This is a genomic window from Pseudochrobactrum algeriensis, from assembly GCF_018436245.1.
GTDB classification, from domain to species: Bacteria; Pseudomonadota; Alphaproteobacteria; order Rhizobiales; family Rhizobiaceae; genus Pseudochrobactrum; species Pseudochrobactrum saccharolyticum.
Genome location: NZ_CP075361.1, coordinates 57,672 through 173,014 on the forward strand (window position 1 = coordinate 57,672; position 115,343 = coordinate 173,014).

The window sequence follows — 115,343 nt, forward strand, 5'->3', positions numbered from 1 at the left end:
AGAGCTTTCCTCTGTAATAATGATGCCGGATCTCCCTCTGCCTCACGATGTCACAGAGGTTTGCGCGGAAAGGGCTGAAGATAACTTTCTCTCAGACACAAAATCATTTAACGATGAAGCATGAAATGCCGGTCGCAGGATAAAATACTGTGCCGGCAATGGTGAACAGATTATTCGACGGGGTATGAGGCATGTCACAGGTCACCAAAGATGTGGTGCTGGCTCAGCTGAAACAGGTCACTGGACCGGATTTCGAAGGTGATATTGTCAGCCTCGGACTGGTGTCCGATATTTTTATCGCTGATAATAAAGTGTTTTTCTCCATTACTGTGCCGTCTGACCGTGCGCAGGCGATGGAGCCGCTGCGTCTGCGGGCGGAAAAACTGGTGAAAGAAATTCCGGGTGTTGCCGGTGCGCTGGTCACACTGACCGCCGAGCGCAAAGGCGGCCGCACCAGCGATGATGCTCCTCCGCCAAGCCGCCCTCAGCCCGCTGCTCAGGCGCGTCCGGCTGCACATACTCATGCCGCGTCGCAGCCACAGGCAAAACCGGGTATTCCGGGTGTTGGCAAGATTATCGCCGTGGCTTCCGGCAAAGGCGGTGTCGGTAAATCCACGACTTCGGTGAATATTGCGCTCGGGCTTCAGGCACTGGGGCTGAAAGTCGGTATTCTTGATGCCGATATTTACGGGCCGTCGATGCCGCGCCTTCTCGGTATTTCCGGTCGTCCGGAAACGGTCAATGGCCGGATCATGAAACCGATGAGCAATTACGGCCTCAAAGTCATGTCGATGGGCTTTCTGGTGGAAGAAGAAACCCCGATGATCTGGCGCGGCCCGATGGTAATGTCGGCGCTTAATCAGATGATGCGTGAAGTGGAGTGGGGCAATCTCGATGTGATGGTTGTCGACATGCCTCCGGGCACCGGCGATGCTCAGCTGACCATGGCGCAGCAGGTGCCGCTGGCCGGTGCGGTGATCGTTTCCACCCCGCAGGATCTAGCGCTGATTGATGCCCGTAAAGGGTTGAATATGTTCGCCAAGGTCAATGTGCCGCTGCTCGGTATTGTTGAGAATATGAGCTATTTCATCGCTCCGGATACCGGCAAGCGTTATGATATTTTCGGACATGGCGGAGCGCAGCGCGAAGCTGAACGGCTCAATGTGCCTTTCCTCGGCGCAGTGCCGCTGGATATGCAGATACGCGAATTGTCCGATGCCGGTATGCCGATCACGGTGAAAGAGCCGGACAGCCCGCATGCGCAAATTTATCGTGAGATTGCCGAAAAAGCCTGGGCGCAGGTGAGCGGCGGTTCATCCCGCGCAGCACCGAAGATCGTTTTTGAATAACAGATGATGAAATTGAAAAAGGCCTGCAATGCAGGCCTTTTTTGTTGGGTCAGGTAATGACGCTTGGTTTTTCGCGGCCGGTATAATGCGTGATCTCTGTGAGTTCTGCAGCGGCTGCGATCAGCGGGGTCAGGGCAGACTGGGTTTCCAGATCATGCTTGCTGCTGTCAGCCTCATAGCGTTCCAGATAGATGCGGATGGTTGCACCGGCTGTACCGGTGCCGGACAGGCGCACCACAAGACGGGAACCGCCGGCAAAGAGAATGCGGATGCCCTGATGCTTGCTTACTGAATGATCGACCGGATCATGATAAGCAAAATCATCGGCAGTTTCCACAACCATACCCTGCACGGTCTTGCCTTTAAGATCAGGCAGTTTGGCGCGCAATGCATCCATCAGCGCATTGGCACCATCCGAGGCGACTTCTTCGTAATCATGGCGTGAATAATAATTGCGGCCATAGGTCTGCCAGTGCTCATGCATAATCTCGGCGACCGATTGTTTGCGCACTGCCAGAATGTTCAGCCATAGCAGCACAGCCCACAATCCGTCTTTTTCACGCACATGGTCAGAGCCGGTTCCCGCACTTTCCTCACCGCAAATGGTGACAAGACCGGTATCCAGCAGATTGCCGAAGAACTTCCAGCCGGTTGGTGTTTCATGCATGCCGATCTTCAGTTTTTCCGCCACGCGGTCTGCGGCACAACTGGTCGGCATGGAGCGGGCAATACCGGCAATGCCTTTGCTATAGGCCGGAGCCAGATGCGCATTGGCCGCAAGCACGGCCAGAGAATCCGACGGGGCAATATACATGCCCTTGCCGATAATCAGATTGCGGTCGCCGTCCCCATCTGATGCTGCACCGAAATCCGGCGCATTGGCCGACATCAGCTCTTCATAAAGCTCATGGGCATAGACGATATTCGGATCAGGATGATGGCCGCCAAAATCTTCCAAAGGCACGGCATTGAAAACGCTGCCCGCTTTTGCGCCGAGCCGGTTTTCAAAAATCTCTGTGGCATAAGGGCCGGTCACGGCATGCATGGCGTCAAAACGCATGGTGAAACCGGATTGCAGCAGGGTACGGATCGCCTGAAAATCGAACAGGCTCTCCATCAAGGCGGCGTAATCTTTCACCGGATCAATGATTTCCACCACCGTGTCGCCGATCTGATGCGAGCCAAGTGTATCAATGTCGATATCGGCGCAATCGGCAATCTTATAGGATGTGATGGTTTTGGAGTTGGCGAACATCGCTTCGGTCAGTTTTTCCGGAGCAGGGCCGCCATTACTGATATTGAATTTGATGCCGAAATCACCCTGAGGTCCGCCGGCATTATGGCTGGCCGAGAGAATAATACCGCCAAAGGCTTTATTCTTCCGGATGAGATTGGAAGCTGCAGGCGTCGAGGTAATGCCGCCAAGACCGACCAGAATACGGCCAAAACCATTTGCAGCAGCAATTTTGATCGTGCTCTGGATGACCTTGCGATTGAGATAGCGTCCGTCACCGCCGAGCACGAGTGTCTTGCCCTGAAAATCTTCCAGACTGTCAAAGATCGACTGGATGAAGTTCTCCGCATAATGTTCCTGAGCAAAGACAGTCACTTTTTTGCGCAAGCCCGAAGTGCCCGGCTTCTGATCTGTAAAAGCTGTGGTGCTGATAGTTTTAAAAGTCATGATCTGGCTTTGTCCTGACAATAACGGCTCTCGCAAAAGATAAATGCATGTGGAATGAACAAGTTGCATTCATGACGGATATTATAGGCAGTCCTGTGAAGCCGAAGTAAATGATTTCACATAAATAGCGGTTTATTGTTCAACTTTGGTAAGACGGGTTTATTGTATGTGTTTAAAAAGAACATTTTGATCAAAGAGATAGCGGCTGAAGATTGGCAGCCGCGCTGCCCCCAGTGCTTTGGCATGAACACCAACTGTGCCCTCTTCAATCACCGGCGGGATGATTCCCTGTAAATTAAGCCTGCCGATTTCACTCCGTGTAGTTTCAACAATCTTGGCGCGTAAATTTTCCGGCATCCAGCCGTCAATAATGGCAGCAGGAAAATCAATCACGCTGGCGGCTGATGAAATGGCATGGGCAAGGCTGCGCGCGGTCAGCAATACCCATTCATCAAGTACAGGGTTGAAAATTTCCCAATTATCCGGCGCCGCCCAGAGTGGAGCCGTGTTTATATTTTGCTGTTTGAGACTGCGCTCCAATATGAACAGAGATGCGGTATCAATCAGCTGGGCAGGACGGCTGATCTGGCCTGCCGTGGTGACGAAACCGTTGCCCATCGGCATGGAGCCCAGTGCGCCGGCATTACCGCTGCGTCCGGCATAAAGCGTATTGTTGAGCACAACGCCGCCGCCGATAAATGAGCCGATGAAAAAATAGACATAATCCGCATAGTCCGGCCCTGAACCGAAGGTCAGTTCCGCGCCGCAGGCGGCGGTGGCATCATTCTGGATCAGAACGGGAAAAGGCAGTTTCAGGCTCAGTGCTTCGCAAATATCCGTGCTTTGCCAGGCTTGCAAATCCGCAGGCGGCGCGCCTACTTCCTCCACCCAGTTCCAGAGTTCAAACGGCATGGCAATGCCGAGACCGGCGATGCGAGTTTGCTGGAAAGGCGTGAGCTGCGCCGTGAATTGCTCAATAGCCGAAAGCGTGAAATGCAGAATATTATCCGGCACCGGCCACAGATAGGTCTGGTGCATACGTGCGCGGATCGTGCCGGTAAAATCAACCAGAACCAGTTCTGCACTGCGACGCCCGATCTTCAGGCCAAAGGAAAACACGCCGTCAGGATTGAGCATCATCGGCTGGCTTGGCTGGCCTACGCGTCCGCGCTGTTTCTCGCCGCTTAGCAATAATCCGTCCTGCTCAAGATTGCGGATGATGACGGACACGGTTTGCGCTGACAGGCCGGTTAGTCTGGCAATATCTGCCCGCGGCATGGCGCCGTGACGGCGCACAACGGAAAGGATCAGCCTTTCATTATAGGCGCGCATGCCGGTCTGGTCAGAGCCGCGGCTGGTTGTGGCAGGGTCAATAGGGGCGCCTTGCGGATAGTGCATCGGGTGTCCTGTAAGGAGCATTCGGGATAAAGAGCTGGAATAAGAGAATTATTTTTGAAGTAAAGCCTGCGCAGACAGTTTTTGTCATCACGCTGATCTTAGACTGACATAGCGAATTAATAAATCAAGTGGATTTATTAATTGACAGGACTGAAAACCCGTGTTTCCATGATCACGCTTGCACATATTTCTGGGGGCAATAAATTTGCTCTTTCATGAAATCGCAGCGCAGAGGCGGCGGAAGAGGGCGCCTGAGACAATTGATTTGGCTGGTTCAGCTACGCAGTTCAGAGTTCGGACTGATCGTAGAAAAATGACTCTGGGAGGAGTTCATGAGAAAAACTATTCTTACCTCTGCTTTTGCCCTTCTGGCATTGGGCGTTGCGGGTGCGGGAGCGCAGGCGGCTGAAGTGACGGCTTGCGTGATTACCAAAACAGATACCAATCCGTTCTTTGTAAAAATCAAAGAAGGCGCGACTGCCAAATCCAAGGAACTTGGCATCAATCTGAAATCCTATGCGGGTAAAATTGACGGCGATACGGAAAGTCAGATTGCAGCAGTGGAAACCTGTATTGCCGATGGTGCAAAAGGTATTCTCATCACCGCTTCCGACACTAAAGGCATTGTTCCTGTACTGAAACAGGCGCGTGATGCTGGTATGCTGGTGATCGCACTGGATACACCGCTGGAACCGGCTGATGCAGCGGATGCAACTTTCGCAACAGACAATTTTCTGGCCGGTGAACTGGTCGGCAAATGGGCTGCAGGGCGTCTGGGTGATAAAGCCAAAGATGCCAAAGTTGCTTTCCTGAACCTTACCGCCATGCAGCCGAGTGTTGACGTGCTGCGCGATCAGGGCTTTGCCACAGGTTTCGGTATTGATCCGAAAAACAAGGATGTGCTCGGCGATGAGGATGATCCGCGTATTGCCGGTCGCGATCTGACCGACGGTAATGAAGAGGGCGGCCGCCGCGCCATGGAAAATCTTCTGCAAAAAGACCCGAATATCAATGTGGTACACACCATTAACGAACCTGCGGCTGCCGGTGCCTATGAGGCGCTGAAAGCTGTTGGCCGCGAAAAAGATGTGATGATTGTTTCCATCGATGGCGGCTGCCCGGGTGTGAAAAATGTGGCTGATGGCGTGATCGGCGCAACAGCGCAGCAATATCCGATGCAGATGGCAATACTTGGCATTGAGGCAATTAAAAAATTTGCTGATACCGGTGAAAAGCCGAAGCCGACAGATGGCAAGACCTTTGTTGATACCGGCGTGATGCTGGTAACCGATCAGCCTGTTGAAGGTGTTGAATCCATCGACACCAAAGAAGGTCTGGCGAAGTGCTGGGGCTGATCCCTGTGTCCTTCCATTAAAAAATCAACCGGCGTGATCTTCATGCCGGTTCCTTTTCAGGCTGCAGTAACCGGAAGCACCTATGACAGAAACCACGCAAAATCATGAAACGGAAGTCAAGCGCACCCCGCAGGATTTTGAAAAGGTTCTGGTGAACAGCGCTTCCGGTGTCGCCAGTTTTGAGAATGAGGATCGCAGTCTGCTCTACAGAATGCGTGTGATCCTGCATCACAATCCGGCAGCCGTACCGCTGATCGTTTTGGTGCTGTCACTGGCGATTTTTGCTGTTCTGGTCGGATCAAAATTTTTCTCCGCTTTTGCGCTGACACTCATTTTGCAGCAAGTTGCCATTACCGGCATCATTGCTTCCGCGCAGACACTTGTCATTCTGACGGCCGGTATTGATCTGTCTGTCGGCGCTATCATGGTGCTGTCTTCGGTGGTGATGGGGCAGTTCACTTTCCGCTATGGTCTGCCGCCCGAACTTTCCATCCTGTGCGGTTTTGCAGTCGGCGCTTTTTGCGGTTTTCTTAATGGCTGGTTCGTGGCCTATTGGAAATTGCCGCCTTTCATCGTCACGCTTGGTATGTGGCAAATCGTGCTGGCGACCAATTTTCTCTATTCCGCCAATGAAACCATCCGTGCGCAGGAAATCACCGAAAAAGTGCCGATATTGCAGTTTTTTGGAAATAATATCCGCTTCGGCGGTGCGGTCTTTACCTATGGTGTGATTGCCATGGTGCTGCTGGTTCTGGTTCTCTGGTATGTGCTCAATCATACGGCATGGGGGCGGCATGTTTATGCGATCGGCGATGATCCCGAAGCGGCACAGCTTTCCGGTGTACGTGTCAAACCGGTTCTGATGTCTGTCTATATTCTGGCTGGTCTGATCTGTGCACTGGCCGGTTGGGCGATGATCGGGCGTCTCGGTTCCGTTTCACCAACAGCGGGACAATTTGCGAATATTGAATCCATTACGGCTGTGGTGATTGGCGGGATTTCCCTGTTCGGTGGTCGCGGTTCCATTCTCGGCACATTGTTTGGTGCATTGATTGTCGGTGTGTTTTCGCTGGGGCTGCGCCTGTGGGGAACCGATCCGCAATGGACCTATCTGCTGATTGGTGTCCTGATTATCGTTGCGGTCGCAATCGACCAGTGGATCAGAAAGGCTGCGGCATGAAACAGTCAGTTCAGCCGGTTTTATCGGCAAAAGGCCTCGTCAAACGCTATGGCCGTGTTACGGCACTGGATCATGCAGATTTTGATCTCTATCCGGGTGAAGTTTTGGCGGTTATCGGCGATAACGGTGCAGGAAAGTCTTCACTGATTAAAGCGCTGTCCGGTGCGATCCAGCCGGATGAAGGTGAGATTTTCCTTGACGGCCAACCGGTGAGCTTCCGTTCACCGATCGCTGCACGGGCAGCAGGCATTGAAACTGTTTATCAAAATCTGGCTTTGTCGCCTGCTTTGTCGATTGCCAATAATATGTTTCTGGGGCGCGAATTGCGCAAACCCGGACTGATGGGCAGTGTGTTTCGTCAGCTCGACCACAAGAAAATGGAGCAGATCGCCCGCGATAAGCTTTCAGAACTCGGACTGATGACCATCCAGAATATTTCGCAAGCGGTGGAAACACTTTCCGGCGGTCAGCGTCAGGGCGTGGCGGTGGCGCGTGCGGCGGCTTTTGGTTCCAAAGTGGTGATTATGGATGAGCCGACAGCGGCGTTAGGGGTTAAAGAATCCCGCCGTGTGCTTGATCTTATTCAGGAGGTGAAATCGCGCGGTCTGCCGATTGTTCTGATCTCCCATAATATGCCCCATGTATTTGAAGTGGCGGATCGTGTGCATGTGCACAGGCTGGGCAAAAGACTGGCGGTGATTAATCCCCGTCAATGTTCTATGTCTGATGCCGTGGCGCTGATGACCGGCGCATTGACCCCGACTGATGAGATGCTGGCTGCATGATGCCTGAAACACCTGTGATAAAGCGTGAAGCGCTGGCTGCGGAAATTCTGGCGCGGGCAGAGGGGCGGGAGCGTCTGATTGTTGCGATTGCCGGAGCGCCTGCCGCGGGAAAATCCACGCTGGCGGAGGCATTGTGTCAGGAGATCAATGCTTTATCCGCCGCTCAGCCATCTGTTGTCGTGCCGATGGACGGGTTTCATTATGATAATGCCATTCTGGATGCGCGTGGTTACAGGGCGCGTAAAGGCGCACCGCATAGTTTTGATGCGGATGGCTTTCGGGCGCTGTTGTCCCGTTTGAAATCGGAAACCGGTGATATTGCGATTCCGGTTTTTGACCGCTCAATGGATCTGGCACGTGCGGGGGCTGCCATGGTCACAGCGCAGCATCAGATTTTACTGGTCGAGGGTAATTATCTGCTGCTGGATCAGCCGGTCTGGTGCGATTTGCGCCAATATTTTGATCTGAGTATTTTCTTGCAAGTGCCGCTTCCGGTTTTGGAACAGCGGCTTATTCAGCGCTGGCTGGATCATGGTGCGGATTATGAAGCAGCCAGAACGCGTGCGCTTGCCAATGATATTCCCAATGCGCAAACCGTGACAGAACAGTCCCGTGAGGCAGACTTTATCTTGCAGGATTGAAACTTTCCTGTAGGCTCGGGCACATTCGGAATTTAACAGCCAGAATTTACCAGTAAGAGAATGCCCATGTCTGAAACGCTGATCTTTCCTGCCCGCCCGCCGGTAACCTTGCCGATTGAGGGGAGCGATCAGCGCTTTCCTGTTCGCCGTATTTATTGTGTGGGCCGCAATTATGCAGACCATGCGCGGGAAATGGGGCATGACCCGGATCGTGAACCACCATTTTTCTTCCAGAAAAATCCGGATAATCTGGTGACAGATGGCGGCAGTTTTCCTTATCCGCCGCTGTCCAATGACGTGCATCATGAAATTGAGCTGGTTGTTGCCCTTCATAAAGGCGGAAAAAACATTCCGGCAGCACAGGCCAATGAGCATATTTACGGTTATGCTGTCGGGCTGGATATGACACGGCGCGACATGCAGGGTCAGGCTAAAAAACAGGGGCGTCCTTGGGAGACTGCCAAAGCGTTTGAACATTCCGCTCCTTGTTCTGCATTGGTGCCTGCAAGCCGTATCGGTCATCCGCAGGATGGGGCTATCTGGCTGAAAATTAATGGTAAAACTGTCCAAAAAGGCGACATCAATCAGTTGATCTGGTCCGTGCCGGAAACCATTGCAATTCTTTCCACACTCTATGAATTACAGGCCGGAGATCTGATCTTTACCGGTACACCTGCGGGTGTCGGCGCTGTTGCACGGGGCGATATTCTGGAGGGCGGCGTTGACGCTATCGGACATCTGACAACAAAAGTTGTCTGACCCTTTTGGCGCGGATTGCATTTTACGGCTGGTCTCACGGGCGGAATCTCTGTAAATATTTCATCAACCATGAGATGGAATCCTCAATCTTCGGGATTCTATGACGATTTCTACTGCATGAGCGATACAGTTTCCGGTTGCGTTTAATCAATGCATTCTGCTGTGTCGCTTCTTACGTTTGTCGGGCGGCGGTTCGTTCTGCCTGCAAGCGAAGACAACGAAAAGGATCGCCCGATGGCATTCGAAGAGATCAAGGCGGAAATCGCTTTACTGTTTGAGCAGATGGTCAACCAGCCGGAAGACATGCATGAACTGGCTGAGTCCATTCGTGAGAAGCTCAATGCGATGAGAGCCAGTGGTCTGCCATTGCCGGAAGATCTGGTTGAACTCGAAAAACGTCTTAACAACGAAACGGGTGCCTGATGCGATTTTCAGCTCTGGCTCTCCGTTCTGCTGTTCTGCTCTCCGGTGTTGTGGCTTTGTCGGCCTGTACCACCACCAATAATTCAAAAACTGCCCCCAATTCGGCAACAACTCAGGCTGTTGATGTTGCCGTGGCTGATATGGCGACAGCCGTCGGAGCGCCTGCAGAGGCTGCTTCTATCGACGCTAATCCTGATGGCAGCGCAAAAGGTGCTACAATCGCAGCTTCTGCCTATGCGGCAGAAAAGGGCAATGCTGCACTGGTCGCCGCACTGGCCGTGACAGATGCAGGCGATCCGGTTTTGCCGGCATCCGTGCCGACACCGGCATTCCGTCAGACCGCAACAGAGGCTTTGATTGCAACGGCAACACCATCTCTGGCAACCGGTGCGCATAATACACCGGGTGAAGTGAAATATACCGGCGTTACCAAATCCGGCACGGCGAACCATCTGGTCGAGCAGCGCGCTGAGATCGCGGCAGACAGCAAGCCGGAACTGCATAATCTAATCGGCCAATATGCGGCAGCCTATCAGGTGCCGGAGCGTCTGGTGCACCGCGTGGTGCAGCGTGAAAGCCGTTATAATCCTGTTGCCCGTAATGGTCCGTATTTCGGCCTGATGCAGATCAGCCATGCCACGGCACGCGGTATGGGCTATGATGGCAGCCCGCAGGGACTGCTCAATGCCAATACCAATCTGCGCTATGCGGTAAAATATCTGGCCGGTGCCTATAAAGTTGCCGGTGGCAATGAAACGCAGGCCGTCAAATTCTATGCCCGCGGTTATTATTATGATGCCAAGCGCAAAGGTCTGCTGGAAGAAACCGGTCTGCGCAAAGGCCCGAACTCCATCCGCACCGCTTTTATTGAGCCGGGCAAAGCTACAGAAGCCGCAAAGGCTGTGACAGCCGCAGCAACCGGCAATGTTGTTGATGTGGCGCAAACCGATCCTATGGTCACGCAGTCTGTTGCTAAATCTGCAAAAACATCGCGTGTGCAGCCGAACAGACGGGATTTCAGCACCCGCTGATCTGAAAATTTGCAAGTTTTAAAACCGCCTGTTTCTCTTATGAAGCAGGCGGTTTTTTATTGTCTGCAGCTCTGATCGGGTAATTTTACAGGCAGGTCATTTTGTCGTCATGAATCTATAATCATTCTGACGCATACTCATTTTGACCTCGCTTTTTATCATCACCCCGAAATTGTGCAGGCGGCACCATGAACCAGATTTTACAAAAGGCCGAAGCCTCCGTTGCACGTCTCTATGACAAGGCGGAATTATGGGCGGATGGCATCGTCCATGTTGTGGGCGTGGCTCTGGCTGTTGGCGGCGCAGCCGTGATGCTGTGGTATTTTGCAGGGCAGATTTCACCGGTGATTTATATTTCCGCGCTGATCTATGTGCTGAGTCTCGTGTCTGCCCTGACGATTTCTGCAATTTATAATATCTGGCCGGTCTCACCGGTGAAGCAGTTTCTGCGCCGCTTCGATCACTCCATGATTTATGTGCTGATTGCCGGAACCTATACGCCTTTCATCATGAAAATGGGTGAGGGAGCAGGTTGGCATTTGGGGCTGGTCTGGTTAATTGCGTTTTGTGGTATTGCACTGAAGCTGACAATGCCCGGCCGTTTTGACCGCTTGGCAATCCTGCTCTATCTGGCGCTCGGATGGAGCGGTGTGTTGATCTATGATCAGCTGTTGCAGTTCCTGCCCCTGCAAGTGGTAGTACTGATCGCCGCCGGTGGGATTATTTATTCACTCGGCGTTATTTTCCACGTCTGGGAACGCCTGCGTTTCCAGAACGCAATCTGGCACGGCTTTGTCGTGGCGGGAGCGGCGCTCCATTACAGTGCTGTCTTTCTCGCCGTCCACTAGATTTCTTAGAATTTCGGCTCTGGCGGTCTGCAAATGGCAATTTCCTCCGATCCGGTGCTCATGTACCTTAAGGTACATTCCGCTCCGGTTCTCGAAAATCACCATTTTCGCCACGCCATAACCAAAATCCGCGCCGCGTTTGTGATGCCAAAAGATAAATAAAAAAACAGCCGGATCGCTCCGGCTGTTTTGCTGTTTCAGTCTTTAGTTGGCTTGATTAGCCGCGGTTGCGGGCAGCCAGTGTGCGCAGACGCAGTGCATTAAGCTTGATAAAGCCCGCTGCATCTTTCTGGTCATAAGCGCCGTGATCATCTTCAAATGTCACCAGCTTGTCAGAATAAAGCGACTTGTCGCTCTCACGGCCGGTCACAATCACATTGCCCTTATAGAGCTTCAGTGTCACTTCACCTTCTACATGACGCTGGCTGTGGTCGATCGCCGCCTGCAGCATTTCGCGTTCCGGCGAGAACCAGAAGCCGTAATAGATCAGTTCCGCATAGCGTGGCATCAGTTCATCTTTAAGATGTGCTGCGCCGCGATCCAGCGTAATGCTTTCAATCGCGCGGTGTGCTGCCAGCAGGATAGTGCCGCCCGGTGTTTCATAAACGCCGCGGGACTTCATGCCAACGAAACGGTTTTCAACGAGGTCAAGACGACCAATACCATTGTCACGGCCGTAATCATTGAGTGCAGCCAGCAGGGTTGCAGGCGACATGCGCACGCCGTTGATCGAAACCGCATCACCGCGCTCAAAGCCGACTTTAATGATGGTTGGCTTGTCCGGTGCAGCTTCCGGTGAAATTGTGCGCATATGCACATATTCAGGCGCTTCAACAGCCGGATCTTCCAGTACTTTACCTTCCGAGGAAGAGTGCAGCAGGTTGGCGTCGACGGAGAACGGTGCTTCGCCCATCTTGTCTTTTGCCACAGGAATCTGGTGCTTTTCAGCAAAATCGAGCAGGTCTGTACGGCTCTTGAACGACCAGTCGCGCCACGGAGCGATAATCTTGATATCCGGATTCAGTGCATAAGCCGACAGTTCGAAACGAACCTGATCGTTACCCTTGCCGGTTGCACCGTGAGCAATTGCATCAGCACCGGTTTTCTTGGCAATTTCGATGAGGTGCTTGGAGATCAGCGGACGGGCAATCGAAGTGCCGAGCAGGTAAACGCCTTCATAAACTGCATTGGCGCGGAACATCGGGAAAACGAAATCGCGGACGAATTCTTCACGGACATCTTCAACGAAGATTTCTTTGATACCGAGCATTTCAGCTTTTTTGCGTGCCGGTTCCAGTTCTTCACCCTGACCGAGATCAGCAGTGAAAGTCACAACCTCAGCACCGAGCTCGGTCTGCAGCCATTTCAGAATGATAGAAGTATCGAGACCGCCGGAATAAGCGAGCACGACTTTTTTAACGTCTTTCCAGTTGTTCATTTTATGCATCCAGTACGAGCCGGTACGGCATCTGAGTGTTTTTCGCTTTGCAGCGATGAAATTCTGATATTTCTTTTATCATCTCAATAGTGTGAAGCAAGCCGTCTTAATGGCACAGTCGTGAGATTGTTAAATTTTAGATATGCCCGTGTAAATCCGGTTCCGCAGAAACAAATTCTGCGTTAGTTTGGCCAAACTTAACCGCTTCGGGGCGCATGCATGTCATTCTTAAATTCTCTGACTTTTATTCCGGACTGGCCGGTTCTGGTTCAGTTCGCTATTGCGACATTTATCCTGTCGATCACACCGGGCCCGGATATGACACTGTTTGTTGGTCGTGCCTTATCTGAAGGGAAGGCAGCAGGTTTTGCCTGCCTTGCGGGAGCTTCCAGCGGCATCGTCATCCATACCACAATGGTGGCGATTGGTTTGTCTGCGCTGATTATTGCGTCGCCAAGTGCCTTCTGGGTGCTGAAAGTTGTTGGTGCCGGATATCTGGTGTTTTTGGCTATTCAGGCGCTGCGTAAAGGTTCTGCCTTTTCGCCAGAAAAAAGCAGCGGCAAAAAACATACGTTGTTTCAAAACTGGGCAACGGGTTTAGGGATTAATCTGCTCAACCCGAAGATCATTCTGTTCAACATGACCTTCCTGCCGCAATTCGTGTCAGCGCATGATCCGCATGCACCGGGGAAACTGTTCTTCCTCGGGCTGTCTTTCATCCCGCTCAGCCTGCCGGTAGTGGTGCCAATGATTTTGGCGGCAGATAAATTTGCTGGACTCCTGAAGAAAAATCCGACGGTCACACGCTGGGTGGATTATGTTTTTGCGGGTGTGTTCTCAGTTTTTGCGCTGAAAATTCTGCTGGCTGAAGGCAAATAATTTATAGCATGTCTCCCAAAAGCGGATGCCGGTTTTGGAGTAAAGACATACGTGAAAAGAAAAACTATTTGGTTTCCGGTGTTTCTTTGCCGGAAACCAGATTGCTCCAGCGCCCGGCTACCAGCCAGTAGGTAAAGCCGCCGATAATTCCTGCGGCTGCGCAGCTCATCATCATCATGGCTTCGTCAGCATTTTTCACATCGGGCTGAAAACCTGCCACGAAGAGAATAATACCGGCTGCCAAACCACAGAGACTGTAAAACAGGCTGTCGCGTTTGTTGAAATATTCACCGATAGCAATAGCTGCAAGTGCAGGCCAGAAGGCGAGATAACCGATAATCATCGCCATGAATGGTGTGGCAACGAACAGTCCCGCGCCGAAGCCATATTCAAAACCATCATTGATGATATCCGGCAGCATGCCGATTGTGGAGATCAGCATAATATTCAGAAAAAGACCCGCAGCCAGAACAGCACAGCCATAGCCAAAAATGATGACTGTGAACCGGCCGATCAGTTGCAGGCTTTTATCCATGTTGAATGTATCTTTGATTGAATTGAAGGTTGTTTCTTTAAATTATAGTGTATTATTATACTCTCGTTGTGATGGAATATTTGTCCATCGACCTGCAATCATCCAGTATGTTAGGCCACCAATAAAACCACTGAATAAAATTTTTGCTAAAATGGCGATTATACTGTCGCCTTGATTTCCAGCATCTGAGTAAGCTGCATAAAGAAACAGGTTCATGGTAATTGCAGCTAAAATGTAAAATAATTTATCTCTTCTTGAGAATACTTCTCCAAGCGCGACAATAAGCAATGCTGGAAGAATTGTATATGGCCAAGTAACGTAGCTGTAAAATACTGAAATTAATGCAATTCCTAAAAGTCCTAAAATATTATTCCCTCCCATAGAAGGGTTTATAAAGATAACATTTATAAATCCTAATGAGCCAACTGCAGCAGATACGGCAAGAAAATATCCTGTAAGTATTACGAAAATACGTGCAGTTAAATTCGTTATGGTGATCATTTTGCATCCGTTTTACATGGAAATAAGCGGAATTTTTTAGTGCAAGGTTACTTTAATTAACTAATATTAGATTTACATTGCATCGCAGCGTAAAATTATGCATGTAACTATATACTTCCAGAGTGATTAATAGTTTGTTCTATCAAGTTCACTCTGGAATTGTTTTTCGGGATGTATTGAATAGGTAGGGTGCCGTTTAATCTTCACCGTGATTGGCGATCATCATAGCTTCCAGCGCCAGACGATCAGTTTTACGCATCCGTTCGGATTCCGATTTCAGCTGACCGCAGGCGGCGAGAATATCGCGGCCGCGCGGTGTGCGGATCGGAGAGGCATAGCCTGCCGCATTCACATAATCGGCAAAGCGTTCAATCTGTTCCCAGTCGGAGCACTGGTAGTTGGTGCCCGGCCACGGATTGAACGGAATAAGATTGATTTTAGCCGGAATACCTTTGAGCAGCTGCACCAGTTTCTTGGCATCTTCCAGACTGTCATTGACGTCCTTCAGCATCACATATTCAAAGGTGATGCGCTTGGCATTGGACAGACCCGGATAAGCGCGGCAGGCTTTGATCAGTTCTTCCAGCGGGTATTTCTTATTGATCGGCACCAGCATATCACGCAGATCATCGCGCACGGCATGAAGCGAGATCGCCAGCATCACGCCGATTTCTTCGCCGGTGCGATAGATTTCAGGCACAACACCGGAAGTGGAGAGCGTAATACGGCGCTTGGACAGGGACAGGCCATCGCCATCGGAGGCGATGAGCAGTGCCTTTTTCACTTCTTCAAAATTATAGAGTGGTTCGCCCATCCCCATCATCACGATATTCGTGATCTTGCGGCCTTCCGCAGGCACAATCGCACCATCCGGTGTGTTGGTTTCAGGGAAATCGCCGAGACGGTCACGGGCGGTGAGCAGCTGCGAGAGGATTTCTTCTGAAGTCAGATTGCGTACCAGCTTCTGTGTGCCGGTATGGCAGAAAGAGCAGGTGAGGGTGCAGCCGACCTGAGAGGAAATACACAGCGTGCCGCGGCCTTCTTCAGGAATGTAAACACATTCGATTTCAACCGGACGTCCCGCGCCGCGTGGCGGAAAGCGGAACAGCCATTTGCGTGTACCGTCGGTGGAAATCTGTTCTTCCACAACCTCCGGACGGGCAATGGTGAAATGCTCGGTCAAAGCGCTGCGCAGGTCTTTGGAGATATTCGCCATATCGGCAAAGTCTGAAACACCGCGCACATAGAGCCAGTGCCAGAGCTGCGCGACGCGCATTTTGATCTGTTTGGCCGGAATGCCGATTTCCAGCAAGGCCTCACCCAGCTCCTCACGGGAAAGACCGATCAGTGTCGGCTTTGGTGCCAGCATTGCACGGGCATTGGCGGCCAGTGCATCACGGGTCTGAGGCGTGGTAAGGTCATAAGAAATAGACATCGGTTTTACTTAAGGCTCACAATTGCATAGCCGCATCAGAAGGACAAAAGCCCTGATTGGAAACTGATAAAGCGGCATTGTTGCATGATTTAATGGGGGCGTTTTTCGCGATGAGATCCGCAAGAATACCCTGAAGTGCGGCCTCATAGCACGGAAATGGCGCTGCGTCACGCTTTTATCAAGGGTTATGATTTGCGACTTTTTGTATGCATCGCCGGAATGCAAAAAAGCCGGACATAAATCCGGCTTTTAAACTTTTCAGATTTTACCCGCTTTAGCGGCATTTCTGACCAGCCCGCTTTAGCGGCACTTTTGAATCGCAGCGAGCGCTGCGGAAATGCCTTTCAGGGAATAGGTATATGTGGTTTTTGTACCACGCTTTGATGCAGCATTTACAACCATATCCGCACCGCCGCGCATGGCAGCAATCAGCTTTGGTTCTTCTGCGGCATTTTCCATCCAACCGGATTTACCATTGGTGAACATATTAAAGCGCGCATTGCCGATGGTGACGGTCACTTTAGAATTGGCCTGCAATTCATAACCGGCCATAAATTGCGGCTCAAATGATACGTTCTGGCCTGGCTTCTGGCTGACGAGGAAGAAATTATCTCCGTGGTCTACAGATGCAGGCTGCTTCTGGGTCGGGACGGACAGGACATAACATACTTTACCGTTGCCCGACTGATAGCTGTATGCGCCCCAGGCGTTGAACTGGCTGATCTGGCTCGGCGACTGGGCAAGCGCACTGCCTGCCATAGCCATTGTGAACACAGAAGCCGCGACGATCGATTTTCCAAGCATAGGTCCTACCGGTTCTCTTTCGTTTTGCTTCAAACTCAAAATCCGGGAAACATGCTGTTTAAGGCACGTCCCGTTTGTTTGTCTTAATTTGACTTAATCTGGGTTACCAAACCGTGAAGTTTTGAGGCAAAAGAGAGGTTTTTCTGAAGAATATGCAGAAATTCTCACTCACTTGCCCTTATGCGTGACTTCAGCATCAGGAAAACGGCGATAGTTTGTTCTCGGGTTTTTTGATTCTGTATTCTTTGAAATCAGCGATTTGTGCAGACGGACAGAGGTCAGTGCTCCTGCGGTTCCGCGTCAGGGTTCTGATTTAAGGACTGTCGCGCGGCAGCATAATGCGCCGGTGTAATATGCCGGCGTACTGAGGCCAGCGCCGCCATTAAGACAGCCATATCGTCGGTGAAGCCGATGCCGACCAGAAGATCCGGTACAAAATCAAAAGGCAGCACGAAATAAGCAAGTGCGGCAAGCAAAGTGGCACGCACACGGGCAGGTGTTTTCGTGTCCAGCGCACAATAATAGGATGCGACCAGATCTTCTGTAAAAGGCACTTTGCCTGCGGTCTTTTTCAGGGTCTTCCAGAAATTTTTGCGCACACGTTGTGCACGGCTTTCCTGTTCGCGCTCTGAGCCCGGCTGCAAAATTTCACCTATTTTGACATCATCCATAGCAAATCCTCATTGGGAAAGAGATGGTGTGACCTGAGCGCCTTTACAAGATATCAGGAGTGTTGCCGGTACCGAAAACGGATCACCCAGCATAATCATTGATGAGTTGCGCCATGCGCATATCCAGCGCTGTCAGACCTTTGGCCGAATGGGTGGTGAGGGTAATTTCGACCTTATTATAGGTATTTGACCACTCCGGATGGTGGTCGAGTTTTTCTGCGGCCATGGCAATACGGGTCATAAAGGCAAAGGCTGCATTGAAATCGCGGAATTTGAAGTTTTTACGGATTGAGCCGTGATCTGCCGATAATTCCCAGCCGGACAAGCCGGACATGGCTGCTGAAATTTCTTCACGGGTGAGGGGTGTCCGGGACATGGCAAGCTCCTGAGACGGCCAAAAACGGGGATATGAGAACGGGGATATTAGCATAAAACCGGATTAAATTATCGTAACTTGTTTTTTGTACAGTTTCGGTTCATTTCACATTTTATATTGATGCTGTATCAGAGCAAATTCTGATCGGGTGCCAATCTTGATCCAATGATTGCACAGGCTGAAACACGCCCGCATCCGTTGCTTATAAGTCTTATAGTGTGAATGTCGGGGGGAATGTATGTCGCAGCCATTTTCGATACTTTTCATCTGTCTTGGTAATATTTGCCGTTCTCCTCTGGCTGAGGGTGTTATGCGCAACGTTTTGCAGGAACGCTTCCCGCAGCGGGAGTTTCTGATCGATTCCGCAGGGACCAACGGGTATCACACCGGAGAGGCGCCGGATGAGCGCTCTGTTGCTGTTGCGGCAAGAAACGGAATCGATATTTCCGCGCAACGCTGCCGTCAGCTTGGGGCTGCGGATTTCAATCGCTTTGACCTGATTTTGGGCATGGATCAGAATAATCTGATGACAATCAACCGTCTTGCACCAGCAGGCAGTTCTGCGGTGACAGGCTTGTTCACCGCAGTGGCACGGGATGGTTTTGAGGGCAATAGTGCTGATCGCGGAGAAGAAATCCCTGATCCGTATTATGGCGGAAACGCCGATTTCGAACGGGTTTACCGGATGGTTCGGGAAGCAGCCGAGGCACTGGCCGACCGACTTTCGTGAGGCATTGGCTGATAGACTGGCCTGATATAGAAGCGGCAGAGTAATCTGCCGCTTTTTTTGTTTCGCAGGATGCTGCATCCTACTCTGCAGCACTTTGTCTATTATGGTGCCGCATCTTACTCTGCCGCACCGGCACGAAACTGATAATGCAGAGGCGATGCTCCGTCTTCAAAGCCCGCATTAAATGAAGGCTTGCGCAGCGGCCACACTTCTTCCGTGACATAAGGCCCGCCGCCGGTGGATTCCTTCGACGACATCAGCACAAAACGGGTGACGTTGAACGGCAGCGTGGTGAAATTGCCCCGCTCCGAGAGATAGCGGGCAATCTGCATATCCGGCAGGCCTTTGAGCCGTGCCAATGTGACATGCGGGGTAAATTTGCGCGGGTCAGGCGGCAGCCGCAATCTCTGGCATATCCGTTCCATCTCTGCCTGCAAGGCCAACAGTTCAGGGGATGGCGTAACACCGGCATAAATACTATGCGGTTTTTTGGTGCCGAACACATCGACGCCGGTCAGTTGCAGCGTAAAGCCGGGCCGGTCAATCCGGTCAAGCGCGTGAACGATCTCATCGGCCACATGACCTTCGACATCGCCGATGAACCGTAATGTGATGTGATAATTTTCCGGATCAATCCAGCGGACAGAACCTTTGGGTCCGATAAGCCCGCCACGCAAAAGTGAGAGTGACAGGGCAGCATCCCGGGAGATTTCGAGGGCAGTGAAAAGGCGCGGCATAGCATCCTCCTCAATGGGATATGGTCTCAAATATGGTTCTTTCCAAACCAGCACCATTGATTTGCGGTCTGATCTGGAGCGGCTCTTCAACCTGCAAGTGAAGCAGCTTGTAAAGCCTTAACTGACAGCGAACCACCGATCTGCTCATTGCACAAGTGCTTTGTGAGATAAGCCCCAAAACTTTGTCTGATCATGTTAAGTTTTGCGGCTTTTTACCAGATCATGTGTTTCTGATTGAATAACTATCATACAGATTGTGTCAGGAAAATGAATCGCACTTGTTGATAATCCTCCCGGCAGGATCAGTTGAGATCAATTGATTCCTGATCCAGCATGGCCTTCACATCCGGCAGAATATTGGCAACCATGACCTTCACACCTTGCGGGTTCGGATGCATTCCGTCTTCCAGCAGCAGTTTTTTGTCGGCTGCCACACCGTCAAGAAAGAACGGGTAAAGTCTGACCTGATATTTGTCTGCGAGCTTCTGATAAAGCGGATTAAATTTGGCAGCATAATCGGCACCCATATTCGGCGGTGCAATCATACCGGCGAGTAACACCGGAATGCCGCGTTCCTTTAAACGCGCCAGCATGTGGTCGAGATTTTTCTCGGTCAGTTCAGGAGAAATGCCGCGCAGGGCATCATTCGCACCAAGCTCCAGAATAACCAGTTGCGCTTCATCCGGCACAGACCAGTCGAGGCGAGCCAGACCGCCGCTGGTGGTGTCGCCGGAAACACCGGCATTGGCAACTGCGGTTTTATAACCGGCTTCACTGAGTGCTGTCTGCAATTGGGCGGTAAAACCGTCGGTCTGCGCCAGCTGATATCCGGCCATCAAGCTGTCACCAAAGCCCACAATCTGCACCGTATCTGCAGCGCTTTCCTGTGCCTTTGCGGGTAATGAGACAGCCAAAGACAAACCTAGCAGCAAAGCCATGCCTGTAAGATGTATGAACCGCAATGCCATTGGTTTTTGATCCTGTCCGAGTTTCTTATTTGCATATGGCGAATATTCTGTAGCTTGCAAGAGCCAAATTTATGGTCAGGGCAACAGTATTTCACCCTTTGCCCTGTACATTAGCTTTCTGCGACCCCAGATAGAAAACAATCTGTCTTCAGAGCCTCCGCCATTTATCAGGGAAATGACGCGACCATGCAGCCTCACCAATCCGGTATTACGCTTGAGAATATTGATCTCACACTGGGCAGCAATGCCGCTCGCGTCCATGTTCTCAATGATATTTCCCTGCAAATACAAAGCGGTGAATCCGTTGGTATTGTCGGCCCGTCCGGCTCCGGTAAGTCTACTTTGCTGATGGTGCTGGCAGGGCTTGAAAAAGTCGACAGCGGTCAGGTGCTCATCAGCGGCGAACGGATCGACCGGATGAGTGAAGATCAGGCCGCCGCCTTTCGCGGGCGCAATATAGGCATTGTTTTTCAGTCCTTTCACTTGATCCCCAATATGACAGCACTGGAAAATGTGGCGGTACCGCTGGAGCTGGCGGGGCGCGATGATGCATTTGCCGTTGCCGAACAGGCTTTGAAATCAGTCGGGCTTGGCCATCGTCTGTCGCATTATCCGGCGGCACTTTCCGGTGGTGAGCAGCAGCGTGTGGCGATTGCCCGTGCCTTGGCACCGCGACCGGCTATTCTGATTGCCGACGAGCCGACCGGAAATCTTGACAGTGAAACCGGTAACCAGATTGCTGATCTGCTTTTCTCCAAACAACAAGAATACGGGCTGACAATGGTGCTGGTGACGCATGATCCGTTGCTGGCTGCCCGTTGCGGACGGGAGATTCAGGTGCGCTCCGGTCGTATTCATTCTGATCCCGTGTCTGGCAAGAGCCACACACATGAAGAGGTCGTTCAGGCGGAAGCCGCGCAATGACGGCGGGCACGACAGGGATGACAAGTAAAACTGCAACGAAACCGTCTTTCGCACTGGCGCTGCGCTTTGCATTGCGTGAAATGCGTGGCGGTTTGACCGGCTTTTATATTTTTCTCGGTTGTATCGCGCTTGGTGTTGCTGCCATTGGCGGAGTGAATTCCGTTGCCCGTTCTATTGCCGATGGTCTGGCAGTTGAAGGACAGGCCATCCTCGGCGGTGATGTCAGTTTTATGCTCAATCAGCGTGAGGTGACGGAGCAGGAACGGCAGTTTTTGAACGCGCAAGGCACGGTGTCTGAGAATATCACTATGCGTTCAATGGTGCGCATGACAGATGGTTCTGATCAGGCACTGGTTGAAGTGAAGGCCGTGGATAGCGCCTATCCGCTCTATGGCACATTAAAACTGGCACCGGATCTGGCGGCTTCAGAGCGTTTTGCATTGCAGAACGGAGCCTATGGCGCGGCTGTGCCGCAGCTTTTGCTGGATCGTCTGGGTTTGAAACTCGGCGACCAGATCATGCTCGGTTCGGCAAAATTTACGTTGCGGGCGATGATTGAGAGCGAGCCGGATATGCTGGGTTCCGGCATGGCTTTGGCACCGCGTTTTCTGACTTCTGATGAAGCTCTGCGGGCGTCCGGTCTTATTCAGCCTGGCAGTCTGGTCAATTATATTTATAAAATCGCTTTGCCGGATACAGCGCAGGCGGGGGCACAGGATACACGTCTGGCAGCGCTGGAAGCTGCAGCCGAAAAGAATTTCCCTGAAGCCGGTTGGAATATCCGCAACCGCAATAATGCGGCACCGGCTTTATCCGCTAATATTGAGCGGTTCTCGCAATTTCTCACCCTTGTCGGTCTCACATCGCTGATTATCGGCGGTGTTGGTGTTGCCAATGCCGTACGTAGTTTTCTCGACGGCAAACGGCCTGTTATTGCGACCTTTAAATCGCTCGGCGCATCGGCTGATTTTGTGGTGCTGATTTATCTGTTTCAGATCGTGGCTATTGCACTGATCGGAATTGTCATTGGTTTGGTACTGTCGCTGGGGCTCAGCGCTGCGGCGATCTATGGCCTGTCGTCCTATCTGCCGGTCAGCGGCGGGCTCAAACTCTATCCGCAAGCGCTGTTGCTGGCGACAGCTTTCGGGCTGATTACCACGCTGATCTTTGCTCTTCTGCCTTTGGGGCGGGCGCGGACAATTCCGGCAACGGCTTTGTTCCGCCAAAAAGGTTTTGACCAAAGCGGATGGCCGCCATTGCTCTACATGCTGACTGCCGGACTTCTGTTGCTGATATTGATCGGGCTGGTGCTGTTTTTTGTTGAAGATCAGCGCATTGCCGGTGTGTTTATCGTGGGAGCGGTTGCTGCGTTTATCATTCTGCGCGGGGTCTCATACGCGTTGCGGATGCTGGCGCGTAAAGCGCCGCGGTTCCGCTCTCCGGCTTTGCGGCTGGCAGTCGGTAATATTCACCGTCCGGGTGCGCTGACACCTTCGGTTGTGCTCTCGCTCGGTCTTGGCCTGACTTTGGTTGTGGCACTGGCTCTGGTTGACGGTAATTTGCGTCGTCAGATCACCCAGAGCCTGCCTGCCCATGCGCCGAACTTCTTCTTTGTCGATATTCAGAATACGGAGATCGATGGCTTCCGCGATCTGTTAGCGAAAACAGCGCCGGAAGGTAAAGTCGTCAGTGCAGCGATGTTGCGCGGACGCATCGTGGCTTTGAACGGCACCGATGTTGATAAGGTGACTGTGCCGCCGCAGGGTGCATGGGTGCTGCGCGGAGATCGTGGTATTACTTATGCGAAAAATCTGCCGGAAAATTCCACAATGACACAAGGTGAGTGGTGGTCTGCAGATTATAGTGGTGAGCCGCTGGTGTCTTTTGCGGCCAAAGAAGCGGAAGAACTCGGGCTTAAAATCGGTGATACGGTGACAGTGAATGTGCTTGGCCGGAATATTACTGCGAAGATCGCCAATTTCCGTCAGGTACAGTGGGAAACTCTGGCGATCAATTTCGTCATGGTATTCTCGCCGAATACTTTTGCCGGCGCGCCGCATTCATGGCTGGCGACACTGACTGATGCCAATGCGGCACCGGAGCAGGAGGCCAATGTGTTGCGCACCGTGACACAGACTTTCCCTGCGGTCACATCTGTGCGGGTTAAAGATGCGATTGAAGTGGCCAATGATCTGATCAGCCAGCTGGCGGTGGCAATTCGCTGGGCTGCATCGGTTGGCTTGCTGGCGGCAATTTTGGTGTTGGCCGGAGCACTGGCGGCAGGTAATCGTGCCAGACAGCATGATGCGGTGGTGCTGAAAACATTGGGTGCCACACGTCTCACGCTGATCCGCGCTTTTGTCTATGAATATGCGCTGCTTGGCTTGGCAACGGCCGTTTTTGCCCTTGGGGCGGGCGGTCTGGCTGCATGGTTTGTGGTGGTAAAGCTGATGAATTTGCAGATGCGGATGCTGCCGGACGTGGCCTTTTTCACAGTGCTGACGGCGCTGGTTCTGACTGTCGGTTTTGGTCTTGCCGGTACATGGCGGGTGCTTGGGCAGAAGGCAGGGAGTGTTTTACGGGAATTATAAAGGCTTAGATACTCTGTTTTATCGTGCTGAGAGAAACAGGATGAAGCGTAAAAGATTCTAAAAACAAAGCTTTTTTACTGGTAAAGGGTTGTTTGGTCTTGTTTTGAACATGCAAAATAACCATTATATCAGGCAGGCATGCTGGGGTTCCGCCAGCGGCGCCTGGGGAGCGCCCCCGACACCGGACGGAACAAGGCAAGAGGAATATTATGGTAGATTTTCGTAATGTACAGGCGCAGAGCCCGGTCGGGGCGCGCGCAGACGCAGCCGTCGATCAGGGACTGCGCTCATACATGCTTGGCGTTTATAATATGATGGCGATTGGTCTGGCCGTAACCGGTCTGGCTGCACTCGGCACATCCTATCTCGCCATGAACAATCCGGCCTTCGCACAACTTATGTATGGCAGCCCGCTGAAATGGGTCGTAATGCTTGCTCCATTGGCTGCCGTATTTTTCCTGAGCTTCCGCATTGAGCGCATGAGCGTTGCAACCGCGCAGCTGACATTCTGGGTTTATGCCGGTCTCGTTGGTCTGTCGCTGTCCTCGATCTTCCTCGTCTTTACCGGCGAGAGCATCGTGCGTACGTTCTTCATTACCGCAGCCTCTTTTGGTGCCCTGTCGCTTTACGGCTACACCACCAAGCGTGACCTGTCGGCAATGGGCTCGTTCCTGATGATGGGTCTGTTCGGCCTTATCATTGCCTCCGTGGTTAACATCTTCCTCGGCTCTTCTGCTCTGCAGTTTGCAGTATCGGTTCTTGGTGTTCTGATCTTTGCCGGTCTTACCGCCTATGACACCCAGCAGATCAAGGAAATGTATTACGAAGGTGATGCATCCGATGCGATGGGTCGTAAGATTGTAATGGGCGCACTGCGTCTTTACCTCGACTTCATCAACATGTTCATGTTCCTGCTCAACTTCCTGGGCAACCGTGAATAGTGCTGAAGGTTTTCAGGTTTTGAAATCAGAGAGGGCAGCCGCTGGGCTGCCCTTTTTCTTTGTGGTTCTACCAGCGTATCTTAAATCCGAGATTGCCGGAGAGACTGTAATTGTCACTGATATTCTTCGTGGCGCCGCTGGTTTCAACTGTGCCGAAGACAGCATATTTGCCGTCATTCCAGCTATAGGTCGATCCCAGCGTTAATTGCAGCTGTGTGCGTGCTTGTCCGCCGGTATAGAAAGGTGTGCCGGAAACAAGGATAAGATTGGAATTTCCTGTGAAGTTTTGCTGCACACCAACCATGCCGTAAATATCCAATTTTCGGGTGAAACCGGCAGCATCCTGCCATGCATTCTCATAGTTCGTTGCCAGACCAAGACGACCCAGCACATCATTCTCATTGGAATGATGTACTCTCGCATCGTAGAAATCCGTATAATCTTTCAGGTTCAGGCCGGAATAGGTCAGTTGTGCCTGCGGCGTGAACGACCAGAAATCATTATACTGGATGCGTTTTCCGACTTCGATGCCAAAACCATAACCGGTATTATTATGATCGGAGACATGGTTCTTTCGTGTCAGATCAGAATACAGGTCGGTCTTATACCAGCTGACCTGTGTCTGAGCATCGACATAAAAACCATTGTCGCCATACCATGTCAAAGCGCCGCCGAAACCATAGGCCTGCGTGTTGATATCGCCATCGCCATAGCGTGAATAGCTTCTGCTTTTGGCATCAATATAATGCACCCAGCCGCTCCCGATCAGACGACCGCTCTCGGTTTCACGCAGCTGGCTGTCGAGACCCGCTTGTACCAGCCAGTAATTCTGGCGGTATTTGCTGGCAATGGTTGATGATTGCGAGCTGTAATTTTCCTGACCGGCCTCTGTGCGTATCCAGAACAGCCCTGTATCCGTGACAACTGTACCGGCTTCAGGTGGCCGATAGCCAAGCCCTGGGCCATCGCCTTGGGCAATATGATAGGCTCCTGCACCACTCCAGTAGCGGTTTCCTGCGCGGGTATAGAGCGATGACATCAAAGTCTGATTGATGCTTCTCATGCTTTCAACATTGTTGTTGTAAAGCGGCACGCCCGGCTGATAGCGCGGATCCGGATTTGGCCCCGTAGGTGCTGGTGGTACAGGTGGAGTAGGCGGTGACGGAGGTGTTGGAGGGCCCGGAGGCACTGGCGGGCCCGGAGGTGTTGGCGGAGTAGGTGGAGTTGGAGGGGATGGTGGTGATGGCGGGGAAGTATTTGTACTACGTAAATACCAGTTGCCATCATCTGTTGAGGGGAGGCCTTTTTCGAGCGTATAGGCATAAGCGCCGGCTATAATGGCATCTTTTTCATCGGGTGTGGTGTAATCGGGATTACCCAGAAACATTGTGGCATCCGATTGTCCGTCTACTTCGATGATCTGAATGCCGTTGACAGTGGGGGCGCCGTTTCCATATTTATTTTGTACTATTATAGCTGATGAGCCTAATGTAATTCCGGTAATATTTATTTTGTCAGTGAAGGAGTAGTCATCACCTAAATTTACATCAATAACAATTTTACTGTTTTCATTACCAATATAACTTCCATTGATTTTCATTTCAAAAAAATTTGAGCTGTCACCTGGTGATAAAGTTGCATCACTAGAGATATCTGAAATATTTACAAATCCTGATAGTGTCGATGTGTCTCGTAGAAATATTTTATTCTCAATGGTTAATATATTTTGTTGTGATCCGGTATGTATGTAGGAGTTGTTAAATGCGTATATTTCCCCTCTTCCTGTAATGTTGCTATTTAAATTGTACACTCCATTTGTGTTGAAGAAATTTATTAACGCTATCCCCTCTCCTGTTTCTATTGAATTGGCAATAAATTGACCGCCTGACTGGGTGTTGCTACCAATGTTAATTGTTCCTTTTGAGCCAGGTTTTTGGGCGATAATAATCTTATTGGCCGTTTGCAATGTTGCATTGTTTAGAAGGGTGATTGTGGCGTCACCACCTTCAGCTAAGATAATATTATCACGTGATAATAATTTGCTGTCTGCATCCGATATTGTTGCTTCAAAATCGGAGTTTTGAATTTTGGCTAAAGTCAAATTTTCAGTAAAAATTTGAGCGCCCTCAGTGATATGTAGACTCGTAAAGCCTTTATTTGCGAAGGTTGTTTGGCCAAGGGTTGCCTGAGTTCCTGAATCTTTCGCAAAAATTTGCAATGAGGATGCGTAATCTTCACCTGTTGAAAATATGGAATTTGTGTTGGTTTGGATTAAACTTGCGCCAGATTGCAGTACAATCTTAGTTGGACCTGGATTGTATCCATGATTTAAGTTTCCGCCGATTGAAAGTTTTCCGTTACTGGAAATGCTTATTGTATTTCCAGTTTCTGCTTTTTCAAGCAGAACAAATTCTATTACATTGAGTGTTCCTCCATCAATATTTAACTTTGGAGAGTCTGTGCTGGTTGTTGCACCAAAACTTAATTGATTTATTGTGGTGTTATTGCCAGATGTAATTGATGGGTCGAAAATAGCAGATTTACTAAATATTACCCTGTCGGCCTCTCCTGGTATGCCATTGACCTCGGCCCCGTTGCCTTTCGCCCAGTTACTTGTCTCAAACCAGTTTGTGTTAACTGTTCCGCTCCAAGTGTATTCTGCTGCATGTAAAATACTTGGTTGGGAATATAATATCGTTGTAGATAAAATTAATGCGTAATATTTATTTGATTTAAGAACCATGATTATCTCCTTGGTTCTTAATTGATATGTTTAATGTTTACTTATATCAGCTGTTATATTTAACAAGATTTTAATTTATATGATAATTTAACGTTTATAAATCTACGCTGTGACTTTTATAGCAAAACGCCGCTGAAGAAATTCAGCGGCGTTTTTATTCATAATAAGCGCTTAGAGCGGTTTGCGTTCATGTTAGATCGCAGTGTTCGCTCTAGATTCCTTAGTCTGTCGCATTATCTCGACGTCAAGTTGATCCAACTTGACTGTGAAATGCTCTAGCTATCAGGCTTTGGCCAGATCACGCAGAACGGTCTGCAGAATGCCGCCGTTCTTCATGTAGTCCAGCTCATCCAGCGTATCGATACGGCAGATCAGCGGAACCTGCTTCACTGAACCGTCAGCGAAAGTGATAGTTGCATTGGTCTTCTGACGTGGACGGATGTCTGCCAGACCTTCAATGGTAACCACTTCGTCGCCCTTCAGGCCGAGGGACTGCCAGCTTGTGCCTTCTTCAAACACAAATGGTACAATGCCCATGCCGACGAGGTTGGAACGGTGAATACGCTCGAAAGACTGAGAGATCACAGCTTTGACGCCGAGCAGGTTGGTACCCTTAGCAGCCCAGTCACGGGACGAGCCGTTACCATATTCAACGCCGGCAAACACAACCAGCGGAACGCCCTCAGCCTTATACTGCATTGCTGCATCATAGATCGAGGTTTCTTCCTTGCTTGGGTAGTGAATGGTGTAACCGCCTTCGCGGCCATTTTCACCGAGCATGTGGTTGCGGATACGGATATTCGCAAAAGTACCGCGCATCATCACTTCGTGGTTGCCGCGACGTGTACCGTACTGGTTGAAGTCTGCTACGGCGACGCCGTTATCGAGCAGATATTTACCGGCAGGGGACTGTGCCTTGATCGAACCGGCAGGCGAAATGTGGTCAGTGGTGATCTTATCGCCGAACAGGCCGAGCACGCGAGCGCCCTTGATGTCGGAGATTTCACCGGCTGATTTGCCCATGCCTACGAAATATGGCGGGTTCTGCACATAGGTCGAGTTATCGTCCCATGCATAGGTCTGGCCGGCTGGCACCTGAACGGCCTGCCAGTTTTCGTCTCCCTTGAACACATCGGCATATTTTTCCGAGAAGATCTTGCGCGTTACGTTCTTGGCAATGAATTCCTGAATTTCAGCCGATGAAGGCCAGATATCACGCAGGAATACAGGGTTGCCGTCTTTGTCTTCACCAATTGGTTCTTTGGTCAGATCCTTGGTGACTGTACCGGCCAGAGCGTGAGCAACAACCAGTGGCGGGGATGCCAGATAGTTGGCCTGAACGTCAGGTGATACGCGGCCTTCAAAGTTACGGTTACCGGAAAGAACAGCAGCGCCGATCAGGCCTTTTTCATTGATGGTCTTGGAAATAGGCGCAGGCAGCGGACCGGAGTTACCGATACAGGTGGTGCAGCCGAAGCCAACCAGGTTGAAGCCCAGTGCGTCGAGATCTTTCTGCAGGCCTGCATTTTCCAGATAGGCAGCAACAACCTGAGAGCCAGGTGCCAGCGATGTTTTAACCCAAGGCTTGGTTTTCAGGCCTTTGGCAACAGCATTACGGGCAAGCAGACCGGCAGCAATCAGCACGCTCGGGTTCGAGGTGTTGGTGCAGGAAGTGATCGCAGCGATCACAACATCGCCGTGGCCGAGATCGAAATCTTCGCCTTCAACAGCGTAACGGGCGGTCTGACCGGTTGTTTTCTTGTATTCTGTTTCCAGAGAAGTTGCGAAACCGGAAGCAATACCTTCCAGAGCAATACGGCCTTCAGGACGCTTCGGACCAGCCATGGATGGCACAACGTCAGCCATATCCAGCTCAAGAATGTCTGTGAAGACAGGGTCTGTGCTGTCAGCTTCACGCCACATGCCCTGTGCACGGGAATAGGCTTCAACCAGAGCCATGCGATGTTCGTCACGGCCGGTTGTGTTCATGTAGTTGAGGGTTTCTTTGTCGATAGGGAAGAAACCACAGGTCGCACCATATTCAGGGCCCATATTGGCAATGGTTGCGCGGTCTGCAAGGGTCATATTGTCGAGACCCGGACCGAAGAACTCAACGAACTTACCGACAACGCCTTTTTTACGCAGCATCTGGGTAACGGTGAGCACGAGGTCAGTCGCGGTGACGCCTTCTTTGACCTTACCGGTCAGTTTGAAGCCGACAACTTCCGGCAGCAGCATGGAAACCGGCTGGCCGAGCATCGAAGCTTCCGCTTCAATACCACCAACACCCCAGCCAAGAACGCCAAGGCCGTTGACCATGGTTGTGTGGCTGTCTGTACCAACGCAGGTGTCAGGATAAGCAACGGTTTCGCCGTTTTCTTCTTTAGTCCATACGGCCTGCGCCAGATATTCAAGGTTAACCTGATGGCAGATACCTGTGCCCGGAGGAACAACGCGGAAGTTCTGGAATGCCTGCTGGCCCCATTTCAGGAAGCGGTAACGCTCGGCATTGCGTTGATATTCGAGATCAACGTTGTTTTTGAACGCCTGCGGATTACCGAATTCGTCAACGATCACGGAGTGGTCGATTACGAGGTCAACCGGTACCAGCGGGTTGATTTTTTCAGCATCGCCGCCGAGTGCCACCATGGCATCGCGCATCGCAGCAAGGTCAACAACGGCAGGAACGCCGGTAAAGTCCTGCATCAGCACGCGGGCAGGGCGATAGGCGATTTCCGCGCCTGCGGAACCACGGTCAACCAGCCATTTAGCGATATTCTCGATATCCGCTTTCTTGACGCTGCGGTCATCTTCGAAGCGCAGAAGGTTTTCAAGCAGAACCTTCATGGAGAATGGGAGTTTGGATACGCCTTCAAGACCGTTTTTTTCAGCTTCGGTCAGGCTGTAATAAACATAGTCTTTGCCGTCGACGGTAAGCGTCTTACGGCATTTGAAACTATCGATGTGAGACACGATGTTCGTCCTTCATGCTTACTGGCCGGAAAACCAGGACGAACGCCTCTGCTGCGTTTCAAGGACGCGCTTAGGTGCGGGTGCAGTCATTTCCGCTGTCCGTCCCGAGGCCTGTGCTTAACAAGGAACTTGTTTAACAAACATCAGGCTTTAGAGATCGGCCAAAAATGGTTTCCACGCCGACCGCTGGCATGGTAGCTGCTATATAGTCAGTTTTTTAAAACTGTTCCAGACTCTTAAAGCGTAAAATTATGCTGTTGCGGCGAAATGTTGCGGCTTGTTTTGTCGAGGTTCCTGATAGGGAAAACCGGACAATTTGATGAATATTCGTGGTATCGGAGGCCTTATGCGGCTTGTTGCGGAAAATCTGAGCGGAGAACGGGGCGATAACCTCCTGTTCAACTCTCTGTGCGCAAGCCTGCGCGATGGTCAGGCTTTGATTATCACAGGGCCGAATGGCGCAGGAAAATCAACGCTGCTGCGAATCATTGCCGGTCTGTTGCCCGCTTCTGACGGTACGGTCTGGCTGGAAACAGATGACGGCTTAGAGCCGGTGATGGCGCACAGCCATTATCTCAGTACCCTCAATGCAATGAAACCGGCGCTGAGTGTTTATGAAAATCTGAAGTTCTGGCAGGATTTTCATGGAAGCCCCCTGCACGACATTGATGAGGCGCTGGAAATTGTCGGCCTCTATAATATTGATCATCTGCCTTACGGCTATCTCTCCACGGGGCAGAAACGCCGTGTAACCATTGCCACGCTGCTCTGCTCGCACCGGCCATTATGGCTACTGGATGAGCCGACCTCGGGGTTGGATACCCATGCGCAAGCGATGTTTGCCGGTGTGATGCGCGAGCATTTGAAAAAGGGCGGCATGATTGTTGCGGTCACGCATATTGCGCTCGGGCTGGAGCAGGCGGGTTTTGATGCGGTGCAGCATTTGCGGCTTGAAGATTACCAACTTGGCGATCACAGTGCTGAAACGCAGGGCTGGCTGTCATGAAGGCTTTGTTCTGGCGTGATCTGCGTATTGCCGTCCGTGCGGGCGGTGGTGCTTTAACCGGCATCCTGTTCTATCTGGCTGTTGCCGCCGTCGTGCCTTTTGCTGTCGGGCCTGACCTTAAATTGCTGGCGCGCATTGGCCCTGCAATGTTGTGGCTCGGTGCGCTGCTGGCGGTGCTGCTCGGCCTTGACCGGTTGTTTCAGGCGGATCGTGAAGACGGCTCGCTGGATGTGATGATCATGGCGCGGGAACGTCATTTTCTGACCCTGACAGTGATCGTGAAATGTCTGGCGCATTGGGTGGCAACGGTTTTGCCGCTGGTGATTGCCGCGCCGTTTCTCGGGCTGATTATGAATATGGAGCCGCTGGCAATCGGTGCAACAGCGCTCACCTTGCTGATCGGCACACCGGCAGTGATCTTTATCGGCGCATTGGGCGCGGCGCTGGCCGTTTCCATGCCGCGCGGCGGGTTGCTGGTCTCGGTGATGATCCTGCCTTTGACTATTCCGGTGCTGATTTTCGGTGTCTCGGCATCCTATGGTGCGGTGACCGAAAATGCAGCTTTTCTCTCACCTTTGCTGATGCTGTCGGCGAATACACTGATTGCTGCTATTATCGGGCCATTGGCCGCAGCTTTCGCATTGAAAATTTCGACAGATTAAACCCATATTCTGAATAAGAGTGCTGCCTCTTGCGAGGTTTCTCTAAGGATAGCTTAAGCTTACAAATATATCCGGGTATCTATGACTGAACGATCAACTGATAAAGCCTTATCCAAAGATGCACCGCGCCGCTTTCAGGCGCTGCTCGATCTGGCTAATCCGACACGTTTTCTGAGCCTGAGCAGTACAATCCTGCCATGGATGACAGCGCTGACGGTGCTGTTGTTGCTAACCGGCCTTTATATGGTGTGGTTCGCACCGGAAGACTATCAGCAGGGGCTGACCGTGAAGATCATGTTCATCCATGTGCCTTTCGCATGGCTGTCGATGATGTGCTACACGGTGATGACCATTGCAGCACTCGGTACATTGGTCTGGCGGCATCCGCTGGCTGATGTCTCGGCCAAAGCTGCTGCGCCGCTCGGAGCGATGTTTACCGCATTGGCGCTGGTTACCGGCTCACTGTGGGGCAAGCCGATGTGGGGCACGTGGTGGGTGTGGGATGCGCGTCTGACTTCGGTTTTCATTCTGTTTCTGATGTATCTCGGTATTATTGCTCTGACCCGTGCCATGGACGATCAGGCAAAAGCAGCGCGAGCTGCCGCTGTTCTGACACTGGTTGGCTTTATCAATATTCCGATCATCAAATTCTCGGTCGACTGGTGGAATACATTGCATCAGCCTGCATCCGTGTTGCGTATGGAAGGGCCTGCCATGCCGCCAAGCATGCTTTATCCGTTGCTGGTGATGGCACTGGCGATGACCATGCTGTTTTTCACGCTGCATCTGATGGCGATGCGTAACGAGATTTTCAGCCGTCGTATTGCGGCAATGCGCAAGATCGCAGCGCGTAATGCCGAGCGCGAAAACCGCAAACCGGCAGGAGAAGCGGCATGACGCATCTGAGCTATGTTCTTATTTCCTATGGTGTTTCTGCCACGGTGATTGTGGCGATTGTTGCATGGATATTGCTGACCCAGACGCGTTTGCGGGCAGAGCTTGCACGACTTGAGAAACAGGGCATTCGCCGCCGCTCGCAAAAGGCAGATTGATAATGACTGATCCGGTGAAGACATCTGGCGGAACGGATGCTCCGCAGAATAAAAAACGTGTTGTGGTGGCGCTTCTGCCGCTGCTTATTTTTGCAGCACTTGCCGGTATTTTTACATGGCAGTTGCTGAGCGGAAAAAATATGCAGGAAATTCCCTCAGCTTTGATCGGACGCGATGCACCGCTGACCGATCTGCCGCCGCTGGAAGGATTGCGGTTGGCTGACGGAGCGCTGGTGCCGGGCTTGAAAGGCGCTGATCTGAAGGGACAGGTGACGCTGGTCAATATCTGGGCATCGTGGTGTGTGCCGTGCCGCGATGAGCATCCGCAGATTATGAAGCTGGGGCAGGATAAGCGCATTAAAGTGGTAGGTCTGAACTATAAAGACGCGCCGGAAAATGCACTGGCCTTTCTGAACAGTCTCGGCAATCCTTACAATGTCGTCGGCACAGACCGCTCCGGCCGCGCCGGTATTGAATGGGGCGTTTACGGCGTGCCGGAAACCTTCATCGTCAACCGTGAGGGCAAAATTGTTTATAAATTCGTCGGGCCTTTGAGCTCTGAAAGTCTGGTCAAACAATTCATGCCTGAGGTTGAGAAGGCGCTGGGTAGTTTTTAGCTTATGGTATTGGTCGAATAGATATTATTTTTACAGATAATCGTTTCGCCAATATCTTTAGTTTTTCAGATGGATTATTTTCTATAATCAGTACAGAATTAGCGTTAGGAGGAGTGGCTTTTGCAAGCTGCATAGCCCTCAATACAGCTCGATATTTAATGCATTGAAAAAGCCCACGCTCCATTTCAGCTTTACTTGCATTTCGAGCTTTCACTTCGACGGCTAATAACGAGGTTTCATTTTTAAAAATAATATCAACACGGTCTCCTGAGGAAAGGATGTATTCTAATTCTCCTTTTTCAAAAAATCCAAAGCTTGATATTACTTCAGGATGAGTGCTTACCCACTTTTTGAGTTTTTTATGCTCGTCACTTTCTGGGTTATGTGGGCATGGTTTTTGGTCTACTAAATCTAGAGGTTGGCCACGATCTCTAGATGCCTCATCTTTGTTGCTAATTTCAATTTGAAGATATTTAGCAATGTAGCGCCATTCTTCGAAAGAAAAAACAGAGTTTATTTCTTCTAAAGCATACGAATCTCTATCTTTTTGATGGAGATTTTCTATCTGTTTTTTATTTTTGCCTTGAGATCGTTTTAGATAGCCATCAACGCCATGGCTGGGTAATCCGCTGTCTTTATTAACAATTATTGCGTTTAAAAGAGGAATATCAATTTTCAGCTCTGCACTTAGTATTTCACAAATGTCTCCAATTTTTCCTGCAACATTTCTGAAGGCGATAGGCAAAACTGTTGGTTTATTTTTTTCGCGTAAAAACTTGTTAAATTCACCATACTGGATTGTATCGCCATCAAGCGCACTTTTTATCACAACGGGTAATAAGAGCCTTGTTGTGGTATCAGTCCACTTATCTCCACTGCTAAGCAATTTTTGAGCGCTACCCAATGCTATTATTATTTTATTTGACATGCTCCCCCCTTTCGATGTTTTTCTTAAAAAAAACGCCCCTGATATTGGGGCGTTTCATTAAGTGATTATTTAGTGCCTCACTCCGGCACGTGTCTCACTGCACCTTTAGCAGCGCTGGTGGCCATGGCTGCATAAGCACGTAGTGCTGTGGTGACTTTGCGCTTGCGCACTTCTGTCGGCTTCCATGCGGCAATACCTTTGGCTTCCATCTCTGCGCTGCGGGTTGCCAGAACAGCATCATCAACAGCCAGATGGATTTTGCGGTTCGGAATGTCGATCTCGATCAGATCGCCTTCTTCAACCAGACCGATCAGGCCGCCTTCTGCGGCTTCCGGTGAAACGTGACCGATGGAGAGGCCGGAAGAACCACCGGAGAAACGGCCGTCAGTAATCAGCGCACAGGCTTTGCCCAGACCTTTCGACTTCAGATAGCTGGTCGGATAGAGCATTTCCTGCATGCCCGGACCGCCGCGCGGGCCTTCATAACGGATCAGGACAATATCGCCTTCTTTGATCTTGCCGTTGAGAATGCCGAGAACCGCACTGTCCTGACTTTCAAAAATACGCGCAGGGCCGGAGAAGGTCAGGATGCTGTCATCCACACCGGCTGTTTTAACGATACAACCGTCCTCCGCCAGATTGCCGTAGAGCACAGCCAGACCGCCGTCCTGTGAGAAGGCATGTTCTTTGGTGCGGATAACGCCGGTTTCACGGTTGCTGTCGGTGTTATCGAAATAACGGTTCTGGCTGAATGCAACCTGTGTCGGAACACCACCCGGAGCGGCACGGAAGAACTCATGCACGCTTTCATCGGAAGAACGCTTGATATCCCATTTTTCCAGAGCATTTTTCAACGTGCCGGAATGTACCGAGCCGACATCGGTGTTGAGCAGGCCTGCGCGGTCAAGCTCACCGAGAATACCCATAATACCACCGGCGCGATGCACGTCTTCCATATGCACATCCGGCACAGCAGGTGCGACTTTACAAAGAACCGGCACTTTGCGGGACAGGCGATCAATATCGGACATGGTGAAATCCATTTCCGCTTCATGCGCTGCCGCCAGCAAATGCAGAACGGTATTGGTGGAACCGCCCATGGCGATATCCAGTGTCATGGCATTTTCAAAAGCTGCAAAGCTGGCAACTGCACGTGGCAGCACGCTTTCGTCATTGCCTTCATAATAGCGCTTGCAGAGGTCAACAACCAGACGACCGGCCTCAAGGAACAGTTCTTTACGTGCCGCATGGGTCGCCAGTGTCGAGCCGTTGCCCGGCAGCGACAGGCCAAGCGCTTCGGTCAGGCAGTTCATGGAGTTGGCAGTGAACATACCGGAGCAGGAGCCGCAGGTCGGGCAGGCGGAGCGCTCAATCGCGTCCACTTCTTCGTCAGTATATTTGTCGTCAGCGGCTGCAACCATGGCATCAACCAGATCGAGCTTTTTGACCTTGTCATTCCAGACAACTTTACCGGCTTCCATCGGGCCGCCGGAAACAAATACAACCGGAATATTGAGGCGCAATGCGGCCATCAGCATACCCGGTGTGATCTTGTCACAGTTGGAAATGCACACCATCGCATCGGCGCAATGGGCATTGACCATATATTCAACCGAGTCGGCGATGATTTCGCGTGATGGCAGCGAATAGAGCATACCGTCATGACCCATGGCGATACCGTCATCAACCGCGATGGTGTTGAATTCCTTGGCAACACCGCCTGCTTTTTCGATTTCGCGGGCGACCATCTGGCCGAGATCTTTCAGATGCACGTGACCCGGCACAAACTGGGTAAAGGAATTGACCACAGCGATAATCGGCTTGCCGAAATCACCGTCTTTCATGCCTGTGGCGCGCCAGAGGCCGCGCGCACCCGCCATATTGCGGCCGTGGGTGGAAGTTCTTGAGCGATAGGCTGGCATGATCTTATTCCCTTATGCATTAACAGCGCTGCGAAACTCCTGTTTGCAGAAGTTGCAGAAATGCAGTGTTATCTTTTCAGATATGTCTTACAGTACCCGAGCGTACGGTGCAAAGTACAAATTGCCTCACATGCAAAATTCTTCGCGTGCAGCAGCGCAAAAATAAAAAAGCATCGCCCGTTTTGATACAGGCAATGCTCTGTCTTTTATATTACCGGCGTTTCTGTGACTGAACTCAGAAAGCTTTGAAAGTCAGCGTTGTCAGCGAGCGGATGATATGCGGGATATCATGAACATTATCATTGATAAATTTGCCGATATCATCACCTTCCTGAATATAAATCTTTGCGAGAAGATCATATTCGCCGCTGGTGGAATAAAGTTCCGAGGCGATTTCACGCTCATAGAGTGTCTTGGCAACATCATAGGTTGTGCCGGGTTTGCACTGGATTTGCAAAAATACTGGTTTCATCTCACATCTTTCCTGTAAGAGAACGGATCATATAAAATTCAAAGCAGGTCAGAAAGACTGCTGTCTGACGGCACAAATAGCAGTCTGTGTGCTTTAAGGGTAGCGAAAAATCCTGCCTCAATTTTACTGTGCAGCTTTATCCTTGTTTACACAATTGCTGAACAATGTCTGCTCTTTGGCGCTGTCATCGGCTTCAAGAAAAGACAGAATGCCTTCATCGCCTTTTGTGTGCCAGCGATAGCTGTCCTGTTCATCAAGAGCGATATAACGTGCACCTGAAGCCGCTGGCCAGATACGCATCGGCACCAGCTTGCCTTCCGTGTAAAGGACAGCTGCTGATTCATCATTTTTCAGACCGTTGATATAGACAACATCCAGCTCAACATTGCGTTCGCATATATAGGTCACTTTGGTAAGCGCCTGCATCTCGTCAGCTTCCTGCGCGGCAACACTGCCTGCAAAACCGCAAAGTAAAAGACCGGCAGAGAGTGATGGGATGATTGCTTTCAGCATCAGTTTATCCTTTTCGTTTACAGCACTTACAGAGAAGGCAGGGAACCTGCGGGCAGAAAAACAGGTCTGTTTGCGGAATTTAAAATAAGATTCTTATTTTGATCGTCCAATAAAAACCGTATCTGGCATTAATATGATTATTTGTCAGATATTTAAAAGCAGAGACAGCATAGTTCAGCAGAAAAGGCATTATAGCGCGTGATACAGGCTGGTTTGACATTTCGCAAAATATTCACCCCTGCGGGTATGCGCATCAGTGCGTTTGCTGCCCTCGCAGTGCTCACCGGTTGTGCCGGTGTGAATTATGTACAAGCCAAATATCAGGGGCTGCCTTCGGTTGAGTTTGTCGGAAAAAGCGGTGTTAATTATCGTATTGTCGATAACCAGACCGAAAGCCGTCTGCTGATCGGGCCGGGGCTGGCAGGAACAGCCACGCAGAATTTTGTCAAAGGTTTCTCAACCGGAACAGGGCTTGGTGTCACGCCGCCGGTTGTTTTCCGCGATGTGGCGGAAGAATATCTGAAATCCACCGGTAAACGCTGCGAAACCCGCGATGTGACACTGGTTGTCGATCCTTATTATGAGGTGCGCTATAAGTGCAGTCTGCGCAGCCCCCGTATGGGTTCGGGTATGGTTTTTTGATGCGGGATACTGAACTGTCTTTGGCAAAGGCGAATTTTTATTTTACAATGCGCTCATCTGAGGAAGATTATTTCCGTGGGAGCGGAGTATTGAGGTTCCTGTAGCATCCTTCTCCGTTCCGGCTCTGTTAGTTTGTTTTTGAACATGAAACGGAGGCCTTGATGATACTGATGCGAAATACTTTTTCCGCCTTTGCTGCGCTGATCGCTGTATCTGCGGTGTCCATTCCTGTGCAGGCACCCGCTGCCCAGACCCTGCTGAATGTTTCTTACGATCCGACGCGGGAATTATATAAAGAATTTAACGATGCCTTTGCCAAATACTGGCAGGCCGAAACCGGTGAGACGATAACCCTGCGCACATCGCACGGCGGCTCCGGTGCCCAGGCGCGCTCTGTTATTGACGGTATTCCCGCAGATGTTGTGACGCTTGCTTTGCAAAGCGATATTGATGCCATTGTCGAGAAAAGCGGCAAGATCAATGCGGACTGGCGGCAGAAATTTCCGAATAATTCTGCGCCTTACACTTCAACCATCGTCTTCCTGACCCGCAAGGGCAATCCAAAAGGCATTAAAGACTGGGGTGATCTGATTAAGGACGGGGTGGAGGTGATTACACCTAACCCGAAAACCTCCGGCGGTGCCCGCTGGAATTATCTGGCCGCATGGGCCTGGGCGCATAGTGAATATGGCGGCGATGAAGCCAAGGTCAAAGCCTATATGACAGAATTGTTCCGTCATGTGCCGGTTCTGGATACCGGTGCGCGCGGCTCGACCACCAGTTTTGTGCAACGCCAGTTAGGTGATGTGCTGCTGGCATGGGAAAACGAAGCCTATCTGTCAGTTGCGGAATTCGGAGCGGATTCTTTTGACATTGTCGTGCCGCCGCAATCCATTCTCGCCGAGCCGCCGGTTGCCGTGGTGGACAAGAATGTCGATGCCAAAGGTACCCGCAAACAGGCGGAAGCCTTCCTGACCTATCTCTATTCCGAAGAGGGGCAGAAGATTGCAGCCAAACATTTCTACCGGCCGTCAAAACCTGAACTGGTGCCGGAAGCCGACCGTAAATGGCTGACGGATGTCAAGCTGATCACGATTGATGACCCGTTATTCGGTGGCTGGGTTAAGGCGCAGCCAGCCCATTTCGGGGATGGCGGCACATTCGATCAGATTTATAAACCGGTCAAATAAGTTCCGTCTTTCATGGTGTTACCTATGGCAGAACTCACAACAAAAACGGGCGGCGGGAAACCGGATCAGCCACATAAAAGCGGGAAAAAACCGCCCTTCTGGCAGGCATGGCGCAAGCCGTCCATCCTGCCGGGCTTTGGTCTGACACTGGGTTTCAGCGTGGCCTATCTGTCCCTGCTGATCCTGATCCCGCTGATGGTGCTGATGCTCCATGCCGTCGGGGTGGGGCCGGCACGCTTCTGGCAGCTGGCGACTGATCCCCGACTGGTTCATGCCTTGCAGGTCAGTTTTTTCAGTGCGATTTTGGCCGCGCTGATTAATGTGGTTTTTGGCGGCATTGTTGCATGGGTGCTTGTGCGTTACCGCTTTCCGGGCAGAAGGCTGGTCGATGCGATGGTCGATCTGCCTTTCGCTCTGCCCACTGCCGTTGCCGGTATTGCGCTGACAGCGCTTTATGCGCCGAAAGGCTGGATCGGTGCATGGCTGATGCCGCTGGATATCCGTATTGCTTTTACACAGGCCGGTATTGTGGTGGCGCTGGTTTTTATCGGCCTGCCATTTGTGGTGCGCACGATCCAGCCGGTGATTGAAGAGATCAGCCGTGAACAGGAAGAAGCGGCGGCAACACTGGGTGCAAGCCGCTTTCAGACTGTGTTTCGTGTGCTGTTGCCCGGTTTGCAACCGGCTATTCTGACCGGCTTTTCGCTGGCCTTTGCCCGTGCAGTCGGGGAATATGGCTCGGTGATTTTTATCGCCGGTAACCGGCCTTATTCGACTGAAATTGCGCCTTTGCTGATCTTCATCAAGCTTGAGGAATTCGATTATTCCGCAGCTACAGTGCTGGCTACGGTGATGATGCTGATTTCTTTTGTGATGCTGCTCATTGTCAATCTGATCCAGACACGGACACGCAGGAGATATGGCTATGGCAGCTAGTGCCGGAAAACTGTTTTCGCGTCGTCTGAAACATAATCACACGACTCATAACCGTTCAGCGGTTACAGAAACACCGGCTATGCGCTGGTTTCTGACACTGACAGGTCTGCTGTTTATGGCCTTGTTCATTGTGCTGCCGCTGATCGTGATTTTTGCTCAAGGATTCAGCAAAGGCACCGGTGCTTATCTGGAGGCACTGACCGATCCGGATGCAGTCTCGGCTATCCGCCTGACTTTGCTGATTGCGGCTATTGCAGTGCCTTTGAATATGGTTTTCGGGATTGCTGCTTCATGGGCGATTGCCAAATTCGAGTTTCGCGGCAAGACCTTTCTCATCACGCTGATTGATCTGCCGTTTTCGGTGTCACCGGTGATTTCAGGGCTGGTTTTCGTGCTGCTGTTCGGCGGAAACAGTATGCTCGGATCATGGTTTCAATCGCATAATATCCAGATATTGTTTGCTGTTCCCGGTATTGTTCTGGCAACAATCTTTGTCACTTTTCCATTTGTTGCCCGTGAGCTGATCCCGTTGATGCAGGAACAGGGAACAGGCGATGAAGAGGCAGCCTTGTCTCTCGGGGCAAGCGGCTGGAAAACCTTTCTTTATGTGACTTTGCCGAATATCCGCTGGGGGCTGCTTTACGGCGTGTTGCTGTGTAATGCGCGTGCAATGGGAGAGTTTGGTGCGGTGGCGGTGGTGTCGGGACGTATTCGCGGATTGACGACGACCATGCCGTTGCATGTGGAGATGATGTATAGCGAGAATATCGTGGCGGCATTTGCAGTGGCATCACTGCTGGCGGGACTGGCGCTGATAACACTCGTTTTGAAGACGATACTGGAAATGCGTTTTTCGCATGACGGGGTTTAGTTTGTAATGCGTTTTGCGCATGAATAGCGCATCCCGAAAAGTGTGAGCGGTTTTCAGGGTACGCTTACAACAAAGAGACAGAGCATTTTGAATGCTCCAATATGAATTGCATTGCACTGGCATGAGGGTGCCTGAAAGGATTGAGAATGGAAGTACGCGTTGTTGAGGTGCGCAAGGAGTTTGAGCAGTTTCCGGCGCTGCACAACGTTTCGCTTGATATTCGTTCAGGCGAGCTGATTGCTTTGCTCGGCCCTTCCGGCTCGGGTAAGACCACATTATTGCGTCTGATTGCAGGGCTGGAAAGCCCGACAGAAGGCACGGTCTATTTTGGCGAGGATGATGCCTCGAATAAAACCGTGCAGGAACGCAATGTTGGTTTTGTATTCCAGCATTATGCTTTGTTTCGTCATATGACATTGGCGCAGAATGTCGGATTTGGTTTGAAAGTACGCCCGCGCTCTACGCGTCCGTCCAAAGCGGAAATCCATAAACGCGCGGTTGATCTGCTCAATCTGGTGCAATTGCAGGGCTTGGAAAACCGTTATCCGGCGCAGCTCTCCGGTGGTCAGCGTCAGCGTGTGGCTCTGGCACGTGCCATGGCGATTGAACCGAATGTATTGTTGCTGGATGAGCCTTTCGGTGCACTGGATGCGCAGGTGCGAAAAGAACTGCGCAAGTGGTTGCGTGAGATTCATGACAGCACCGGCCATACCACCGTTTTTGTAACCCACGATCAGGATGAGGCTCTGGAACTCGCCGACCGCGTTGTGGTGATGAGTCAGGGGCGCATCGAGCAGGTGGGGACACCGGACGAGATTTATGACAGTCCGAATTCTGCTTTCGTCTATGGTTTTATCGGTGAATCCAGCCGTCTGAATGTGCGTGTGGAGCAGGGGGCGCTCTGGTTGGCGGATCGCTCGCTGGGGCTGAAAGCAGATCAGGCAGACGTAGAAGCGGTACTGTATTTCCGCCCCCATGATGTGGAGCTGGTGGAGGGATGTGGCGGCTGCATTGCCGGTGTGGTCACCGCGACACGGCGTGTGGGCGCCAAGCGCCGTGTTGAGCTGGAAGTCGGCGGTAACCGCGAAATTGTCGAGATTGAAATTCCGGCAGAGAATGAAGCGGTGACCGGCAGCCGTCTGGCATTCCGTCCGAAATACTGGCGGGTCTTTGCCTCTTAAAACTGAAGAGATACAGCTCGAAAAATGATTCTCTGAAACGCCGGATACAGGGCTGAATTTAGGCTCGGATATCCGGCGTTTTTCTTATCAGAAAGGGGGACTTTCAAAATAATTTAATCCGTTTAAAGTGCGGTCAGGCAACTTTTCTCACCCTCTGGCATTATATCAAAGCGTGCTGCCCCAGCTTTGTCAGGGCTTGCGCATTGTCGGAACGCAAATTGCAGAGGGTAGCCTGTTGATTTTTATAACGTAAAGTTAAAATCAGCTATGATTTGTGCTTTGCGATTTTACCAAATTCGACCATGGCATTCTTTGCGGACGTAATTTGGTCATAACTGTTTAACACCACCGGTCATGCGTGAATCTTCATGAAATTCACGGGATCTGAAGCATGTGTTTGCGGATATGGCAAATCTGACCATCCGTAGCGGAACTTAAATCTTATAAAAGGCTGTAAAAGGCATATGCCGGCTTTGTCTTTCTCTCTTTCATCGTTGTTTTCCCGCCCTGTTGCTGACCGCCTTTTGCCGGTTTTGCCTTTGCCAATCAGGGGGCATTATAAAACACCAGAAGAATTACAACTGCTCGCTGCGGCGCTGGCCCGCAATGAAGCCGTGCGCCTGCCCGATTATGAGAAATTCGACTTTAACAAACGGCTTGCAGAAAATGCCGGTCTGATCCTGCATGCCTATCGCTCATCCGATGCGGCATCGCGTAACGGCGAGACGATTACGCCGGCTGCCCAGTGGCTGCTCGACAATTATTACGTTGTCGATAAAAGCATGCAGCAGGCACGCCGCGATTTGCCGGACAAGTTTTTGCGCCAGTTGCCGCTGGCAGCCAATATTCATCCGGATGGTGCTGTATCAAAAAACACCGATGCCTCTGCCAATCTGAGCACCGAAGGCCTGCCGCGGGTTTTCGCACTGGCATGGCTCTATGTTGCCCATAGCGACAGTGGTTTCTCGCTCAAAAGCCTGAAAGCACTGATCGACGGTTTCCAGAGTGTGGAGCCGCTGCGCATCGGTGAATTATGGGCACTGCCATCTGTTATTCGTTTCATGCTGGTGGAAAATGCCCGCCGTTTGGCGCTGCGTGTTGAGCGCGCCCGTGCGATGCGCAATTTCGCCAATCGCGTGGCGGACAAGATTGTGGTCGCCTCTTCACCGGAAGAGCTGCAATCCATCCTGACAGAATATAGCGAACCGGCTCGCGACGGCACTTTCGCCACGCATCTGCTTTATCGTTTGCGCAGTGCATCCACGGCTACCGGACCGGCGATTGAATGGCTGGAAGCCCAGCTTGAAGCCTCCGGACGCGATGTTGAGGAGATTATTGTCGAGGAACACTCCCGCCAGTCCACCGGCGGTATGACCATGGGCAATATTATCCGCTCGCTCAAAACCATTGATGACGTGGACTGGACCTCATGGGTTGAGACTGTCAGCATTATGGATGCGATCCTGCGCGAGAACAGCGATTTCGAAAATCTCGATTTCGCTTCACGCAACAGCTATCGCGTGACCATTGAAAAGATCGCGCGTAATTCCCGTATGACGGAAATTGAGGTGACCAATACGGCTCTGCGGCTGGCGCGTGAAAAATCGCTGCGTGAGCATAAAATCACCGAGCGTGAACAAAGCGGTGCGATTGCCTATTATCTGAGCGGCAATGCCCGCACCGAGCTGGAACAGATTTGCGGTTATACCCCGCCTTTGTCATCGCGCCTGCTGCGTCTCTATCGCGGGCTTGGCCTGTGGGGGATTGCTGCACCGGTCTGGGCAATGACCATCGGCCTGCTGGTGCTGGTTTATACCGGCATGGGTCGCATCGGTTTTGGCGAGAGCGAACAGCTGCTTTTCACTATCCTCGCGCTGTTCCCTGCCTATGAAGCCTCACTTGGCCTGTTTAATTCGCTGGTGCCGTGGTTTGTGCAGCCGAACCGTCTTGTCGGTTATGAATATCGCGACGGTCTGCCTGCCGATGCCCGCACGCTGGTAGCCGTGCCGACGCTGATCAATTCGCGCGACAGTGTGGATGAACATATCCGCAATCTCGAAGTGCATTATCTGACCAATCCGCGCGGTGAGGTCTATTTTGCGATTGTCAGTGATTGGACAGACAGCAATGTCGAAGTCACGCCTGCCGATATGGAAGTGCTGGATTATGCCCGCGAGGAAGTCGCAAGGCTTAATGCGCATTATGCCGGAGAGGATTATGCCACCAATGGTCAGGCGCGGTTCTTCTTCCTGCATCGCCGCCGTCTTTACAATCCGTCACAGGGTTGCTGGATGGGCTGGGAGCGCAAGCGCGGTAAGCTGCATGAGCTGAATCTGCTGCTGCGTGGCGACCATGATACCAGTTTCTTCCCGTCGGATGTGCCGTTGCCGCGTGATATCCGCTATGTGATGACACTGGATTCTGATACCCGTCTGACACCGCAATCGGTAACCAATCTGGTCGGTAAGCTGTCGCATCCGCTCAATCATCCGGTCTTTGATGAGAAAACCGGCCGCATTACCAGCGGTTACGGTATTTTGCAGCCGCGTGTTACCCCGTCACTGACCACCGGCGACGATGCGTCTTTCCTGCAGCGCGTCTTCTCCGCTAATCGTGGTATCGACCCTTATGTCTTTGCTGTTTCCGATGTCTATCAGGATCTGCTTGGCGAAGGCACTTTCACCGGTAAAGGCCTCTATGATGTTGATGCCTTTGAAAAGGTGATGCAGGGCAAGATTGAGGAAAATACAGTTCTCAGCCACGATCTGCTCGAAGGCGGTTATGCCCGTTGTGCGCTTGCCAGCGATGTCGAGGTCGTGGAAGATTACCCGACCGGCTATAATGTTGATATTTCCCGTCATCACCGCTGGGCGCGTGGTGACTGGCAGTTGTTGCCGTTTCTGTTCTCAACCGGCAAAGGTGTCAGCAATGTCACCCGCTGGAAAATGGCCGATAACCTGCGTCGTTCGCTCAACCCGATCATGTGGGTGATTGCGTCTTTTGCCGGCTGGTGTTTGCTGCCGCTCGGCGTTGCTACCATCTGGCAGCTGTTCCTGATTTTGGCGATGTTCGTGCCGATGATTTTCGGCATCGTCACCAATCTTATTCCGGTGAATATGGATTATTCGCTGAAAGGCCATGCTCAGTCGGTGCTGACTGATGTGACGCTGGCTTTTGCGGATATGGCGCTGCGTCTCAGCTTTATTGCCCATAGCGCAACGCTGATGGGCGATGCGATTGTCCGTACTTTCTATCGTCTGTTTGTCTCCCGCCGTTATCTTTTGGCGTGGCGTGCGGCCGCGCAGATGAAGTCTTCCAATACGCTGGATTTCTATGTGCGCCTGATGTGGCCGTCGCTGCTGATCGGTGCATTGGCATTCCTGCTTCCAGTGCTGTTTGGCAGCAAAGCCGTACTGATTGCCGTGCCTTTTGCTGTGATCTGGATTGCCTCGCCGTGGATCGCATGGGCAGTGAGCCGCTCGGCCAAGCCGCAGGATACGCTGGAAGTCCGCTCCAGCGATAAAGGCGATCTGCGCCGCTATGCCCGCCGTACATGGCGCTATTTCGAAGCCTTCACCAATGAGGAAGGCAACCATCTGCCGCCGGATAATTATCAGGAAGATCCGGTGGGTATTGTGGCAATGCGCACATCCCCGACCAATATCGGCGTCTATTTCCTCTCTGTGATTTCGGCGCGTGATTTCGGCTGGATCGGCTTCAACGATACGCTGACCCGTATCGGCCAGACGCTGGATACGTTGGAGAAGATGGAGAAATTCCGCGGCCATCTCTATAACTGGTATGAGACTGATACGCTGAAACCATTGCAGCCGCTTTACGTGTCGGCAGTGGATAGCGGCAATCTGGCCGGTCATCTGGTTACACTGTCTTCGGCGCTGGAAGAATGGGCGCAGGCACCTTCCGTCTATCTGCAGGGCGATTTTGAAGGTATTCTCGACGTTAACGACATTCTGGAAGAGGCAATTGCTGCCATTCCGGATGATCGCCGTATTCTGCGACCACTGCGTCGCCGTTTGGAAGAGCGGATTGCCAATTTCCGCCGTGCTGTGCGTTCCTTCCGCGAGGAGCCGGAAACCGCCTCTTTCCGCACCATCAATATTTCACTCTTCGCCAAGGATATTGAAAAACTGGCGCTGGAACTGGATGACGAGCTGGAAACCACCCAATCGCAGGAAGCGCTGGAATGGGCACGTACACTGGTTGCTACCTGTAAAGCCCATACGGATGATGCGATCGGCGAGCATAATGCTGAAGAACTGCGCATGCAGTTGCAGAGCCTTGCCAGCCGTTCCCGCCAACTGGCCTTTGACATGGAATTCGGCTTCCTTGAGCGCAAGGAACGCCGTCTGCTGTCGATTGGTTTCCGCGTGCAGGAAAACGAGCTGGATGAGAGTTGCTACGATCTTCTGGCTTCGGAAGCCCGTCTTGCCAGCCTGTTTGCGATTGCCAAGGGTGATGTGCCGGTAGAACATTGGTTCAAACTTGGCCGCCTGCTGGTGCCGGTTGGTTGGAAAGGCGCTCTGCTGTCCTGGTCAGGCTCAATGTTCGAATATCTGATGCCGCCGCTGGTGATGAATGAGCCGCTTGGCTCGCTTCTTGACCAGACCAACAAGCTGGTCGTGCAGCGTCAGATCGAATATGCCACCTCGCGCGGTCTGCCTTGGGGGATCTCGGAAGCAGCCTATAATGCCCGCGATCCGCAGATGAATTACCAATATTCCAATTTCGGTGTGCCGAAACTGGGTCTGCAACGCGGTCTGTCACGTAATGCGGTGATTGCACCTTATGCGAGCCTTTTGGCTTCGCAATATCGCCCTGCTGATGCGGTTTCCAACCTGAAGACCTTGCAGAAGCTCGGCGCTTTGGGGCGTTACGGTTTCCACGATGCCGTGGATTTCACTCCGTCGCGTGTGCGCGAAGGTGAAAAATGCGCTGTGGTGAAAAACTATTATGCGCATCACCACGGCATGTCGATTATCGCGGTCAATAATGTGATTTTTGATGGTCGTATGCGCAGCCGTTTCCATTCCGATCCGGTGATTGAAGCGGCTGAACTGCTGTTGCAGGAAAAAGCACCGCGTGAAATTCCGATGGTTTATGCCAAGACGGAAAATCCGATGCGTGTGGACAGCGGTGCCTTTGATGAAGCGCCGATGCGCATTATCGAAGAGCCGTTGAAAGCACCACGCAGTGTGCATCTGATGTCCAATGGTCAGTATTCGCTGATGCTGACGGCTGCCGGTAATGGCTACAGCCGCTGGCATGATCTGGCGATCACCCGCTTCCAGCCCGATGCGTCTGAAGGCATGCAGGGCAGCTTCCTGTTCCTGCGTGATATTGAAAGCGGACGCTGGTGGTCGGCGACCAGTGAGCCGTCGCGCCATCTGGAAACAGAAACCAAAACGGTGTTCACGGAAGATAAAGCTGAATTCTACAAGACCTCCGGCGATATCAAGACTGTGGTGGAAACCATTGTCACTACCGATGTCGATGGTGAAGGACGCCGGATTGATATTATCAATACCAGTTCGCGCGACCGTGTGATCGAGGTCACATCCTATGCGGAGCTGGTGCTGAATAATCCGGACACGGATGATGCACATCCGGCTTTTGCCAAGATGTTTGTGGAAACGGAAATCGCACCGGACGGCACAACAATCTATGCTAAACGGCGCAAACGCGCACCGTCAGACACGGAAGTGCATGTGGCGCATTTCGTGACCGATCTGTCGGGCGCTGTGCGTGAAACGGAAGCCGAAACCGACCGCCGTGTCTTTATCGGCCGTGGCCGTACCCTGCGTAATCCGGCGGCTTTCGACCCGGAGATGAAGTTTACCGGCAGTCAGGGCACGGTGCTTGATCCGGTTGCCTCATTGCGCACCCGTGTCCGTGTTCCGGCGCATAAAAAAGTGTCGCTGGTGTTCTGGACACTGGCAGGCGGTTCGCGCTCTTATCTGGAAGAAAAAGCGGCGGTTCTGCGTTATCCGGAAGCTTTTGCCCGTGAATATACGCTGTCATGGACACGTTCGCAGGTGCGTCTGCATCATGTCGGTATCAAACCGGCTGAGGCGACAGATTACCAGAAAACCGCTGCCTATCTGATCTATCCGGATCGCGCTTTGCGCCAGCCGTCAGAAGTGATTGCTGCGGGGCTTGGTGCTCAGTCTGATCTCTGGCCATTGTCGATTTCCGGCGATGATCCGATTTTCGTGCTGCGGATTGATAATGAGGCTGATCTTGAAGTGCTGCGCGGTGTGCTGAAAGCACAGGAATACTGGCGCGAAAAAGGTCTCACCGTTGATGTGGTGGTGATCAATGAACGGGCATTTTCCTATGCGCAGGATACCCAGCGTGCAGTTGAATGGCTGACGGAAAGTTTCCGTGTCCGTTCGCAGCATCAGGGACAGAAACAGCACATCTTCACGGTGCGCCGCGATCAGATGAGCGAGGCGTCCTATAATACGCTGCTGGCTGCTGCACGGATTGTTATGCATGCGCAAAACGGCTCTCTGGCAGAGCAACTCAAGCGTATTCAGGAACTTTCGGTTGATCTGGCACATCGCAAAGAAACCAAACCGGAAAGTGCTGATCCGCGTCTGAACCGCCGCGACAGCCGTCTGGCTGCAGAAGCTGATGCCGCACAGCAAAGCGGTGATGGTGTAAAAGCTATCGCTAAATTGCCGGGTGTGGCTCCGCGTCAGTCTATAACAAATAAGCCGGTTTCCGGTGACGGGCTGGAATTCTGGAACAGCTATGGCGGTTTTGATACAGACGGCAATTATGTTGTGCGTCTCAATGGCGACCGTACAACGCCGCATCCGTGGATCAATGTGATTGCCAATGCGGAATTCGGTTTCCATGTTTCAGCGGAAGGTTCCGCTTTCACATGGAGCGGTAACAGCCGTGATTATCAGCTGACCCCTTGGTCAAATGATCCGGTTTCGAATCTGCCGGGCGAGGCGCTTTATATCGCGGATCGTGACAGCGGTAAGGTTTTTGCACCTGCGGCTAATGTCATTCGTGATGCAGACGTGACCTATGAAGCGCGTCACGGTCAGGGCTTCAGCACGTTCACGTCCAAACATGGCGATGTGCTCTGCGAGCTGACAATGGCGGTTGATCCGGACAAGCCGGTGCGTCTCACGCGCCTGCGGCTTGTCAATCGCGGCCAGTCGATGAAACGTCTGCGGCTCTATAATTATGCGGAATGGGTGCTGGGCAATGTCCGTGCTAAAAATGCCGCTTATATTGTGCCGCGTTTTGACGAGGAGCTGGGCGCGCTCTTTGCCCGTAACCCTTATCACACCGACAAGGCAGGTCAGGTCGCTTTCCTGACAGCCAATATTCTGCCGGCATCAGTCACTTCTGACCGGCAGGAATTTATCGGTGTCACCGGTTCCGTTACCGAACCGGACAGTGTGATGCAGGGCAAGTCCCTGTCTGGCACAGTCGAGGCCGGACGTGATCCTTGCGCGGCTCTGAGCTATGATCTGGAACTGAGTGCAGGACAGACCAAAGACATTCTGTTCATTCTTGGCAATGCCAAAGATGAAGAGACAGCACAGGGACTGATTACCTATAGCCGTGGTCTGGATATGGATGATCTGCTGGCACGCACTTCCGAGCAATGGCAGAATTTTACAGCGCCATTGCAGGTGAAAACGCCGGATCGCTCTTTCGATCTGATGGTCAATCGCTGGCTGCCTTATCAGAGCATGGCTTCGCGCATTCTGGCGCGTGCGGCGTTCTATCAGGCCAGCGGTGCCTATGGTTTCCGCGATCAGTTGCAGGACACGCTGTCACTGCTGATGCTTGATCCGCACTTGGCACGTAAGCAATTGCTCAATGTTGCCGGTCGTCAGTTTGCGGAAGGCGATGTGCAGCATTGGTGGCTGCCGGTTACCGGAGCAGGCGTGCGCACACTGATCTCCGATGATGTGGTGTGGCTGTCCTATGCGGCAACGCTCTATACGCAGGTGACCGGCGATCTGGCGGTGCTTGATGAGGACGTTGCTTATCTGCAGGGCCGTGCTTTGGGCGAGGGCGAACATGACGCTTTCTATCAGCCGGAGGTCTCGGACAAAACCGACACGGTCTATGAGCATTGCGTGAAAGGGCTGGAACTGGCCATGCAACGCTCCGGACAGCACGGTCTGCCGCTGATCCTTGGCGGCGACTGGAATGACGGTATGAATCTTGTCGGTGTTGAAGGTAAAGGCGAGAGCGTCTGGCTCGGCTGGTTCCTGAGCTATACATTGCAGCAGTTTATTCCTTTAGCGACAGCACGCGGCGATAAAAAGCGTGCGGAAGCTATGCAGCAGCATCTGGATGCTTTGAACAAGGCGCTGGAAGATCATGGCTGGGATGGCGAATGGTATCGTCGCGGTTATTTCGATGACGGCGCACCGCTCGGATCGCACCTGAGTGGCGAATGCCAGATTGATGCGATTGCCCAGAGCTGGGCTGTGTTGTCCGGTATTGCTGATCCGACGCGTGCGACCCAAGCAATGGCTTCGCTTGAAAAGCACTTGCTGGATGAAGAGGGCGGCTTGCTGCGTCTGTTCACTCCGCCATTTGACAAGACCGAACATGAGCCGGGTTATATTAAAGGCTATCCGCGTGGTGTGCGTGAGAATGGCGGGCAATATACCCATGGTGCCACATGGGCGATCATGGCGCTGACCAAACTTGGCCGTGGTGATGAGGCTTACAAGCTGTTCTCGCTGATTAATCCGGTGCATCACGGCGAAAATCCTGAGACCTATCGTGTCGAGCCTTATGTGATTGCAGCGGATATTTATTCTGTTGAACCACGTCGCGGTCAGGGTGGCTGGACATGGTATACCGGTTCTGCCGGCTGGTTCTACCGCGTGGCGACAGAAGGTATTCTCGGCTTGAGCAAGCGCGGCAATGCGCTGTTCCTCAATCCGGTACTGCCGTCTGACTGGGATGGTTTTGAACTGGATTACCGTCATGGTGAAGCACTGTATAAAATCACAGTGCGCAATAAAGCCGGTCGGGACAGTCTGAAAGTGGACGGCAAAGCAGTCAAAAAACGCGATGCCGGTATTGCACTGACAACGCAGGGACAGCACGAGATTGTGCTTGAACTGAAATAAGTCAGACTAAACAGAAACTTTAAATAAAGGGCGGTGAGCAATCATCGCCCTTTATTTTTGCTGAATTCTGCTTATGGTCTGTCCAACAAGAATGATGCTCAGGATGAGAATAAATCTCATCGGATCAGATAAGGACATCTGGCATGACCAGAACAGATATTGCGCAGCGCGTTTATAACCATACGTGGAAGCTGGATCCGATTGTTCGCAGTCTGCTGGATACGGATTTTTATAAGCTTTTGATGCTGCAAATGATCTGGGGGCTGTATCCGCAGGTGGATGCTACTTTCTCGCTGATTAACCGCTCGAAAACTGTGCGGCTTGCCGATGAGATTGATGAAGGTGAGTTGCGTGCGCAGCTTGACCATGCCCGTTCATTGCGTATGACCAAAAAGGAAATGATCTGGTTGGCCGGTAATACATTCTATGGCCGCAAGCAGATTTTTGCGCCGGAATTCCTGCAATGGCTCAGCACATTCCAGCTGCCGGAATATGAGCTGACACGCCGTGACGGGCAATATGAACTGCATTTCCACGGGCCGTGGACGCATACGACAATGTGGGAAATTCCCGCACTGGCGATTATCAATGAATTGCGCTCCCGCGCAGCGATGAAGTCTCTCGGGCCTTTCGCGCTGGATGTGCTTTATGCCCGTGCCAAAGCCAAAATGTGGGGCAAGGTTGATCGTCTGCGCCAATTGCCGGATCTGAAAATCTCTGATTTCGGCACCCGCCGCCGTCATTCGTTCCTCTGGCAGCGCTGGTGTGTGGAAGCGCTGAAAGAAGGCATCGGCGATGCCTTTACCGGCACCAGCAATGTGCTTCTGGCGATGGACACTGATCTGGAAGCGCTCGGTACCAATGCCCATGAATTGCCGATGGTGCTGGCAGCTATGGCCGATACGGATGAAGAATTACGCTCGGCACCTTACCGCGTGTTGCAGGACTGGAACCGTTATTATGGCGGCAATCTTTTGATCGTACTGCCTGATGCATTCGGCACAACAGCATTCCTGCGCGATGCACCGGACTGGGTTGCCGACTGGACAGGTTTCCGCCCTGACAGCTCACCGCCTATTGAGGGCGGAGAGCGGATTATTGAATGGTGGAAATCAAAGGGCAAAGACCCGCGTGAGAAATTGCTGATCTTCTCCGACGCACTGGACGTGGATACGATTGAAGAAACCTACCGCCACTTTGAAGGCCGTGTGCGGATGAGCTTTGGTTGGGGCACCAATCTCACCAATGATTTCATCGGTTGCGCACCGAAACACGTTTCAGGACTAGGAGCCATTTCACTGGTCTGTAAGGTGATTGACGCAAATGGCCGTCCGGCGGTGAAACTCTCGGATAATCCGTCAAAAGCCACCGGCGATCCGGAGGCGGTGAAACGCTATATCGAGTTTTTCGGCGGTGAAGATCGCGTTACACAGGAAGTGCGGGTTTAAAATACAAAAGGCGGCTTTTTAAGAAAGCCGCCTTTTCCATATCAAGTGATTTCATAATCCCATGGCGGATTGGCACCGGCACGCGATACGGTAATCGCAGCGGCTTTGATGCCAAAGGCGATGGCTTCGGTCAGCTGTTCTTGCGAGATGGCCGCAAGGGATTGCTTATTCAGCAGGCCTTGTTTTTCAAGGCTCACCAGCACACCGGCATTGACCGTATCACCGGCACCGACTGTATCGGCCACGGTGACTTTTTCGCCACCGACACTGATTTTACCGCAAGCCGCATAGGCCACTGCACCATCCGCGCCTTTGGTGACGATGATGATTTTAGGTCCGTTCTGTCCTTCTGTAGCCAGCCAGTTGCGGATAATCGCATCATGATCCGTGCCTTCATCAAACCAGAGCAGGTCTTCATCTGACACTTTGACAATATCAGCCAGTGCAATCATCCGCTTGATCCGCGCCAGATGGGCGGCTTTGTCCGGAATAAAATTCGGGCGGATATTCGGGTCGAGCATTGTCACACGGTTTGGCGCTTCCCGCTGCATCAGCGCTTCATAAGTACTGCCGCAAGGTTCGGGAATGAGGCTGATACCGCCAAACATCAGGGCGCTGACATTATCATCCAGTACCGGCAGTTGCGCCTCACTGAGCAAACGTCCGGCAGTATTCTCATCGTAGAAATTATAACTCGCCTGGCCATTATTCAGCCGCACAAAGGCAAGCGTTGTCGGTTGATCCGAGACTGCACAAAACCGCGTATCAACGCGGGATTTTTCCAGTGTATCGCGCAGGATTTGCCCGAGAAAATCAGACGACAGGCCGGAAAAAAATCCGGCCTTTGCACCCAACCGGCCAATGGCAATGGCTGTATTGAACACGGAGCCGCCTGCATGCGGCACAAAGCCGGTCTCGCCGCTCTGTGTTTCGCGTGGCAGCATATCAATCAGCGCTTCTCCGCAGGAGAGGATCATGCTCTCACCCTTAAACGTGTTGACCGCCATTGATGTGGATTTCCGAGCCGGTCACGTAGGATGAGGCTTCAGTGCAGAGGAAATAGATGGTTTCAGCCACTTCCGATGTCTGGCCGAGGCGGCGCAGAGGCATCTGCTCCACCAGTTTTTCTGTGCCCGGTGACAGGATGGAAGTTTCAATTTCGCCCGGTGCAATCGCATTGACGCGGATACCATGCGGGCCGAAATCCGAGGCCATTTCACGGGTCAGACCGGCAAGCGCTGCTTTCGAGGTTGCATAGGCGGTACCGGCAAAAGGATGCACGCGGCTTCCGGCAATCGAGGTGACATTGACCACCGAGCCCTGCGCTGCTTCCAGTTCTTTGAACAAACCACGCGCCAGCATGATCGGTGCAAAGAAGTTTACCTGAAACACATCGCGCCAAGTGGCCATTTGAGTTTCAATGGAATTGAGGCGGCTTCCGCCAGCGCCTTTTGGCGAAATACCGGCATTGTTGACCAAGGCATTAAGCTGACCGCCATTGTCTTCCAGACGACGACGGATTTCTGAAATTGCACGACCGATATCTTCCGGATCAGCCAGATCAACCTTGATATGATCTTCAGGGCCAGCAGGCCACGGGCAGTTGTCGGAAAAATCCTGACGTGAGCAGGTAATGACACGCCAGCCCGCCCGTGAAAAACGCTTCACGGTTGCATGGCCGATACCGCGGCTGGCACCGGTCAGTACGATGGTTTTTTTAGGCGTATCAGTCATTTTAATCGGCCTTTATTGCTAATTTTAAGTGGACACTATCACTATAGATTTTAAAATTTGCAAGGCGTGTTTAAATTTGGCACTGAATGATTCAAGCATATAATTTTTTAAAAGATGCTTTTGAGAAACGGAGATATTTATGTCGAAACTGATTTTGGCAATCGATCAGGGTACAACATCCAGCAGAGCCATTTGTTTCGATCAAAATCATAAGATCACCGGTCTCGGGCAAAAGGAATTTACGCAGCATTATCCCAAATCCGGCTGGGTCGAACACGATCCGGAAGAAATCTGGCAAAGTGTTGTCACGACCTGCAAACAGGCCGTTGAAAATGCCAGCGCCAGTATGGAAGATGTGGCTGCAATCGGCATTACCAATCAGCGTGAAACGGTGGTGGTCTGGGATAAGACAACCGGCAAGCCTGTCTATAATGCGATTGTCTGGCAGGATCGTCGCACGCAGAAAGACTGCCTGAAACTGAAAAAACAGGGCATTGAGCCGCGTATCCGCCGTAAGACAGGCCTGTTGCTTGATCCGTATTTTTCCGCAACTAAGCTGGCATGGATTCTCAACAAAGTGTCCGGTGCGCGTAAAAAAGCAGAGAAGGGCGAGCTGCTGTTTGGCACAATCGACAGTTTTCTGATCTGGCGGCTGACCGGCGGTCAGGTTCATGCCACCGATGCCACTAATGCTTCCCGCACGCTGCTGTTCAATATTGCCAAGAATGAGTGGGATGAAGAACTGCTGAAACTGTTCAACATTCCGCGTAACATGCTGCCGGAAGTAAAAGACTGTGCCGATGATTTCGGAGTGACAAAAGCTGATGTGCTGGGCGTGGAAATTCCGATCCTCGGTGTGGCAGGTGACCAGCACGCGGCAATGATCGGTCAGGCTTGTTTTGCCAAAGGTATGCTGAAGGCGACTTTCGGCACCGGTTGTTTCGCGCTGCTCAATACCGGCAAGGATAAAGTTCTGTCGCGCAACCGTTTGCTGACGACGATTGCCTATCGTCTGAACGGTGAGGTGACTTATGCGCTGGAAGGTTCGATCTTTGTCGCCGGTGCAGCGGTGCAATGGCTGCGCGACGGCTTGAAAATTATCAAAAATGCAGCGGAGTCCGGTGAGCTGGCGCTCAAAGCCGATGAGACACAGGATGTCTATCTGGTGCCTGCTTTTGTGGGCTTGGGCGCTCCCCATTGGGATGCAGAAGCGCGTGGCGCGATTTACGGGCTGACCCGTAATTCGGGGCCCGCCGAGATTTCCAAAGCTGCGCTGGAATCCGTTGCTTATCAGGCACATGACCTGCTTGAAGCCATGCATAAAGACTGGAAAACGGACACCAGCGATATTGTTCTGCGGGTTGATGGCGGTATGGTTGCCTCCGACTGGACGATGCAAAACCTGTCAGACATTCTCAACGCGCCGGTTGACCGTCCGGTTATTCTGGAAACCACGGCGCTGGGCGCGGCATGGCTTGCAGGTATGAAAGCCGGTCTCTGGGGCGATATGCAGGCTTTTGCCAAAGACTGGCAGCAACAGCAGCGTTTTGAGCCGCTGATGGAGCCGACGTTGCGCAAACGCAAAATCAACGGCTGGCATAAGTCTGTGCGCAGCACGCTCAGAGCGAAGCAATAAAATGCTGATCAGGGTGGCGTCAGCAGAAGATGCGGCAAAGGTTTGCACAGTGCTGCGCCGTTCAATCACGGAGCTTTGTGCCGCAGATCATCAGAATGATCCGCAGATTTTAAGCCAATGGCTTGCCAATAAGACAGAAGAAAATCTGCGGGCATGGATTGCGCGCGAGGGGCAGGTCTATCTTGTCGCCGAGATTGACGGGCGGATTGCCGGTGTTGCGGCTGTCTCGGCAACGGACGGTGTTTTGCTCAATTATGTTTCACCGGATTATCAGTATCGCGGTGTCAGTAAAGCTTTGATGGCAGTATCTGAAGGCTGGCTGAAAGGGCAGGGGCAGGTTGTGAGCCGTCTGACCAGCACGGCCACAGCAAAACAGTTTTATGAAAAGCTCGGTTATTTGCCCGAGGGCGATGCCAAAACGGGAAGGTCTGGCATGCCGTCCTTCCCGATGAAGAAACTGCTATAAGCATTTCCAGCAAAAGTGCGAAGCGGTTTTGCGTAGGACAATGCGTAAAAACAAATAGACAGAGCGGTTCCTACGATTCATTCTTAACTGGAACCGCTCTGATTATTCCCCGTTGCCCATAATCACGTCCAGCAATGTCGTGTTTTTGCGCACGGGTTGTCCGCCGACATCACCTTGCGGGCGCGGGCCGTCATAGGCCGGATCTCCGGCCACCGGCGGCGGTGCATTATTGCCCTGTGGTGTCTGTACCGGATAGCCGGAATTGTCAGGCAGAGGTGTCGGATAGCCTGAATTATCCTGAACCGGCGGCGCTGTATTTCTAACCGGTGCAGGGTTTTCCTGTACGGAGATCGGCGGTTGCGCAGGCTGATTTTGCTGAGACGGCAATTGCGCACCGTCAGGCTGGCGTGGTGCACCCGGCGCCGGTGGCCAGTAAGTGTCATCATTCTCCGGTAAGGCCGGATAACCGCTATTATCCAGTGCCGGTGGCTGCTGGCCGATACTGGCCGTTGCATCCGGCAGCTCGTCGCTACCACCCGGCAACACATTCTGAATTTCATAAGTGCTCGGCAGATCAGCAACCGGTACACCTTTGTGGGCGGCAGTCATGAAGGTTTTCCACGCCATCGCAGGCAGGCCGCCGCCGGTGACTTTCTTGGTCGGTTTGCCGTCATCATTGCCGAACCACACGCCGGTGGTCAGATTGGCCGTATAGCCGATAAACCATGCATCACGCGAGCTTTGGCTGGTGCCGGTTTTGCCTGCTGCCGGCCAGTTGCCGAATTTGGCACGTTTTGCTGTGCCGTCTTCAACTGTGCGGCGCAGCATTGCATTCATCATACCCAGCACCTGCTCGGTAATGATGCGTTGCTGTTGTTCAGCCGGATAGTCATAGAGGGTTTTGTCATCACCATCGGTGATTTTGGTAATCATATGCACCGGCGCACGGTAGCCGCCATTGGCAAAAGGCACAAAAGCATCGGTCAGTTCCATCAGGGTGACTTCCGAGGTGCCGAGCGCCAGTGAAGCATTGGTGGTGAGGGCAGACTGAATACCGAAACGATGGGCGGTATCGACCACGGCCTGCGGGCCGACTTCCATTACCAGCTGCGCGGCAACCGAATTGAGCGAGTGAGACAGAGCTGTAGCCAGCGTTACTTCACCGAAATATTTGCCGTTATAATTGCTTGGCGTCCATTTGCCGATGCGCACCGGCGCGTCATTGCGGATGGAATCCGGTGTGCGTCCCTGTTCCAGTGCAGTCAGATAGACAAACGGTTTGAAAGTGGAGCCGGGTTGACGGCGGGCTTCCGACGCGCGGTCAAACTGGCTGTTGGCATAGTCATAGCCGCCGATCATCGCACGCACGGCTCCGGTGCCGTCAATGGAGACGAGGGCGCCCTGACTGACATCCATTTTCTTGCCGTTCTGCGAAATCAGATCACGAATGGCCTCTTCACCAACCTTCTGCAAATCCAGATCAACAGTGGTATGAATGGTTACATCGCTTTTGGTTTCACCGATCAGCTTCGGCAGTTCCGACAATACGGCATCTGCAACATAATTTTCCGACCCTGACCAATAGGCAGCGGCACGTGTCGGTGGTTCACTTTCGGCAATGGCTTGTTCTTTGAGGCCGATCATGCCCTGATCGCGCATGGCAGCCAGTACCAGTTTGGCACGATCATTTGCAGCTTTCGGGTCGCGGGCAGGCGAGAGGCGTGACGGTGCTTTCAGCAGACCTGCCAGTGTGGCGGCTTCGGTGAGGTTCACATCCTTGGCAGATTTATCAAAATAGCGCCGTGAGGCGGCATCCACGCCATAGGCCCCGGAGCCGAGATAAACACGGTTGAGATACATCTCCAGAATCTGGTCTTTGGTGTAAGTATGCTCAAGCCACAAAGCGAGCATCACTTCCTGCACCTTACGTTCCAGTGTTCTGTCCGGTGAAAGAAACAGGTTCTTGGCCAGCTGCTGGGTGATGGTAGAGCCACCCTGTACTGCACGACCTTTGGTAATATTGGTAAAGACGGCGCGACCGAGACCAATCGGATCAACACCATAATGGGAATAGAAACGCCGGTCCTCAATGGCGATGACCGCTTGCGGAATGAAAGGCGACATTTCCCGCAAGCCGATAGCCTCGCCACCGGTCGTGCCGCGATTGGCAATCAGCTTGCCGTTCACATCGAGGATTTTGACATTCGGCGGACGGTCAGGAATGGCCCAGTCGCTGGTCGGCGGCATTTTGGCAGCGATATAGATCACCACACCGGCAAGGGCGATACCGCCCCACAACATCAGGACAAATGACCAGTAGAACAGACGACGCAGCCAGCGGAACGAACCGGAAGCTTGCTCTTGCTTTTTTGATTTTCGGGGAGCGCGTTCAGGGCGCGGTGCACGTTTTTTGGACGCGCTGCCATTCACACGGTCACTCTCATCAATGCGCATTTCATCTTTATTGGCAGGCGTCTCTGGCTTTCCGAAGGACGGTTCTATGCGTCGGTCTTTTGAATCTCTGGAAGCCATATGCGTTGGTAAACCTGCTTAAAAAATTGAATAGCTGTGCTTTGCACCGTAATTGAGGCAGTTTAAAGAGCAGTAAAGTTTTGCTAACAGTATAATGCTGTCATCAGGGCTTTGAAATTATGCTTTGTATTCAAGAGTGTACTTAAGAGCGCATCCCGAAAAACGTGCAGTGGTTTTCGGTGAAAGATGCGCGTAATAGCAAATGGACAGAGCATTCTGATATTCTGATTAAAACTGGAAATGCTCCAGCTCATTTAATGCAGGCTGCACACGAAAATACTATTCAGCTTTTGTGATATTTCATTATAGAAAACAGGTTAAACTGGTTCAGATAGGTATAGCGTGACACAACGGATTGACTGGGTCGATATCGCCAAAGGGATATGCATCATTTTTGTTGTGATGATGCATTCAACGCTGGGTGTGGAAGAGGCCGCCGGTCAGACCGGCTGGATGCATAATGTTGTCGCCTTTGCCAAACCGTTCCGTATGCCGGATTTCTTTCTGATCTCCGGCCTGTTTCTGAGTGCGGTGATCGACCGATCGTGGTTGCGCTATCTTGACCGTAAAGTCGTGCATTTCCTGTATTTCTACGTGCTGTGGCTGACCATTCAGTTTGTTTTTAAAGCACCGGGCATCATGGCCGAGGGCGGCGTTTCCGCTGTCGTCAGTGCTTATCTGATGGCCTTTATCGAGCCTTTTGGCACGCTGTGGTTTATTTATATTCTGCCGTTTTTCTTTCTGGCGACACGTTTCATGCGTGAGGTGCCGCATTGGCTGGTATTGACTATGCTGGCCATTCTGGAAATCCTGCCGATCCATACCGGCTGGATCATGATTGACGAATTCTGCTCACGCTTTGTCTATTTCTATGCCGGTTATGCACTGGCACCGCAGATTTTCCGTATGGCTGAATGGGTGGCGCGCAACAAAATGATTGCCGTAACCGGTCTGCTGCTCTGGGCTTTTGTCGAATATCAGATGGTGTTCACACCTGTACCGGAATTCGGCCAGTCGCTGCTGAGCGGACAGGCATGGCAGGCAGGCGGTCTGGGCGGCTATAGCGAATTGCCGCTGGTCTCGCTGTTCCTCGGCTTCCTCGGCGCGCTGGCGATTATCAGCGTATCATCGCTGCTCGCCTGTTTAAGTTCAGCGAATATTGTGCATCGGGTGCTTAGCTATCTGGGCGCGCATTCCATTGTTGTTTATCTGGCATTCTTCCTGCCAATGGCTGTCACCCGCACAGTGCTGCTGAAAACAGGTATCATTACCGATGTCGGCACGATTTCGCTGCTGACTATGGCGATGGGCGTGATCCTGCCGGTCATTCTCTATGTGCTGATTGATAAAACCGGCTACGGCCGCTTCCTGTTCGCACGGCCGCAATGGGCGATTATAGACCGCAGCGGGACTGTTCCGGTGCGTGTATAAAACAGATCATAAAAAGCCCGCTTAAAGCGGGCTTTAAATTTTACAGCGGTTCCAGTTAAGGCTGAATTGTTGGAACCGCTGTAATTATTTGTTTTGACGCATTATCCGACGCATCGCAGCAGGAAAAGAAATCAGTCCTGCGAACTGATTTCCCTGCGGAGGCGCTTCGCACTTTTGCTGGAAATGCTCTAAGCGTGGGCGAAAATGTCCTGTTCGTCCCAGCCCATCAGATCAAGTTCTGCGCGGGTTGGCAGGAATTTAAAGCAGGCTTCAGCCTGTTTTTCGCGACCATCGCGTTGCAGACGATATTCCAGAACTTTTTTCAGACGATGCAGATAGAGAACATCGGACGCTGCATATTCAAGCTGCGCCTGAGACAGGGTTTCCGCTGCCCAGTCAGAAGACTGTTGCTGCTTGGAAATGGATACTTCCAGAAGCTCCGAGCAGATTTCTTTCAGGCCGTGGCGATCCGTATAGGTGCGGGTCAGTTTAGAGGCGATCTTGGTGCAGAAAACCGGCTGCGGCATCACGCCGAATGTATGTGCCAGCACTGCCAGATCAAAACGGCCGAAATGGAAGATTTTAGTGATCGAACGGTCTTTGAGCAGCTTGACCAGATTAGGGGCTTTTTTCAGCCCTTTTTCGATCTGAATAATATCCGCGGTGCCGTCACCCGGTGAAATCTGCACAACGCACAGACGGTCACGCAGAGGATTGAGCCCCAGCGTTTCCGTATCAATAGCGACGGAATCCACCTGATAATTATCAAGATCAGGCAGATCGTTTTTATGAACGCGGATAGTTGTCATTGAAAGTTCCGTTATCTTATTTCTTTGAAAGTGCAGCGAGAATGCGCGCCCCTTGGCGACACTTGCCGCCAAAATTCTGGCCTCACTTGGCGGCAAGTGCCGCCAAAATTCTAGCCCATGAACGCTGGCCTTTATGGAAGGAGGATAGCTCGTATTTTTCATTCGGGGAATGGATGCGGTCATCTTCAAGGCCGAAACCGACCAGCAGGGAATCCATGCCGAGGAATTTGTCGAAGTCACCGACAATCGGAATAGAACCGCCCATGGCAATCAGCACCGCAGGGTTCGGCCATTCGTCGGACAAAGCCTGTTTGGCCTGTGTCACCAGCGGTGAATCATAGGAAAGCTGGATAGCCGGTGAACCGCCATGCGGGTGGAATTCCACGCGGCAATCGGCAGGCAAACGGGCTTCGACAAATTTGCGGAAATTGGCGCGGACTTTATCCGGATCCTGCTTATGTACGAGGCGGAAGGAAACTTTGGCCGATGCTTCTGCGGCGATCACGGTTTTGAAACCTTCACCGGTATAGCCACCGATCATGCCGTTGACTTCAGCAGTCGGGCGCGCCCATGTCTGTTCCAGAACGCTGCGTCCCTGTTCGCCCGATGGTACGGAAAGACCGATAGGACCGAGGAAATTCTCAGGGGTGCGGCCGAGGCCTTCCCATGATTTGAGAATCTGGCTCGGTGTTTCTTCCACGCCGTCATAGAAATCTTCTACGGTCACGCGACCGGTTTCATCATGCAGGTCAGCGAGAATTTTTGACAGTACATGCAGCGGGTTGGCTGCTGCGCCACCGAAGAAACCGGAATGCAGGTCGCGGTCAGCGGCTTTAATGGTGATCTGTTCACCTACCAGACCACGCAGACCAACACAGATTGCCGGTGTATCACGGTTCCACATTGAGGTGTCGCAAACCAGAGCCACGTCGGCTTTGAGTTCTTCTTTGTGGCTGTCGAGGAATGGCTTGAGCGATGGTGAACCGGATTCTTCTTCACCCTCAAACAAGATGGTCACTTTGACAGGTAACTGGCCGTGGACTGCTTTATACGCGCGGCAGGCTTCGACAAAAGTCATCAGCTGACCTTTGTCATCGGATGTACCGCGACCGGTCAGGATTTTACGGCCGGCTTCAACTTCTTTAACCGCAGGATCAAACGGATCATTTTCCCAGAGATTCAGCGGATCAACCGGCTGCACATCGTAATGGCCGTAAAACAGTACATGCGGGGCATCTGCCGTTGCACCTTCATGATGGGCAACAACCATCGGGTGACCCGATGTGTCGCGCACACTTGCATCAAAGCCAATGCTCTTCAGATCTTCTACCAGCCATTCCGCAGCTTTGCGGCAGTCGGCTTTAAAAGCCGGATCTGTCGAAATGGATTTAATGCGCAGAAGATCAAACAGATGATCGACACTGTTGTCGAGATTCTGATCGAGGTGCTGAAGAACAGGTTCAAGTGCTGACATGTTACCCTCATGAAAAAGCATGCTTCGACTCGCAAAGCATGAATGTGTTTTTAAAGTCCGGACGGTTTTAGCGTAAATGGCCGGAGACTGTACAGGGATGATGTCGGGCATTTGCTGTAAAAGTGGGAACGGCTTTTGCGTAAACACAATGCGCAACAATAAATGGCAATTGTTGTCTTTAACCGGAAAAGCAAAAGCCGTTACGGTGAGGGGAACCGTAACGGCTTGTAATAAATGGTGGCAGCCAGAGGGGGGGGAGGCTACCACCCCGGTTTTCCGGCGGGGGACATGCCGAAAAACGGAAACCGACAATGTTGTCGATAGGGCTAATGTGGCCAGAAAAAGTGGCAATACAAGGGCTGAAACGCGGCGTATCAGTCACAAAAAAGTTATTGCTTATAGGGCGCCGGACAGGGCGGAAGATAAGCGAGGATTATTTCGTAACGAGCGATATGGCGTGATTTCTTTTTTCGCTCTTATGCTTTACATCTTTTACCATGAAAAAAGGTGATCATCTCTTCCTCGTCGACGGCTCCGGCTATATTTTCCGCGCATATCACGCCTTGCCGCCACTCACCCGCAAATCAGACGGTTTGCCGGTTGGTGCGGTGTCCGGTTTCTGCAACATGCTGTGGAAGCTCCTGAAAGATGCGCGCAATACGGATGTCGGCGTGGTGCCGACCCATTTTGCGGTTATCTTCGATTATTCGTCACAGACTTTCCGTAAGGAAATCTATCCGGAATATAAAGCCAACCGTACTGCCCCGCCGGAAGATCTGATCCCGCAATTCGGCCTGATCCGTCAGGCCACTCATGCTTTCAACCTGCCTTGCATCGAAAAAGAAGGCTATGAAGCGGATGATATTATCGCCACCTATGCCCGACTTGCCGAAGAGGCCGGTGCGACTGTCACCATCGTCTCATCAGACAAAGACCTGATGCAGCTCGTGACCGAACAGGTCTCGATGTATGACGGCATGAAGGACAAGCAGATTTCAATCCCTGAAGTGATTGAAAAATGGGGTGTGCCGCCGGAGAAGATGATCGACCTGCAATCGCTGACCGGCGATTCAACCGATAATGTGCCTGGCATTCCGGGTATCGGGCCAAAAACTGCCGCACAATTGCTGGAAGAATTCGGTGATCTGGATACGCTGCTTGCCCGTGCCTCCGAGATTAAACAGAATAAACGCCGCGAGAATATTATCGCTTTTGCGGATCAGACCCGCATTTCGCGTCAGTTGGTGACATTGAAGAATGATGTGCCGCTGGAGGTCGATCTTGATGGTCTGATGCTGGAACCTCAGGACGGACCGAAGCTGATCGGCTTCCTGAAGGCGATGGAACTGACCACGCTGACCCGCCGTGTGGCTGAGGCCACAGATACGGTTGCGGCGGAAATTGAGCCGATTACTGTGGAGACAGAATGGGGTGCGGAAGCACGCGGTCCCGATCTTGATCGCGGCACGGATATTGCTGAAGCTTCGGCACCGGAAAAAGCGGTTGCGACTGTAAGTGCAGAAAGCAACGGCCAGCTGATGCGGCCGCAGACGCTGGTGGAAGCGCGCAAAGCGCAAGGCGCATCAGCCAAAATTGATCATTCTGCTTATGTTGGCGTTACCGATATTGCGGTGCTGAAAGACTGGATCGATCAGGCGATTGATCAGGGTTTTGTGGCTTTTGACACCGAGACAACCTCGCTTGATCCGATGCAGGCGGAACTGGTCGGTTTCTCGCTGGCTTTGGCGGCAGGCAAAGCCTGTTATGTACCGCTGACGCATAAATCCGGTCAGGGTGATCTGCTCGGTGGCGGACTGATTGAAGGGCAGATTCCGCTGGATACAGCGCTTGCAGAGCTGAAGCGTCTGCTGGAAAATCCGTCTGTGCTGATTATTGCCCAGAATATGAAATATGACTGGCTGGTCATGCATCGTCTTGGCATTGATATTGCGCGTTTTGATGACACGATGTTGCTGTCCTATGCGCTGGATGCAGGCACCGGCACCCATGGCATGGATGCACTTGCTGAACGCTGGCTTGGTCACACAACAATTCCTTATAAGGAAGTAGCGGGTACCGGAAAATCGGCCGTGACATTTGACATGGTGCCGATTGATCGCGCCATCGCCTATGGTGCGGAAGATGCCGATGTCACATTGCGCCTGTGGCAGGTGCTGAAACCGCGTTTGGCTGCGGATGGCATGGCATCGGTCTATGAGCGGCTGGAGCGCCCGCTGGTCGAAGTGCTGGCGCGGATGGAGGAGCGTGGGGTCAGCGTTGATCGCCAAATTCTCTCCCGCCTTTCCGGCGATCTGGCGCAGTCGGCTGCGGCCATTGAGGATGAGATTTACACGCTTGCCGGTGAGAAGATGAATATCGCTTCGCCAAAGCAACTCGGCGATATTCTGTTCGGAAAACTCGGGCTTCCGGGTGGTTCCAAAACTAAAACCGGACAATGGTCAACCTCGGCGCAGGTGCTGGAAGATCTGGCGGCGGAAGGCCATGAGCTGCCGCGCAAGATTGTGGACTGGCGCCAGCTCACCAAGCTCAAATCCACCTATACGGATGCACTGCCCGGTTATATTCATCCGCAGACCAAGCGGGTGCATACCTCCTATTCCATGGCGGTAACGACCACAGGACGTTTGTCTTCGTCAGAACCGAACCTGCAAAATATTCCGGTGCGCACTGCTGAAGGCCGCAAAATCCGCACAGCCTTTGTGGCGCCGCAGGGTAAAAAGCTGATCTCTGCTGATTATAGTCAGATTGAACTGCGTGTGCTTGCACATGTGGCCGATATTGCGCAGCTGAAAAAAGCCTTTGATGACGGTATCGATATTCACGCGATGACGGCATCTGAAATGTTCGGCGTACCCGTAGAGGGCATGCCTTCTGAAGTGCGCCGCCGCGCCAAGGCGATTAATTTCGGCATTATTTACGGTATTTCGGCCTTTGGTCTTGCCAATCAGCTGTCGATCCCGCGTGAAGAGGCAAGTTCCTATATCCGTACCTATTTTGAGCGTTTCCCCGGTATCAAGGATTATATGGAAACAACCAAGGCTGCTGCGCGTGAACAAGGCTATGTCGAGACTATTTTCGGCCGCCGCATTCATTATCCGGAGATCAAAGCCAGCAATCCGCAGGTGCGGGCGTTTAATGAGCGAGCTGCGATTAACGCGCCTATTCAGGGTTCGGCGGCAGATATTATCCGCCGTGCGATGATCCGCATGGAACCGGCACTGGCAGATGCAAAGCTCGATGCGCAAATGCTGTTGCAGGTGCATGACGAACTGATCTTCGAGGTTGATGACGCACAGGTTGACGCGACCATTGAAGTGGTGCGTGAGGTGATGGTCAATGCGGCAATGCCGGCTGTTTCGATGACTGTGCCGTTACAGGTTGATGCCAGAGCCGCGCAAAACTGGGATGAAGCGCATTGATCTTATGCAGTTAATGCAGTAAGAGGCACCAGAACATGTTGCAGAACTCCGGTTTTGCAACATAAGCGCCTTAAAAAGCGAAAGACTGGTCTGCTGTGCGGAATAGATTGTAACAATCGCCCGTTGCAGGTTGACCTCTATGTCATTCGCCTTTACGTAGCGCAGCATCATCACTTATTGTTGTTTGCTTATTTACGTTACCGGTCACGGATGTGTGAAAGCATGGTATACGGCTTTTTGCCGTTTCATCATGAATGAAGCCAGGGATGGGACATTTGCTTCTGAAACTTCAGGGCAAATAATGTCGGGGCCAGTTGATGCGTGGGTGAGCCATTGCTGAAAGTCATTCATGACCTTGCCTTCTACTATTGCACCAGCCCTTGCCGGTGCGCTCAAAGCTCGTGGCTATGAGGAACTGACCTCCGTTCAGGAAGCTATGCTGACGCCTGACAATGACGGTCGCGATCTGCTGGTTTCCGCTCAGACCGGCTCCGGTAAAACTGTTGCTTTTGGTATTGCCATGGCAGCTGATCTGCTCGAACAGGGCGATCGTCTGGAAGCCCCGCGTGCACCATTGGCTCTGATTATTGCGCCGACACGCGAACTGGCTTTGCAGGTTGCCCGCGAGCTGGAATGGCTCTACGCACCAACCGGTGCCCGTATCACCACTTGTGTTGGTGGTATGGATATCCGCACAGAACGCCGCAATCTGGAACGTGGTGCACATATTATCGTGGGTACACCGGGTCGTCTGCGCGATCATATCACACGCCGTGCGCTGAACATGTCTGATCTGCGTGCTGTTGTGCTTGATGAAGCCGATGAGATGCTTGATCTCGGCTTCCGCGAAGATCTGGAATTCATTCTCGGTGAAGCTCCGGAAGATCGCCGCACACTGATGTTCTCGGCAACGGTTTCCAAATCAATCGCTTTGCTTGCCAAGCGTTTCCAGAAAGATGCTTTGCGCATTACTGCAACCGCCAGCCATGAAAAACACGCTGATATTACCTATCAGGCAATGATTGTGCCGCCGCATGAGCGCGAAAACGCGATCATCAACACGCTGCTCTATTATGATAATGTTAACACTATTATCTTTGCTTCCACCCGTGAAGGCGTGAAGCATCTGGCAAGCCGACTGAGCAATCGTGGGTTTTCGGTTGTGGCGCTGTCCGGTGAATTGTCACAGGCTGAACGTACCAATGCGCTGCAATCCATGCGCGATGGCCGTGCCCGCGTTTGCGTAGCAACAGACGTTGCTGCACGCGGTATTGATCTGCCAAATCTTGATCTGGTTATTCATGCCGATCTGCCGAATAATGGTGAAACATTGCTGCACCGCTCCGGTCGTACCGGTCGTGCCGGCCGTAAGGGCACCTGTATTCTGGTGGTTCCTTTCTCCCGCCGCCGTTCGGCTGAGCGTCTGCTGCAAATGACACGTCTGGATGCCAAGAGCATTGCAGCGCCGACCATTAATGCGGTTCAGGAAAAAGTTCGTGAGGTTATCCTCAGCAACGAACGTCTCAGCGATGAAATTCCTGAAGACATGCAGGAACTGATGCGCGAATTGCAGGCGCGTTATACGCCTGAACAGATCGCAGCCGCTTATTTGCGTCGTGAAATCGAAAGCCGTCCGGCACCGGAAGACGTGTCTGAAGGCCCGGTACGCGCTTTGGGCGCACCGGCACGCGAACGTGGTGAACGTGGCGAGCGCTCCGAGCGTGCTCCGCGTGAAGACCGTTCCTCCTTCAATGGCGGTGCATGGTTTACACTGTCGGCTGGTCGCAAACATCGTGCCGATCCGAAATGGATTCTGCCGCTGATCTGTAAAGCCGGTCAGGTTTCCAAGGGCGATGTTGGTGCAATCCGTATTCTTGAAAACGAAACCCGTTTCGAGATTAACAGCGAAAAAGCCAAAGAATATTTTGCGACTGTTGAAGAGCAGGGTACAGGCGAAAAAGGTCTGGTTATCCGCACTTCAACCGCACCTGAGCAGGAAAGCCGTGGCCCGCGTTCTGATCGCGGTGGCGAACGCCGCTTTGATAAACGTGGCGGCGACGATAAGCCGGGCTGGGGTGCACCGAAAGGCAAGTCCCGCTTTAAAGGCGGCGAAGGCAAGCCTTTTGGCGACAAACCAAAAGGCCCGCGCAAGCCACGTGAAGGCGGCGACCGTAAGTTCTCCCGCTGATAATTAAGCTTTGAAGAACCCGCTCTCTGAGCGGGTTTTTTATTTTCATAAGGTAATAACTTGCTGTTTGGTAATGGTTGGGCTAGGTCTCTGATATATTAGATTGCCTTTGGGCAAAATTACATGCAGGGAGGATACCGCAGCCATGACCGCAACCATCACAATTACGCTCGATGAAGCTTACAATCTAGCGGAAAAGACCTTTATCAAGCTTGGTCTCTCCGAGGAACATGCGCAGGCCAATGCGCGTTTGCTGCAAAGTTGCCAGCGTGATGAATGCGACTCTCACGGGCTTTATCGGGTTCTGAGTTGTGCTCAAACCATTAAAACCGGTGCTGTGGTATTGGATGCGGAGCCCGTAGTGGAAGACCGTGCCGGCGGTATTGTCGCGGTAGATGCCAAAGGCGGTTATTCTTTGCTGGCGCTGGAAAAAGGCCTGCCGATGCTGGTGGAGAAAACCCGTAAACTCGGCATTGCCGCGATGGCGATCAATCATTGTGTGCATTTCTCGGCTCTGTGGCCGGAAGTGGAAATGCTGGCAGAACATGGTCTTGTCTCGCTGACAATGGTGCCGAGCCATTCATGGGTTGCACCTGCGGGTGGCAAAACCGGTGTGTTCGGTACCAATCCGATCGCTTTTGGCTGGCCGCGTGCAGGCAAATATCCGTTTGTTTTCGACTTTGCCACCAGTGCTGCGGCACGGGGTGAGATTGAACTGCATCGCCGTGCAGGTAAACCGATCCCGCTGGGCTGGGCAGTTGATAAAGATGGTGAGCCGACAACCGATGCCGAGACTGCACTGCAAGGCGCGATGCTGACATTCGGCGGTTATAAAGGTTCGGCTCTGTCTGCCATGGTCGAACTACTGGCGGGGCCGCTGATCGGTGATATGCTGAGCCTTGAATCTCAGGAGTGGGATAATGGCCGCGGCGCAACACCGAAACACGGGGGAAATCGTGATTGCCTTGAATCCGGAGAGTTTCCTCGGCGCAGCAATGGCGGAACATATGGCGCGGGCGGAGAAAATGTTCTCGGCGATTACAGATCAGGGGGCACGTCTGCCATCGCAGCGCCGCTATGAAGCCCGTGAACGCAGTCTGGCCAATGGCACGGTGACAATTCCGCAGAAGCTTTACGATGATATCCGTGCGCTGTAACGGCTAAATCGTCTAGAGCGCCGTGTGCCAGACTTGGCACACAAAGGTCGCTCTAACACTTTAAAATTAGAGCATGATTTTACCTTAAACTGATCCAAGTTTAAGGAATTATGCTCTATCATTTTGAAACTGCGGCACAAGTATCACGCCCCTTTGAAAAACGCAGTTCATAATTGCTTAAGAATTGACCGTGAAGCGGTGCATTGTTATCGCTTTACATGGAAAAGGTTTTGTCTGGGCAGCATTGTTTCAGACAAATGAAAAGGGAACACGGTGCTTAATCCGTGACTGCCCCCGCAACTGTAACGGTGAGCGGCCTCCGGTAAGCCACTGTCTGAGAGGACGGGAAGGCGGAGCGTTCGTGATGACCCGCAAGTCAGGAGACCTGCCTTTTCCGGTCACCAGCCGGTGCACGAGGGGTGCGCAGGCGCGGACGTCCGTGACGGTGACATTGTTAAAATGTTGCCGTATGCGGATAAGTGACTGTTTATTCAGCCTGTCTCAAATGCGGTTTGTATCATTCAGGGCAATGTAATGCGGATAAAGCGTGCATTGTCTGATCTATGGCGGGACAGCATGACACGCAATTTGTTGCAGCATAAAAAATCCATTTTGGTACTCGGAACGGCTTTGACAGTTTTCAGCCTTGGCAATGCGGCGCTGGCGCAAGAGAAAAAGCAGGAACCGGTACAGCTTAAAGAAATTCTTGTGACAGCCGGACGCACGCCGATTGAAGAAGGCAAGACCGGCCGTGCTGTAACTGTGATTACCGGCAAGCAGCTTGAGCAAAATCAGGTGCGTTATGTGGCCGATGCGCTGCGTATGGTGCCGGGTTTTGCCGTGTCGCGCTCAGGCTCCAAGGGCGGCATGACCAATATTCGTGTGCGCGGTGCTGAAGCTAACCATCTTCTGGTGATGGTTGACGGCGTTGAAGTCAGTAGTGCTGAGGGCGGTGCATTCGATTTCGGTGCTATTCAAGCTGATGACATTGATCGGATCGAGATTTTGCGCGGCCCTCAGAGCGCGTTTTGGGGGGCAGGTGCTGCGGCCGGTGTGGTGAATATCATCACCAAAGGTGGCAAGCGCGACGGCTTCAAAATCAGCGGTGCAACGGAAGCCGGCAGTCAGAATTCATGGCTCGGTGGTGTGCTTTTGCAGGGTGGTGCAGAAAATTATGATATGGCGCTGGCCGCCTCCTACCGCCACACCAAGGGTTTCAATATTTCCGATATTGGTGATGAAAAAGACGGCGACACCAATCTGACATTGAACGGTAAGGTCAATATTGATCTGTCTGACACTGCTAAGTTGGATGCGACTTTACGTTACATGAAAAATCGCACGGATCTTGATGCTGACCCAGTTTGGAATCCCGATCCGGCTGATTCATTAAACAATTATGGCCAGACATCTAATCTATTAGGATCGGTTGGGTTGACATGGACTGGTCTTGAGGATGCTTTAACTCAAAAACTGCGTTTTACAGGCAATTCGATACATTATAAGAACGTCACGCCTATGTTTCCTGTATATGAAACGAAAGGTCGGCGTTATACCGGTTCTTATCAGGCAAGCTATGTTTTTGATACGCCAAGTTTTGCAGATGCTCATCATACGATTACCGGTGGTATCGACTGGAAGCGCGAGACATTTTCGACAACAAAAGATTATGAACGCGATAGTTATGGTTTTGTTGGTCAGTATAATGGCGAATTCTGGGATCAGTTTTATTTAAATTTAGCTTTGCGTCATGATCTGAATGATGAGTTTAAAGACGCAACGACTTATTCAGTGAGTACCGCTTGGGCTATTCCAGATACAGACATGCGTTTGCACAGTTCTGTCGGTACTGGTGTCAGAAACCCCGATTTTATCGAACAGTTTGGCGTCTTTTACTTCGGCCCTGAAGGCTTTGTAGGCAATCCAGAGCTGAAGCCAGAGCATAATTTGGGGTGGGACATTGGTGTTGAGAAGAGTTTATTTGATGGCAGGCTGCTTCTGGATGCAACGTATTTTAACAACCGTTTTCGTGACAAAATCAGTCGCAATGGCAATAAACTCATTAATATACCAGGGATAACGCGTACACACGGTGTTGAACTGTCAGCTACGTTAAATCTGACTGATGGTTTGACTGCAGGAGCAACTTATACTTATACTTCTGCTAAAATGGCAGATAACAAAGATTTAGTGCGAGTGCCGCGTCACTCCGGTTCTGTGAATGTGGCTTATACATTCTATGAGGATCGTGCCCGTTTGTTTGGCGAAGCTGTATTCAATGGCAACATGAAAGATAATAACGTTGGCACATTTCCGGTATCTGTTGTGACATTGGACAAATATACCGTTGTTAATATCGGCGGCAGCTATAAGTTCACAGATAAGCTTGAAGGTTATGCCCGTATCGAAAACCTGTTCGATAAAAAATATCAGGAAGTCTACGGCTATAATACACCGGGTCGCGGCGCATTTGCCGGTTTGAAAGCCTCTTTCTGAGAATGGTGCGTTTAACCGCCCTCATCAGTTTTACCAAAAGGCAGGCCGTTCTCGCGGCCTGCCTTTTGTGCTTCTGCATCTTACCGGTGCAGGCGCAGGTAATGCCGAAGCGGGTGGTTTCGCTCAATCTTTGTACGGATATTCTGGCGCTGTCACTGGCCGATCCGTCTCAGATTGTCTCTGTCAGCCATATTGCGGCAGATCCGGTTTCTTCGCCAGTCGCGGCGCAGGCTGGCAGCTATCAGCTCAACCGTTCCGGCCTTGAGGAAATACTGGCGCTGAAGCCCGATCTGGTTTTGGCTTCAGTCTATACAGCACCGGATAAGCTCGCGGTTCTGGAGCGAGAAGGCATAAGGATTGAGCGTTTCGGTTATGCGCAGAGCTTTGCTGATATCCGCCAGCAGATCACGCAAATGGGGCAGGTACTCGGACAGCAAGACAATGCACAGGCACAAATTGCTGAAATTGATCAGATGCTTGGGTCTTTGCAGAAGAATACACAACCGGTAACTGCGCTGCTTTATGAGCCTAATGGTTATACCTCCGGCGTGGGAACATTGTCAGATGAGATTATGAAACTGCTGGATATTACCAATCTTGGTGCCAGTGACAGCAGACTGGCAGCAGGGCGTGTATCGCTGGAGGATCTCATTCGCCTGAAGCCGGATATGATTGTCGAGCCTGAATTTTATGAGAAGCCGGCACTGGCCTATCAGAATTACCGGCATCCGGTTATGCAAGCACTGGTCAGTGATCAGGGGCGTAAAACGCAGCATGTGGCTGTGCCTGCGCGCAGTTGGTCGTGCGGTTCAGTCTATACGCTGGAAGCAGTGAGAATTTTGCAGCGTGCCAGACAGGCAAACGGAGAGCGATGATGGATCAGAACCGGCGTTATTATGGTCTGTTGCTTGCGCTTGGCGTGGTGCTGATTGCCTTGTTTGTCATCTCGCTGCTGACCGGTTCGTCCTCCATCAGTCTTATGCAAGGGCTGTCCGGCCTGTTCGGGGTGGGGGATAGCGATACCGTATTGATCATGCAGCAATTGCGGCTTCCCCGTGCCTTACTAGGCTTGATGATCGGGTTGACATTGGGTCTGTCCGGTGCAGCTTTGCAAGGTTATTTACGCAATCCATTGGCGGAGCCCGGATTACTTGGCGTTAGTTCTTCCGCCTCACTTGGCGCAGTGTTGGCGCTTTATAGCGGACTGTCTTTGCTGTTTCCTTTAAGCCTGCCGCTGATGGCACTGGGTTTTGCATTTATAGCAGTGATATTGGTGCAGTTTCTGGCAGGTGGCAGCGGCTCTACGATTACGGTTATTCTGGCCGGTGTTGCAGCCTCGGCCTTTGCCGGTGCGCTGACATCACTGGCACTGAGCCTTGCGCCCAATCCTTTTGCCCTGATGGAAATTGTCTTCTGGATGCTCGGCTCCTTAAATGACCGTTCCATGAGCCATGTCTGGCTAGTGCTGCCGTTTATGAGTCTTGGCTGGCTCATGCTGATCCTGTCCGGCCGTTCACTGGATGCGCTGACTTTGGGGCAGGAAACTGCAGCCAGCATGGGTGTTGATTTGCGTAAAGTGCAGTTTCTTGTGGTGGCAGGTACGGCAATGAGTGTCGGTGCGGCAACGGCTGTGGCAGGAGCAATTGGCTTTATCGGGCTGGTGGTGCCGCATGTCTTGCGCCCCTTTGTTGGTTCGCGCCCGTCGCGTCTGCTACCGGCTTCGGCACTGGGCGGAGCGGTTATGTTGCTGGCAGCTGATATTTTCGTACGCCTTATTCTGCCGGAGAAGGATCTGAAACTCGGTGTTCAGACGGCTTTGATCGGTGCGCCATTCTTCCTGCATCTGGTGTGGAGATTGCGCAAAGGAGCAGAAATTTGAGTCTGTTACGCGTTGAAAATCTCTCGGTTTCCCGCCAGAAGAGCATCATAATCGACGGAGTTTCTTTCACCATAGGTGAAGGCGAGTTTGTCGGTCTGATCGGCCCGAATGGTGCAGGAAAGTCCACGCTGCTGCGTGCTTTGCTGGCGCAACTGCCTTATCAGGGTTTAGTCACCTTAAACGGGCAGGAAAGCGCGCAGCTTAAAAGCGTAAAGCGTGCGCAGTTTCTGTCCTATATTGCGCAGGATCGTGAGATTAGCTGGAATATGCGCGTTGAGGCTGTGGTGCAGCTCGGCCGTCTTGCCCGTCTGCCGCAATTCTCCGGCCTGAGCAAAGAGGATCAGCACCAGATTACTTCTGCCATAGAAGTGCTGGAGATTACTCATCTGCGCTATAAACCGGCGCGGGAATTATCCGGTGGTGAACAGGCACGGGTTCTGATAGCCCGCGCCATTGCACAGGACACACCTTTGATGCTGGCCGATGAGCCGGTGGCAGGGCTTGATCCGGCACATCAGCTTGGCCTGATGCAGATTTTCCGTGAGCTTTCCACACGTGGCCGCAGCATTATCTGCACATTGCATGATCTGGGGCTGGCCGCACGCTGGTGTACCCGCCTGCTTTTGTTGAAAGACGGTTGTCTGGTGGCTGATGGCACACCGGCGGATATTCTGCGTGAAGAGGTGATCCGCGATCTCTATGGGGTAGAGGTGTATCGTACGCAAACACCGGACGGTCTGATTATCCAGCCGACACATATTGTAAGATAAATAAAAAACGCCGGAATTTCCGGCGTTTTTTATGATTATGCAAAATGGATTAAACGTCCAGATTGGCAACGCTGAGCGCATTGTCCTGAATGAACTCGCGGCGTGGTTCCACTTCGTCACCCATCAGGCGCGAGAACAGAGCATCGGCGCTGGTCGCATCGGTCACTTTTACCTGCAGCAGCGAACGTGCATTCGGATCCAGCGTGGTTTCCCAAAGCTGCTCGGCATTCATTTCGCCAAGACCTTTATAGCGCTGCAGTGACAAGCCTTTGCGACCGGTTGCAAAAACTGCTTCCAGAAGCTGAAGCGCACCGGAAATGGTTTCGCTCTTATCTTTGCGGCGCAGAACCGGCGGCGTGGAATAAACCTCATGCAGACGTTCGCTGAAACGATCCAGCTGACGGGCATCGGCAGAACCAAGCAGCGCCATGTCGATAATTGCGGTATCTTTTACGCCGCGCAACATACGTTCAAAGCGGAAGCCTTCTTCCGGTGAATAGGTGCCGCTCCAGCCGCGTTCCATATCTTCGGCGATCATGTCGAGGCGTTTGGCAACAGCGTCGGCCAGAGCCTGTGCTTTCGCAGGATCGTTGGACGCTTCCACATTCATCGCACCGGCAATCACGGCCTGCTCGATCACTGCACGGTCATAGCGTGTATGTAGGCCGTTCAGCACTGTGCGCAGATTGCGGGCATCATTGATGATCGACAGCAGATCGGCACTGGCACGGACTTCACCATTGCCAAGTTCCAGAGTTGCTTCTTCGAGGCCGGTTTCAATGAGGAAGTCCTCAAAGGCAGCTTCGTTCTTGATATATTGCGAAGACTTGCCACGTGTCACTTTATAGAGCGGCGGCTGCGCAATATAGATATGGCCGCGCTCAATCAGCTCCGGCATCTGACGGAAGAAGAATGTGAGCAGCAATGTGCGGATGTGAGCGCCGTCAACGTCAGCATCCGTCATGATAATGATTTTGTGGTAGCGTAGCTTTTCCGGATTGAAGCCGCTGGTCTCGTCCTTACCGATCGAGGTGCCGAGCGCGGTGATCAGCGTGCCGATCTGGTCGGAGGAGAGCATACGGTCAAAACGGGCGCGTTCCACATTGAGGATCTTACCGCGCAGCGGCAGAATGGCCTGATTTTGACGCGAGCGTCCGCCCTTTGCAGAGCCGCCAGCCGAGTCACCCTCAACGATGAAGATTTCGGACTTGGCCGGATCGCGTTCCTGACAGTCTGCCAGCTTGCCCGGCAGCGAGGTGATGTCAAGTGCACCTTTACGGCGTGTCAGATCGCGGGCTTTACGCGCCGCTTCACGCGCGGCAGCCGCTTCCACAACCTTGGACATCAGCACTTTGGCTTCACTCGGATGTTCTTCCAGCCATGTGGCCAGCGCTTCGTTAACGAGGCTTTCCACGACGGGACGAACTTCCGAAGACACCAGCTTGTCTTTGGTCTGGGATGAGAATTTCGGATCCGGCACTTTTACCGAGAGCACTGCTGTCAGACCTTCACGGCAGTCATCACCGGTCAGATTAACTTTCTCTTTCTTGGCAATGCCGGAGCTTTCCGCATAGCCGGTCATCTGACGGGTCAGCGCACCGCGGAAACCGGCCAGATGCGTACCGCCGTCGCGCTGCGGAATATTATTGGTGAAGCACAGCACGCGCTCATGATAGGTGTCGTTCCACCACATGGCGACTTCAACGGTCATGCCGTCTTTTTCGCTGATAATATAGATCGGATTTTCAAGCAGTGCTTTTTTGGACTGGTCGAGATATTTGACAAATTCCTGCAGACCACCGTCATAATGCAGAACCTGCTCAATCACATCCGCATGGCGCTTATCAGCCAGTTTGATGCGCACGCCGGAATTCAGGAATGCCAGTTCGCGCAGACGGCGTTCCAGCGTCTCATAGCTGAATTCAACCATGGTGAAAGTGTCCGGCGACGGCAGGAAGCTGACTTCTGTGCCGGTTTCATCGCCTGCATTGCCGGTTTCCACCAGCGGTGCATCAGCTACACCATGGGTAAAACTCATTTCATGAATTTTACCGGCGCGGCGGATTTTAAGCTTCAACCAGATGGAAAGCGCGTTCACCACGGAAACGCCCACGCCATGCAGACCACCGGAAACCTTATAGGAGTTCTGGTCGAATTTACCGCCTGCGTGCAGCTGGGTCATGATAACCTCAGCGGCAGACACGCCTTCTTCCTTATGGATATCGGTCGGAATACCGCGGCCGTTATCGGTTACAGTGCAGGAACCGTCGGCATTCAATGTCACGGTAACCAGTGTCGCATGACCGGCAAGCGCCTCGTCAATCGCGTTATCCACCACCTCGTAAACCATGTGATGCAGGCCGGAGCCGTCATCCGTATCACCGATATACATGCCCGGGCGCTTGCGCACCGCATCAAGCCCTTTCAGAACGCGGATGGAATCCGCGCCATATTCAGGATTAGTCGCATTGATATCTGCGGAAAGGTTCTCGCCTTGAGGATTTTCAGTGGTCTCGCTCATGAAAGACTTTCGTTAGCGTTGCCGTAAGGCTTATGCCGTCCGGTAAAAAATTTGGCTGATTATAGATTCCGGCTTACCGGAACGGGCCGGAAAGTGCTGAAACGAATCAGGCTGAAATGGTCTCTTTAATATAGTCGCTGAGAGCCGATTTACCAAATTTTAGCGCTGAAAAACGGCATAATTACCAGTTTTTATGTAATAAACCGCGCCCGAGGCGAAAGGCCTTGTAAGAGCCTGTCCGCATCGGGCGCGGATATGTTCAATTCTGCTTCAAAAGCGCGGATCAGACAGTTACAAACTGTCCCATCATGCCGACATCTTCATGCTCCAGCACATGGCAATGGAACATGAACGGATGTGAGCGTTTGCCCTCTGCTTTGAAGTGAACCAGCAATTCGGCTTCCCCGTCGACCAGCACGGTGTCTTTCCATCCGGCCTGATAATCCGGTGCTGCCTGACCATTTTTGGAAAGGACACGGAAATTGGCACCGTGAATATGGAACGGGTGTCCCATTTCAACAGATTTCAGCTTCCAGATTTCCATGGAGCCGAGCTTGGCTTCCACATCCACGCGGCTCATGTCGAAAGGCTTATCCGCAATCGACATGGTGATGCCGGAGGTGGCAGCCGTCAGCGACGGTCCCATCTGGTCAGCTGAACGGGCAGAGTGTTCACCGTGATCCATTGCACCGGACATCATTTCCTGCATTTTTGACGGTTGCGGCATTTGCATCTGCCCCATCTGGCTGTGATCCATTTTGCTATGGTCCATCTGTCCCATTTGACCCATCGGGGAACTTTCGCCGCCCATCATTTTTTTGCGCATCATCGCCATGTTACCGACCATGTTTTCATCAAAGACGAAAGAACGGGTTTTGACGGACTTGGCCGGATCGGCAGCAGCCGGCTCTTCCAATGCGGAAACAAGTTTCATCACATCGGCTTTCAGACCATCGCTCACCTCAAAACGCATCAGATGCTCAAGGCTTTGTGCATCACCCAGTTTCGGTGTTCTGCCGGAGCCGTCATCAGGTAGGCTGATCAAGTCGGCAGCCATACCATTGGAGAAATCGACCAGCACTTCATAGCGCTCACCCGGTGCAATGGTCAGAATATCCACCGCTGCCGGTTTGGCGAGGAAGCCGCCATCGGACGCAATCGCGTGCATCATCCGGCCATCGCTGAAATGGAAGTGATAATTGCGCGAATTGGAGGCATTGAGCAGGCGAAGGCGCACAATGCTTTGCGGCACTGTGGCAACAGGGGCAATAGCACCGTTGACGGTGAGATATTGGCCACGGAAACCATGCATCAGATCCATGAAATCCGGTGCGTAAACATTGTCACCGTCAATCACGCGGCGATCCTGAAATACCAGAAACAGGTCGTCGGTGCCGAATGTATCCGGCAGGCCGCGTTCACGATCACCACCATCGCTGACATGCAACATACCGGCCGCACCCATATGTGCCTGACGGGCGGTTTCCATATGTGTATGCGGGTGAAACCAGTTGAACGATGCCGGTTGATTGATGTCAAATTCCGGCTGCCATATAGCGCCCGCATTAATCACATTATGCGGCCCGCCATCCATATCAGACGGGATCATCAGCCCGTGCCAATGCAGAGTGGTGACTTCATCCATAGCATTTTCAATAGCGAAGCGCACATGGGATTTGTTTTGCAGGCGCAGAACAGGACCGAAATAATTGCCGTTAATACCGGCGGAAGCGGCACTGCTGCCAGCCTGAAAACTGTGGCGGCCTTTAGCGATCTTCAGCTTGACCAAACCGCTATTATCCGGCTGCAAAAGAGCGGGATGGGGCAGTTTCACACCTGCTGGAGCAGCGGATGCGGCAGGCGCCATTTTGTGCATATCATGGGCGCCCTGTGCGTTTGCGCGATTGAGATGCAGTGCTGGCAGGGCAATAGCAGACAGGCCACCAAGGCCGAACAGCATGGTCTGACGACGATTAAGTGTTTTCATCGGAATACTCCGTTTATGTCAGAAAATATTATCACCTGCGCCGAAGGTCAGCGCGGTGCATTGTAATTTTCAGGCACAAACAGAGATCGGAGGGCGATCGGAAAGGGCAGGCGGCAGTCCGTGCAAGACCTGCATATAGGGCGCGCTTAGTGCGCGCGGAAAGGCATCAATTTGTGCCATAACCGGTGCTACAGGAACAGGCATAACACAGCCGCTGACTGCACAGGCCATGCCCTTGGTGCTGTGATGCTGGCCGGTTTCCGGCGCTTTATTGTGCTGCCCGTGATCCGTTGTTTCATGCGCCGGCGCAACATGTGTAATTTCGGCTGCAAGCGGCATAACAGGTGTGTAAGCCTGTGCAGACATCTGAAAGGCACAAAACTGCAGCATCATGAACGCAAGCAGAAACAGCATAAGCCGGTATGGCAGGCTGATAATGCTGTTGATTGCGGATGACACGGAAGCGGGCTTTCATATTTCTCTGGAGTTAACAGCACATATAGGCAGGCGGGACAGCCTTGACCAGTGCGCGTTCCAAGTTTCATGTCAGATAATTACGGCAAAATTTGCAGGATCGCTGTTTTGCCTTATTGTCTTTCCTATATCTGTTTGAGGTAGCCGCTGTTTCCGGTGCTGCCAGAGCCTTTACAGCGCATTCAACTTGCTGTGTACGCTCTGGATTCTTGAGTGACGCATGCTTGCGGACGTTGAATGAAGACATTTAACTGCGGCATGCGTTTGGGGGCACAAGGCTGATACCAGAACAGCATGATGAAACATTTTCAGGATGGCATCATGACTGAATTGCTAGGATCTTCACTTTCAAATGCCGGTGCAATTCCGGCAAAGCAGCCTTTTGTGCCACCGGCACCGGTTCCGCGAAAAGATCCGGTCGGGCGGCTGGAGCTGATGCGGATTGTCTATCGTAACCCGTTAGAGCTTTGGGGCGAGCCTTCCTATAATGAGCCGTGGGTTGAGGTGAACTGGCTCGGTATGCATACGATTATCGCCAATGATCCGGCGCTGATCCGTCATGTTCTGGTGGAAAATCCGCAAAATTATCCGATGGGTACCATCCGTCAGCGCGTATTGCGCCCGATCCTGCGCGACGGGTTGCTGACCGCCGAAGGCTCCACATGGCGGCGTTCACGCAAGGCTATGGCGCCGGTGTTCACGCCGCGTCATATTCACGGCTTCGCCGATGCCATGCTGAAAAGTGCGCAGACTTTCACCAACCGCTATCGCATATCCGGCACGGTGACAGATGTGTCGCGGGATATGACATTGCTGACCTATGATATTCTGGCTGAGACATTATTTTCCGGCGAGATTGCCGGTGATCCGAAGGAATTTGCCCGCCAGACAGACCGGTTGTTCGAGACGATGGGACGGGTCGATCCGTTTGATCTGCTCGGTGCGCCGGACTGGTTGCCCCGCCTGACACAATTGCGCGGCCGCCGTTCATTAGGCTTTTTCCGTTCCATTGTGGCGGAGACAATTCAGCTGCGCAAAGAGCGGATGGATCGCGGTGAAGCCGTGCCGAGTGATTTCCTGACACTGTTATTGCAGACGGAAACTTCCGCTGAAAAACCGGATGGCCTGTCGCGGGATGAGATTGAGGATAATCTGATTACCTTTATCGGTGCAGGGCATGAAACAACTGCACGGGCACTGGGCTGGACGCTCTATTTACTGGCGCAAGCCCCATCAGAGCGCGCTGTCGTGGAAGCGGAAATTGATGCATTCATGAATGGTGAAGGCAAAGATTTGCCCCCACATCAATGGCTGGAAAAACTACCGCTGACCCGTGCCGCTTTTGAGGAAGCGATGCGGCTTTATCCGCCTGCACCTTCGATCAACCGTGAGGCGCTTGCGGATGATCAGTTCGGTGATCTGAAAATTCCGGCAGGCACAGCGGTGATCGTGATGCCGTGGACAATTCACCGGCACCGGAAATATTGGGATAATCCGGAGGCATTTATTCCGGCGCGGTTCCATCCGCAAAACCGCGATAAGATCGACCGTTTTCAGTATCTGCCATTTGGTGCGGGCCCGCGCGTCTGTATTGGTGGCAGTTTTGCGATGCAGGAGGCGGTGATTGCTCTGGCGGTTCTGTTGTCAAAACATCGTTTTGATATGGTGGGCGATGCACAACCGTGGCCGGTGCAAAAACTGACCACCCAACCGAAAAACGGCTTGCTGATGAAGGTGACGCCGCGCTGAGTTACAGCGCGGCATATAATTCCGGATTTGGCGTCAAAACCGGAATATCACAGGCGGGCTGCGTGCCAGCGTAAGTGCTCATCCATAAAGGTCGAGATGAAATAATAGGAATGGTCATAGCCTTCCCGCATATTCAATGTGAGCGGGATGGCCGCCTTGGCACAGGATTCCTGTAGCAGCCACGGGCGCAGACCATCATCCAGAAAACTATCCGCTGTGCCCTGATCGACTAACAGGCTTTCAATCCGGTGACCGTCTTCAATCAGCGATGTTGTATCATAAGCGCGCCATGCACTCTGATCGTGCCCGAGATATTTCTCAAAGGCAGGCTTTGACCATCCGGCCGTGGAAGGTTGGGCAATCGGTGCAAAAGCTGAGACAGATTTAAAACGTTCAGGATTTTTCAGCGCAATGGTGATTGCCCCATGACCGCCCATGGAGTGGCCGGTAATTGCCTGACGGGACATATCCAGCGGAAACTCCTGAGCCACCAGTTCTGTCAGTTCTTCCGTAATATAACTGTACATCTGATAGTTTTTAGCAAAAGGCGCTTCTGTAGCATCGAGATAGAAGCCTGCGCCTTTACCGAACTGCCAGTTATCCGGCTCATCCGGCACATCATCACCGCGCGGGCTGGTATCAGGACAGAGAATAGCAATGCCAAGTTCGGCGGCAAGGCGGCGATATTCGCCTTTATCCATCACATTCTGATGTGTGCAGGTCAGGCCGGAGAGATACCAGAGAACAGGCACGGGGCCGTGCTCTGCCTGCGGCGGCAGAAACAAAGCAAAAGTCATATCACACTGGCAGGCCTCACTTTTATGGCGATAGACGCCCTGATTGCCGCCGAAGGCTTTTGCCTTTGAAATGATTTCCATGAACTAACTCCCCAGAGCCACAGCAACATTGACGGCTGCGGCAACAAGTACGGTATTGAAGAAAAAGGAGACGATACTGTGCAGCAGAGTGACCTTGCGCATGGCCGGTGTCGTGACGCTGGTATCGGAGGTTTGTGCGGTCATGCCTATCACATAAGCAAAATAGACAAAGTCATAACCGGAGGGCTCCGGCGTATTCGGAAATTCAAAGCCGCCTTTATGGTTGCGTCCTGAGCTTCCGTTTTTGGGCGTGGTCTGATCAGGTTCCCAGTACAGATGCGCATAATGCAGGGCTGTCATCATATGAATTGTAAACCAGCCAAGCGGCACTGCGGCCAGTGTCGCAGCAAATGTGAACTGATCATGCTGTTGTTGCTGCTGATTTATCAGGATGAACAGCGAGGTGATGGAAGAAACCACAGTCGCAAAAGTGACGAGAAAAATAATCCAGACCGGCTCGTCAGTGCTTGCAGCATGTTTCTTCAAATAAGCTGCACTTAAATGCGGCAATGCCCTGAAAGTCATCAGCAGATAGAGAATGAAGAAACAATTGACCGCAATCACCGGCGCCGGTGAAAGGGAGAAAATCCGGCAGATCAGAAAGACTGCCGCGCCGCATGCCGCTGCAATATAGAAGGACATATGACGGCGCAGCAGAAAATTCATACAGAGGCTCCGTTTGCCGGTTCCAGACGCATGTCGATATGCGGAATGCCGTCTTCCAGATATTCTTCGGAAATGGCGACAAAACCAAAAGAACCGTAGAATTTCTGCAAATGGCTTTGTCCGCCAAGCTCAATTGGCTGGTCAGGAAAGCGTGCTTGCGCAAAATCAACAGCTTCCTGCATCAGGCGCTGGCCGAGTTTGTAGCCCCGATAGTTTGGCGCTACCACAACACGGCCGATTTTTACTGCTTCATTCTCTTCCGGTGGCAGAACCCGCAGCGTTGCTGCGAGCTCCTCCCCATCAAGAATGCGCAAGTGAAACGCACCGATATCCTTGCCGTCGATTTCCGCAAAGGCGCAATTTTGCTCGACGATAAAGACCTCCATACGCAGCTTAAGCATTGCATAGAGTGCGCGTGGTGTCAGATCGTCGAGCTCGTTCCAGCGGAAAATAAACTGTGTCATCAGAATGTGATGACCGAACGGATCGATTTGCCTTCATGCATCAGATCAAACGCAGTGTTGATCTCATCAAGTGGCATTTTATGGGTGATCAGATCATCAATATTGATCTTGCCTTCCATGTACCAGTCAACGATTTTCGGCACATCGGTACGACCACGCGCGCCGCCGAATGCGGTACCTTTCCAGACACGGCCGGTGACCAGCTGGAACGGACGGGTGGCGATTTCCTTGCCTGCTTCAGCCACGCCGATGATGATGCTTTCACCCCAGCCGCGATGGCAGCATTCCAGTGCCTGACGCATCACATCGGTATTGCCGGTTGCGTCGAAGGAATAATCGGCACCGCCGTCGGTCAGATCCTGAATGGCCTGCACCACCTTGTCATTGCCGATTTCACGCGGATTGATGAAGTCGGTCATGCCGAATTTCTTCGCCATTTCCACTTTGGCCGGATTGATATCAACGCCGATGATCTTATCGGCGCCAACCATACGGGCACCCTGAATAACATTGAGACCAATACCGCCGAGGCCGAATACCACAACATTGGAGCCCGGACGCACTTTGGCGGTATAAATCACAGCGCCGATGCCGGTTGTTACGCCACAGCCGATATAGCAGATCTTATCGAACGGTGCGTCTTCACGCACTTTTGCCAGCGCGATTTCCGGCAGAACGGTGAAGTTCGAGAAGGTCGAGCAGCCCATATAATGGAAGATTTCGCCGCCGTCGCAGGAGAAGCGCGAGGTACGATCCGGCATGAGCCCCTGACCCTGCGTGGCGCGGATCGAGGTGCAGAGATTGGAACGCTGCGACAGGCAGGTTTTGCACGAGCGGCATTCCGGTGTGTAAAGCGGGATCACATGGTCGCCCGGACGCAGTGTGGTGACACCTGCACCGACTTCGCGCACAATGCCTGCGCCTTCATGGCCGAGAATGGCCGGAAATTTGCCTTCGGAATCAAGGCCGGACAGCGTATAGGCATCGGTATGGCACACGCCGGTTGCCATAATTTCCACCAGAACTTCACCGGCTTTCGGACCACCGATTTCGATTGTTTCAATAGTGAGTGGCTTATTGGCCTCCCAGGCAACGGCTGCGCGCGATTTCATGGCTTTGTTCCTCTTAAATCAGTGGTCTTTTATTTCAGATAAGAGCGGATAATCCGCATAAGCTGGTCGATTTCTGTATCCATTTCAGCCGGAGATAGAGCTTTCTGCGGCTGTTGGAAGGTCTCTTTTAAATGGCTTTCCAGAACTTCTGCCATCAGGCCGGTAGCGGCACCGCGCATGGCGGCAAGCTGCTGTAAAAGCGCGCCGCATTCTGTGCCTTCCTCAACCGCGCGCTCAAGCGCTTCCACCTGACCTTTGATGCGGCGCAGGCGTGTCATGACGCGTTTCTTGGCTTCCGGTGAGTGGGGCATAGTTTTCTACCGATGAATATGGTGATGAAAATATATACTATGGGGGAGTATGTCAATTGATGTGCCATATCTGCTCCTCAAGAATAGTAAAGCATAACGCGGCTGTTTATAATTCGCAGCAATCAGAATCATTTATCAGGTGCGTTGTCTTTGCCTCAGCAGTCCGTTTCATCCCTTCCGCTTTTGCCTGTCCGTGAGGCGCTGCCGCAATTGGATCATGCCTTGCAGGCTGGCGGCTCTGCCGTTCTGGTTGCGCCGCCCGGTGCGGGTAAGACGACTTTGGTGCCACTGCATCTTTTACAGGCAGACTGGCGCAATGGTGGGCGGATTATTGTGCTGGAACCGCGCAGGCTGGCGGCGCGCGCTGCGGCCACACAAATGGCACGCCTGCTCGGCGAAGAGGTTGGCAAAACGGTCGGCTACCGGATGCGCCTCGACAGCCGTTTTAATGCGCAGACGCAAATTCTGGTGGTGACGGAAGGCGTGTTCGCCCGCATGATCCTTGATGATCCGGAATTATCCGGTATCTGCGCGGTGCTGTTTGACGAGTTTCATGAGCGCAGTCTGGATGCTGATTTCGGACTGGCGCTGGCGCTGGATGTGCAGGGAGCCTTGCGCCCCGATCTCAAAATTCTGGTGATGTCGGCAACGCTTGACGGTGCGCGGGTGGCGGAACTGCTCGATAATGCGCTGGTAGTGGAGAGTGAAGGCCGCAGTTTTCCTGTAGAAATCCGCTATCAGGAACGCAAAGCCGATGAGCGGATTGAAGATGCTATGGCGCGGACAATTCGTGCCGTTCTGGCTGATGAACAGGGCAGTTTGCTGTGTTTTCTGCCCGGTCAGGGTGAGATTGAGCGTACAGTTCGTGCCCTTGAAGGGCGGGTTGGTGAGCATGTGATGCTCTGCCCGCTCTACGGAGCGATGGACGGGCGCGATCAGGATGCGGCGATCAAACCGGCACCGGAAGGCAAACGCAAAGTAGTGCTGGCGACCTCGATTGCCGAAACCTCAATCACCATTGACGGTGTGCGGGTGGTGATCGACAGCGGTCTGTCGCGTCAGCCGCGTTTTGAACCGGCGACCGGTCTGACGCGGCTGGAAACCGTGCGCGCATCACAGGCGGCGATTACGCAACGTGCAGGGCGTGCGGGGCGAACCCAATCCGGCATTGCGATCCGGCTCTGGCATGAGGGGCAAACATCATCGCTGCCACGTTTTACCACGCCGGAAATTCTGGAAGCTGACCTGTCGTCGCTGCTGCTCGATTGTGCGGCATGGGGTGTGCAAAATGTCAGCGACTTGCGTTTGCTCGATCAACCCTCAGCGGCCAGTCTGAAAGAAGCGGCGACCTTGCTGAAACGGCTTGGCGCACTGGATGCAGACGGGCGGCTGACGGCTTCCGGTGAACAGATCAGAAAGCTGGCTTTGCCGGCGCGGCTTGCGCATATGGTAGCCGAGGCTGCCAATCGCGGTGAAGCCTTGCAGGCGGCAGAGCTTGCCGTGCTGATGACCGAGCGCGGCCTTGGCGGTAATGATGTTGATCTCGATGCGCGGCTTTCCCGTTTTCGTCGGGATCGCGGTGATCGTGCGCAAAAGGCACGCGGACTGGCACGCTCGCTGATTAAAGATTTGCCGGTAGCCAATGCGCAAAATAAAGAAGAAGTTCATGCGGGTCGTCTGCTGCTGGATGCTTATCCGGATCGCGTGGCCAAAGCGCGTGGCAATGGCGGGCAGTTTATTCTGGCCAATGGCCGTGGCGGCGAGCTGGATGCCAGTCAGCATTTGTCCCGAGCATCGTGGCTGGTGGTTGCTGATCTGACCGGACGGGCAGGGGCGCAGCGCATTCTCTCAGCCGCTGAGGTGAGTGAAGAGGATATCCGCAAGAGCTTGGTGAGCCAGATCGAAGGCGGCCAGCAGGTTATCTATGACCCTGAACGCAAAGCCTTGCGTGCCCGTGAGGCAGTGCGGTTGGGCGCAATAACTCTGTCAGAGAAAAATCTGGCAGCGCCATCGGGTGAAGCCGCTGACTTGGGTGTTATTCAGGCTGTGCGCCAATATGGTTTGGATATTCTGCCTTGGGACAAGTCTTCTTTAACGCTGCGCCGTCGCCTTGGCTGGCTTTATCGCGGGCTAGGTGAGTCATGGCCGTCGATGGATGATGAGCATCTACTGGCGACACTGGAAGACTGGTTGCTGCCGTTCCTGACCGGCGAGGCGCGGCTCGATAAAATCAGTCAAACTGCTTTGATGAATGGCCTGCGCTCTCTCGTGCCGTTTGATCTGCAACGGCAGATTGATACTTTGGCACCAACACATTTTACTGTGCCGACCGGCTCCAATATCGCAATTAATTATGAGGGCGATGAACCGGTAATCGCCGTGCGGGTGCAGGAGCTGTTCGGCCTGACGACGCATCCTTCCATTGCCCGCGATACGGTGCCGCTGTTGCTGGAGCTACTATCTCCGGCGCATAGACCGATCCAGATCACCCGCGATTTGCCGAATTTCTGGAAAGGCTCATGGGCCGATGTGCGCACCGATATGCGCGGCCGTTATCCGCGCCATGTCTGGCCGGAAAATCCCGCAGAGGCGGATCCCACTCGGCGTGCCAAACCACGCGGGACTTGAATATTTCGGCTCTGGCGGCCTGCAAATGGCACTCTTCTGCGCTTACCTAGGCTCACGTACTATTGTACGCTCCGCTCCGGTTCTCGCAGAGCACCATTTTTGGCTCGCCATAACCAAAATATGGCGGGAGCGTTCGGGGGAAATTAGCCTGCGGCAGGATGGCGCAGATTTGCTTGCGTACATGCCGATTTTGCCGCATAAGGCATTTTATGCGCGATAATTTACGGGGAATGACTGAATGGCAAATGGTGATCTGATAAACCGGGCCTCGTCGCTTTCCCGTCGCTTGCGTCTGACAACATTGGTGCGCGTGCGCTGGTTTGCCATTACCGGCCAGACCGCAGCTGTTTTGTTCGTTTCTCTGTCGCTGAATTTTGTGTTTCCGTTGGGTATCAGCTTCGCGCTGATTGCCGTATCGGCATGGCTGAACCTGTTCTTATCCTTCCGCTATCAGCTCAATCACCGTCTGGATTTGCGCACGGTTCTTTTGGTACTGGCCTTTGATATCCTGCAACTCACCGGCCTGCTTTATCTGACCGGCGGTCTGCAAAATCCGTTTGCCGTGCTGCTGGTCGTACCGGTGATTATTGCATCAACCGCTCTGTCTGTGCGCAGTATTTTGCTGCTCGGCCTGATGGCGATTGCCTGTGCCAGCGTACTGGTGGTGTGGCATCTGCCGCTGCCATGGTATAGCGGTATGACGCTGGAACTGCCGCTGATGTTTGTCATCGGCGTTTGGTGTGCCATTGTTTCGACGCTGATTTTCAGCGGGGTTTATGTTTACCGGATTGCCGAAGAGGCGCGTTTGCTGGGTGATGCTTTGAGCGCCACTGAGTTGGTGCTGCAGCGTGAGCAGCATTTATCGGCGCTTGACGGTCTTGCCGCTGCTGCTGCTCATGAGTTGGGGACACCGTTGGCGACCATCACACTGGTGGTCAAGGAAATGCAGCGTGCTCTGAAAAGTGATGACCGTTATGCCGAGGACATTCAGTTGTTGTCCTCTCAGGCACAGCGCTGTCGCGAAATTCTGCAACGTCTCACCAGCCTGTCTTCGGAAGGCGAAGAGCATATGTCGAAACTGGCATTGTCCTCGCTGATTGAAGAGGTGATCGCGCCGCATCGTAATTTCGGCATTCAGATTGATGTTGAGAAAAAACCTGATCCCAAATCAATGATTGCCGAGCCGGTTGTCCGTCGCAATCCCGGTGTGATTTATGGTCTGGGTAATCTGATCGAGAATGCCGTGGATTTTGCCAAGACCGAGACACAAGTGGTTTGGGGCTGGGATGAAAATTCGGTACGCATCACGATCCGTGATGATGGCAAAGGCTTTTCCGTTGATATGCTCGACAGGATTGGCGAGCCTTATATGTCGCGCCGCAGCGATGAGCGCAATGGCGGCGGATTGGGGCTTGGGCTGTTCATTGCCAAAACACTGTTGGAGCGTTCCGGTGCGCATATCTCCTTTGCCAATCGTCCTGAACCGGGTCAAAGCGGTGCGGAAATTACGATTGTCTGGTCGCGGCAGGCGCTGACAGCATAAATCCGATTCTCCGGAGAAGCGGGGAGGGTGTCTGAGACTGAAAGATTCGTTTTTCAGTGTTTGAAACTGTGGCCTTTATAGGCATATTTTGAGTAAAATCTCTGTGAAATGCTATGAATTTTGTCGTTTTACATGAATAGTTACATTGCATATTTGACTTTTTGACGCAGGCGCAGCAATAAGTAAAAAGACAAAAGACGAGTAAGGAATACCTGATGGATGATATGAGTCAGGATGATCACCTTGCCATCGGCAGTGATCCTTCGCTTCTTCTGGTTGATGACGACAAACCGTTTCTGCAGCGGCTCGCGCGTGCTATGGAAAGCCGTGGTTTTACAGTAACAACAGCTGAATCCGTTGAGGAAGGCATTGCTGCTGTGAAGCTGGCAGCTCCGGCCTATGCCGTTGTTGATATGCGCCTCGGCGACGGTAATGGTCTGGACATTATTGAAGCTATCCGTGCCAAGCGTGAAGATACCCGCGCCATTGTGCTGACCGGTTACGGCAATATTGCCACCGCTGTGAATGCCGTCAAAATCGGTGCGATTGATTATCTTTCCAAGCCTGCGGATGCGGATGAGGTTTTTGCAGCGCTGACCCGCCGTGACGGTGAGAAGATTGCGCCTCCGGAAAACCCGATGTCCGCAGACCGCGTGCGTTGGGAACATATTCAGCGCGTTTATGAAATGTGCGAACGCAATGTTTCTGAAACAGCACGCCGCCTGAATATGCATCGCCGTACTTTGCAGCGTATTCTGGCCAAACGCGCTCCGCGTTAAGCTTTATGTTTATAATTATGCCGGCTGGTCTTTCAGTCGGCATCACTGAGCGGCATCGACACGCCTGCCATTTCTGCAAGTGTCAGCCGGTTTGCGCCGATCCGCGCCAGCTGTAATGTCAGCGCTTTGCGTGTGGCTGGTGCCAGTTTGTGCTCCGGTGCATCGCGCAGAATTTCCCCGCCATAACCGTCCGAGAGTATAAAACCGCAATCTTCCGGAAAGATCTCGCGCGGCACCTGTGCATGGGTGGCAAAAAACAGCCGGTCGCAATAATTGCGGTAATCCGGCCATTTCTGATCGGCTTTCCAGTCCTCGACAGATGATTTGATTTCAATAATCCAGATTTCACCTTTGCGCGTCAGCCCGACCAAATCGGCGCGCCTGCCTGAACGCAGAGAAATTTCAGGCAAAACATAAATATTCAAATCAAGACACAGGCGCTGCACGCCGCGCCGCACCAGCAATGCCAGTTCAGACTGACGGCCGTCACTGAGAGGATGTTGTTGAAAAGGCGAGATAATTGGCATGTGTCTCTGTCAGTATAGGTGTCCGTTTATCTTGGGTAACGGATTTTATAAAAGATAATCATGGTTAATGATTGATTAAGGATCAATGATTAACTTGTTCCCAACAAATGTTGACTGTCATTACGGTTTTCTGAGGGGAAAAATGGTATACAGAAATGCACTCTCCGCCGCGGGTCTTTTTTTGACAATGGCGCTGGCCGGTTGTTCGACAACCTCACCTTTTCAGACCAGTACGGCATCCTATTCCAGTGTTACAGATGCAGCCTATGTGCTGCCGACGGTTCCTGTTCAGAAAATCGCACCGGAATATCGCCGTCAGCAGGTTAAATATGAAACGACAGAAGCGCCCGGTACAATTGTCGTCGATACGCAGAACAAGTTTTTATATCATGTCGAGCCGGATGGTAAGGCGATGCGCTATGGTATCGGTGTTGGTCGTGAGGGCTTTCAGTGGAAAGGCAATGCCAAAGTTGCCATGAAACGTGAATGGCCGACATGGACACCACCGGCACCGATGATCAAGCGCCAGCCGGAACTGGCAAAATATGCCGGTGGCATGAAACCCGGTCTGAACAATCCGCTGGGGGCCCGTGCGCTCTATCTGTATAAAGGCGGACGTGACAGCGGCTATCGTCTCCATGGGACGCCGGAATGGTGGTCTATCGGCAAGAATGTATCTTCCGGCTGCATCCGTCTGATTAATCAGGATATTATGGATTTGTATGACCGTGCCGGTGTCGGTGCCAAGGTTGTTGTGCTGTAATCTGGTATGGCAGAGATAATAAAAAACGCGGCTTTTAAGCCGCGTTTTTTATTGATGATTTTTCTGAAATCTCAGATAGCTTCGACCTGCAGAACTTCCGGAACGAAATGTTTCAGCAGATTCTGAATACCGTGTTTCAGTGTTGCTGTTGAAGACGGGCAGCCGGAGCAGGCGCCTTTCATATGCAGATAAACAACACCATGCTCAAAACCACGGAATGTGATGTCACCACCGTCTTGTGCCACAGCAGGGCGCACGCGGGTTTCGATCAGTTCTTTGATGGTTTCAACGATTTCCGCATCCGCATCGGCGAAGAACTCGCCTTCGGTATGATCGTGACCTTTGGACTGTTCTGACGCCATGACCGGTGCGCCGGACATCATATGTTCCATAATCGTGCCGAGGATGGCCGGTTTGAGATGCTGCCATTCTGCACCGTCTTTGCTGACAGTGATGAAATCATAGCCGAAAAATACGCCGTTTACGCCTGGTACTGCGAAGAGTTTAGCGGCGAGAGGCGAGGTATTGGCGGCGCTGTCCGCATCGCGGAAATCAGCAGTGCCTTCCGGCATAACCACTTTACCCGGCAGGAATTTCAGGGTCGCCGGATTAGGTGTGGCTTCAGTCTGGATGAACATTGAAGTTCTCCCGTGTTAAATGAGGGGCTGTAAAGAAAATACGGCAACCATGACCACAGAGTTGCGTGATTGCTCTTAATATAGGTGTTTCAGGCGACGGCATCAATGTCATCGTCAGAAAGATCTGACGGAATGACTGTGACCGGAACAGGGAAGGATGCGCCACGCCCCGCGATCGACTGTACCAGCGGTCCCGGACCTTCTTTGCCGGAACCGGCAGCCAGTACCAGAATGGCAATATCCTGATCTTCTTCAATCAGGCTGTGAATTTCTTCCGCAGTCTGCCCCTCGCGCACAATCAGTTCAGGCTCAATGCCGTATTGCTCACGCAATTGTGTTGCATATTTATTCAGTGCTGTCTGCGCCCGTTCCAGTGCCTCTGCCCGCATAATATTGCCGACACCAAGGAATTGCTGGAAATCTGACGGGTCGATGACGAACAGCAACACCAATGCGCCGCCGGTATTGCGCACACGGCGTGATGCATAGGCAACCGCACGTCCGCATTCGGGCGTTTCATCAATTGAGACAAGAAATTTACGGCGGTGGCCGGCTTCCCGGCTAAGACGTTTTGAAACCATGCGCGGGAATTTGCCACTCAATAGGCCCGACTGCAAGATGACAATTTTGTGGCGGGGCGAAATTTTACATATTTGCCTTATGAAAATTACGCAATTTTCTGTCCTGAACCTGTGCCGTAAAATCTATGCCCGTCGTTTATATTGTGTTTTCAGGCACTTTGTGTTTGAAAAGACAGGCTATCGTCCTGCATTTCTTGCCGTTTCACATTACTGTGTAACAGAGTGATTTTTTATGTGCGGCAGAGTTGTTGCGGCTTCAGGGCCGGTTTCTGCTTGCTGCGGACAAGGCAAAGTTCAAAAATGACCAAGACTTATGGCAAGCTGGCCTCGCGCGTTTACGAGTTGGATAAACCGGTCGGGCGCTCTTTCGGCGATGTGGAATTCTATCTCGAACGCCTGAAAACCACCACAGGGCCGGTTCTGGAGCCGGCAACGGGCAATGGCCGTATGCTGGTGCCGCTGGCACAGGCGGGGCACAGCGTCAGCGGGTTTGATCTGTCTCCTGAAATGCTTGAGCTGTGCAAAGCAAATTGCGCGCAATATGGTGTAAATGCAGAGCTGAGCCTGCAGGGTTTCACGACATTTCATTATGCGCAAAAATTTGCAGCGATTGTGCTGCCAGCCGGTTCTTTCCAGCTCATGACCGATCCGCTTGATGCGATGAGCTTCCTGCGACGCAGTAAAGAGACGCTGGCTCCAAACGGCAAATTACTGCTGGATATTTCTGTGGTCGGTGATTTCATGGATCACGCACCGCGTGCGCGGCACTGGCAGGATGGCGAAGATTTGCTGACCTTGCAGGAAATGCGCACCGCAACGGATTATGTCAAACAGGTGGTGACATCGCAGCTGCGTTATGAGCTATGGCAAGACACGCAACTGGTGGCAACGGAGATGGAACTATTTTCTTTACGCTGGTGGGGCGTGTTCGAGCTGGAACTGGCACTGCGTGAGGCAGGTTTTACGCAAATCAAAATCTACGGCGATTATCAATCAAGCGATTTTGATACGGGCTCAGTTGGTACTCTGACCTTCGAGGCGCAATAGAAATAAAAAAGGCAGGGAATTCCCTGCCTTTTTTGTATTTTTATTTCTGCAGAAAGCCGACAATGTCGCGGACATTGTGCATGGTTTCTTCAGCAATCACGCTTGCGCGTTCACCACCGTCACGCAGAACGGCATCAATATAGGCCGGATCGGCTACCAGTCGACGCATTTCATGCGTGATTGGAGAAAGCTGCGAAACAGCGAGTTCTGCAAGCGATGCTTTGAACTCAGAGAACTGCTTGCCGCCGAAATCACGCAAGACGGCTGCTTTGTCCGTGTTGGTCAAAGCTGCGAAGATACCGATCAGATTATCCGCTTCCGGACGGCCTTCCAGCCCTTCCACTTCTGAAGGAATAGCATCGGCATCTGTCTTGGCTTTACGGATCTTCTTGGTGATGGTGTCTTCATCATCAATCAGATTGATACGCGACAAGTCGGACGGATCGGATTTCGACATTTTCTTGGTGCCGTCACGCAGCGACATGATACGCATCGCAGGGCCGGAAATCAGCGGCTCTGTGATCGGGAAAAAGCCCGATACAGTTTCATCACCAACAGCCATTTCCACGCCGATACCGAGTGAGGCAATGCGGTCGGAATAGTCATTGTTGAATTTCTGCGCAATGTCACGTGTCAGTTCAAGATGCTGTTTCTGGTCGTCGCCAACTGGCACGGCGGTGGCACGATAGAGCAGAATGTCAGCAGCCATCAGGCTCGGATAGGCCAGCAGACCCAGCGAGGCATTTTCGCGGTCTTTACCGGCTTTGTCCTTGAACTGCGTCATGCGGTTCATCCAGCCGATACGAGCAATACAGTTGAACACCCATGCAAGTTCCGCATGCTGGCGCACGCGGCTCTGATTGAAGACAATGCTCTTCTTCGGATCAAGACCGGCAGCCAGATAGGCGGCGGTGAGTTCACGCGTGGAATTTAAAAGTTCCACAGGATCCGGTAAAATTGTCAGCGCATGCATATCAACGACGCAATAGACGCAATCCTTATCGTCCTGCAAGGCGACCCAGCGTTTGATTGCGCCAAGATAATTGCCGAGGTGAAGATTGCCGGTTGGTTGTGCGCCGGAGAAAATGCGTTCTTTGAAGGTGTTCATTCTTGATAAATCCTGAAGCTGGTGGAGAGCCGGTCGAGCGTGATTATCGTCGAAACGTAAGGTTTGATAATCAGGGATGCTCTGGGGTTGCTTTTAAGGCTGGCATATGTGGTTTGGACGCATGCTGCCAGTCTTGGCTAAAAAGTTTGGATTATAAAAAATATCCGGAAGGCAGGCGTGTAATCCTGTCTTCCGGATGCGTTATTACTGCCAGAGTGCTGAAAAGCAATCAAGCGGAAATATCTGTATTTTCCGGCGTTGTTGCTGCTTTTTTACGGCGGCGCATATTGCCTTTCAGGGCGGAGAGGCTGGCACCGCCAATGGCAAAAACCGTCGCAAAATAAACAATCATGCTGCCGATCACGAGCAGGCCGAGCGTTGTTGCCTGCACCAGTAGTCCTGCCTGCCTGCTCAAATAGGTTTCAAAATATTGAGTGGCAAAATACAGAGCTGCGGCCATGATCGCTGCTGCGATAATCAGGCGCGGAATACGGCGGATGAGACCGGCATCATAATCCCAATGTTTGCGCCAGATCAGCACGGACAGCAGCAGAACGGCATTGACCCAACCGGCGGTGATTTCCGCCGTGGCAATGCCGGTTGGGCCGAGACGCGGGAACAGGATCAGCGCCAGTGTCACATTCACCACCACCGAAATACCGGCAAAGATCATCGGTGTGCGGGTATCCTCACGGGCGAAGAAACCCGGAATAAAGGCTTTAATCAGCACAAAGGCTGGCAGGCCGAGACCGTACACTGCGAGAATTTGTGAAACAATCAGCGTGGATTCCGGGCCGAACTGCCCGCGTTCAAACAACAGGCGCACCAGTGGTTCGGAGAAAACCAGCAGGGCTGCCGCCGCAGGCAATGTCAGGAACAGAGTGAATTCGACAGAACGGTTCTGCAGATTTCCGGCTTCCTGCATATGGCCGCCGCGCAAGGCACGCGACAATTCCGGCAGCAGAACGGTGGCAACAGCAATACCAACCACGCCGAGCGGCAACTGATAAAACCTGTCAGCATAAACGAGAGAGGATACGGCACCGGCTGAGCCGGATGCAATATTGGTATTAATCAGCAGATTGATTTGCGTGATGCCGCCGGTAATCGCGGCAGGCAGTGCCAGTACCAGCAGGCGGCGTACATTGGGGGTCAGTTTCGGGCGGCGAAAGCCGATTTTGATGCCGGCACGGCGTACTGCAAACCAGACAATGGCGAGCTGTACAACACCTGCCGCCATCACACCCCAGGACAGGGCATAACCGATTTGCAGCGGGTCGTAATTCTGCGCCCATGCCAGCAGCAGCGCGCCGATCAGAATGAAATTCAGGAAAACCGGCGCAATGGCTGCCGCGAAATATTTATGCAGGCTGTTGAGCATACCGCCCATCATCGCTGCCAGCGACATACAGGCGAGATAGGGGAACATGATCATCGCCAGATTGACCGTATTCTCAAACTTCACCGGATCACTGGTGAAGCCCGGTGCAATAACTGTACTGACCAGAAACGGCATGGAAAGCTCCATGGCAATGGTCAGTCCGAGAAGAATGGTGAACAGCACACCGAAGACTTCTTCAGAAAAGCGCTTGGCACCATCCATACCATTTTGCTCGATCTCTTTGGCAAAGAGCGGCACGAAAGCGGCGTTGAATGCACCCTCAGCAAACAGTCGCCGGAAAGTATTCGGGAAGCGGAAAGCGGTGTTGAAAGCATCCGCAACAGGGCCGGTTCCGAGAAACGCTGCCATCAGCATTTCACGGGTAAAGCCGAAGATTCTGCTCATCAGCGTGCCGGAAGCAACAGTTGCGAATTTTTTCAGCAGGCTCATGAATTCATCTCGTGAATAGGGAAGGACAGGCAGGCAGTGCGGCAGGCTTTAAAAAGACGCAAGCCGGATTAACCTGCCGTTTCGCGCAATTTTTTCGGATCGCCGTTTTTGTTATCTGGTGCTCTGCTATCACTCCCGCTCTTGTCAAACAAGCTGAGGAGGCGTTTCTGGATATTGGCCTGCTTGGTCGTACCGGTGATTTTTTGCCCGTCGAGACCGGTGACATAGAAAGTATCAATCACTTTCTCACCGAATGTCGTGATATGCGCCGAGGCAATATTGAGCGAAAGATCGGAAATCGCATTGGTAATTTCCGACAACAGACCGGTACGATCCAGCCCTTTGACCTCAATCACTGTGAATTTTTCCGAGAGCGTATTATTGATATGCACCCGCGGCGTGACATGAAAAGCACGGGCAGAGCGTCGCGCCTTTGTCTTGCGTGCCAGAACCTCCGGCAGATAGGTGGTGCCGGTCAGCACATCTTCAATCAGTTGACCAACACGCGCAGCACGGCGCATTTCATCATCATTGGTATCGAATTCACGGCTGATGAGAATGGTATCGAGCGCCCGCCCGTCCGTGGTGGTGAAAATCTGTGCATCAACAATATTGGCACCTGCCGCTGCACAAGCACCGGCAATGATTGACAACAGACGCGGGTGATCGGGAGACAGAATTGTCAGTTCGGTCACCGCTTCAAATTCATGCGGGCGTGCCAGAATGTTGAGGATTTTGCCTGCTTCATCGCTGGCACGGATGAAATCCGCATGACGTTTCTGGTCTTCCTGCGGCACGGTCAGCATATAATTATCATAATGCAGTGCCAGAACAGCTTTCCGCTTGTCCTCCGGCCAGTCGCCAAGCTGCTCGGCCAGCTGGCAGCGTGCCTGATTGCTGCGTTCAGTCTGGCTCACTTCCGAGAAACCGCCGGTCAGCAGTAATTCTGTTTCATGATAGAGTGTGCGCAGCAACTGGCCTTTCCAGCCGTTCCAGACGCCGGGGCCGACAGCTTTAATATCGCAGATTGTTACCAGCAGCAGTAGTTTCAGCCGCTCGGTGGTCTGCACAATGGCGGCAAAATCGGCAATGGTTTTGCGGTCGTTGAGGTCACGTGATTGCGCAACCTTGCTCATAGTCAGATGTTCCTGCACCAGCCATGCCACCAATTCTGTCTCTGACGGATTAAGCCCGAAACGCGGACATAATTTGCGGGCGATTTTCGCTCCGGCGGTGGAGTGATCCTCCGGCCTGCCTTTGGCAATATCGTGCAGCAGCAAGGTCACATAGAGCAGATGACGATCATTTTTCAGTGTCGGCAACAGGCTGTGGGCGAGCGGATGCTCGTTTTTCAGCGTCTCATGTTCAATCTCGGACATAATGGCGATGCAGCGCAGCAGATGCTCATCGACGGTATAATGATGATACATATTGAACTGCATCATCGCGACGATCTTGCCAAAATCAGGAATGAACTGCCCCAGCACGCCGGATTCATTCATGCGGCGCAAGGTACGTTCCGGTGTGCGCGGCGAGGCGACAATTTCCAGAAATAACCGGTTGGCTTCCTTGTCATTGCGCACATCGCTTTTGATCAGTTTCAGCGAGCGGCTGACGCGCTGAATAACATGCGGGTGATATTGCAACCCGTGTTTATCGGCGAGATAGAACAGCCGGATCAGATTAACCGGATCACGCTGAAACACCTCATCATCAGCAATATTGATGCGGTTATGGTCGAGAATGAAGTCCGTGCTGCCGGCAATTTTGCGTTTTTTGCGGGTCAGTGTGGAATAGATCTGGCCGGTGCCCGGTGTTTCTTTGAACTGCTCTTCTTCCAGTGCGGCACTGATGATGCGGGTCAGATCACCGACATCTTTGGCGACCAGAAAATAATGCTTCATGAAGCGTTCAACACCGGTCTGCCCCGGATGATCGGTATAGCCGAGGCGGGTGGCAATCTCACGCTGAATGTCGAAGGACAGGCGCTCTTCCGCCTTGCCATAAAGAAAATGCATATGGCAGCGCACAGCCCAGAGAAAATCATCGGCCTTGCTGAACAGCTTTGCTTCGCTGCGGGAGAAAACACCGCGTTTAATCAGCTCTTCTGTGGAATGAACGCGGTAAATATATTTGGCAATCCAGAACAGGGTTTGCAGGTCGCGCTGCCCGCCTTTGCTCTCCTTAACATTCGGTTCCACCAGATAGCGCGTTGAACCCGCTTTCTTGTGGCGGATATCGCGCTCAATCAGCTTGGCCTGCACAAATTCCGCACCGCTGTCGGCAACGATCTCCTGATCGAAACGGGTGGTGAGTTCGTCAAAAAGTTCTTGGCTGCCGGTGAGAAAACGCGCCTCCAGTAATGAGGTGCGGATGGTCATATCTTCGCGCGACAGGCGGATGGCATCATCAATATTGCGCGTGGAATGCCCGACTTTCAGCCCCATATCCCAGAGCATATAGAGCATATATTCCACAACCTGCTCGCCCCATGGCGTTTGCTTATAGGGCAGCAGAAACAGCAGGTCGATATCAGAACCCGGTGCCAGACCGCCGCGTCCGTAACCGCCGACAGCGACAATGGCGAGGCTTTCCGCTTTGGACGGGTTCACCGCCGGATAAATATGCTCAACGGTAAAATCATAAAGTGCGGCAATGATCTGGTCCATTAAGCCGCTGATGCGTCTGGCACAGGCAATACCGCCGCCGTCTTCCAGCAACATGGTCTCGGCACGGGCTTTACCGTCTTTCCATGTGGTTTTTAGTGTTTTCAGAACCTGATTGCGCATCTGGTCTTTGCTTGCATCTGCGTTGACGATCTCTGTGAGCGCGGCAGCAAGCGCCTGCCTGTCAATGATGCGGTCAAGATGAAGATCGGACAAGCGCATGGATCATGGTTCCGTAGTAGCAAAGTTACGATGCAGAAAACTGAGCATGGATTAAAGCTGAACGCAACGGTAAGTCTGCATTGTGCTTTAAACAAAAAAGGCCGGAGAGTGCTCCGGCCTTTTGAGTTTGGTTACTGAAATAATCAGTTGGTTGCCGCATAGGCGGCAAAGGCCGCCATATTGGCAATGTCGGAATCCTTGGCGCTCAGCGGTACGATCTGCACAGCCTTGTCGAGACCGGTCAGCAACGGGCCGATCAGTGTTGCGCCGCCCAGTTCCTGCAGCATATCAGCGGCGATGGAGGCCGCATGATAATCTGGCATCACCAGCACATTGGCTGGGCCTGTCAGGCGGGTGAACGGATAGGATTCCATCAGCTTGCCGTTGAGAGCCACATCGGCACTCATTTCACCGTCAAATTCAAAGTCCACATGGCGTTTTTCGAGAATACGCACGGCTTCCTGAATTTTTTCCGAACGCGCACCGGACATATGACCGAAGGTGGAATAAGCCAGCATGGCAACGCGCGGCACATAACCCATGCGGCGTGCAACATTGGCGGCTTCCACGGCAATATCAGCCAGTTCTTCCGCTGTCGGCTGTTCATGCACCGCAGTATCGGCGATGAAAACGGTACGGCCACGGCACAGAGCCAGCGATACACCGATCATCCGGTGACCCGGTTTCACATCAATCACGCGACGTACATCTTCAATGCTGGTGGCATAATTGCGGGTTACGCCGGTAACCATGCCGTCCGCATCGCCCATGGCGACCATGCAGGCCGCAAAATGGTTGCGGTCATTATTGATCATGCGCTGGCAGTCGCGGAACAGGTAGCCTTTACGCTGCAACTTCTCATAGAGATAATCAGCATATTCCGAGGTGCGCTTGGACAGACGGGCATTGGTGATTTCAATACCAAGTTTGTCAAGGTCGATACCGGCCTGTTCGGCTGTTTCACGAATGCGGTCTTCTCGGCCGAGCAGAATGGCTTTACCCAGACCCTGCGATGTGAAGGAAACGGCGGCACGGATGATTTGAGGTTCTTCACCTTCGGCAAAAATCACGCGCTTGGTATGACGGCGAATACGGTCATAAATGCCGGTCATTGTCGAGGCGATCGGATCGCGACGCGCAGCCAGAGACCGTGCATAGGCATCCAGATCTTCAATCGGCTTACCGGCAACACCGCTGTCCATTGCGGCTTTGGCAACAGCAACCGGAATTGTGGAGAGCAGGCGTGGGTCAAACGGCACCGGAATAATATAATTCGGACCGAAGCGCGGGCGGTTTCCCTGATAGGCGGCAGCCACATCATCCGGCACATCCGTGCGTGCCAGTTCTGCCAGCGCATTGGCCGCAGCAACTTTCATCGCATCATTGATGGTGGTGGCGCGAACATCGAGCGCACCACGGAAAATATACGGGAAGCCGAGGACGTTGTTGACCTGGTTTGGATAGTCAGAGCGGCCGGTCGCGACAATCGCATCGGAGCGGATAGCTGCGACTTCTTCCGGTGTGATTTCCGGATCAGGATTGGCCATGGCGAAAATAATCGGATTATCGGCCATGGAGCGAACCATATCTTCGGTCAGTGCACCTTTAGCGGAAACACCGAAGAAAATATCCGCGCCTTCCATGGCTTCCGCCAGCGTGCGCTTCTCAGTCTTGACCGCATGGGCGGATTTCCACTGGTTCATACCTTCAGTACGACCCTGCCAGACCACGCCTTTGGTGTCACACAGCGTGACATTTTCGGACGCAAAGCCCATGGCTTTGACCAGTTCGATACAGGCGATACCGGCAGCACCGGCACCGTTGCAAACCATTTTGGTGGTCTTCAGGTCGCGGCCGGTGAGGTGCAGAGCATTGATCATACCGGCGGCGGCAATGATTGCAGTACCGTGCTGGTCATCGTGGAAAACCGGAATATTCATCAGCTCGCGCAGGCGGCTTTCGATGACAAAGCACTCAGGCGCTTTGATGTCTTCCAGATTGATACCGCCGAAGCTCGGGCCGAGATAGCGCACGGAATTGATGAATTCTTCCACATCGGTGGTATCGACTTCCAGATCGATGGAATCCACATCGGCAAAACGCTTGAACAGCACCGACTTGCCTTCCATCACCGGCTTGGAAGCCAGCGCGCCGAGATTGCCAAGACCCAGAATAGCGGTGCCGTTGGAGATCACGGCAACCATATTGCCTTTGGATGTATAGTCATAGGCTTTGGCGGGATCTTCCGCGATCGCTTTGACCGGTACAGCAACACCCGGAGAATAGGCCAGCGACAGATCGCGCTGCGTAGCCATTGGCTTGGTCGGAGTAATTTCTAGTTTGCCCGGACGCCCTTTGGAGTGGAAATCCAGCGCCTCTTGCTCCGTCAGGGATGTGCCTTTTCCGGCTTGTGGTTTCTGGCCAGATTGCGGCTTCTGGGTGGTCTTATCGTTGGTCATTGACCCCTCCGATTTTCTCTGCGAGGGCGGTTGTCAGCTTATGCAGCGTGAACGGCCATAGTATTATAATATATTGAAACATCCTTCGGATGGCTGGGCAGTGTGTTTATATCAAGTCGGCCTGTTTGTGTAGCGCAATATTTGAAAAGATTCCGATGTTTAAAGACAATATTCGTATAATCGGCTTCCGGCGAAAATCACGGGGATATAAGCAACTGGCTGCTTCACAGGGCTTTGTTGGAAGTTTTAAACTGAAGCGTATCCCGAAAAGTGTGAAGCGGTTTTCGGAACAAGATACGCGGAAAACAAAATGGCAGAGCATTTCCTATTGGTTTAATCAAAACCGGAAATGCTCGTGCAGGATTTTGAAAAATTATTTCAGGAACATGTGTATTCCCTATGACGCAGCATGATACAGCCTCAGTAAAACCTGACCGGACGCCTGAACTCGCAGATGAGCCGCAGAGCACTTATGATGCAGGCCTCACCGCGCGCCCGACGCCGATGATGGAACAATATATTGAGATCAAGGCTGCCTATCCCGACAGCCTGCTGTTCTATCGTATGGGCGATTTTTATGAGTTGTTTTTCAATGATGCGATTGAGGCATCAGAGGCTCTCGGGATTACACTGACCAAGCGCGGCAAACATCTGGGTGAAGATATTCCGATGTGCGGTGTGCCGGTGCATACGGCAGATGATTATTTGCAGCGTCTGATCGGCAAGGGCTTCCGCGTGGCCGTCTGTGAGCAAGTGGAAGATCCGGCAGAGGCGAAGAAGCGCGGCTCCAAATCCGTGGTGAAACGCGATGTGATCCGTCTTGTTACACCGGGCACAATCACAGAAGAGAAACTGCTTGATCCGGCGCGCGCTAATTTCCTGATGATACTTGGCCGCGTAAAAGGTGCGGAAGAAGGTCGGCTGTCGCTGGCATGGATTGATATTTCCACCGGCCAGTTCCGCATGACGGAAACCACGCCTGAAAAACTCTATGCCGATATTATGCGCGTTGATCCGAGCGAGCTGATCGTGCCGGAAACCGCCTTTCAGGATCCGCAAATCCGTCCGGTACTGGATCTGCTCGGGCGTATTGTCATGCCACAACATCCGAGCCTGTTTGAAAGTTCAACGGCAGAAGAACGCATCAAGCGCTATTACGGCGTGGCAACTTTGGATGGTTTCGGTGAATTCAACCGCACCGAACTTTCCGCCATTTCCGGTGCCATTGCATATTTAGAGAAAACCCAGATTGCCGAGCGCCCGCCGCTGATGCGGCCAGAACGTGAGACGGATGGGTCGTCGCTGTTTATTGATCCGGCAACCCGCGCCAATCTGGAACTGATGCGCACGCTCTCCGGCAATCGTGAAGGCTCATTGCTCAAGGCGGTTGACCGCACGGTCACCGGTGCCGGTGCACGCCTGCTGGCCGAGCGCCTGACAGCGCCGCTGACTGAGCCGGAAAAAATTACTACAAGACAGGATTCGGTCGCGTTTTTCTTAAGTGAAACACCCTTGGCACAGGGGCTGCGTGCTGCTTTGCGCGGTGTGCCGGATATGCCGCGTGCCTTGTCACGTCTGGCGGTCGGGCGCGGTGGTCCGCGTGATCTTGGTGCCCTGCATGCCGGTTTCCAGGCGGCACATCTGGTGCGCCAACTGTTTCAGGATAAGCAATTGCCGGAAGAGCTGGCACAAGCCTGCCGCTCTATCCTCGCATTGCCGGAAGATTATGCGCAATTGCTTGATCAGACTTTGGCGGAAGAACTGCCATTGCTGAAACGTGATGGCGGTTTTATCCGCACGGGCTATCGTGCCGAGCTGGATGAAATGCGCAGTCTCCGTGATCAGTCGCGTCGCGTGATTGCCGGACTTCAGGCTGATTACATGGAAGAGACGGGCGTAAAATCGCTCAAGATCAAGCATAATAATGTGCTGGGCTATTTCATCGAGGTGACTGCCAATAATGCCGGTGCACTGACCGATACGGATGAGGCCAAAGCACGGTTTATCCATCGCCAGACTATGGCCAGCGCCATGCGTTTCACCACAACAGAGCTGGCGGAGCTTGAAACCAAAATTGCCAATGCCGCTGATCGTGCACTGTCGATTGAACTGGCAATTTTCGAAGAATTAATCCGTCACACAGTTGAAAATGCCGATGCTATTCGTGCCGGTGCTGCAGCGCTTGGTGTGATGGATGTGTCGGCAGCGCTGGGTGTTCTGGCCGATGAGCAGGGCTATTGTCGTCCAAAGGTGGACGACAGTCTGAACTTTGCCATTGATGGCGGCCGTCATCCTGTGGTCGAGCAGGCGCTGAAAAAGCAGGCCGCTAATCCGTTTGTGGCCAATGATTGCGATTTATCACCAGAAGGCGATCAGAAATTTGGCGCGATCTGGCTTTTGACCGGCCCCAATATGGGCGGTAAATCGACCTTCCTGCGCCAGAATGCGTTGATCGCAATTCTCGCTCAGATGGGCTCTTACGTTCCGGCTACATCTGCGCATATCGGTATTGTTGATCGGCTGTTCAGCCGTGTTGGAGCATCGGATGATCTGGCGCGTGGCCGTTCCACTTTCATGGTGGAAATGGTTGAAACCGCCGCCATTCTCAATCTCGCCGGTGAACGCTCATTGGTCATTCTCGATGAAATCGGTCGTGGTACCGCAACCTTCGACGGGTTGTCGATTGCCTGGGCGAGTGTGGAATATCTGCACGAGAAAAACCGCTGTCGCGCTTTGTTCGCCACGCATTTTCATGAAATGACGGCACTGTCAGAGAAGCTGGCACGGCTTGCCAATGTCACCATGCGGGTGAAAGAGTGGGAAGGCGATGTCGTGTTCCTGCACGAGGTAGCCAAAGGTGCCGCTGATCGCTCCTATGGTGTGCAGGTTGCGCGTCTTGCCGGACTGCCTGATGCGGTGGTTGAACGGGCGCGCGATGTGTTGCATCGCTTGGAGGAGGGGGAAACCTCCGGCAAGGCTGAAAAGATCATTGATGATCTGCCGCTCTTTGCTGTCGTTGCCAAGCCGCGTGAAGTGGCAAAACCGGCGCAGGATAGTGCATTACTGAATGCAGTACAGGAAATTAATCCTGATGATCTGACACCGCGCGAGGCACTGGAAGCCTTGTACCGCCTGAAGCAATTGTCGGTTAAAAGTTAAATTCTGACAGGAGAATTTACATGGCAGTTCTGAGGATCGTAGCTAATCTGGCAGGTTCTGATCTTCAGGCTGCGCGGGTCTTTTATGAGGAACTGCTGGGGTTGGATGTGGTTATGGATCACGGTTGGATCGTAACGCTGGCTGCCGCAGCGACCGCAGAAAACAGACCTGTCCAACAGCTCAGTTTAGCGACAGAGGGCGGCGGCGGAACGGATGTGCCCCGTCTTTCCATTGAGGTCGATAATCTGGATGAAGTCTATCATCGCGCACAGGCTGCAGGATTTGAGATCATCTATCCGCTCACGGAGGAGCCGTGGGGCGTGCAGCGTTTTTATGTTCGCGACCCGCTCGGATATGTCATAAATATCTTATCGCATTAGACATAAAAAAGACCGGTATATTGCCGGTCTTTTTGTTTTCATCACATCATACAAAACGGTCAGCTTCAGCGCCGTAATAATTGATGTAGCGACTGGAAATACGCTCTACCGGCAGAACAATCAGCACGTCCGTAGTGCCGAACTGATGGTCAACCACTGCACCGTCACCGATCATCGCGCCGAGGCGCAGATAACCTTTGATCAGCGGCGGCATGGAGAACAATGCCACTTTCGGATTGATGGCTTCTTGCGGAACAATATCCATTGAGCGGTAATGCTGCTCAAGCGCACGGACATCCCATTCCGCATCAGCGCGGCAATTATGATGCAGGAAAGACAGCGGCAGTGCATGGGCTTCCGGCACCGTACCGTGGAATGAGGCGCAGCCGAACATCACTTCAATCCTGTGCTGACGGCAATAGGACCAGATGCCCTGCCACAGCAATTCAACCGTACGCTTGGAGCGGTATTCCGGCTTCACGCAGGAGCGGCCGAGTTCAAGAAATTGCAGGCCGGGCTTGCGTTCAAGCAGTTTGGTGATTTCATATTCACCGGCAGAATAGAATGTATGACCTGCCGCGAGCATGTCGCTGCGCATCAGGCGGTATGTGCCGACAAGCTGCTCTGCCTCACCGCCGGAGATTGATGTGTCATAAACCACCAGATGATCGCAAATCGCATCATAATGGTCGCTGTCGCGTTCTTCGAGAATGGTATTCTGAGATTTTTGCGCACCGAGCTCGGTGTAAAAAACATCGTAACGCAGTTTTTGCGCAATACGGATTGTGTCCGGATTATCCGCAATCCGCACAATAAGACTGCCCATACGCCCCAGTATCTGGCCGGTCAGTGAAGAAAAACCGGCATCAGCTAAAATGGCGCCTATTTCAAGCGTATCTGGAGGTGTTTGCTTCATGCGTGCATCATGCGCGGTTTGTGAAAAAATTCCAAGAGCCTGTGGCAAGATATATCCTCCGCCGGATTCAACTGTCTCAGTGCTGTCCGCAAGTATTTTGTCTGCTTAGCCACGTTTCTGAGTTGCGGTATTTATAGAGGATGTCTGCGTCAGGCATGTGACATATGCCTTTTAGATTGTCTTGTCAGGCCGTTGAAACTGACAGGTAGGAAGAACAGCAGCATGTGAAAAAGCCGCCGGCAAATCCGTTTAAATTGATTTGCCGGAGATTTTGTCAGGGAAATGACCGTATTTGGTGAAGATTTTTTGGGGGGGCAGCCCGCAGAGCGGGACTTTTTTCCTCTCACCCCGCAGAGCGGGACTTCTTCCATTGCACCAGTTCGTCGAGGATAATCAGACCGGCACCGGTAGAGATGTAAACGTCGGCCATATTGAAGACCGCAAATGACCAGCTAGGCAGATGGAACAGGATATAATCTACCACATAGCCGAGCAGGCTGCGGTCGATGAGATTGCCCAATGCACCACCAATAATCAGCGCAAAGCCGATACGGCTGATCACCCGTTCCGGTGCAGTTGTCCACCACAGATAGGAGACGAAACCGATGACAGCAACGGTCATGGCTATCAGGCCGCCGTCATGCAGCCACGACAGCATGGAGAAAGCGATGCCTTCATTATGGGTGCGGTAAAGCGCCAGAAACGGCAGCAGATCAATCTGCTGATTATAGTCCATGCCGCTCTCAACCAGAAATTTGATATACTGGTCTGAGGTGACAGCGAAAACGATAATCAGAACAGACCAGAGAGTGGCACGTTGGGACATAGGGGCTTAAACTCCTGCGTGTCTTAGTTTAGCGATCATCCAGAACCAGAGCGTCACGGCGGATTTCGTAGAGCATGACACCGGTGGCAATAGCAAGATTAAGCGAATCCGCACGGCCAATTTGAGGGATACGTGCTAAATGCGAGCAAATTGCAGCAAGATCGTCAGGCAATCCCTGCTGCTCATTGCCCATCATCAGCATAACCGGCTGCTTATTATAGGGAATAGTGCGGTAGTCGACGGCACCTTTGAGATGCGTTCCCACCAGCACGCCCTTATAGGATTTGCGCCAGTTGATGAATTCGTCGTGCTTGGCACGGTAAAGCGGCACGGCAAAAACTGAGCCCATTGTCGCGCGCACGGTTTCCATAGAATAAGGATCAGTGCAGTCGCCGATCAGGATAATACCTTTGGCGCCTACCGCATCAGCGGTGCGGATAATGGTACCGAGATTGCCCGGATCACGCACGCGGTCAAGCGCGATATAGGTGTCATTGCCTTGCGGACGCAGTCTTTCCAGCGGTTCAAAACGCTGGTCAAAAACACCGGCGACCATTTGCGGATTGTCTTTGCGGGTGATTGCCGCAATCACTTTTTCTGAAGCTTCCAGCACCAGACCGCCACCGGCTTTGGTACGGGCTGCAACTTTCTCCACCAGCGGATTGCCTTTACCGGCTTTGGAAAACACCAGAGTGCGGATGCGCCAGCCCTGCTCAATCGCGTCGATGACCAGTTTCAGACCTTCCGCCAGAAACACGCCCTGCTGGTCGCGGAATTTCTTCATCGACAAAGCACGCAGGTCTTTGACGATCGGATTGGTCAGGCTGGTAACTTCTTTAACGCTACCGGTGCGTGGGGCATCTTTGCGGGAAAAATCATTGTCTTTAGTCATGAATTGGCAATCCAGCGGGAGAACATAGAGGTGGAAAGCGCGCGCTCGGCTGAGCGTTCACGCAGGATGAGCTCGCCCGATTCAATCACGCCGTCGCGTCCGGTAAAGCGGTCGCGCATCAGCTCGTGAATGGCAAAGAACGAGGCACGGATCGAATAGGCGGTCAGCACAACGCTGAGGGCATCCGGCGAGAGGATCGCGCGGCACATATCGACCATTTGCGGCAGATTGTCGAAAAGCTGCCAGACTTCGCCATTCGGACCGCGGCCATAAGCGGGCGGGTCGAGCAGGATAATGTCGTAAGTATTGCCGCGGCGCTCTTCGCGCGCCACAAATTTGGTTGCGTCTTCGCAGATCCAGCGGATCGGCTTGTCTTCCAGACCGGCAAGCGCCTGATTTTCACGCGCCCAGTTGATAGCCTTTTTGGAAGCGTCCACATGGGTCACTTCAGCACCGGCATGGGCGGCAATCAGCGAGGCAACGCCGGTATAGCCGAACAGGTTGAGGACGCGCACGGAACGGTTGACCTGTTTTTTGCGGGCATCGCGCACCTGCTGCGCCATGAAAGCCCAGTGTGCGGCCTGCTCCGGAAAGACGCCGACATGGCGGAACGAGGTGAAGCGGCCGAAGAAGCGCACATCCTGCAGCGCCATTGGCCAAGTTTCACCCAGTGGCTGTTTCGGAAAATGCCAGCGTCCCATGCCTTCTTCATCGGTATTGCCGGTGAAGATTGCATCGGCTTTGTCCCATTCGCTCTGCGGCCATGCAGGCTGCCAGATAGCCTGCGCCTCAGGGCGGATGATGCGGTAAGGGCCGTATTGTTCAAGCTTGAGACTGTTACCGCTGTCGAGCAGCGCATAATCTTCGCTCGGGCTGGTCTCAAGAATGACAGGAAGGTTTTGCTGAGGTCGCTCGCCTGTCAGTTTCAGCAATGAGCGCTGGGCGACAGCCGGTTCAGCCGTTACTTTTTTCGGTGCAGCCGGTGCAGCATTTTCAAAAGCCGCAGCATTCTGTTCGGTTTTAGCAAATTTCGGGCGCGGTTTTTTAAAACCCTGCGAAGGTGCAGCCGACACCGCTTTACGGTTATCGCGTGACTGTGCGGCCGGTTTGCCCGCAGATCGCGCTGATGAACCATTATGAGATTTGGCGGCTTTTCCTTTTGGCGGTTTCACCCTGTTTGCTCCGAAACTGTTAAACTCAAAATACTATACCATCAGATGGTGCAATATTTTCTGTTTCGTAGAGCATGGCAGCCTTTTGGGAAAGCTGAATCTAAACGGGAATGTCTTATAAATGCATCTGTGCCCTGAAAAACTTCATGGTTTAAAGCTTTTCAGGGCAAGAGATGGCCAGGATCAACCTTGTTGTTTCAGGCTCTTTTCATAGACCATAATGCCGGCGGCAAGGTCTTCCATGGCTGCACCAACGGATTTGAACAGTGTAATGTCCTGATCGCTTACGCGGCCTTTGACTGTTCCGCGTGCCAGATCAAACAGATCGCCGAGCACATGATCCGGCTTGATAATGCCGTCACGCAAAGGCTGTGTAATGTCGCCGCCTTCTTTCAGAGCACCGTCTTTGGTGTCGACAAAAACACGGGAGCGCAGCACGGCTTCGTCATCACTTTCACGCATATCCGGCGTGAAAGCGCCGACCAGATCCACATGGGTGCCGGGACGCAAATGTTTCCCGTGAATCAATGGTTCGGTTGCCAGAGTGCCGGCGGCAACAATATCCGCCTGCTGAATGGCTGCGATATGATCTTCAGCAATATAGGCATTATAGCCTTCATCACGCAGTTCTTTGAGTGTTGCTTCTGCCCGTTTCGGATTGCGCACACAAAGCGCAATATCGGTGATCGGACGCACAGAACTATGGGCGCGGACGAGATTGGAAGAAACCGCTCCGGCACCCATAATGACAAGACGCGATGCATCTTCCCGTGCCAGATAGCGGGCGGCAAGAGCGGAGGCTGCGGCCGTGCGCCAGCGGGTCAGGCTCTGGCCGTCAATCAGTGCTTTTGGTTCGCCGGTAATGCCGTCAAGCAGCAGGTACACACCCATAACCGCAGGCTTGTCGATCAGGCCGTTGTCCGGTGATACGGTGACGATTTTAACGCCCATATAGCCTTGCGACTGATGCTCAAGTTTATGGAAATCTGACCATGCAGGCATCAGCAACAACATGGACGGGCTGCCCTCAGGGCGTTCAACCGGATGGTGATGGCGCACAGGCTGGATCATGCCGTTACGGAAGGCGCTGTCCAGCGCATCGACCAGTTCCGGCCAGGTCATCAGATCATCAACGGCAGCAGCGGAAATATGAAGCATTATTTGTCAGGCCTTTTATGATGCCGCCCATTGTCTCCTGCAATGCACGGACATTTATTTTCATTAGAGCATTTCACAATCAGGTTGGATCAACTTGACGCCCGTGATAATGCGACCAAATAAAGAATCTAGAGCGTAGCGCATTTAATTATATCCACTGCGCTCGCTCGATCTCCTTGTTTTCACGCATGTCACTATCGGAAAACCGGTGCCCGTTTTTCCGCGACATGCTTTAGAGCGCCGTGTGCCCGATCGGGCGCACAAAACGCGCTCTCACAACAACAGATTGTTCCCATGCCTGAGGGGAGGAGACAAGCACCGATCTTTATGAAGTTGATGAAAAAGCCTGATAATATATGTGGTCTGCATGGATGCAGCGCCGAGATCAGGACAGGGAAGATGCGGATGGCAGGTTTTTGGCTTCCGCCTGTTTGGCGCGGGTCAGGAGTGCATCGGCTTCTGCTTTGCGCTTGCGTGCCAGTTTGCGGTGCCGTCCCTGTGTGAACCAGATCAACAGACCGCCGGTAATAATACCAACAAGAAAAGCCCCCAGCACCCAGAGAAACAATGGTGCTGTATAGGTCAGAGCAGGATTGCCGGGATTGAACGGATCAAGCGTTACACTGACTGCACTGCGATTGGCGACCGACAGTACAATTAAAATCACTGCAAGCGGCAAGGCAATGACAAGTGTCAGAAAACGGTTGGTCATGTTAATATCCGTAATTCTCGGGCTGCACTGCATAAAATATAAGTGCTATCAGGCATAAATATGCCCGATAGCAAAAGTGCTGATTTTATATCACTGTTCGCATGTTGCGCATAAAGACGCTTGTATATGCGCTGCAGCTATTATTGATTAATCGTGGCCGTTATTGAGGCGATCACGCAGTTCTTTGCCGGTTTTGAAGAACGGAACCCATTTTTCCTCAACATCGACCGATTCGCCCGTGCGCGGGTTGCGTCCGTTGCGGGCAGGGCGGTTTTTCACGGAAAAGGCGCCGAAGCCACGGAGCTCTACGCGGTTTCCTTCCGCCAGAGCTTCAGTAATTTCATCGAAAACTGCACCGACAATATTTTCCACGTCGCGCTGGAAAAGATGCGGATTGCGGCTGGCGATGATCTGCACGAGTTCAGATTTAATCACTGCGTTCGACCTCTCTGCAATATTAGCGCTTAATCCGGCCGTCTGAAACTGACCGCTGCGCTTCCGGTTTTGATATACTGCGCATCTGACCCGCACCTTGAATAAGGATCGGGGAATGCGCCCTAAAAGAATACTCTCAGAACCTGTATGCGGGCTGTCCCCGTCGGAACAGAGACAGCTTAGTATGAATAATATGCCTATGCTATTAATATTTCATAGCATAACTATCTGAAAATACGCATTATCTTTAATGTTAAACGCATTTTACGGGTATTATTGCGGTTTTTCTCCGTTGCTACCGTGCCAAACTGAAAGCATGCCGTCAAGGAAGATACGCTGACCGATCTGTTCATCAAATAGTGCGCCGGCCTGATCGGACAAGCCCATGTTCCGCAACAATAATTTCATCGCAGCAGAGGAAAGCAGGTCATTATAGGATGAGCTTTCAGCTTTCCACTCGATAACCGGCAGCTCTTTGTCGATGCCTTTGGTCTCAAGCCATGCAACAGAGGTTTCCTCATCGCCGATCGCGTCAATCAGCTTATGCTGCAATGCCTGACGGCCGGTATAGACCGAACCGTTGGTCAATGCAGGGAGCTTGTCGGCTGTAATCATCGGGCGGCGTTCTTTTACCAGACCGACAAACCAGTCATAAGTATCTTTGACGGTGTTATCGATCATGGCCTTGGCTTCTTCACTGGCCGGAGAGAAGAAATTCGGCTCGGCCTTCAGCGGGCTGGATTTGATGGTTTCAAATTTCACGCCGACTTTGTCCAGCAAGGCGCTGATATCGGGATATTGAAACAGCACACCGATCGAGCCGATCATTGATGTCTTATGGGCAATCACATGGTCTGAAGCGATGGCAATCATATAGCCTGCGGATGCTGCCAGTGTGCCGACCTGTGAGACCACCGGTTTTTTATCGGCGATTTTGCGCACGGCATCATAAATCACTTCGCCGCCGGTCGTGGTGCCGCCGGGAGAGCTGATATCCAGAATGACGCCTTTTACCATATCGCTCTCTGCGACATCTTTGAGACGTTTCAAAAGCTCTTCATTGTTATAAATGGTGCCGGTAATGGAAATTTTTGCAATGTGAGGCACATTGCGGGAAGACTTGCTGCCGTTGATGTAAAGCGCAGCGAAGAGTATCATTGCCGCAACAAGCAGCAAAGTGACGGCACGCCAGAAAGTCAGCTTACGGCGAATTCGACGACGTTCAAGCACTGCATCGGCAGTATAAGTCATGAGATATGTCCGTTCTTGGGCTTATATGATGTCTTTATATGTCGCATAAACAGAATGTATTTTGGAAGCGGGGATAATATCCGAGGAAGACCTGAACATGGTATTATCAGGTTTTTTAACCTCATATCATTGAAAAGTGATCTGAGTTAAACCTCCGGAACGCACAACTGCAGCAATGCAGCTTGTTTTGGACGCGGTATCATCCCATTTATACCACAATAAAAAGCGATTTGAGCGCACTATACAGAATAGTCGTGCATTTCACCGATAAATATTAATACCTTACGTGTAGGCAGCTGGCAAATTGCCGGTTTCAGGAGTTTTGGACTGTGTCAGACCATAAGATGGTTTTCGGAGCGTCACATAAAAGTACCGCTGTGTTTCACGCTGCGAAGAGACACAGCATGCGCGTGCGCGTTCTGAAAACCGCTTTGCCGGTTGTTGCTCTCGGCGTGGCTGCGGTTTTCTCATGGTACACATTTCTGGCTACGCCTCCCTCTCCGGTGAAAGTTGAGCTTGATCCGTCTGAAAGCGGCAAGCTGGTGATGACCGGCCCGCAGCTTAAAGGCTACACCAAGGATAAGCGTCCGTTTTCGATGGTTGCCGAGCGCGCTGTGCAGGATGCCAAACAGAACGGCGTGGTTGCGCTGGAAGGAATCAAAGCGCAATTGCCTGTCGGTGATAAAGACAGCGCCGAGATTGATGCGGCATCCGGCGTCTATGACAGCAATAATGGTCATTTGCAGTTTGATAATGCGTTCACGGTGAAGACAACCGATGGCATGGAAGCCAAGCTGGGCTCTGCCAATGTGAATGTGTCGAGTGGCGAGATGTCGACCGATAAGCCGGTCGATATCCGCACAAAAAACGCACATATCCGCGCGAATAAAATGCTCATTAAGGAAAACGGCAAGGTGATGGTGTTTGATGATCAGGTTCAGCTGACCATTGAGCCTGTTAAGGAAACCGTCTCCGCAGCGAAAAAGGGCAGCTGATTGCAGCACCTGTGCTGCGCCCGTAAAGCAGTCTTTGTTTCACCGTTGAACAGAGTGTGATAGTGATTTACACCAATAAGTAATACGCCTGTTATAGATGTGTTGGCAGACTGCGTATATTCCGGCCGGACTTATGGTCCGGCGGCAAGAATATATTCAGAAGTTTGTTGTTTTATTCTCAAACTTGCGATTTATAACAAGGGTGATTTTCGAGGGAATGAATATGATGCGGCAACAGGCAGGCAGCGAGCTGAAAACAGGCTCACAGAATACAGTTTCGGGCAAGTCTGCGCTGCGCCTGACAGGCGTGAAGCAGATCGCCGCCCTCTTCATATCCGGTTTGCTGACTTTGCCTTTGAGCCTTTCAGGTGCTCAGGCACAGCAGGGTGTTCCCCTTGACGGATTGAAATTATCTGACAGCAAAGAACCTGTGTCGATTGATGCCGGTAAAATGGAAGTGCGCGACAAAGAGGGCATTATCATTCTCACCGGTAATGTTTCGGTCAAACAGGGCGATATTCTCCTGCGTGCCGGTCGTATGCAGGTTCATACCGGCAAAACAAAAGACGGCGGCGATAAAGCCGGTGCTGATAAAGCCAAAGGCGGTATCGGTGGCCTGAGCGGCGCTGGTCTGGATGCCGGCGGCATTGAGAAAATTGAAGTGGACGGAAAAGTCTATCTGAAATCCGGTACACAGGTCGCAACCGGCGATGCCGGCACTTATGATGCCAAAGCGCAGACAATGGTGCTGACCGGCCAGAAAGTTGTGCTGTCTGATGGTGATAATATTGCCACCGGTTGCAAGCTGACAGCCAATACCCAGACAGGCAAAGCCTATCTGGAAAGCTGTAAAGGACAGTCCGGCCGCGTTTCTATTATTCTGTCTCCTAAAGCCGAGTAAAAAATTGCAGATCAGAGCTGTTCTGGTCTGCAACTGAGCTGATAAATTTAATTTTGCTTGTGCTTTGAATGCAGGCACCGGCTTTGATAACTGGTCTGGATTTCTATTGTCCTCTTTAAACGCCCAAACCGATCATGCTCCCGATAATGCCGCGGCTGATGCCGCGGGCAATTTGCAGGCGCAGTCTGCCGGTGCGGAAGGACAGCGTCCGCCTCAGGAATTGTCACGGCTTAAAGGAACGCTGGTTGCCAGAGGCATCAGCAAGAGCTATCGTGGCCGTCAGGTTGTGAATGGTGTGTCCTTT

At 52.4% G+C, this 115,343-nt stretch carries 92 protein-coding genes, 1 pseudogene and 1 riboswitch (1 of these 94 only partly in view); of the genes and pseudogenes, 48 read left to right on the top strand and 45 right to left on the bottom strand.

The features are described 5' to 3' along the window. Positions 1 to 191: 191 nt before the first annotated feature. Positions 192 to 1,349, top strand: a complete 1,158-nt coding sequence (locus KHQ09_RS02495) for an Mrp/NBP35 family ATP-binding protein (RefSeq protein ID WP_213596076.1) — start codon at positions 192 to 194, stop codon at positions 1,347 to 1,349. Between the two features lie 49 nt (positions 1,350 to 1,398). Here the strand turns inward: KHQ09_RS02495 and KHQ09_RS02500 are convergent, their stop codons facing one another. Together KHQ09_RS02500 and KHQ09_RS02505 are read right to left on the bottom strand one after the other, a co-directional pair. Next, entirely contained in the window at positions 1,399 to 3,030 is a 1,632-nt protein-coding gene (locus KHQ09_RS02500; protein ID WP_213596078.1) for an alpha-D-glucose phosphate-specific phosphoglucomutase, read from the bottom strand. A gap of 159 nt (positions 3,031 to 3,189) precedes the next feature. Then, positions 3,190 to 4,449, bottom strand: coding sequence for an ROK family transcriptional regulator (locus tag KHQ09_RS02505; RefSeq protein WP_213596080.1), 1,260 nt, complete (start codon positions 4,447 to 4,449; stop codon positions 3,190 to 3,192). Positions 4,450 to 4,760: 311 nt separating this feature from the next. Between KHQ09_RS02505 and KHQ09_RS02510 the strand changes: the two genes are divergently transcribed. From KHQ09_RS02510 to trhA, 8 genes and pseudogenes are all read left to right on the top strand, one after another. Further along, positions 4,761 to 5,783 carry a substrate-binding domain-containing protein gene (locus KHQ09_RS02510; RefSeq protein ID WP_213596082.1) on the top strand — a complete coding sequence of 341 codons (1,023 nt, stop codon included), beginning with the start codon at positions 4,761 to 4,763 and terminating at the stop codon, positions 5,781 to 5,783. A gap of 82 nt (positions 5,784 to 5,865) precedes the next feature. Continuing rightward, the gene (locus tag KHQ09_RS02515) at positions 5,866 to 6,963 is read left to right on the top strand and encodes an ABC transporter permease (RefSeq protein ID WP_213596084.1); all 1,098 of its coding nucleotides are present in this window, start codon (positions 5,866 to 5,868) and stop codon (positions 6,961 to 6,963) included. After that, entirely contained in the window at positions 6,960 to 7,748 is a 789-nt protein-coding gene (locus tag KHQ09_RS02520; protein ID WP_022710214.1) for an ATP-binding cassette domain-containing protein, read from the top strand. Before KHQ09_RS02515 ends, KHQ09_RS02520 begins: the two co-directional genes overlap by 4 nt. Then, positions 7,745 to 8,389 carry a nucleoside/nucleotide kinase family protein gene (locus KHQ09_RS02525; protein WP_213596086.1) on the top strand — a complete coding sequence of 215 codons (645 nt, stop codon included), beginning with the start codon at positions 7,745 to 7,747 and terminating at the stop codon, positions 8,387 to 8,389. The genes KHQ09_RS02520 and KHQ09_RS02525 overlap by 4 nt, the downstream gene beginning before the upstream one ends. 60 nt (positions 8,390 to 8,449) lie before the next feature. Further along, positions 8,450 to 9,148: a fumarylacetoacetate hydrolase family protein gene (locus tag KHQ09_RS02530; protein WP_420801422.1), complete on the top strand. Its 699-nt coding sequence runs from the start codon at positions 8,450 to 8,452 to the stop codon at positions 9,146 to 9,148. A 234-nt stretch (positions 9,149 to 9,382) separates the two neighbouring features. Further along, positions 9,383 to 9,571: a hypothetical protein gene (locus KHQ09_RS02535; RefSeq protein ID WP_028233459.1), complete on the top strand. Its 189-nt coding sequence runs from the start codon at positions 9,383 to 9,385 to the stop codon at positions 9,569 to 9,571. Further along, a pseudogene (locus tag KHQ09_RS02540) lies at positions 9,571 to 10,467 on the top strand (transglycosylase SLT domain-containing protein); the annotation flags it as partial. The gene KHQ09_RS02535 and the pseudogene KHQ09_RS02540, both read left to right, overlap by 1 nt. 323 nt (positions 10,468 to 10,790) lie before the next feature. Beyond that, positions 10,791 to 11,450: a PAQR family membrane homeostasis protein TrhA gene (gene trhA, locus KHQ09_RS02545; RefSeq protein ID WP_213596090.1), complete on the top strand. Its 660-nt coding sequence runs from the start codon at positions 10,791 to 10,793 to the stop codon at positions 11,448 to 11,450. A 217-nt stretch (positions 11,451 to 11,667) separates the two neighbouring features. Here trhA and KHQ09_RS02550 read toward each other — a convergent pair whose 3' ends face one another. Next, positions 11,668 to 12,888, bottom strand: a complete 1,221-nt coding sequence (locus tag KHQ09_RS02550; RefSeq protein WP_116087138.1) for an argininosuccinate synthase — start codon at positions 12,886 to 12,888, stop codon at positions 11,668 to 11,670. Between the two features lie 219 nt (positions 12,889 to 13,107). Between KHQ09_RS02550 and KHQ09_RS02555 the strand changes: the two genes are divergently transcribed. Then, positions 13,108 to 13,767 carry a LysE family translocator gene (locus KHQ09_RS02555; protein ID WP_022710207.1) on the top strand — a complete coding sequence of 220 codons (660 nt, stop codon included), beginning with the start codon at positions 13,108 to 13,110 and terminating at the stop codon, positions 13,765 to 13,767. A gap of 64 nt (positions 13,768 to 13,831) precedes the next feature. On the opposite strand, the gene KHQ09_RS02560 is transcribed toward KHQ09_RS02555, so the two are convergent. From KHQ09_RS02560 to KHQ09_RS02585, 6 genes are all read right to left on the bottom strand, one after another. Further along, complete coding sequence (locus KHQ09_RS02560) at positions 13,832 to 14,302, bottom strand: hypothetical protein (protein ID WP_213596092.1); 471 nt, start codon at positions 14,300 to 14,302, stop codon at positions 13,832 to 13,834. 42 nt (positions 14,303 to 14,344) lie between these two features. After that, complete coding sequence (locus KHQ09_RS02565) at positions 14,345 to 14,803, bottom strand: hypothetical protein (RefSeq protein ID WP_213596094.1); 459 nt, start codon at positions 14,801 to 14,803, stop codon at positions 14,345 to 14,347. A gap of 196 nt (positions 14,804 to 14,999) precedes the next feature. Beyond that, the gene (gene rlmN / locus KHQ09_RS02570; protein ID WP_116086213.1) at positions 15,000 to 16,238 is read right to left on the bottom strand and encodes a dual-specificity RNA methyltransferase RlmN; all 1,239 of its coding nucleotides are present in this window, start codon (positions 16,236 to 16,238) and stop codon (positions 15,000 to 15,002) included. 300 nt (positions 16,239 to 16,538) lie between these two features. Beyond that, positions 16,539 to 17,042 (bottom strand): invasion associated locus B family protein, encoded by a 504-nt coding sequence (locus KHQ09_RS02575; RefSeq protein WP_022710204.1) that lies wholly within the window; start codon positions 17,040 to 17,042, stop codon positions 16,539 to 16,541. A 278-nt stretch (positions 17,043 to 17,320) separates the two neighbouring features. After that, the gene (locus KHQ09_RS02580) at positions 17,321 to 17,713 is read right to left on the bottom strand and encodes a YkvA family protein (RefSeq protein ID WP_213596096.1); all 393 of its coding nucleotides are present in this window, start codon (positions 17,711 to 17,713) and stop codon (positions 17,321 to 17,323) included. A gap of 82 nt (positions 17,714 to 17,795) precedes the next feature. Then, positions 17,796 to 18,089 (bottom strand): 4a-hydroxytetrahydrobiopterin dehydratase, encoded by a 294-nt coding sequence (locus KHQ09_RS02585; protein ID WP_022710202.1) that lies wholly within the window; start codon positions 18,087 to 18,089, stop codon positions 17,796 to 17,798. Positions 18,090 to 18,327: 238 nt separating this feature from the next. Between KHQ09_RS02585 and KHQ09_RS02590 the strand changes: the two genes are divergently transcribed. Then, on the top strand, positions 18,328 to 18,819 hold the full coding sequence (locus KHQ09_RS02590) for a low molecular weight protein-tyrosine-phosphatase (RefSeq protein ID WP_213596098.1): 492 nt from the start codon (positions 18,328 to 18,330) through the stop codon (positions 18,817 to 18,819). A gap of 116 nt (positions 18,820 to 18,935) precedes the next feature. Here KHQ09_RS02590 and thpR read toward each other — a convergent pair whose 3' ends face one another. Together thpR and KHQ09_RS02600 are read right to left on the bottom strand one after the other, a co-directional pair. Then, the gene (gene thpR / locus KHQ09_RS02595) at positions 18,936 to 19,556 is read right to left on the bottom strand and encodes an RNA 2',3'-cyclic phosphodiesterase (RefSeq protein WP_022710200.1); all 621 of its coding nucleotides are present in this window, start codon (positions 19,554 to 19,556) and stop codon (positions 18,936 to 18,938) included. Between the two features lie 302 nt (positions 19,557 to 19,858). Then, positions 19,859 to 20,524 carry an arylesterase gene (locus KHQ09_RS02600; RefSeq protein ID WP_213596100.1) on the bottom strand — a complete coding sequence of 222 codons (666 nt, stop codon included), beginning with the start codon at positions 20,522 to 20,524 and terminating at the stop codon, positions 19,859 to 19,861. A 186-nt stretch (positions 20,525 to 20,710) separates the two neighbouring features. On the opposite strand from KHQ09_RS02600, the gene KHQ09_RS02605 reads away from it, so the two are divergent. The 3 genes from KHQ09_RS02605 to KHQ09_RS02615 all read left to right on the top strand — a co-directional run bounded on the left by KHQ09_RS02605 (position 20,711) and on the right by KHQ09_RS02615 (position 24,980). After that, positions 20,711 to 21,448: an ABC transporter ATP-binding protein gene (locus KHQ09_RS02605; RefSeq protein WP_213596102.1), complete on the top strand. Its 738-nt coding sequence runs from the start codon at positions 20,711 to 20,713 to the stop codon at positions 21,446 to 21,448. Between the two features lie 17 nt (positions 21,449 to 21,465). Continuing rightward, the gene (locus tag KHQ09_RS02610; protein WP_213596104.1) at positions 21,466 to 24,039 is read left to right on the top strand and encodes an ABC transporter permease; all 2,574 of its coding nucleotides are present in this window, start codon (positions 21,466 to 21,468) and stop codon (positions 24,037 to 24,039) included. A gap of 209 nt (positions 24,040 to 24,248) precedes the next feature. Further along, complete coding sequence (locus KHQ09_RS02615; RefSeq protein ID WP_075654041.1) at positions 24,249 to 24,980, top strand: Bax inhibitor-1/YccA family protein; 732 nt, start codon at positions 24,249 to 24,251, stop codon at positions 24,978 to 24,980. A 67-nt stretch (positions 24,981 to 25,047) separates the two neighbouring features. On the opposite strand, the gene KHQ09_RS02620 is transcribed toward KHQ09_RS02615, so the two are convergent. Together KHQ09_RS02620 and acnA are read right to left on the bottom strand one after the other, a co-directional pair. Next, positions 25,048 to 27,723, bottom strand: coding sequence for an autotransporter family protein (locus KHQ09_RS02620; RefSeq protein ID WP_213596107.1), 2,676 nt, complete (start codon positions 27,721 to 27,723; stop codon positions 25,048 to 25,050). 282 nt (positions 27,724 to 28,005) lie between these two features. Next, a complete protein-coding gene (gene acnA / locus KHQ09_RS02625) occupies positions 28,006 to 30,696 on the bottom strand; it encodes an aconitate hydratase AcnA (protein ID WP_420801423.1) in 2,691 nt (896 codons plus the stop codon). Between the two features lie 346 nt (positions 30,697 to 31,042). Here acnA and ccmA point away from each other — a divergent pair, with 346 nt between their 5' ends. The 5 genes from ccmA (at position 31,043) to KHQ09_RS02650 (ending at position 34,033) form a co-directional block, all read left to right on the top strand. After that, positions 31,043 to 31,702: a heme ABC exporter ATP-binding protein CcmA gene (gene ccmA, locus KHQ09_RS02630; RefSeq protein ID WP_213599744.1), complete on the top strand. Its 660-nt coding sequence runs from the start codon at positions 31,043 to 31,045 to the stop codon at positions 31,700 to 31,702. After that, positions 31,699 to 32,364, top strand: coding sequence for a heme exporter protein CcmB (ccmB, locus tag KHQ09_RS02635; protein WP_213596109.1), 666 nt, complete (start codon positions 31,699 to 31,701; stop codon positions 32,362 to 32,364). The genes ccmA and ccmB overlap by 4 nt, the downstream gene beginning before the upstream one ends. Before the next feature lie 81 nt (positions 32,365 to 32,445). Next, a complete protein-coding gene (locus KHQ09_RS02640; RefSeq protein ID WP_213596111.1) occupies positions 32,446 to 33,261 on the top strand; it encodes a heme ABC transporter permease in 816 nt (271 codons plus the stop codon). After that, positions 33,258 to 33,416 carry a heme exporter protein CcmD gene (gene ccmD, locus KHQ09_RS02645; RefSeq protein ID WP_075654044.1) on the top strand — a complete coding sequence of 53 codons (159 nt, stop codon included), beginning with the start codon at positions 33,258 to 33,260 and terminating at the stop codon, positions 33,414 to 33,416. The genes KHQ09_RS02640 and ccmD overlap by 4 nt, the downstream gene beginning before the upstream one ends. A 2-nt stretch (positions 33,417 to 33,418) precedes the next feature. Then, on the top strand, positions 33,419 to 34,033 hold the full coding sequence (locus KHQ09_RS02650) for a DsbE family thiol:disulfide interchange protein (RefSeq protein ID WP_213596113.1): 615 nt from the start codon (positions 33,419 to 33,421) through the stop codon (positions 34,031 to 34,033). 1 nt (position 34,034) lies between these two features. Here KHQ09_RS02650 and KHQ09_RS02655 read toward each other — a convergent pair whose 3' ends face one another. From KHQ09_RS02655 to KHQ09_RS02670, 4 genes are all read right to left on the bottom strand, one after another. After that, a complete protein-coding gene (locus tag KHQ09_RS02655) occupies positions 34,035 to 34,961 on the bottom strand; it encodes a hypothetical protein (RefSeq protein WP_213596115.1) in 927 nt (308 codons plus the stop codon). Between the two features lie 77 nt (positions 34,962 to 35,038). Beyond that, positions 35,039 to 36,883, bottom strand: coding sequence for a dihydroxy-acid dehydratase (gene ilvD, locus KHQ09_RS02660; protein ID WP_213596117.1), 1,845 nt, complete (start codon positions 36,881 to 36,883; stop codon positions 35,039 to 35,041). Positions 36,884 to 37,118: 235 nt separating this feature from the next. Further along, complete coding sequence (locus tag KHQ09_RS02665) at positions 37,119 to 37,355, bottom strand: Lrp/AsnC ligand binding domain-containing protein (protein ID WP_022711319.1); 237 nt, start codon at positions 37,353 to 37,355, stop codon at positions 37,119 to 37,121. A gap of 123 nt (positions 37,356 to 37,478) precedes the next feature. Further along, positions 37,479 to 37,868, bottom strand: coding sequence for an MliC family protein (locus KHQ09_RS02670; RefSeq protein WP_022711318.1), 390 nt, complete (start codon positions 37,866 to 37,868; stop codon positions 37,479 to 37,481). Positions 37,869 to 38,081: 213 nt separating this feature from the next. On the opposite strand from KHQ09_RS02670, the gene KHQ09_RS02675 reads away from it, so the two are divergent. From KHQ09_RS02675 to pncB, 7 genes are all read left to right on the top strand, one after another. Beyond that, a complete protein-coding gene (locus KHQ09_RS02675; RefSeq protein WP_213596119.1) occupies positions 38,082 to 38,510 on the top strand; it encodes a hypothetical protein in 429 nt (142 codons plus the stop codon). Positions 38,511 to 38,680: 170 nt separating this feature from the next. Next, positions 38,681 to 39,700 (top strand): sulfate ABC transporter substrate-binding protein, encoded by a 1,020-nt coding sequence (locus KHQ09_RS02680; protein ID WP_075654731.1) that lies wholly within the window; start codon positions 38,681 to 38,683, stop codon positions 39,698 to 39,700. A 24-nt stretch (positions 39,701 to 39,724) separates the two neighbouring features. Continuing rightward, on the top strand, positions 39,725 to 40,636 hold the full coding sequence (cysT, locus tag KHQ09_RS02685; RefSeq protein ID WP_075654049.1) for a sulfate ABC transporter permease subunit CysT: 912 nt from the start codon (positions 39,725 to 39,727) through the stop codon (positions 40,634 to 40,636). 79 nt (positions 40,637 to 40,715) lie between these two features. Further along, positions 40,716 to 41,507: a sulfate ABC transporter permease subunit CysW gene (gene cysW / locus KHQ09_RS02690; RefSeq protein WP_238481689.1), complete on the top strand. Its 792-nt coding sequence runs from the start codon at positions 40,716 to 40,718 to the stop codon at positions 41,505 to 41,507. A gap of 146 nt (positions 41,508 to 41,653) precedes the next feature. Next, the gene (locus tag KHQ09_RS02695; RefSeq protein ID WP_213596121.1) at positions 41,654 to 42,688 is read left to right on the top strand and encodes a sulfate/molybdate ABC transporter ATP-binding protein; all 1,035 of its coding nucleotides are present in this window, start codon (positions 41,654 to 41,656) and stop codon (positions 42,686 to 42,688) included. A gap of 464 nt (positions 42,689 to 43,152) precedes the next feature. Beyond that, on the top strand, positions 43,153 to 51,828 hold the full coding sequence (locus tag KHQ09_RS02700; protein ID WP_213596130.1) for a glycoside hydrolase family 94 protein: 8,676 nt from the start codon (positions 43,153 to 43,155) through the stop codon (positions 51,826 to 51,828). A gap of 143 nt (positions 51,829 to 51,971) precedes the next feature. Next, positions 51,972 to 53,276 carry a nicotinate phosphoribosyltransferase gene (pncB, locus tag KHQ09_RS02705; protein WP_075654053.1) on the top strand — a complete coding sequence of 435 codons (1,305 nt, stop codon included), beginning with the start codon at positions 51,972 to 51,974 and terminating at the stop codon, positions 53,274 to 53,276. Between the two features lie 41 nt (positions 53,277 to 53,317). Here the strand turns inward: pncB and KHQ09_RS02710 are convergent, their stop codons facing one another. Together KHQ09_RS02710 and KHQ09_RS02715 are read right to left on the bottom strand one after the other, a co-directional pair. Then, positions 53,318 to 54,253 carry a carbohydrate kinase family protein gene (locus tag KHQ09_RS02710; protein ID WP_213599746.1) on the bottom strand — a complete coding sequence of 312 codons (936 nt, stop codon included), beginning with the start codon at positions 54,251 to 54,253 and terminating at the stop codon, positions 53,318 to 53,320. Between the two features lie 10 nt (positions 54,254 to 54,263). Next, positions 54,264 to 55,010, bottom strand: a complete 747-nt coding sequence (locus KHQ09_RS02715) for an SDR family NAD(P)-dependent oxidoreductase (RefSeq protein ID WP_022711309.1) — start codon at positions 55,008 to 55,010, stop codon at positions 54,264 to 54,266. A gap of 139 nt (positions 55,011 to 55,149) precedes the next feature. Here KHQ09_RS02715 and glpK point away from each other — a divergent pair, with 139 nt between their 5' ends. Beyond that, entirely contained in the window at positions 55,150 to 56,646 is a 1,497-nt protein-coding gene (gene glpK / locus KHQ09_RS02720) for a glycerol kinase GlpK (RefSeq protein ID WP_213596132.1), read from the top strand. A 1-nt stretch (position 56,647) separates the two neighbouring features. Then, positions 56,648 to 57,112 (top strand): GNAT family N-acetyltransferase, encoded by a 465-nt coding sequence (locus KHQ09_RS02725; protein WP_213596134.1) that lies wholly within the window; start codon positions 56,648 to 56,650, stop codon positions 57,110 to 57,112. Positions 57,113 to 57,214: 102 nt separating this feature from the next. Here the strand turns inward: KHQ09_RS02725 and KHQ09_RS02730 are convergent, their stop codons facing one another. Beyond that, positions 57,215 to 59,644: a transglycosylase domain-containing protein gene (locus KHQ09_RS02730; RefSeq protein WP_213596136.1), complete on the bottom strand. Its 2,430-nt coding sequence runs from the start codon at positions 59,642 to 59,644 to the stop codon at positions 57,215 to 57,217. 402 nt (positions 59,645 to 60,046) lie between these two features. On the opposite strand from KHQ09_RS02730, the gene KHQ09_RS02735 reads away from it, so the two are divergent. Next, positions 60,047 to 61,075, top strand: a complete 1,029-nt coding sequence (locus KHQ09_RS02735) for an acyltransferase family protein (RefSeq protein WP_213599748.1) — start codon at positions 60,047 to 60,049, stop codon at positions 61,073 to 61,075. A gap of 188 nt (positions 61,076 to 61,263) precedes the next feature. On the opposite strand, the gene KHQ09_RS02740 is transcribed toward KHQ09_RS02735, so the two are convergent. Both KHQ09_RS02740 and KHQ09_RS02745 read right to left on the bottom strand, forming a co-directional pair. After that, the gene (locus KHQ09_RS02740; protein WP_075654058.1) at positions 61,264 to 61,884 is read right to left on the bottom strand and encodes a ribonuclease D; all 621 of its coding nucleotides are present in this window, start codon (positions 61,882 to 61,884) and stop codon (positions 61,264 to 61,266) included. Positions 61,885 to 61,966: 82 nt separating this feature from the next. After that, a complete protein-coding gene (locus tag KHQ09_RS02745; protein WP_213596138.1) occupies positions 61,967 to 63,358 on the bottom strand; it encodes a dipeptidase in 1,392 nt (463 codons plus the stop codon). Positions 63,359 to 63,855: 497 nt separating this feature from the next. Between KHQ09_RS02745 and polA the strand changes: the two genes are divergently transcribed. The 8 genes from polA (at position 63,856) to KHQ09_RS02780 (ending at position 75,288) form a co-directional block, all read left to right on the top strand. After that, positions 63,856 to 66,798, top strand: coding sequence for a DNA polymerase I (gene polA / locus KHQ09_RS02750; protein ID WP_213596140.1), 2,943 nt, complete (start codon positions 63,856 to 63,858; stop codon positions 66,796 to 66,798). A 349-nt stretch (positions 66,799 to 67,147) separates the two neighbouring features. Continuing rightward, on the top strand, positions 67,148 to 68,986 hold the full coding sequence (locus KHQ09_RS02755; protein ID WP_213596142.1) for a DEAD/DEAH box helicase: 1,839 nt from the start codon (positions 67,148 to 67,150) through the stop codon (positions 68,984 to 68,986). 145 nt (positions 68,987 to 69,131) lie between these two features. Further along, the gene (locus tag KHQ09_RS02760) at positions 69,132 to 70,067 is read left to right on the top strand and encodes an Ldh family oxidoreductase (RefSeq protein ID WP_338019225.1); all 936 of its coding nucleotides are present in this window, start codon (positions 69,132 to 69,134) and stop codon (positions 70,065 to 70,067) included. Further along, positions 70,012 to 70,143, top strand: a complete 132-nt coding sequence (locus KHQ09_RS18525; RefSeq protein ID WP_338019226.1) for a hypothetical protein — start codon at positions 70,012 to 70,014, stop codon at positions 70,141 to 70,143. The genes KHQ09_RS02760 and KHQ09_RS18525 overlap by 56 nt, the downstream gene beginning before the upstream one ends. A gap of 208 nt (positions 70,144 to 70,351) precedes the next feature. Further along, a riboswitch (cobalamin riboswitch) is annotated at positions 70,352 to 70,550 on the top strand. A gap of 169 nt (positions 70,551 to 70,719) precedes the next feature. Next, the gene (locus KHQ09_RS02765; RefSeq protein ID WP_213596144.1) at positions 70,720 to 72,639 is read left to right on the top strand and encodes a TonB-dependent receptor plug domain-containing protein; all 1,920 of its coding nucleotides are present in this window, start codon (positions 70,720 to 70,722) and stop codon (positions 72,637 to 72,639) included. A gap of 101 nt (positions 72,640 to 72,740) precedes the next feature. Further along, positions 72,741 to 73,514: an ABC transporter substrate-binding protein gene (locus KHQ09_RS02770; RefSeq protein WP_213596146.1), complete on the top strand. Its 774-nt coding sequence runs from the start codon at positions 72,741 to 72,743 to the stop codon at positions 73,512 to 73,514. Further along, positions 73,514 to 74,518: a FecCD family ABC transporter permease gene (locus KHQ09_RS02775; RefSeq protein ID WP_213599750.1), complete on the top strand. Its 1,005-nt coding sequence runs from the start codon at positions 73,514 to 73,516 to the stop codon at positions 74,516 to 74,518. The genes KHQ09_RS02770 and KHQ09_RS02775 overlap by 1 nt, the downstream gene beginning before the upstream one ends. Then, positions 74,515 to 75,288 carry an ABC transporter ATP-binding protein gene (locus KHQ09_RS02780; RefSeq protein WP_213596148.1) on the top strand — a complete coding sequence of 258 codons (774 nt, stop codon included), beginning with the start codon at positions 74,515 to 74,517 and terminating at the stop codon, positions 75,286 to 75,288. Before KHQ09_RS02775 ends, KHQ09_RS02780 begins: the two co-directional genes overlap by 4 nt. 49 nt (positions 75,289 to 75,337) lie before the next feature. On the opposite strand, the gene gyrB is transcribed toward KHQ09_RS02780, so the two are convergent. The 3 genes from gyrB to KHQ09_RS02795 all read right to left on the bottom strand — a co-directional run bounded on the left by gyrB (position 75,338) and on the right by KHQ09_RS02795 (position 80,255). Next, the gene (gene gyrB / locus KHQ09_RS02785) at positions 75,338 to 77,809 is read right to left on the bottom strand and encodes a DNA topoisomerase (ATP-hydrolyzing) subunit B (protein WP_116086275.1); all 2,472 of its coding nucleotides are present in this window, start codon (positions 77,807 to 77,809) and stop codon (positions 75,338 to 75,340) included. Positions 77,810 to 78,092: 283 nt separating this feature from the next. Next, positions 78,093 to 79,796 carry a multicopper oxidase CueO gene (gene cueO, locus KHQ09_RS02790; RefSeq protein WP_213596150.1) on the bottom strand — a complete coding sequence of 568 codons (1,704 nt, stop codon included), beginning with the start codon at positions 79,794 to 79,796 and terminating at the stop codon, positions 78,093 to 78,095. Positions 79,797 to 79,865: 69 nt separating this feature from the next. Then, positions 79,866 to 80,255, bottom strand: a complete 390-nt coding sequence (locus KHQ09_RS02795) for a hypothetical protein (protein ID WP_213596152.1) — start codon at positions 80,253 to 80,255, stop codon at positions 79,866 to 79,868. A 336-nt stretch (positions 80,256 to 80,591) separates the two neighbouring features. Between KHQ09_RS02795 and KHQ09_RS02800 the strand changes: the two genes are divergently transcribed. Further along, positions 80,592 to 82,019: a cytochrome P450 gene (locus KHQ09_RS02800; protein ID WP_213596153.1), complete on the top strand. Its 1,428-nt coding sequence runs from the start codon at positions 80,592 to 80,594 to the stop codon at positions 82,017 to 82,019. Between the two features lie 47 nt (positions 82,020 to 82,066). On the opposite strand, the gene fghA is transcribed toward KHQ09_RS02800, so the two are convergent. From fghA to KHQ09_RS02825, 5 genes are read right to left on the bottom strand one after another with little or no spacing between them, the layout of a single operon-like run. After that, positions 82,067 to 82,897 (bottom strand): S-formylglutathione hydrolase, encoded by an 831-nt coding sequence (gene fghA / locus KHQ09_RS02805; RefSeq protein WP_213596155.1) that lies wholly within the window; start codon positions 82,895 to 82,897, stop codon positions 82,067 to 82,069. A 3-nt stretch (positions 82,898 to 82,900) separates the two neighbouring features. Next, positions 82,901 to 83,563 (bottom strand): DUF1345 domain-containing protein, encoded by a 663-nt coding sequence (locus tag KHQ09_RS02810; protein ID WP_213596156.1) that lies wholly within the window; start codon positions 83,561 to 83,563, stop codon positions 82,901 to 82,903. Further along, a complete protein-coding gene (locus KHQ09_RS02815) occupies positions 83,560 to 84,027 on the bottom strand; it encodes a GNAT family N-acetyltransferase (protein WP_213596158.1) in 468 nt (155 codons plus the stop codon). Before KHQ09_RS02815 ends, KHQ09_RS02810 begins: the two co-directional genes overlap by 4 nt. Next, positions 84,027 to 85,139 carry an S-(hydroxymethyl)glutathione dehydrogenase/class III alcohol dehydrogenase gene (locus KHQ09_RS02820; RefSeq protein ID WP_213596160.1) on the bottom strand — a complete coding sequence of 371 codons (1,113 nt, stop codon included), beginning with the start codon at positions 85,137 to 85,139 and terminating at the stop codon, positions 84,027 to 84,029. The genes KHQ09_RS02815 and KHQ09_RS02820 overlap by 1 nt, the downstream gene beginning before the upstream one ends. Before the next feature lie 29 nt (positions 85,140 to 85,168). Then, complete coding sequence (locus KHQ09_RS02825) at positions 85,169 to 85,450, bottom strand: metal/formaldehyde-sensitive transcriptional repressor (protein WP_213596162.1); 282 nt, start codon at positions 85,448 to 85,450, stop codon at positions 85,169 to 85,171. A 150-nt stretch (positions 85,451 to 85,600) separates the two neighbouring features. Here KHQ09_RS02825 and hrpB point away from each other — a divergent pair, with 150 nt between their 5' ends. The 3 genes from hrpB to KHQ09_RS02840 all read left to right on the top strand — a co-directional run bounded on the left by hrpB (position 85,601) and on the right by KHQ09_RS02840 (position 90,400). After that, complete coding sequence (hrpB, locus tag KHQ09_RS02830) at positions 85,601 to 88,078, top strand: ATP-dependent helicase HrpB (RefSeq protein ID WP_213596164.1); 2,478 nt, start codon at positions 85,601 to 85,603, stop codon at positions 88,076 to 88,078. Between the two features lie 238 nt (positions 88,079 to 88,316). Continuing rightward, positions 88,317 to 89,621, top strand: coding sequence for an ActS/PrrB/RegB family redox-sensitive histidine kinase (locus KHQ09_RS02835; protein ID WP_213596166.1), 1,305 nt, complete (start codon positions 88,317 to 88,319; stop codon positions 89,619 to 89,621). A gap of 215 nt (positions 89,622 to 89,836) precedes the next feature. Continuing rightward, the gene (locus tag KHQ09_RS02840; protein WP_022710680.1) at positions 89,837 to 90,400 is read left to right on the top strand and encodes an ActR/PrrA/RegA family redox response regulator transcription factor; all 564 of its coding nucleotides are present in this window, start codon (positions 89,837 to 89,839) and stop codon (positions 90,398 to 90,400) included. 32 nt (positions 90,401 to 90,432) lie between these two features. Here the strand turns inward: KHQ09_RS02840 and KHQ09_RS02845 are convergent, their stop codons facing one another. Then, a complete protein-coding gene (locus tag KHQ09_RS02845; RefSeq protein WP_213596168.1) occupies positions 90,433 to 90,927 on the bottom strand; it encodes an MmcB family DNA repair protein in 495 nt (164 codons plus the stop codon). Between the two features lie 142 nt (positions 90,928 to 91,069). Here KHQ09_RS02845 and KHQ09_RS02850 point away from each other — a divergent pair, with 142 nt between their 5' ends. Further along, positions 91,070 to 91,690 carry a L,D-transpeptidase gene (locus KHQ09_RS02850; protein WP_116086295.1) on the top strand — a complete coding sequence of 207 codons (621 nt, stop codon included), beginning with the start codon at positions 91,070 to 91,072 and terminating at the stop codon, positions 91,688 to 91,690. Between the two features lie 71 nt (positions 91,691 to 91,761). Here the strand turns inward: KHQ09_RS02850 and KHQ09_RS02855 are convergent, their stop codons facing one another. Together KHQ09_RS02855 and KHQ09_RS02860 are read right to left on the bottom strand one after the other, a co-directional pair. After that, positions 91,762 to 92,328 carry a NifU family protein gene (locus KHQ09_RS02855; RefSeq protein WP_075654080.1) on the bottom strand — a complete coding sequence of 189 codons (567 nt, stop codon included), beginning with the start codon at positions 92,326 to 92,328 and terminating at the stop codon, positions 91,762 to 91,764. An 89-nt stretch (positions 92,329 to 92,417) separates the two neighbouring features. After that, on the bottom strand, positions 92,418 to 92,909 hold the full coding sequence (locus KHQ09_RS02860; protein WP_022710684.1) for a universal stress protein: 492 nt from the start codon (positions 92,907 to 92,909) through the stop codon (positions 92,418 to 92,420). Between the two features lie 300 nt (positions 92,910 to 93,209). Here KHQ09_RS02860 and KHQ09_RS02865 point away from each other — a divergent pair, with 300 nt between their 5' ends. After that, positions 93,210 to 93,956 carry a class I SAM-dependent methyltransferase gene (locus KHQ09_RS02865; RefSeq protein WP_213596170.1) on the top strand — a complete coding sequence of 249 codons (747 nt, stop codon included), beginning with the start codon at positions 93,210 to 93,212 and terminating at the stop codon, positions 93,954 to 93,956. Positions 93,957 to 93,996: 40 nt separating this feature from the next. On the opposite strand, the gene trpS is transcribed toward KHQ09_RS02865, so the two are convergent. The 4 genes from trpS to KHQ09_RS02885 form a co-directional block, all read right to left on the bottom strand. Then, positions 93,997 to 95,064, bottom strand: coding sequence for a tryptophan--tRNA ligase (gene trpS, locus KHQ09_RS02870; protein WP_213596172.1), 1,068 nt, complete (start codon positions 95,062 to 95,064; stop codon positions 93,997 to 93,999). A gap of 229 nt (positions 95,065 to 95,293) precedes the next feature. After that, on the bottom strand, positions 95,294 to 96,895 hold the full coding sequence (murJ, locus tag KHQ09_RS02875; RefSeq protein WP_213596174.1) for a murein biosynthesis integral membrane protein MurJ: 1,602 nt from the start codon (positions 96,893 to 96,895) through the stop codon (positions 95,294 to 95,296). 68 nt (positions 96,896 to 96,963) lie between these two features. Next, positions 96,964 to 99,783 (bottom strand): [protein-PII] uridylyltransferase, encoded by a 2,820-nt coding sequence (locus KHQ09_RS02880; protein ID WP_213596176.1) that lies wholly within the window; start codon positions 99,781 to 99,783, stop codon positions 96,964 to 96,966. Between the two features lie 143 nt (positions 99,784 to 99,926). Continuing rightward, positions 99,927 to 102,242: an NADP-dependent malic enzyme gene (locus KHQ09_RS02885; protein ID WP_213596179.1), complete on the bottom strand. Its 2,316-nt coding sequence runs from the start codon at positions 102,240 to 102,242 to the stop codon at positions 99,927 to 99,929. 504 nt (positions 102,243 to 102,746) lie between these two features. Between KHQ09_RS02885 and mutS the strand changes: the two genes are divergently transcribed. Both mutS and KHQ09_RS02895 read left to right on the top strand, forming a co-directional pair. Continuing rightward, complete coding sequence (gene mutS, locus KHQ09_RS02890; RefSeq protein ID WP_238481691.1) at positions 102,747 to 105,401, top strand: DNA mismatch repair protein MutS; 2,655 nt, start codon at positions 102,747 to 102,749, stop codon at positions 105,399 to 105,401. 20 nt (positions 105,402 to 105,421) lie between these two features. Continuing rightward, positions 105,422 to 105,781, top strand: coding sequence for a VOC family protein (locus KHQ09_RS02895; protein WP_213596183.1), 360 nt, complete (start codon positions 105,422 to 105,424; stop codon positions 105,779 to 105,781). Positions 105,782 to 105,827: 46 nt separating this feature from the next. On the opposite strand, the gene olsB is transcribed toward KHQ09_RS02895, so the two are convergent. The 8 genes from olsB to sppA all read right to left on the bottom strand — a co-directional run bounded on the left by olsB (position 105,828) and on the right by sppA (position 113,143). Continuing rightward, complete coding sequence (olsB, locus tag KHQ09_RS02900) at positions 105,828 to 106,697, bottom strand: l-ornithine N(alpha)-acyltransferase (protein WP_213596185.1); 870 nt, start codon at positions 106,695 to 106,697, stop codon at positions 105,828 to 105,830. A 343-nt stretch (positions 106,698 to 107,040) separates the two neighbouring features. Further along, positions 107,041 to 107,523, bottom strand: coding sequence for a signal peptidase II (lspA, locus tag KHQ09_RS02905; RefSeq protein ID WP_213596187.1), 483 nt, complete (start codon positions 107,521 to 107,523; stop codon positions 107,041 to 107,043). Between the two features lie 28 nt (positions 107,524 to 107,551). Then, positions 107,552 to 108,415 (bottom strand): TrmH family RNA methyltransferase, encoded by an 864-nt coding sequence (locus KHQ09_RS02910; RefSeq protein ID WP_213596189.1) that lies wholly within the window; start codon positions 108,413 to 108,415, stop codon positions 107,552 to 107,554. Then, positions 108,412 to 109,587: an RsmD family RNA methyltransferase gene (locus KHQ09_RS02915; protein WP_338019227.1), complete on the bottom strand. Its 1,176-nt coding sequence runs from the start codon at positions 109,585 to 109,587 to the stop codon at positions 108,412 to 108,414. Before KHQ09_RS02915 ends, KHQ09_RS02910 begins: the two co-directional genes overlap by 4 nt. 183 nt (positions 109,588 to 109,770) lie before the next feature. Beyond that, a complete protein-coding gene (lhpI, locus tag KHQ09_RS02920; protein WP_116086319.1) occupies positions 109,771 to 110,745 on the bottom strand; it encodes a bifunctional Delta(1)-pyrroline-2-carboxylate/Delta(1)-piperideine-2-carboxylate reductase in 975 nt (324 codons plus the stop codon). 385 nt (positions 110,746 to 111,130) lie between these two features. After that, positions 111,131 to 111,457: a lipopolysaccharide assembly protein LapA domain-containing protein gene (locus tag KHQ09_RS02925; RefSeq protein WP_116086321.1), complete on the bottom strand. Its 327-nt coding sequence runs from the start codon at positions 111,455 to 111,457 to the stop codon at positions 111,131 to 111,133. Positions 111,458 to 111,604: 147 nt separating this feature from the next. Further along, positions 111,605 to 111,913 carry an integration host factor subunit beta gene (locus tag KHQ09_RS02930; protein ID WP_028233576.1) on the bottom strand — a complete coding sequence of 103 codons (309 nt, stop codon included), beginning with the start codon at positions 111,911 to 111,913 and terminating at the stop codon, positions 111,605 to 111,607. Between the two features lie 252 nt (positions 111,914 to 112,165). Beyond that, entirely contained in the window at positions 112,166 to 113,143 is a 978-nt protein-coding gene (sppA, locus tag KHQ09_RS02935) for a signal peptide peptidase SppA (RefSeq protein WP_022710699.1), read from the bottom strand. 344 nt (positions 113,144 to 113,487) lie between these two features. Between sppA and lptC the strand changes: the two genes are divergently transcribed. From lptC to lptB, 3 genes are all read left to right on the top strand, one after another. Further along, entirely contained in the window at positions 113,488 to 114,138 is a 651-nt protein-coding gene (gene lptC / locus KHQ09_RS02940; RefSeq protein ID WP_075654089.1) for an LPS export ABC transporter periplasmic protein LptC, read from the top strand. A gap of 223 nt (positions 114,139 to 114,361) precedes the next feature. Beyond that, a complete protein-coding gene (locus tag KHQ09_RS02945) occupies positions 114,362 to 115,039 on the top strand; it encodes an LptA/OstA family protein (protein ID WP_238481547.1) in 678 nt (225 codons plus the stop codon). 172 nt (positions 115,040 to 115,211) lie between these two features. Next, a protein-coding gene (gene lptB, locus KHQ09_RS02950) for an LPS export ABC transporter ATP-binding protein (RefSeq protein ID WP_051139016.1) crosses the window boundary here: on the top strand, positions 115,212 to 115,343 show its beginning. 651 nt of this gene lie beyond the right edge of the window; 132 of the gene's 783 nt are visible here — the first part of the coding sequence; the start codon lies at positions 115,212 to 115,214; its stop codon lies off the right edge, out of view.

Excerpts from the sequence above, each read along its gene's own strand:
- KHQ09_RS02495 (WP_213596076.1), top strand. The coding sequence starts at position 192 with ATGTCACAGGTCACCAAAGATGTGGTGCTGGCTCAGCTGAAACAGGTC.
- KHQ09_RS02500 (WP_213596078.1), bottom strand. The coding sequence starts at position 3,030 with ATGACTTTTAAAACTATCAGCACCACAGCTTTTACAGATCAGAAGCCG.
- KHQ09_RS02505 (WP_213596080.1), bottom strand. The coding sequence starts at position 4,449 with ATGCTCCTTACAGGACACCCGATGCACTATCCGCAAGGCGCCCCTATT.
- KHQ09_RS02510 (WP_213596082.1), top strand. The coding sequence starts at position 4,761 with ATGAGAAAAACTATTCTTACCTCTGCTTTTGCCCTTCTGGCATTGGGC.
- KHQ09_RS02515 (WP_213596084.1), top strand. The coding sequence starts at position 5,866 with ATGACAGAAACCACGCAAAATCATGAAACGGAAGTCAAGCGCACCCCG.
- KHQ09_RS02520 (WP_022710214.1), top strand. The coding sequence starts at position 6,960 with ATGAAACAGTCAGTTCAGCCGGTTTTATCGGCAAAAGGCCTCGTCAAA.
- KHQ09_RS02525 (WP_213596086.1), top strand. The coding sequence starts at position 7,745 with ATGATGCCTGAAACACCTGTGATAAAGCGTGAAGCGCTGGCTGCGGAA.
- KHQ09_RS02530 (WP_420801422.1), top strand. The coding sequence starts at position 8,450 with ATGCCCATGTCTGAAACGCTGATCTTTCCTGCCCGCCCGCCGGTAACC.
- KHQ09_RS02535 (WP_028233459.1), top strand. The coding sequence starts at position 9,383 with ATGGCATTCGAAGAGATCAAGGCGGAAATCGCTTTACTGTTTGAGCAG.
- trhA (WP_213596090.1), top strand. The coding sequence starts at position 10,791 with ATGAACCAGATTTTACAAAAGGCCGAAGCCTCCGTTGCACGTCTCTAT.
- KHQ09_RS02550 (WP_116087138.1), bottom strand. The coding sequence starts at position 12,888 with ATGAACAACTGGAAAGACGTTAAAAAAGTCGTGCTCGCTTATTCCGGC.
- KHQ09_RS02555 (WP_022710207.1), top strand. The coding sequence starts at position 13,108 with ATGTCATTCTTAAATTCTCTGACTTTTATTCCGGACTGGCCGGTTCTG.
- KHQ09_RS02560 (WP_213596092.1), bottom strand. The coding sequence starts at position 14,302 with ATGGATAAAAGCCTGCAACTGATCGGCCGGTTCACAGTCATCATTTTT.
- KHQ09_RS02565 (WP_213596094.1), bottom strand. The coding sequence starts at position 14,803 with ATGATCACCATAACGAATTTAACTGCACGTATTTTCGTAATACTTACA.
- rlmN (WP_116086213.1), bottom strand. The coding sequence starts at position 16,238 with ATGTCTATTTCTTATGACCTTACCACGCCTCAGACCCGTGATGCACTG.
- KHQ09_RS02575 (WP_022710204.1), bottom strand. The coding sequence starts at position 17,042 with ATGCTTGGAAAATCGATCGTCGCGGCTTCTGTGTTCACAATGGCTATG.
- KHQ09_RS02580 (WP_213596096.1), bottom strand. The coding sequence starts at position 17,713 with ATGGATGATGTCAAAATAGGTGAAATTTTGCAGCCGGGCTCAGAGCGC.
- KHQ09_RS02585 (WP_022710202.1), bottom strand. The coding sequence starts at position 18,089 with ATGTCCCGGACACCCCTCACCCGTGAAGAAATTTCAGCAGCCATGTCC.
- KHQ09_RS02590 (WP_213596098.1), top strand. The coding sequence starts at position 18,328 with ATGTCGCAGCCATTTTCGATACTTTTCATCTGTCTTGGTAATATTTGC.
- thpR (WP_022710200.1), bottom strand. The coding sequence starts at position 19,556 with ATGCCGCGCCTTTTCACTGCCCTCGAAATCTCCCGGGATGCTGCCCTG.
- KHQ09_RS02600 (WP_213596100.1), bottom strand. The coding sequence starts at position 20,524 with ATGGCATTGCGGTTCATACATCTTACAGGCATGGCTTTGCTGCTAGGT.
- KHQ09_RS02605 (WP_213596102.1), top strand. The coding sequence starts at position 20,711 with ATGCAGCCTCACCAATCCGGTATTACGCTTGAGAATATTGATCTCACA.
- KHQ09_RS02610 (WP_213596104.1), top strand. The coding sequence starts at position 21,466 with ATGACAAGTAAAACTGCAACGAAACCGTCTTTCGCACTGGCGCTGCGC.
- KHQ09_RS02615 (WP_075654041.1), top strand. The coding sequence starts at position 24,249 with ATGGTAGATTTTCGTAATGTACAGGCGCAGAGCCCGGTCGGGGCGCGC.
- KHQ09_RS02620 (WP_213596107.1), bottom strand. The coding sequence starts at position 27,723 with ATGGTTCTTAAATCAAATAAATATTACGCATTAATTTTATCTACAACG.
- ccmA (WP_213599744.1), top strand. The coding sequence starts at position 31,043 with ATGCGGCTTGTTGCGGAAAATCTGAGCGGAGAACGGGGCGATAACCTC.
- ccmB (WP_213596109.1), top strand. The coding sequence starts at position 31,699 with ATGAAGGCTTTGTTCTGGCGTGATCTGCGTATTGCCGTCCGTGCGGGC.
- KHQ09_RS02640 (WP_213596111.1), top strand. The coding sequence starts at position 32,446 with ATGACTGAACGATCAACTGATAAAGCCTTATCCAAAGATGCACCGCGC.
- ccmD (WP_075654044.1), top strand. The coding sequence starts at position 33,258 with ATGACGCATCTGAGCTATGTTCTTATTTCCTATGGTGTTTCTGCCACG.
- KHQ09_RS02650 (WP_213596113.1), top strand. The coding sequence starts at position 33,419 with ATGACTGATCCGGTGAAGACATCTGGCGGAACGGATGCTCCGCAGAAT.
- KHQ09_RS02655 (WP_213596115.1), bottom strand. The coding sequence starts at position 34,961 with ATGTCAAATAAAATAATAATAGCATTGGGTAGCGCTCAAAAATTGCTT.
- ilvD (WP_213596117.1), bottom strand. The coding sequence starts at position 36,883 with ATGCCAGCCTATCGCTCAAGAACTTCCACCCACGGCCGCAATATGGCG.
- KHQ09_RS02665 (WP_022711319.1), bottom strand. The coding sequence starts at position 37,355 with ATGAAACCAGTATTTTTGCAAATCCAGTGCAAACCCGGCACAACCTAT.
- KHQ09_RS02670 (WP_022711318.1), bottom strand. The coding sequence starts at position 37,868 with ATGCTGAAAGCAATCATCCCATCACTCTCTGCCGGTCTTTTACTTTGC.
- KHQ09_RS02680 (WP_075654731.1), top strand. The coding sequence starts at position 38,681 with ATGCGAAATACTTTTTCCGCCTTTGCTGCGCTGATCGCTGTATCTGCG.
- cysT (WP_075654049.1), top strand. The coding sequence starts at position 39,725 with ATGGCAGAACTCACAACAAAAACGGGCGGCGGGAAACCGGATCAGCCA.
- cysW (WP_238481689.1), top strand. The coding sequence starts at position 40,716 with ATGCGCTGGTTTCTGACACTGACAGGTCTGCTGTTTATGGCCTTGTTC.
- KHQ09_RS02695 (WP_213596121.1), top strand. The coding sequence starts at position 41,654 with ATGGAAGTACGCGTTGTTGAGGTGCGCAAGGAGTTTGAGCAGTTTCCG.
- KHQ09_RS02700 (WP_213596130.1), top strand. The coding sequence starts at position 43,153 with ATGCCGGCTTTGTCTTTCTCTCTTTCATCGTTGTTTTCCCGCCCTGTT.
- pncB (WP_075654053.1), top strand. The coding sequence starts at position 51,972 with ATGACCAGAACAGATATTGCGCAGCGCGTTTATAACCATACGTGGAAG.
- KHQ09_RS02710 (WP_213599746.1), bottom strand. The coding sequence starts at position 54,253 with ATGATCCTCTCCTGCGGAGAAGCGCTGATTGATATGCTGCCACGCGAA.
- KHQ09_RS02715 (WP_022711309.1), bottom strand. The coding sequence starts at position 55,010 with ATGACTGATACGCCTAAAAAAACCATCGTACTGACCGGTGCCAGCCGC.
- glpK (WP_213596132.1), top strand. The coding sequence starts at position 55,150 with ATGTCGAAACTGATTTTGGCAATCGATCAGGGTACAACATCCAGCAGA.
- KHQ09_RS02725 (WP_213596134.1), top strand. The coding sequence starts at position 56,648 with ATGCTGATCAGGGTGGCGTCAGCAGAAGATGCGGCAAAGGTTTGCACA.
- KHQ09_RS02730 (WP_213596136.1), bottom strand. The coding sequence starts at position 59,644 with ATGGCTTCCAGAGATTCAAAAGACCGACGCATAGAACCGTCCTTCGGA.
- KHQ09_RS02735 (WP_213599748.1), top strand. The coding sequence starts at position 60,047 with ATGATGCATTCAACGCTGGGTGTGGAAGAGGCCGCCGGTCAGACCGGC.
- KHQ09_RS02740 (WP_075654058.1), bottom strand. The coding sequence starts at position 61,884 with ATGACAACTATCCGCGTTCATAAAAACGATCTGCCTGATCTTGATAAT.
- KHQ09_RS02745 (WP_213596138.1), bottom strand. The coding sequence starts at position 63,358 with ATGTCAGCACTTGAACCTGTTCTTCAGCACCTCGATCAGAATCTCGAC.
- polA (WP_213596140.1), top strand. The coding sequence starts at position 63,856 with ATGAAAAAAGGTGATCATCTCTTCCTCGTCGACGGCTCCGGCTATATT.
- KHQ09_RS02755 (WP_213596142.1), top strand. The coding sequence starts at position 67,148 with ATGACCTTGCCTTCTACTATTGCACCAGCCCTTGCCGGTGCGCTCAAA.
- KHQ09_RS02760 (WP_338019225.1), top strand. The coding sequence starts at position 69,132 with ATGACCGCAACCATCACAATTACGCTCGATGAAGCTTACAATCTAGCG.
- KHQ09_RS18525 (WP_338019226.1), top strand. The coding sequence starts at position 70,012 with ATGTTCTCGGCGATTACAGATCAGGGGGCACGTCTGCCATCGCAGCGC.
- KHQ09_RS02765 (WP_213596144.1), top strand. The coding sequence starts at position 70,720 with ATGACACGCAATTTGTTGCAGCATAAAAAATCCATTTTGGTACTCGGA.
- KHQ09_RS02770 (WP_213596146.1), top strand. The coding sequence starts at position 72,741 with ATGCCGAAGCGGGTGGTTTCGCTCAATCTTTGTACGGATATTCTGGCG.
- KHQ09_RS02775 (WP_213599750.1), top strand. The coding sequence starts at position 73,514 with ATGGATCAGAACCGGCGTTATTATGGTCTGTTGCTTGCGCTTGGCGTG.
- gyrB (WP_116086275.1), bottom strand. The coding sequence starts at position 77,809 with ATGAGCGAGACCACTGAAAATCCTCAAGGCGAGAACCTTTCCGCAGAT.
- cueO (WP_213596150.1), bottom strand. The coding sequence starts at position 79,796 with ATGAAAACACTTAATCGTCGTCAGACCATGCTGTTCGGCCTTGGTGGC.
- KHQ09_RS02800 (WP_213596153.1), top strand. The coding sequence starts at position 80,592 with ATGACTGAATTGCTAGGATCTTCACTTTCAAATGCCGGTGCAATTCCG.
- fghA (WP_213596155.1), bottom strand. The coding sequence starts at position 82,897 with ATGGAAATCATTTCAAAGGCAAAAGCCTTCGGCGGCAATCAGGGCGTC.
- KHQ09_RS02810 (WP_213596156.1), bottom strand. The coding sequence starts at position 83,563 with ATGAATTTTCTGCTGCGCCGTCATATGTCCTTCTATATTGCAGCGGCA.
- KHQ09_RS02815 (WP_213596158.1), bottom strand. The coding sequence starts at position 84,027 with ATGACACAGTTTATTTTCCGCTGGAACGAGCTCGACGATCTGACACCA.
- KHQ09_RS02820 (WP_213596160.1), bottom strand. The coding sequence starts at position 85,139 with ATGAAATCGCGCGCAGCCGTTGCCTGGGAGGCCAATAAGCCACTCACT.
- KHQ09_RS02825 (WP_213596162.1), bottom strand. The coding sequence starts at position 85,450 with ATGCCCCACTCACCGGAAGCCAAGAAACGCGTCATGACACGCCTGCGC.
- KHQ09_RS02835 (WP_213596166.1), top strand. The coding sequence starts at position 88,317 with ATGGCAAATGGTGATCTGATAAACCGGGCCTCGTCGCTTTCCCGTCGC.
- KHQ09_RS02840 (WP_022710680.1), top strand. The coding sequence starts at position 89,837 with ATGGATGATATGAGTCAGGATGATCACCTTGCCATCGGCAGTGATCCT.
- KHQ09_RS02845 (WP_213596168.1), bottom strand. The coding sequence starts at position 90,927 with ATGCCAATTATCTCGCCTTTTCAACAACATCCTCTCAGTGACGGCCGT.
- KHQ09_RS02850 (WP_116086295.1), top strand. The coding sequence starts at position 91,070 with ATGGTATACAGAAATGCACTCTCCGCCGCGGGTCTTTTTTTGACAATG.
- KHQ09_RS02855 (WP_075654080.1), bottom strand. The coding sequence starts at position 92,328 with ATGTTCATCCAGACTGAAGCCACACCTAATCCGGCGACCCTGAAATTC.
- KHQ09_RS02860 (WP_022710684.1), bottom strand. The coding sequence starts at position 92,909 with ATGGTTTCAAAACGTCTTAGCCGGGAAGCCGGCCACCGCCGTAAATTT.
- KHQ09_RS02865 (WP_213596170.1), top strand. The coding sequence starts at position 93,210 with ATGACCAAGACTTATGGCAAGCTGGCCTCGCGCGTTTACGAGTTGGAT.
- trpS (WP_213596172.1), bottom strand. The coding sequence starts at position 95,064 with ATGAACACCTTCAAAGAACGCATTTTCTCCGGCGCACAACCAACCGGC.
- murJ (WP_213596174.1), bottom strand. The coding sequence starts at position 96,895 with ATGAGCCTGCTGAAAAAATTCGCAACTGTTGCTTCCGGCACGCTGATG.
- KHQ09_RS02880 (WP_213596176.1), bottom strand. The coding sequence starts at position 99,783 with ATGCGCTTGTCCGATCTTCATCTTGACCGCATCATTGACAGGCAGGCG.
- KHQ09_RS02885 (WP_213596179.1), bottom strand. The coding sequence starts at position 102,242 with ATGACCAACGATAAGACCACCCAGAAGCCGCAATCTGGCCAGAAACCA.
- mutS (WP_238481691.1), top strand. The coding sequence starts at position 102,747 with ATGATGGAACAATATATTGAGATCAAGGCTGCCTATCCCGACAGCCTG.
- KHQ09_RS02895 (WP_213596183.1), top strand. The coding sequence starts at position 105,422 with ATGGCAGTTCTGAGGATCGTAGCTAATCTGGCAGGTTCTGATCTTCAG.
- olsB (WP_213596185.1), bottom strand. The coding sequence starts at position 106,697 with ATGAAGCAAACACCTCCAGATACGCTTGAAATAGGCGCCATTTTAGCT.
- lspA (WP_213596187.1), bottom strand. The coding sequence starts at position 107,523 with ATGTCCCAACGTGCCACTCTCTGGTCTGTTCTGATTATCGTTTTCGCT.
- KHQ09_RS02910 (WP_213596189.1), bottom strand. The coding sequence starts at position 108,415 with ATGACTAAAGACAATGATTTTTCCCGCAAAGATGCCCCACGCACCGGT.
- lhpI (WP_116086319.1), bottom strand. The coding sequence starts at position 110,745 with ATGCTTCATATTTCCGCTGCTGCCGTTGATGATCTGATGACCTGGCCG.
- KHQ09_RS02925 (WP_116086321.1), bottom strand. The coding sequence starts at position 111,457 with ATGACCAACCGTTTTCTGACACTTGTCATTGCCTTGCCGCTTGCAGTG.
- sppA (WP_022710699.1), bottom strand. The coding sequence starts at position 113,143 with ATGACTTATACTGCCGATGCAGTGCTTGAACGTCGTCGAATTCGCCGT.
- lptC (WP_075654089.1), top strand. The coding sequence starts at position 113,488 with ATGGTTTTCGGAGCGTCACATAAAAGTACCGCTGTGTTTCACGCTGCG.
- KHQ09_RS02945 (WP_238481547.1), top strand. The coding sequence starts at position 114,362 with ATGATGCGGCAACAGGCAGGCAGCGAGCTGAAAACAGGCTCACAGAAT.